At 74.1% G+C, this 111961-nt stretch carries 107 protein-coding genes and 1 pseudogene (1 of these 108 cut by a window edge); 53 read left to right on the forward strand and 55 right to left on the reverse strand.

What is annotated here, in order from left to right; translation table 11 throughout:
• Positions 1-446 precede the first annotated feature (446 nt).
• A complete protein-coding gene (locus ABT129_RS07065) occupies positions 447-1814 on the forward strand; it encodes an MFS transporter (protein ID WP_351897608.1) in 1368 nt (455 codons plus the stop codon).
• Between the two features lie 74 nt (positions 1815-1888).
• On the opposite strand, the gene ABT129_RS07070 is transcribed toward ABT129_RS07065, so the two are convergent.
• The 6 genes from ABT129_RS07070 to ABT129_RS07095 form a co-directional block, all read right to left on the reverse strand.
• Positions 1889-3781, reverse strand: a complete 1893-nt coding sequence (locus tag ABT129_RS07070; RefSeq protein ID WP_351897611.1) for a helix-turn-helix domain-containing protein — start codon at positions 3779-3781, stop codon at positions 1889-1891.
• A gap of 77 nt (positions 3782-3858) precedes the next feature.
• Entirely contained in the window at positions 3859-4722 is an 864-nt protein-coding gene (locus ABT129_RS07075) for a 3-hydroxybutyrate dehydrogenase (protein WP_351897614.1), read from the reverse strand.
• Between the two features lie 55 nt (positions 4723-4777).
• Positions 4778-5260: an NUDIX hydrolase gene (locus ABT129_RS07080; protein ID WP_351897617.1), complete on the reverse strand. Its 483-nt coding sequence runs from the start codon at positions 5258-5260 to the stop codon at positions 4778-4780.
• Positions 5261-5307: 47 nt separating this feature from the next.
• A complete protein-coding gene (gene lnt, locus ABT129_RS07085) occupies positions 5308-6906 on the reverse strand; it encodes an apolipoprotein N-acyltransferase (protein ID WP_351897619.1) in 1599 nt (532 codons plus the stop codon).
• A 113-nt stretch (positions 6907-7019) separates the two neighbouring features.
• On the reverse strand, positions 7020-7607 hold the full coding sequence (locus ABT129_RS07090) for a hypothetical protein (RefSeq protein ID WP_351897621.1): 588 nt from the start codon (positions 7605-7607) through the stop codon (positions 7020-7022).
• A 124-nt stretch (positions 7608-7731) separates the two neighbouring features.
• A complete protein-coding gene (locus tag ABT129_RS07095) occupies positions 7732-8526 on the reverse strand; it encodes a glutamate racemase (protein ID WP_351897623.1) in 795 nt (264 codons plus the stop codon).
• Between the two features lie 58 nt (positions 8527-8584).
• Here ABT129_RS07095 and ABT129_RS07100 point away from each other — a divergent pair, with 58 nt between their 5' ends.
• The 5 genes from ABT129_RS07100 (at position 8585) to ABT129_RS07120 (ending at position 14957) form a co-directional block, all read left to right on the forward strand.
• Positions 8585-9787, forward strand: a complete 1203-nt coding sequence (locus ABT129_RS07100; RefSeq protein WP_351897626.1) for a glycosyltransferase — start codon at positions 8585-8587, stop codon at positions 9785-9787.
• A gap of 385 nt (positions 9788-10172) precedes the next feature.
• The gene (locus ABT129_RS07105) at positions 10173-10655 is read left to right on the forward strand and encodes a DUF6643 family protein (RefSeq protein ID WP_351897628.1); all 483 of its coding nucleotides are present in this window, start codon (positions 10173-10175) and stop codon (positions 10653-10655) included.
• Positions 10656-10709: 54 nt separating this feature from the next.
• Positions 10710-11534: an MOSC domain-containing protein gene (locus tag ABT129_RS07110; protein WP_351897630.1), complete on the forward strand. Its 825-nt coding sequence runs from the start codon at positions 10710-10712 to the stop codon at positions 11532-11534.
• A gap of 171 nt (positions 11535-11705) precedes the next feature.
• Positions 11706-12314 (forward strand): Rv1733c family protein, encoded by a 609-nt coding sequence (locus tag ABT129_RS07115; protein WP_351897633.1) that lies wholly within the window; start codon positions 11706-11708, stop codon positions 12312-12314.
• Positions 12315-12545: 231 nt separating this feature from the next.
• A complete protein-coding gene (locus ABT129_RS07120) occupies positions 12546-14957 on the forward strand; it encodes a right-handed parallel beta-helix repeat-containing protein (RefSeq protein ID WP_351897635.1) in 2412 nt (803 codons plus the stop codon).
• On the opposite strand, the gene ABT129_RS07125 is transcribed toward ABT129_RS07120, so the two are convergent.
• Positions 14927-17446 (reverse strand): hypothetical protein, encoded by a 2520-nt coding sequence (locus ABT129_RS07125; protein ID WP_351897638.1) that lies wholly within the window; start codon positions 17444-17446, stop codon positions 14927-14929. The genes ABT129_RS07120 and ABT129_RS07125 overlap by 31 nt on opposite strands.
• Positions 17447-17580: 134 nt before the next feature.
• On the opposite strand from ABT129_RS07125, the gene ABT129_RS07130 reads away from it, so the two are divergent.
• The 3 genes from ABT129_RS07130 (at position 17581) to ABT129_RS07140 (ending at position 19642) form a co-directional block, all read left to right on the forward strand.
• Positions 17581-18408, forward strand: coding sequence for a DeoR/GlpR family DNA-binding transcription regulator (locus tag ABT129_RS07130; protein WP_351897640.1), 828 nt, complete (start codon positions 17581-17583; stop codon positions 18406-18408).
• Positions 18405-18845 (forward strand): SRPBCC family protein, encoded by a 441-nt coding sequence (locus ABT129_RS07135; RefSeq protein WP_351897643.1) that lies wholly within the window; start codon positions 18405-18407, stop codon positions 18843-18845. Before ABT129_RS07130 ends, ABT129_RS07135 begins: the two co-directional genes overlap by 4 nt.
• 296 nt (positions 18846-19141) lie before the next feature.
• Positions 19142-19642, forward strand: coding sequence for an SRPBCC family protein (locus ABT129_RS07140; protein WP_351897644.1), 501 nt, complete (start codon positions 19142-19144; stop codon positions 19640-19642).
• Here the strand turns inward: ABT129_RS07140 and cds1 are convergent.
• The gene (gene cds1 / locus ABT129_RS07145) at positions 19602-20756 is read right to left on the reverse strand and encodes an L-cysteine desulfhydrase Cds1 (protein ID WP_351897647.1); all 1155 of its coding nucleotides are present in this window, start codon (positions 20754-20756) and stop codon (positions 19602-19604) included. The genes ABT129_RS07140 and cds1 overlap by 41 nt on opposite strands.
• 176 nt (positions 20757-20932) lie before the next feature.
• Here cds1 and ABT129_RS07150 point away from each other — a divergent pair, with 176 nt between their 5' ends.
• Both ABT129_RS07150 and ABT129_RS07155 read left to right on the forward strand, forming a co-directional pair.
• Positions 20933-21259 carry a hypothetical protein gene (locus ABT129_RS07150; RefSeq protein ID WP_351897649.1) on the forward strand — a complete coding sequence of 109 codons (327 nt, stop codon included), beginning with the start codon at positions 20933-20935 and terminating at the stop codon, positions 21257-21259.
• Positions 21260-21514: 255 nt separating this feature from the next.
• Complete coding sequence (locus ABT129_RS07155) at positions 21515-22228, forward strand: ATP-binding protein (RefSeq protein ID WP_351897651.1); 714 nt, start codon at positions 21515-21517, stop codon at positions 22226-22228.
• Positions 22229-22260: 32 nt separating this feature from the next.
• Here ABT129_RS07155 and ABT129_RS07160 read toward each other — a convergent pair whose 3' ends face one another.
• The 3 genes from ABT129_RS07160 to ABT129_RS07170 are packed head-to-tail and all read right to left on the reverse strand — an operon-like array spanning position 22261 to position 26026.
• Positions 22261-24903, reverse strand: coding sequence for an FtsX-like permease family protein (locus tag ABT129_RS07160; protein WP_351897653.1), 2643 nt, complete (start codon positions 24901-24903; stop codon positions 22261-22263).
• Positions 24900-25748: an ABC transporter ATP-binding protein gene (locus tag ABT129_RS07165; protein ID WP_351897655.1), complete on the reverse strand. Its 849-nt coding sequence runs from the start codon at positions 25746-25748 to the stop codon at positions 24900-24902. The genes ABT129_RS07160 and ABT129_RS07165 overlap by 4 nt, the downstream gene beginning before the upstream one ends.
• On the reverse strand, positions 25745-26026 hold the full coding sequence (locus tag ABT129_RS07170) for an SHOCT domain-containing protein (protein ID WP_351897656.1): 282 nt from the start codon (positions 26024-26026) through the stop codon (positions 25745-25747). Before ABT129_RS07170 ends, ABT129_RS07165 begins: the two co-directional genes overlap by 4 nt.
• A 202-nt stretch (positions 26027-26228) precedes the next feature.
• Here ABT129_RS07170 and ABT129_RS07175 point away from each other — a divergent pair, with 202 nt between their 5' ends.
• Both ABT129_RS07175 and ABT129_RS07180 read left to right on the forward strand, forming a co-directional pair.
• Positions 26229-26795 carry a TetR/AcrR family transcriptional regulator gene (locus ABT129_RS07175; RefSeq protein WP_502981686.1) on the forward strand — a complete coding sequence of 189 codons (567 nt, stop codon included), beginning with the start codon at positions 26229-26231 and terminating at the stop codon, positions 26793-26795.
• A 34-nt stretch (positions 26796-26829) separates the two neighbouring features.
• Positions 26830-27486 (forward strand): DUF4865 family protein, encoded by a 657-nt coding sequence (locus tag ABT129_RS07180; protein ID WP_351897661.1) that lies wholly within the window; start codon positions 26830-26832, stop codon positions 27484-27486.
• Positions 27487-27513: 27 nt separating this feature from the next.
• On the opposite strand, the gene ABT129_RS07185 is transcribed toward ABT129_RS07180, so the two are convergent.
• Positions 27514-28284 carry an SAM-dependent methyltransferase gene (locus tag ABT129_RS07185; RefSeq protein ID WP_351897663.1) on the reverse strand — a complete coding sequence of 257 codons (771 nt, stop codon included), beginning with the start codon at positions 28282-28284 and terminating at the stop codon, positions 27514-27516.
• Positions 28285-28394: 110 nt separating this feature from the next.
• Here ABT129_RS07185 and ABT129_RS07190 point away from each other — a divergent pair, with 110 nt between their 5' ends.
• Positions 28395-28856: an SRPBCC family protein gene (locus tag ABT129_RS07190; protein WP_351897665.1), complete on the forward strand. Its 462-nt coding sequence runs from the start codon at positions 28395-28397 to the stop codon at positions 28854-28856.
• 2 nt (positions 28857-28858) lie between these two features.
• On the opposite strand, the gene ABT129_RS07195 is transcribed toward ABT129_RS07190, so the two are convergent.
• The gene (locus ABT129_RS07195; RefSeq protein ID WP_351897667.1) at positions 28859-30085 is read right to left on the reverse strand and encodes an ROK family protein; all 1227 of its coding nucleotides are present in this window, start codon (positions 30083-30085) and stop codon (positions 28859-28861) included.
• 467 nt (positions 30086-30552) lie between these two features.
• On the opposite strand from ABT129_RS07195, the gene ABT129_RS07200 reads away from it, so the two are divergent.
• Together ABT129_RS07200 and ABT129_RS07205 are read left to right on the forward strand one after the other, a co-directional pair.
• Entirely contained in the window at positions 30553-31776 is a 1224-nt protein-coding gene (locus ABT129_RS07200; protein ID WP_351897670.1) for an MFS transporter, read from the forward strand.
• A gap of 64 nt (positions 31777-31840) precedes the next feature.
• Complete coding sequence (locus ABT129_RS07205; RefSeq protein ID WP_351898075.1) at positions 31841-32578, forward strand: maleylpyruvate isomerase family mycothiol-dependent enzyme; 738 nt, start codon at positions 31841-31843, stop codon at positions 32576-32578.
• Positions 32579-32610: 32 nt separating this feature from the next.
• Here the strand turns inward: ABT129_RS07205 and ABT129_RS07210 are convergent, their stop codons facing one another.
• Positions 32611-33000 (reverse strand): MarR family winged helix-turn-helix transcriptional regulator, encoded by a 390-nt coding sequence (locus ABT129_RS07210; RefSeq protein ID WP_351897672.1) that lies wholly within the window; start codon positions 32998-33000, stop codon positions 32611-32613.
• Positions 33001-33087: 87 nt separating this feature from the next.
• Here ABT129_RS07210 and ABT129_RS07215 point away from each other — a divergent pair, with 87 nt between their 5' ends.
• On the forward strand, positions 33088-34602 hold the full coding sequence (locus ABT129_RS07215; RefSeq protein ID WP_351897674.1) for an MFS transporter: 1515 nt from the start codon (positions 33088-33090) through the stop codon (positions 34600-34602).
• 9 nt (positions 34603-34611) lie between these two features.
• Here the strand turns inward: ABT129_RS07215 and ABT129_RS07220 are convergent, their stop codons facing one another.
• The 3 genes from ABT129_RS07220 to ABT129_RS07230 form a co-directional block, all read right to left on the reverse strand.
• Complete coding sequence (locus tag ABT129_RS07220; protein ID WP_351897677.1) at positions 34612-35277, reverse strand: response regulator transcription factor; 666 nt, start codon at positions 35275-35277, stop codon at positions 34612-34614.
• Positions 35274-36545 (reverse strand): sensor histidine kinase, encoded by a 1272-nt coding sequence (locus ABT129_RS07225; protein ID WP_351897679.1) that lies wholly within the window; start codon positions 36543-36545, stop codon positions 35274-35276. Before ABT129_RS07225 ends, ABT129_RS07220 begins: the two co-directional genes overlap by 4 nt.
• Before the next feature lie 103 nt (positions 36546-36648).
• On the reverse strand, positions 36649-37062 hold the full coding sequence (locus ABT129_RS07230; RefSeq protein WP_351897682.1) for an ArsI/CadI family heavy metal resistance metalloenzyme: 414 nt from the start codon (positions 37060-37062) through the stop codon (positions 36649-36651).
• Between the two features lie 200 nt (positions 37063-37262).
• Between ABT129_RS07230 and ABT129_RS07235 the strand changes: the two genes are divergently transcribed.
• The 4 genes from ABT129_RS07235 (at position 37263) to ABT129_RS07250 (ending at position 39461) form a co-directional block, all read left to right on the forward strand.
• Positions 37263-37667, forward strand: coding sequence for an ArsR/SmtB family transcription factor (locus ABT129_RS07235; RefSeq protein ID WP_351898077.1), 405 nt, complete (start codon positions 37263-37265; stop codon positions 37665-37667).
• On the forward strand, positions 37664-38497 hold the full coding sequence (locus tag ABT129_RS07240; protein WP_351897684.1) for an aquaporin: 834 nt from the start codon (positions 37664-37666) through the stop codon (positions 38495-38497). Before ABT129_RS07235 ends, ABT129_RS07240 begins: the two co-directional genes overlap by 4 nt.
• A complete protein-coding gene (locus ABT129_RS07245) occupies positions 38494-38916 on the forward strand; it encodes an arsenate reductase ArsC (RefSeq protein ID WP_351897687.1) in 423 nt (140 codons plus the stop codon). Before ABT129_RS07240 ends, ABT129_RS07245 begins: the two co-directional genes overlap by 4 nt.
• A gap of 71 nt (positions 38917-38987) precedes the next feature.
• On the forward strand, positions 38988-39461 hold the full coding sequence (locus ABT129_RS07250) for a GNAT family N-acetyltransferase (protein ID WP_351898080.1): 474 nt from the start codon (positions 38988-38990) through the stop codon (positions 39459-39461).
• A gap of 58 nt (positions 39462-39519) precedes the next feature.
• On the opposite strand, the gene ABT129_RS07255 is transcribed toward ABT129_RS07250, so the two are convergent.
• Positions 39520-40215, reverse strand: coding sequence for a TetR/AcrR family transcriptional regulator (locus tag ABT129_RS07255; RefSeq protein ID WP_351897689.1), 696 nt, complete (start codon positions 40213-40215; stop codon positions 39520-39522).
• A 287-nt stretch (positions 40216-40502) separates the two neighbouring features.
• Between ABT129_RS07255 and ABT129_RS07260 the strand changes: the two genes are divergently transcribed.
• The gene (locus ABT129_RS07260; protein WP_351898082.1) at positions 40503-40955 is read left to right on the forward strand and encodes a nitroreductase family deazaflavin-dependent oxidoreductase; all 453 of its coding nucleotides are present in this window, start codon (positions 40503-40505) and stop codon (positions 40953-40955) included.
• 87 nt (positions 40956-41042) lie between these two features.
• On the opposite strand, the gene ABT129_RS07265 is transcribed toward ABT129_RS07260, so the two are convergent.
• Positions 41043-42416 carry a geranylgeranyl reductase family protein gene (locus ABT129_RS07265; RefSeq protein WP_351898084.1) on the reverse strand — a complete coding sequence of 458 codons (1374 nt, stop codon included), beginning with the start codon at positions 42414-42416 and terminating at the stop codon, positions 41043-41045.
• Positions 42417-42823: 407 nt separating this feature from the next.
• Between ABT129_RS07265 and ABT129_RS07270 the strand changes: the two genes are divergently transcribed.
• Together ABT129_RS07270 and ABT129_RS07275 are read left to right on the forward strand one after the other, a co-directional pair.
• On the forward strand, positions 42824-44188 hold the full coding sequence (locus ABT129_RS07270; RefSeq protein ID WP_351897691.1) for a dipeptidase: 1365 nt from the start codon (positions 42824-42826) through the stop codon (positions 44186-44188).
• 219 nt (positions 44189-44407) lie between these two features.
• The gene (locus ABT129_RS07275; RefSeq protein ID WP_351897694.1) at positions 44408-45088 is read left to right on the forward strand and encodes an MBL fold metallo-hydrolase; all 681 of its coding nucleotides are present in this window, start codon (positions 44408-44410) and stop codon (positions 45086-45088) included.
• A gap of 61 nt (positions 45089-45149) precedes the next feature.
• Here ABT129_RS07275 and ABT129_RS07280 read toward each other — a convergent pair whose 3' ends face one another.
• Positions 45150-46184: an NUDIX hydrolase gene (locus ABT129_RS07280; RefSeq protein WP_351897696.1), complete on the reverse strand. Its 1035-nt coding sequence runs from the start codon at positions 46182-46184 to the stop codon at positions 45150-45152.
• A 138-nt stretch (positions 46185-46322) separates the two neighbouring features.
• Between ABT129_RS07280 and ABT129_RS07285 the strand changes: the two genes are divergently transcribed.
• The gene (locus ABT129_RS07285) at positions 46323-46505 is read left to right on the forward strand and encodes a DUF8839 family protein (protein ID WP_351897699.1); all 183 of its coding nucleotides are present in this window, start codon (positions 46323-46325) and stop codon (positions 46503-46505) included.
• A gap of 50 nt (positions 46506-46555) precedes the next feature.
• On the opposite strand, the gene ABT129_RS07290 is transcribed toward ABT129_RS07285, so the two are convergent.
• A complete protein-coding gene (locus ABT129_RS07290) occupies positions 46556-47542 on the reverse strand; it encodes an ROK family protein (RefSeq protein WP_351897701.1) in 987 nt (328 codons plus the stop codon).
• Positions 47543-47699: 157 nt separating this feature from the next.
• Between ABT129_RS07290 and ABT129_RS07295 the strand changes: the two genes are divergently transcribed.
• Positions 47700-48734: a LacI family DNA-binding transcriptional regulator gene (locus ABT129_RS07295; protein ID WP_351897703.1), complete on the forward strand. Its 1035-nt coding sequence runs from the start codon at positions 47700-47702 to the stop codon at positions 48732-48734.
• A 49-nt stretch (positions 48735-48783) separates the two neighbouring features.
• On the opposite strand, the gene ABT129_RS07300 is transcribed toward ABT129_RS07295, so the two are convergent.
• From ABT129_RS07300 to ABT129_RS07320, 5 genes are all read right to left on the reverse strand, one after another.
• On the reverse strand, positions 48784-50073 hold the full coding sequence (locus ABT129_RS07300; RefSeq protein WP_351897705.1) for a DUF6986 family protein: 1290 nt from the start codon (positions 50071-50073) through the stop codon (positions 48784-48786).
• Between the two features lie 167 nt (positions 50074-50240).
• The gene (locus ABT129_RS07305) at positions 50241-51203 is read right to left on the reverse strand and encodes an electron transfer flavoprotein subunit alpha/FixB family protein (RefSeq protein WP_351897707.1); all 963 of its coding nucleotides are present in this window, start codon (positions 51201-51203) and stop codon (positions 50241-50243) included.
• 54 nt (positions 51204-51257) lie between these two features.
• The gene (locus ABT129_RS07310) at positions 51258-52043 is read right to left on the reverse strand and encodes an electron transfer flavoprotein subunit beta/FixA family protein (protein ID WP_055599476.1); all 786 of its coding nucleotides are present in this window, start codon (positions 52041-52043) and stop codon (positions 51258-51260) included.
• A gap of 199 nt (positions 52044-52242) precedes the next feature.
• Entirely contained in the window at positions 52243-52767 is a 525-nt protein-coding gene (locus tag ABT129_RS07315) for a flavin reductase family protein (RefSeq protein ID WP_351897709.1), read from the reverse strand.
• A 197-nt stretch (positions 52768-52964) separates the two neighbouring features.
• Positions 52965-53276, reverse strand: a complete 312-nt coding sequence (locus tag ABT129_RS07320) for a TlpA family protein disulfide reductase (RefSeq protein WP_351897711.1) — start codon at positions 53274-53276, stop codon at positions 52965-52967.
• A gap of 238 nt (positions 53277-53514) precedes the next feature.
• Between ABT129_RS07320 and ABT129_RS07325 the strand changes: the two genes are divergently transcribed.
• Positions 53515-54237, forward strand: a complete 723-nt coding sequence (locus ABT129_RS07325; RefSeq protein WP_351897713.1) for a lysophospholipid acyltransferase family protein — start codon at positions 53515-53517, stop codon at positions 54235-54237.
• A gap of 48 nt (positions 54238-54285) precedes the next feature.
• Here ABT129_RS07325 and ABT129_RS07330 read toward each other — a convergent pair whose 3' ends face one another.
• The 5 genes from ABT129_RS07330 to ABT129_RS07350 form a co-directional block, all read right to left on the reverse strand.
• Positions 54286-54978 carry a B3/B4 domain-containing protein gene (locus ABT129_RS07330; RefSeq protein ID WP_351897714.1) on the reverse strand — a complete coding sequence of 231 codons (693 nt, stop codon included), beginning with the start codon at positions 54976-54978 and terminating at the stop codon, positions 54286-54288.
• Positions 54979-55148: 170 nt separating this feature from the next.
• Positions 55149-56228, reverse strand: a complete 1080-nt coding sequence (locus tag ABT129_RS07335) for a threonine aldolase family protein (RefSeq protein ID WP_351898086.1) — start codon at positions 56226-56228, stop codon at positions 55149-55151.
• Entirely contained in the window at positions 56225-56986 is a 762-nt protein-coding gene (locus ABT129_RS07340; protein WP_351897716.1) for an SDR family NAD(P)-dependent oxidoreductase, read from the reverse strand. Before ABT129_RS07340 ends, ABT129_RS07335 begins: the two co-directional genes overlap by 4 nt.
• A 35-nt stretch (positions 56987-57021) precedes the next feature.
• Positions 57022-58428: a DUF6421 family protein gene (locus tag ABT129_RS07345; protein ID WP_351897718.1), complete on the reverse strand. Its 1407-nt coding sequence runs from the start codon at positions 58426-58428 to the stop codon at positions 57022-57024.
• Positions 58429-58584: 156 nt separating this feature from the next.
• Positions 58585-59136, reverse strand: a complete 552-nt coding sequence (locus tag ABT129_RS07350; RefSeq protein ID WP_351897720.1) for a GNAT family N-acetyltransferase — start codon at positions 59134-59136, stop codon at positions 58585-58587.
• A 170-nt stretch (positions 59137-59306) separates the two neighbouring features.
• Here ABT129_RS07350 and ABT129_RS07355 point away from each other — a divergent pair, with 170 nt between their 5' ends.
• From ABT129_RS07355 to ABT129_RS07370, 4 genes are all read left to right on the forward strand, one after another.
• Positions 59307-59915 carry a DUF5134 domain-containing protein gene (locus tag ABT129_RS07355; protein ID WP_351897722.1) on the forward strand — a complete coding sequence of 203 codons (609 nt, stop codon included), beginning with the start codon at positions 59307-59309 and terminating at the stop codon, positions 59913-59915.
• Positions 59916-60056: 141 nt separating this feature from the next.
• Complete coding sequence (locus tag ABT129_RS07360; protein WP_351897723.1) at positions 60057-60992, forward strand: M56 family metallopeptidase; 936 nt, start codon at positions 60057-60059, stop codon at positions 60990-60992.
• Between the two features lie 94 nt (positions 60993-61086).
• Positions 61087-61872: a phosphatase PAP2 family protein gene (locus tag ABT129_RS07365; RefSeq protein WP_351897725.1), complete on the forward strand. Its 786-nt coding sequence runs from the start codon at positions 61087-61089 to the stop codon at positions 61870-61872.
• 129 nt (positions 61873-62001) lie between these two features.
• Complete coding sequence (locus tag ABT129_RS07370; protein ID WP_351897727.1) at positions 62002-62658, forward strand: TetR/AcrR family transcriptional regulator; 657 nt, start codon at positions 62002-62004, stop codon at positions 62656-62658.
• Here ABT129_RS07370 and ABT129_RS07375 read toward each other — a convergent pair.
• Positions 62646-64181, reverse strand: coding sequence for an LVIVD repeat-containing protein (locus ABT129_RS07375; protein ID WP_351897729.1), 1536 nt, complete (start codon positions 64179-64181; stop codon positions 62646-62648). The two genes, ABT129_RS07370 and ABT129_RS07375, sit on opposite strands and share 13 nt — an antisense overlap.
• A 176-nt stretch (positions 64182-64357) precedes the next feature.
• Between ABT129_RS07375 and ABT129_RS07380 the strand changes: the two genes are divergently transcribed.
• Positions 64358-65008 carry a DUF305 domain-containing protein gene (locus ABT129_RS07380; RefSeq protein WP_351897731.1) on the forward strand — a complete coding sequence of 217 codons (651 nt, stop codon included), beginning with the start codon at positions 64358-64360 and terminating at the stop codon, positions 65006-65008.
• Positions 65009-65123: 115 nt separating this feature from the next.
• Here ABT129_RS07380 and ABT129_RS07385 read toward each other — a convergent pair whose 3' ends face one another.
• Entirely contained in the window at positions 65124-65477 is a 354-nt protein-coding gene (locus tag ABT129_RS07385) for an ArsR/SmtB family transcription factor (RefSeq protein WP_351897733.1), read from the reverse strand.
• A gap of 125 nt (positions 65478-65602) precedes the next feature.
• Between ABT129_RS07385 and ABT129_RS07390 the strand changes: the two genes are divergently transcribed.
• Entirely contained in the window at positions 65603-66688 is a 1086-nt protein-coding gene (locus tag ABT129_RS07390) for an NADH:flavin oxidoreductase/NADH oxidase (RefSeq protein ID WP_351897736.1), read from the forward strand.
• Between the two features lie 208 nt (positions 66689-66896).
• On the forward strand, positions 66897-67979 hold the full coding sequence (locus ABT129_RS07395; protein WP_351897738.1) for a WD40/YVTN/BNR-like repeat-containing protein: 1083 nt from the start codon (positions 66897-66899) through the stop codon (positions 67977-67979).
• 118 nt (positions 67980-68097) lie between these two features.
• Here ABT129_RS07395 and ABT129_RS07400 read toward each other — a convergent pair whose 3' ends face one another.
• Positions 68098-68775: a uracil-DNA glycosylase gene (locus ABT129_RS07400; protein ID WP_351897741.1), complete on the reverse strand. Its 678-nt coding sequence runs from the start codon at positions 68773-68775 to the stop codon at positions 68098-68100.
• Positions 68776-68982: 207 nt separating this feature from the next.
• Between ABT129_RS07400 and ABT129_RS07405 the strand changes: the two genes are divergently transcribed.
• Together ABT129_RS07405 and ABT129_RS07410 are read left to right on the forward strand one after the other, a co-directional pair.
• Positions 68983-70032, forward strand: a complete 1050-nt coding sequence (locus ABT129_RS07405; protein ID WP_502981677.1) for an N-acetylglucosamine kinase — start codon at positions 68983-68985, stop codon at positions 70030-70032.
• A gap of 146 nt (positions 70033-70178) precedes the next feature.
• Positions 70179-71102, forward strand: coding sequence for a sirohydrochlorin chelatase (locus ABT129_RS07410; protein WP_351897745.1), 924 nt, complete (start codon positions 70179-70181; stop codon positions 71100-71102).
• 74 nt (positions 71103-71176) lie between these two features.
• Here the strand turns inward: ABT129_RS07410 and ABT129_RS07415 are convergent, their stop codons facing one another.
• Complete coding sequence (locus ABT129_RS07415) at positions 71177-72232, reverse strand: lactonase family protein (RefSeq protein WP_351897748.1); 1056 nt, start codon at positions 72230-72232, stop codon at positions 71177-71179.
• 129 nt (positions 72233-72361) lie between these two features.
• Positions 72362-73858, reverse strand: a complete 1497-nt coding sequence (locus tag ABT129_RS07420) for an FUSC family protein (protein WP_351898089.1) — start codon at positions 73856-73858, stop codon at positions 72362-72364.
• A gap of 427 nt (positions 73859-74285) precedes the next feature.
• Between ABT129_RS07420 and ABT129_RS07425 the strand changes: the two genes are divergently transcribed.
• From ABT129_RS07425 to ABT129_RS07435, 3 genes are all read left to right on the forward strand, one after another.
• On the forward strand, positions 74286-74765 hold the full coding sequence (locus ABT129_RS07425; RefSeq protein ID WP_351897750.1) for an Lrp/AsnC family transcriptional regulator: 480 nt from the start codon (positions 74286-74288) through the stop codon (positions 74763-74765).
• A gap of 53 nt (positions 74766-74818) precedes the next feature.
• Positions 74819-75214, forward strand: a complete 396-nt coding sequence (locus ABT129_RS07430; RefSeq protein ID WP_351897752.1) for a TOBE domain-containing protein — start codon at positions 74819-74821, stop codon at positions 75212-75214.
• A gap of 154 nt (positions 75215-75368) precedes the next feature.
• On the forward strand, positions 75369-76001 hold the full coding sequence (locus ABT129_RS07435) for a DinB family protein (protein WP_351897755.1): 633 nt from the start codon (positions 75369-75371) through the stop codon (positions 75999-76001).
• 10 nt (positions 76002-76011) lie between these two features.
• Here ABT129_RS07435 and ABT129_RS07440 read toward each other — a convergent pair whose 3' ends face one another.
• Positions 76012-78072 (reverse strand): SpoIIE family protein phosphatase, encoded by a 2061-nt coding sequence (locus tag ABT129_RS07440; RefSeq protein ID WP_351897757.1) that lies wholly within the window; start codon positions 78070-78072, stop codon positions 76012-76014.
• 402 nt (positions 78073-78474) lie between these two features.
• On the opposite strand from ABT129_RS07440, the gene ABT129_RS07445 reads away from it, so the two are divergent.
• Positions 78475-80274, forward strand: coding sequence for a hypothetical protein (locus tag ABT129_RS07445; RefSeq protein ID WP_351897760.1), 1800 nt, complete (start codon positions 78475-78477; stop codon positions 80272-80274).
• 53 nt (positions 80275-80327) lie between these two features.
• Entirely contained in the window at positions 80328-82112 is a 1785-nt protein-coding gene (locus ABT129_RS07450; protein WP_502981687.1) for a serine/threonine-protein kinase, read from the forward strand.
• On the opposite strand, the gene ABT129_RS07455 is transcribed toward ABT129_RS07450, so the two are convergent.
• Both ABT129_RS07455 and ABT129_RS07460 read right to left on the reverse strand, forming a co-directional pair.
• On the reverse strand, positions 82094-85318 hold the full coding sequence (locus ABT129_RS07455; protein ID WP_351897764.1) for a helix-turn-helix transcriptional regulator: 3225 nt from the start codon (positions 85316-85318) through the stop codon (positions 82094-82096). The two genes, ABT129_RS07450 and ABT129_RS07455, sit on opposite strands and share 19 nt — an antisense overlap.
• 229 nt (positions 85319-85547) lie before the next feature.
• A complete protein-coding gene (locus ABT129_RS07460) occupies positions 85548-85982 on the reverse strand; it encodes a DUF2000 family protein (protein ID WP_351897767.1) in 435 nt (144 codons plus the stop codon).
• A 49-nt stretch (positions 85983-86031) separates the two neighbouring features.
• Between ABT129_RS07460 and ABT129_RS07465 the strand changes: the two are divergent.
• A pseudogene (locus ABT129_RS07465) lies at positions 86032-86818 on the forward strand (AraC family transcriptional regulator); the annotation flags it as partial.
• Positions 86819-87051: 233 nt separating this feature from the next.
• Here the strand turns inward: ABT129_RS07465 and ABT129_RS07470 are convergent.
• The 3 genes from ABT129_RS07470 to ABT129_RS07480 all read right to left on the reverse strand — a co-directional run bounded on the left by ABT129_RS07470 (position 87052) and on the right by ABT129_RS07480 (position 88352).
• Positions 87052-87399 carry an ArsR/SmtB family transcription factor gene (locus ABT129_RS07470; RefSeq protein WP_351897769.1) on the reverse strand — a complete coding sequence of 116 codons (348 nt, stop codon included), beginning with the start codon at positions 87397-87399 and terminating at the stop codon, positions 87052-87054.
• A 139-nt stretch (positions 87400-87538) separates the two neighbouring features.
• Positions 87539-87925, reverse strand: a complete 387-nt coding sequence (locus ABT129_RS07475) for an STAS domain-containing protein (RefSeq protein WP_351897772.1) — start codon at positions 87923-87925, stop codon at positions 87539-87541.
• 85 nt (positions 87926-88010) lie between these two features.
• The gene (locus ABT129_RS07480; RefSeq protein WP_351897774.1) at positions 88011-88352 is read right to left on the reverse strand and encodes an ArsR/SmtB family transcription factor; all 342 of its coding nucleotides are present in this window, start codon (positions 88350-88352) and stop codon (positions 88011-88013) included.
• Positions 88353-88524: 172 nt separating this feature from the next.
• Between ABT129_RS07480 and ABT129_RS07485 the strand changes: the two genes are divergently transcribed.
• Together ABT129_RS07485 and ABT129_RS07490 are read left to right on the forward strand one after the other, a co-directional pair.
• The gene (locus ABT129_RS07485) at positions 88525-89247 is read left to right on the forward strand and encodes an NADPH-dependent F420 reductase (protein ID WP_351898091.1); all 723 of its coding nucleotides are present in this window, start codon (positions 88525-88527) and stop codon (positions 89245-89247) included.
• A 117-nt stretch (positions 89248-89364) separates the two neighbouring features.
• Entirely contained in the window at positions 89365-89961 is a 597-nt protein-coding gene (locus tag ABT129_RS07490) for a TetR/AcrR family transcriptional regulator (protein ID WP_351897776.1), read from the forward strand.
• A gap of 118 nt (positions 89962-90079) precedes the next feature.
• On the opposite strand, the gene ABT129_RS07495 is transcribed toward ABT129_RS07490, so the two are convergent.
• On the reverse strand, positions 90080-90673 hold the full coding sequence (locus ABT129_RS07495; RefSeq protein WP_351897778.1) for an isochorismatase family protein: 594 nt from the start codon (positions 90671-90673) through the stop codon (positions 90080-90082).
• A 265-nt stretch (positions 90674-90938) separates the two neighbouring features.
• Here ABT129_RS07495 and ABT129_RS07500 point away from each other — a divergent pair, with 265 nt between their 5' ends.
• Positions 90939-91646, forward strand: coding sequence for a GNAT family N-acetyltransferase (locus ABT129_RS07500; RefSeq protein ID WP_351897780.1), 708 nt, complete (start codon positions 90939-90941; stop codon positions 91644-91646).
• A 59-nt stretch (positions 91647-91705) separates the two neighbouring features.
• Here ABT129_RS07500 and ABT129_RS07505 read toward each other — a convergent pair whose 3' ends face one another.
• From ABT129_RS07505 to ABT129_RS07530, 6 genes are all read right to left on the reverse strand, one after another.
• A complete protein-coding gene (locus ABT129_RS07505; protein WP_351897782.1) occupies positions 91706-92767 on the reverse strand; it encodes a hypothetical protein in 1062 nt (353 codons plus the stop codon).
• Positions 92764-93936, reverse strand: a complete 1173-nt coding sequence (locus ABT129_RS07510; protein WP_351897784.1) for a DUF2306 domain-containing protein — start codon at positions 93934-93936, stop codon at positions 92764-92766. The genes ABT129_RS07505 and ABT129_RS07510 overlap by 4 nt, the downstream gene beginning before the upstream one ends.
• A gap of 144 nt (positions 93937-94080) precedes the next feature.
• Positions 94081-94596: a helix-turn-helix transcriptional regulator gene (locus tag ABT129_RS07515; RefSeq protein ID WP_351897787.1), complete on the reverse strand. Its 516-nt coding sequence runs from the start codon at positions 94594-94596 to the stop codon at positions 94081-94083.
• A gap of 95 nt (positions 94597-94691) precedes the next feature.
• Positions 94692-95159, reverse strand: a complete 468-nt coding sequence (locus ABT129_RS07520; protein ID WP_351897789.1) for an STAS domain-containing protein — start codon at positions 95157-95159, stop codon at positions 94692-94694.
• 301 nt (positions 95160-95460) lie between these two features.
• Entirely contained in the window at positions 95461-95889 is a 429-nt protein-coding gene (locus tag ABT129_RS07525) for a nuclear transport factor 2 family protein (RefSeq protein WP_351897791.1), read from the reverse strand.
• A gap of 103 nt (positions 95890-95992) precedes the next feature.
• On the reverse strand, positions 95993-97228 hold the full coding sequence (locus tag ABT129_RS07530; protein ID WP_351897793.1) for a DUF418 domain-containing protein: 1236 nt from the start codon (positions 97226-97228) through the stop codon (positions 95993-95995).
• A 124-nt stretch (positions 97229-97352) separates the two neighbouring features.
• Here ABT129_RS07530 and ABT129_RS07535 point away from each other — a divergent pair, with 124 nt between their 5' ends.
• Both ABT129_RS07535 and ABT129_RS07540 read left to right on the forward strand, forming a co-directional pair.
• Positions 97353-97976, forward strand: coding sequence for a GNAT family N-acetyltransferase (locus tag ABT129_RS07535; protein WP_351897795.1), 624 nt, complete (start codon positions 97353-97355; stop codon positions 97974-97976).
• Positions 97973-98956 carry a PaaX family transcriptional regulator C-terminal domain-containing protein gene (locus tag ABT129_RS07540; RefSeq protein WP_351897798.1) on the forward strand — a complete coding sequence of 328 codons (984 nt, stop codon included), beginning with the start codon at positions 97973-97975 and terminating at the stop codon, positions 98954-98956. Before ABT129_RS07535 ends, ABT129_RS07540 begins: the two co-directional genes overlap by 4 nt.
• A 23-nt stretch (positions 98957-98979) precedes the next feature.
• Here ABT129_RS07540 and ABT129_RS07545 read toward each other — a convergent pair whose 3' ends face one another.
• Positions 98980-100392: an aminopeptidase P family protein gene (locus ABT129_RS07545; protein ID WP_351897800.1), complete on the reverse strand. Its 1413-nt coding sequence runs from the start codon at positions 100390-100392 to the stop codon at positions 98980-98982.
• A gap of 147 nt (positions 100393-100539) precedes the next feature.
• Here ABT129_RS07545 and ABT129_RS07550 point away from each other — a divergent pair, with 147 nt between their 5' ends.
• Entirely contained in the window at positions 100540-101523 is a 984-nt protein-coding gene (locus ABT129_RS07550; protein WP_351897801.1) for a helix-turn-helix transcriptional regulator, read from the forward strand.
• On the opposite strand, the gene ABT129_RS07555 is transcribed toward ABT129_RS07550, so the two are convergent.
• The 5 genes from ABT129_RS07555 to ABT129_RS07575 all read right to left on the reverse strand — a co-directional run bounded on the left by ABT129_RS07555 (position 101471) and on the right by ABT129_RS07575 (position 108153).
• Positions 101471-103570, reverse strand: a complete 2100-nt coding sequence (locus tag ABT129_RS07555; RefSeq protein ID WP_351897804.1) for a prolyl oligopeptidase family serine peptidase — start codon at positions 103568-103570, stop codon at positions 101471-101473. The two genes, ABT129_RS07550 and ABT129_RS07555, sit on opposite strands and share 53 nt — an antisense overlap.
• A gap of 4 nt (positions 103571-103574) precedes the next feature.
• A complete protein-coding gene (locus ABT129_RS07560; protein WP_351897806.1) occupies positions 103575-104123 on the reverse strand; it encodes a nitrobindin family protein in 549 nt (182 codons plus the stop codon).
• A 124-nt stretch (positions 104124-104247) separates the two neighbouring features.
• On the reverse strand, positions 104248-106314 hold the full coding sequence (locus tag ABT129_RS07565) for an iron ABC transporter permease (protein WP_351897808.1): 2067 nt from the start codon (positions 106312-106314) through the stop codon (positions 104248-104250).
• Between the two features lie 4 nt (positions 106315-106318).
• On the reverse strand, positions 106319-107296 hold the full coding sequence (locus ABT129_RS07570) for an ABC transporter substrate-binding protein (protein WP_351897811.1): 978 nt from the start codon (positions 107294-107296) through the stop codon (positions 106319-106321).
• Positions 107293-108153 carry an ABC transporter ATP-binding protein gene (locus ABT129_RS07575; RefSeq protein WP_351897812.1) on the reverse strand — a complete coding sequence of 287 codons (861 nt, stop codon included), beginning with the start codon at positions 108151-108153 and terminating at the stop codon, positions 107293-107295. Before ABT129_RS07575 ends, ABT129_RS07570 begins: the two co-directional genes overlap by 4 nt.
• Positions 108154-108326: 173 nt before the next feature.
• Between ABT129_RS07575 and ABT129_RS07580 the strand changes: the two genes are divergently transcribed.
• From ABT129_RS07580 to ABT129_RS07600, 5 genes are all read left to right on the forward strand, one after another.
• Positions 108327-108410, forward strand: coding sequence for a putative leader peptide (locus ABT129_RS07580; RefSeq protein ID WP_351816447.1), 84 nt, complete (start codon positions 108327-108329; stop codon positions 108408-108410).
• Between the two features lie 254 nt (positions 108411-108664).
• The gene (locus tag ABT129_RS07585; RefSeq protein WP_351897815.1) at positions 108665-109543 is read left to right on the forward strand and encodes an ABC transporter permease; all 879 of its coding nucleotides are present in this window, start codon (positions 108665-108667) and stop codon (positions 109541-109543) included.
• Entirely contained in the window at positions 109516-110247 is a 732-nt protein-coding gene (locus tag ABT129_RS07590) for an ABC transporter ATP-binding protein (RefSeq protein ID WP_351897817.1), read from the forward strand. Before ABT129_RS07585 ends, ABT129_RS07590 begins: the two co-directional genes overlap by 28 nt.
• A 52-nt stretch (positions 110248-110299) precedes the next feature.
• Complete coding sequence (locus ABT129_RS07595) at positions 110300-111337, forward strand: ABC transporter substrate-binding protein (RefSeq protein ID WP_351897819.1); 1038 nt, start codon at positions 110300-110302, stop codon at positions 111335-111337.
• Positions 111334-111961: the 5' portion of an LLM class flavin-dependent oxidoreductase gene (locus ABT129_RS07600; RefSeq protein ID WP_351897822.1), read on the forward strand. The gene runs 584 nt beyond the window's last position; the window shows 628 of its 1212 coding nt (coding positions 1-628); the start codon lies at positions 111334-111336; the stop codon falls past the right edge of the window. The genes ABT129_RS07595 and ABT129_RS07600 overlap by 4 nt, the downstream gene beginning before the upstream one ends.

Raw genomic sequence — 111961 nt, forward strand, 5'->3', positions numbered from 1 at the left:
CGCCCGACGCCGCACCCCCGGCCTGGGGCGGCCCCCCCTCCGAGAACGATCGGAGGGGGCGCCGCCCTTTGCCCGTCCGCCCGGCCCTCACCCGACCGCAGAGCGGGTAGCCGCAGGAGCGACCGGCGGGGACGGCTGGAGGCCTTGACGGCGCACTGTTCGGCCACGGTGGGGTGGACGGTTATCACCTCGCACCGACTCAGTCACTGTCAGACACCCATCCAGTACCTCAGGCAGTCGTCAGCACCGCACCACCAAAACGTGCCCGACCAGCGCAACCCGGACAGCCCCTCCCCGGCCTTCCGCAGGGTCTCACCAACAGACCATGGGGGCCTGGCGCACACGGCACACCCGAACTATGGTGTCCCACCACATACGCCCCTGACCTGCCACTTCCTACGGTGTGGCGACACCGAAACGTCCCCACCCGCCTGGAAGTGGTGCACATGGCCGCCGCAACAACCTCCCCGACGCCACCCGGCTCGCTCAAGCGCATCGTCGCCGCCAGCCTCATCGGCACCACCATCGAGTGGTACGACTTCTTCCTGTACGGGTCCGCCGCCGCGCTCGTGTTCAACAAGTTGTTCTTTCCCGACTCCGATCCGCTGGTCGGGACCCTGCTGTCCTTCCTGACGTACGCCGTCGGGTTCGCCGCCCGGCCCCTCGGGGCGCTCGTGTTCGGGCACTACGGGGACCGGCTCGGGCGGAAGAAGCTGCTGGTGCTCAGCCTGCTGCTGATGGGTGGGGCCACGTTCGCCATCGGGTTGCTGCCGACGCACGCGACCGTCGGGTCCGCCGCCCCGGTGCTGTTGACCGTGTTGCGGCTGGTGCAGGGCTTCGCGCTCGGCGGGGAGTGGGGCGGGGCCGTGCTGCTCGTCTCCGAGCACGGGGACGCCAAGCGGCGCGGGTTCTGGGCCTCCTGGCCGCAGACCGGTGCGCCCGCCGGGCAGTTGCTCGCCACCGGTGTGCTGTCGGCGCTGACCGCGCTGCTCTCGGACGCGGCCTTCCTCTCCTGGGGCTGGCGCGTCCCCTTCCTGCTCTCCGGCGTGCTGGTGATCGTCGGCCTCTGGATCCGGCTCTCGGTCGACGAGTCGCCGGTCTTCAAGGCGGCCCTCGCCGCCGCCGAGGAGCGCAAGTCCGTCGCCGGGCAGGTCGAGAGGATGCCGCTGGTCGCCGTCCTGCGGCACCACTGGCGGGACGTCCTGATCGCGATGGGCGCGCGCATGGCCGAGAACATCTCGTACTACGTGATCACCGCGTTCATCCTCGTGTACGCGACCACCCAGGTCGGCCTCTCCAAGCAGACCGCCCTGAACGCCGTCCTCATCGGCTCCGCCGTCCACTTCGCCGTCATCCCGCTCTGGGGCGCGCTCTCCGACCGGATCGGCCGTCGTCCCGTGTACCTGATCGGCGCGGTCGGTGTCGGTGGCTGGATGTTCCCCTTCTTCATGCTGATCGACCGGGGCACCTTCGGCTCCCTGCTGCTCGCCGTGACCGTCGGCCTGGTCCTGCACGGGGCGATGTACGCACCGCAGGCCGCCTTCTTCTCCGAGATGTTCGCGACGCGGATGCGCTACTCCGGTGCCTCCATCGGCGCCCAGTTCTCCTCGGTGGCCGCCGGTGCGCCCGCCCCGCTCATCGCGACCGCGCTCCTCGCCGACTACGGCAGCTCGACCCCGATCTCCCTGTACGTGATCGCCGCCGCCCTGCTGACCGTCGTCGCCATCGTCTGCGCCCGCGAGACCCGCGACCGTGACCTCGGGGACATCGAGGAGCGGACCCCGGTGGACGCCAAGGTCGGCGTCGACGCCTGAGTCTCCGGCACCCGACCCAGAAGAGGCCCGTGCCCCGCTCGCGAGCGAGTGGGGCACGGGCCTCGGCGTAGGTCCTACCGTCCCGAGACCGCGTCCGAGAGGCCGTGCAGGCGCAGCGCCAGCTGTATCTCCAGGGCGCGGGCGGGCGACTGCCAGTCGGGGCCGAGGAGCCGGCCGACCCGTTCCAGGCGCTGGGCCACCGTGTTGACGTGGACGTGGAGTTCGTCCTTGGTGCGGGCGGGGCTCATGCCGCTCGCGAAGTAGGCGTCCAGGGTGCGCACGAGGTCGGTGCCCCGGCGGCGGTCGTAGGCGACGACCTGGCCGACGGTGCGGTCGACGAAGCCGTGGATGTCCCGGCCGTCGGCGAGCAGCAGGCCCAGGAAGCCGAGGTCCTCGGCGGCGGCGCCCTGTCCGGAGCGGTGCAGGAGCCGGAGCGCGTCGAGGCAGCGGCGGGCCTCCTCGTACGCGACGGCCACCTGGTCCGGGCGGTCGAGCGGGTCCCGTACGGGGGCGGAGGCGCCGACGGTGACCGGTTCGCGCAGGGTGCCGCCGAGGCTCCGGGCGGTCTGCCGGGCGAGCTCGGCGGCGCTCTCGCCGGGGCCGAGCGGCAGGAGCAGCACCGTGCCCCCGTCGCGCGCCGAGGCGAGTCCGTGGCGGGTGGCGGCCAGGTGGGTGGCGGCCGACCAGAGGCGCTGGCGGTCGGCGCTCTCGCGGCCGCCGGCGTCGGGGTCGGCCGCGCCGCCGGCCCGGTCGATGCGGGCGGCGAGCACGACGTGCGGGGCTTCGCTGTCGGTACGGAGCCGGGCCGCGCGCTCGCGGAGAAGGCGGCGGTCCCGGTCGGGGGCGTCGAGGAGGTCGTCGAGGAGTTCACCGCGCACGCGCTGCTCGGCCTCGCCCGCGGAGCGGCGGGCGAGCAGGAGCAGGGAGGTGACCAGGGCCGCCCGCTCCAGGGTGCGCTGGTCGACCGGGTCGAGGTCGGGCTGTCCGTGGAGCACGAGGGCGCCCAGGGTCTCGCCGCCCGCGGAGACGGCGGCCACCCAGTCGTCGCCCTCGCGGACGGCGTGGCCCCCGGAGCGGCGGGCGGCTCCGGCACCCGCCTCGGTGAACTCGACGGTGCCGCCGAGGACTTCGGAGACGGCGTCGGCCACGTCGAGGACGCCGCCGCCGTGCAGGACGAGTTCGGAGAGCCGGTCGTGGACCTCGGAGGCCCGTTCGATCACGCCGCTGTGTTCGCGGATGATGTCGTTGGCGCGCTCCAGCTCGGCGAGGGCGGAGCGGGTCTCCGCGAGGAGGTTGGCCGTGTCGATGGCGACGGCGGCGTGCGCGGCGAAGGAACAGAGCAGGGCGACCTGCTCGCGCTCGAAGACCCTGGCCCTGCGGTCGGCGGCGAAGAGGACGCCGATGACCTGGCTGCCGAGGCTGAGCGGGACGCCGAGGATGGCGACGAGCCCCTCGTCCCGTACCGCCGTGTCGATGGTCCGCGTGTGCTGGAAGCGCGCGTCGCCGAAGTAGTCGTCCGTGACGTAGGGGCGGGCGGTCTGGGCGACGAGCCCGCCGAGGCCCTCGCCCATGCCGAGCCGCACCTGCTGGAAGCGCGCGGAGACGGAGCCCTCGGTGACCCGCATGTACGTGTCGCCCGCGGCGGGGTCGTTGAGACTCAGGTAGGCGACCTCGGTGCCGAGCAGGGAGCGGGCGCGCTGGACGATGGCCCGCAGCACCGCGTCGAGGTCGCGGAGTCCCGCGAGGTCGTGGGCGGTCTCGAAGAGCGCGGACAGCTCCGCCTCGCGGCGGCGCCGTCCCTCCAGCTCGGCCCGGACCCGCAGGGCGAGCTGCTTGGCCTCTTCGAGCCCGGCCAGCTCCTCGGGGCCCGCGCCGCTCGCACGGGCGAGCAGCACGGGCCGGTCGTAGGCCTCCGTCGCGGCTCCTCGGGCGAGGAGTTCGAGGTAGGAGACGTGTTCGTGGGACATGGACACAGGGATACCTGCCGAACGTGTGGTCGCACCACCCCTGTGGACAACCTTCCCGGGAGCGACAGGGGGCTCGCTCAGTGGGCGGTCCAGCCGCCGTCGAGGGTGAGGGAGGTGCCGGTGATGAACGAGGCCTGGGGGGTGCAGAGATAGAGGACGGCCTCGGCGACCTCCTCCGGTTCGATGAGCCGCTTGAGCGCCGAGTCCTTCAGCAGGACCTCGGTGAGGACGCGCTCCCGGGGGATGCCGTGGGCGGCCGCCTGGTCGGCGATCTGCCGTTCGACGAGCGGGGTGCGTACGTAGCCGGGGTTGACGCAGTTGGAGGTGACCCCGTGTGGGGCGCCTTCGAGGGCGGCGGTCTTGGAGAGGCCCTCCAGACCGTGTTTGGCGGCCACATAGGCGGACTTGAAGGGGGAGGCGCGCAGGCCGTGGACGGAGGAGAGGTTGACGATCCGGCCCCAGCCCTGGGCGTACATGTGCGGCAGGGCGCCCCGGATGAGCCGGAAGGGCGCCTCCAGCATCACCGTGAGCACGGTGTGGAAGACGTCCGGCGGAAACTCCTCGATGGGGCGGACGAGCTGGAGTCCGGCGTTGTTGACGAGGATGTCGGTGCCGGCGGCGGCGGCCTCGGCGGCGTCGAGGTCGGTGAGGTCGAGGAGCCGGGGTTCGAGGCTCCCGGGGAGCCCCGCGGCCTCCTCGGCCAGGGTCTCCAGGCCCTCGGCGGCCCGGTCGACGGCTCTGACCTCGGCCCCCGAGGCGGCGAGCCGCAGCGCGCAGGCGCGCCCGATGCCGCCGGCCGCGCCGGTGACGAGCGCGGTGCGGCCGCTGAGGTCGAGGACGACGGCACGGGGCTGGGGTGCGGCGGCGACGGTACCGGGGCCGAGTCCGGAGTCGGGACCGGGATCCGCTGCGGCACCGAGGGCGGTGATGGGGGCGCTCATGCTCCGCACCCTATGAAGGGCCCTCTCCCCCACCGATGTGCGTCGGACCCACAGTTCAGCCGGTTGCTGTGGTGCGGAACCATGTGGGTTCGTCGGCCAGCGCCTTCTCGATCCTCAGGTACGAGAAACGCTTCATCTCCGGCAGGTCGTCCACGTCGAACCAGCCGACCTCGGTGGACTCGTCGTCGTTGACCCGGGCCTCACCGCCCACCGCGCGGCAGCGGAAGGACACGTCCATGAACTGGCACCGGTCGCCGTTGGGGTAGACGACGGGCTTGCGGAGGGTCTCGACGAGCACGATCCGCTCGACCTCGACGTGGACGGCGGTCTCCTCGAACACCTCGCGCACCGCGCAGTCGGCGGGCTGCTCACCGGGTTCGAGGATGCCTCCGATGACCGCCCACCGTCCGTTGTCCGACCGCCGGCCGAGCAGCACCCGGCCCCGGTCGTCGAAGACGACGGCACTCACCCCGGGCAGGAAGAGGAGCTGGTGGCCGGCTGTCTCGCGCAGGGCCCGGATGAAGTCAGGGGTAGCCATGCCCTCGACCCTAGATCACGTACGGATCGGGTCCGGGCGGCCGGTCCTCACTCCGCCCGGGTGCGGCGGGCCCGTACCGAGCGGAGGGCCGACCAGCCGAGACCGGCGGCGGCGAGCGCCACGAGCAGGGCCTCCGGAAGGGTGCCCATCCGGGTCGCAGGGGTCAGCGAGGAGCGCAGGGGCACCTTCTCGACCAGGACGTCCGGGGTGAACATCTTGGTCCGCGAGACGATCTCGCCGTCGGGGCGGATGATCGCGCTGACCCCGCTGGTGACGGGCACGACCACCGAGCGGCTGTGCTCGACGGCCCGCACCCGGGACATCGCGAGCTGCTGGTAGGTCATCTCGGTGCGGCCGAAGGTGGCGTTGTTGCTGGGAACGCTGATCAGCTGGGCGCCGTGCGTGACGGTGTCACGGACGGCCCAGTCGAAGGCCGCCTCGTAGCAGGTGGCGAGGCCCACCTTGGTACCGGCCAGGTCGAAGACGCCGACCTTCGTGCCGGCGCCGAAGTCGCGGCTCACCCGGTCGACGTTGCTGTTGAAGACGCGGACCAGGGGCCGCATCGGAATGTACTCGCCGAAGGGCTGGACGTGCCGCTTGTCGTACGTGGCCACCGGGCCGCGCTCCGGGTCCCATTCGATGAGGGTGTTGCGGAGCTTGCCGGTCTCGGGGGCGACGACCGCGCCGATCACGGTGGGCACGCCGATCGCCCGGACGGCGCCGTCGATGACGTCGGCCGCGTCGGCGTTGGCGTACGGGTCGATGTCGGAGGAGTTCTCGGGCCACAGCACGAAGTCGGGCTGGGGCGCGCGGCCCGCCTTGACGTCCTGGGCGAGCTCGTGGGTGCGGGCGACGTGGTTGTCGAGGACGGCCCGGCGCTGGGCGTTGAAGTCGAGGCCGAGGCGCGGCACGTTGCCCTGGACGGCGGCGACGGTGGCGGTGCCGTCCTCGGCCGAGTCGTCGACGAGGGGCAGCGCAGCGAGGGCGCCGGTGACCGGGACGAGCACGGAGAGCGCGGCGACGGCGAGGGGGCCACGCGGGACGGTGCCGGTCGCGCGGTAGGCCCGGACCTGCCGGTAGGTCTCGTAGAGGCCGAAGCCGCAGAGGGCGACGGCGAAGCCGAGTACCGGTGTTCCGCCGACGGCGGCGAGGGGCAGGAAGACGCCGTCCGCCTGTCCGAAGGCGATCTTGCCCCAGGGGAAGCCGCCGAAGGGCACGCGCGCGCGTGCCGCCTCCGCGAGGATCCACACCCCCGCTGCGAAGACCGGCCACCACGGCAGTCGGGAGACGGCGGCGATGCCGAGGCCGGCGGCGGCCACGAAGAGCGCTTCGAGGGCGGCGAGGGCGAGCCAGGGCACGGGGCCGACCTCTTCGCCGGTCCAGATGAGGAGCGGCAGCAGGAAGCCGAGCCCGGCGAGGTATCCGAGGCCGAACCCGGCGCGGAGGCGGCGGCCCCGCAGGGTCCAGCCGAGCAGGGCGAACGCGGGCAGCGCGAGCCACCACAGCGGGCGCGGCGGGAAGCTCAGGTAGAGCAGGAACCCGGACAGCAGGGCCGCCCCGGGCCGCACGAACCGCAGCAGCCGGGAGACCGGCTCGGGGGCGGGGTCGGTGCCGGACGCGTCGACGGGGGTGATGGTGGCGCTCACCTTGCGGAGTCTACGGGTCGTTCCTGTCGACGGGCCGGGCGGTGGGGCCGGGCGGGGACCCGGGTGATCTGCGCCGATCGCTCCGCCCGGGCGGAGCGTGTCGTCCTCGGCGGTCAGACGCCGGTCGGCGTGGGCGGTCCCGGCGGGGCGGGGCGGCGGAGGTGGTCGCGGATGACGCGGACGGCGGATTCGGCGTCGTCGACGGTGACCGTGAACGTCCGCCCGTCGCCCAGCCGCAGGATCAGGCCCTCGCCCCGCCGCACGACCACGGCCGTGCCCATCTCGGGGCGCCAGCGGTAGCCCCAGCCGCCCCAGTGGCGCGGGGTGACGCTCGGTTCGAAGTCGGCGCCGACGACGTGCGAGAGGAGGATGCGGCGGCGCGGCACGCCGATGTGGCCGCAGCGGACCTCCATGGCGCGGTCGTCCACCCGCACGGCCACGTGGACGAAGGCGAGGGTGCCGAAGAGGACGAGCACTCCGGCGGCGACGCAGCCGATGACGGCCATCAGGAGGGGTGCGATTCCGGAGGTCCAGGCCGACACGACGGCGAGCGTGATGCCGAGGCCCACGCAGGCGGCGCCGGCGAGCGCCGCGATCCACTGGAAGCGGTTGGTGGCGCGGCCGGTCCAGACGGCGGGCGTCCGCTCGTCGGGGTGGTCGTCCGGGCCGTCAAGGTGGTCGTTCGGGTCGTACTCCCTCATATCGGGAAGAGTACCCAGGATCCCCGGGAACAGCGCGACGGAGCGAGTTCGCACGATCACGCTCGGTGAGCGGGCCCGGGTTCAGGTCACCGCCGGTGGGCCCGGGCCCCGGGAAGGGGTCCGCTCAGTGGGCGGCCGCCGCCGCGTCGAGGAGGCGGCCTTCGGCGTAGCCGAGGGCGGTGGCGGGGAGGGAGCCGGGGCGTCCGCTCAGCAGGACGGAGATGCTCCCGGTGGGGTCCGCGTCGGGGGCGGGCTCGGCGCCCACGCGGCGCAGGGCCTGCGCGGCGACGGCGTCGGCGGAGCCGTGGAAGACGAGCGGGGGCAGTCCCGCGCGGCCGCGGGCTTCGAGGGCGGCGAGGATGCGGTCCTCGACCAGTTCGTAGTGGGTGCAGCCGAGGACGACGGCGCGGACGTCCCGGGGGGTGAGCGCGGCGGCGGCGGCGACGGCGCGGTCCACGGCCTCCGGGTCGGCGTGCTCCACGGCGTCGGCCAGCCCCGGACAGGGCACCTCGGTGACCTCGGCGCCGTCGGCGAAGTCGCGGATGAGTCCGCGCTGGTAGGCGCTGCCGGTGGTGGCCGGGGTGGCCCAGATGGCGACCTTGCCGCCGGCCGCGGCGGCGGGCTTGATCGCGGGCACGGTGCCGATGACGGCGATGTCCGGTTCGAGGGCGGAGCGCAGGGCGGGCAGGGCGTGCACGGTGGCCGTGTTGCAGGCCACGATCAGCGCCTGCGGGCGGTGCTCGGCGGCGGCGAGCGCGACGGCCAGGGCGCGCCCCGTGAGGTCCTCGGGGGTGCGCGGACCCCACGGCATGCCGTCGGGGTCGTTGGAGAGGAGCAGATCCGCGTCCGGCCGGAGCCGCCGCACCGCGGCCGCCGCCGGGAGGAGGCCGATTCCGGAGTCCATGAGCGCGATCTTCACCCGGTCACCCTAGCCGATGGGCCTTACATCCCCCGCGATCTGGGGCAGACTGCCGCGAATGAGCCCTCTCGCATGGTTCGCGCTCGTCTCCCTGGCCGTCTGGGTCTGGCTGCTGCTGGGCCAGGGGTTCTTCTGGCGTACGGACCAGCGGCTGCCGCCGGTCGACGGCGGGCACGCGCGCGGGGGCCGGCCGGAACAGGGCGGTCGGTGGCCGCGGGTGGTGCTCGTCGTGCCGGCGCGGGACGAGGCCGGGGTGCTGCCGCTGAGCCTGCCGTCGCTGCTCGCGCAGGACTATCCGGGCGTCGCCGAGGTGATCCTCGTGGACGACGGCAGTACGGACGGCACGGGGAAGCTCGCCGCCGAGCTGGCCGACGGGTGCGGCGGGCTGCCGCTGACCGTGGTGTCGCCGGGTGAACCGGGGCCGGGCTGGACGGGGAAGCTGTGGGCGCTGCGGCACGGCATGGCGCTGGCACGCGCGCGTGGACCCGAGTTCCTGCTCCTGACGGACGCGGACATCGCCCACGAGCCGGACAGTCTCCGCCTCCTGGTGTCGGCGGCGGTCGGGAACGATCTGGACCTGGTGTCGCAGATGGCCCGGCTCCGGGTGGCGAGCCCGTGGGAGCGGCTGGTCGTGCCGGCGTTCGTCTACTTCTTCGCGCAGCTCTATCCCTTCCGCTGGATCAACCGGGCGCGGCCGCTGGCGACGGCCGCCGCGGGCGGCTGTGTGCTGCTGCGGACGGAGACGGCGGTGGCGGCGGAGGTGCCGGAGGCGATCCGGCAGGCGGTGATCGACGACGTGTCGATGGCGCGGGCGGTGCGGCGGGCCGGCGGGCGGATCTGGCTGGGGCTGGCGGAGCGGGTCGACAGCGTGCGCCCCTATCCGGGGCTCGGCGAGCTGTGGCGGATGGTGGCCCGCAGCGCCTACGCGCAGCTGCGGCACAACCCGCTCCTGCTGGCGGGGACGGTGGCGGGCCTCGTGCTCGTCTATCTGGTGCCACCGGTGTGCCTGGTGGCGGGCGTGGTGGGCGGGGAAGCCGTGGCGGCCTGGGCGGGGGGTGCGGCCTGGGCGGTGATGGCGGGGACGTACGTGCCGATGCTCCGCTACTACCGGCAGCCGCTGTGGCTCGCTCCGCTGCTGCCCTTCACCGCGTTCCTCTACCTCCTGATGACGGTGGATTCGGCGGTACGCCACCACCGGGGGGTCGGTGCGGCGTGGAAGGGCCGGACGTACGCGCGTCCGGAGGCGGCGCCGGACCGGTGACCGTGGTGGCGCCCCGGGTGAGCGTGCCGCCCTCTTCGCGGAAATGGTTTTCCCGACACGGGGAGTAGCGCCGTCAATTCGGCGTGTACACATCGCCCCGGGCATCCTCGGATTGACACTTAAGCATGCCCATGATCACTTCCCCCACCCGTTCTCGGCACCTTTTCTTTATGTGTTCTTCATGCCCGGGACGCCGAGCCGGTCCGGGGGCGACGGACCCGCCGGTAACCCCCTCCGAACTCGGCTTTTACACGATCTTGGCGCGTTCCGCCGCCCGTTTTTGGCACGTTCGCTCGGATTGGGGATCCGCTTCTTCACGAAGCCCGTCAAACAACCCTCTAATCAGGCTCCCCAACCAGCACATCGTGGGCTTAACTTATGTGCCATGACCTCCCCCCGCTCCACCTATGGAGGCGGTTACCACACCGCGCCGTCCTTCCCGGACACCCCGATCTACGACTCCCTGGTCGCGGAGCGGGGCACGCCTCAGATCGCCCCGATCCGAGTGCCCGCCGCCTACGACACCGGCAGCAGCTTCCCCTCGAGCGGCTCCTACCTGCCGGCGCTTCCCGCGGCACTGCCCGCCCTCCCGGCGGCGCCCAGCCCGCAGCCCTCCTACGGCAACGGCTACGGATACCCGCAGCCCACGCCGCAGATGGCCCCCGTGCCCCTGCAGCACGCCCCCGCCCCGTACATCCCGCAGCAGCAGGTGGCCCCGCGCGGCTACCAGGGCGGCCAGTACCCGCAGCAGGCGCGCCCCGCGCCCGCGGGGTACGAGGCGATGCGTCCGGCGGCGCCCCGGCCCGCCCCCGCGCCCATGCAGTACGAGGACCCGTACAACCGTCCCTACCAGGGCGGGGGTTACTGACAGGCCCCTCGTCACCGGCGGCGTCGGGGCCGGAGCGGCTGGCAGGATGACCTCATGGCGACTCCCGTTCTCCGCTCCGTCCACGTCCATCCGGTGAAGGCCATGCGCGCGCTGGCCCTCGCGGAGGCCGAGGTCCAGCCCTGGGGGCTGGCCGGGGACCGCCGCTGGGCGGTCGTCGACGCCGCGGACAAGGTCGTGACCCAGCGCCGTCACCCCCGGATGGCGCTGGCCACGGCCGAGCCGCTGGCGGGCGGCGGGATCACCCTGTCCGCGCCCGGCCATCCGCCGCTGACCGTCGAGGTCCCGCACCCCTCGGCCACGGTCACGGTGGAGATCTTCGACAAGCCGGTGGAGGTCGTGCCGGCCGACCGCGCGGCGGCCGGCTGGCTCTCGGCGTACCTGGAGGGCGATTTCCGGCTCGTCCACATGGACGCGCCCGAACACCGGCGTCCCGTCGACCCGGCGTACGCGCGGCCCGGTGAGACCGTCAGCTTCGCGGACGGCTATCCGCTCCTCGTCGCCACCTCGTCCTCGCTCGACGCCCTCAACTCCCTCATCGCGCAGGGGGACCACGCCGACGAGGGCCCCCTTCCCATGAACCGGTTCCGGCCGAATCTGGTGATCGAGGGGAGTTCCCCCTGGGCGGAGGACGGCTGGACGCGCCTGACCGTCGGAGAGGTCACCTTCCGTGTCGCCCGGCCCTGCGGACGCTGCGTGGTCACCACGACGGACCAGTTCACCGCCGCGCGCGGCAAGGAGCCGCTGCGCACCCTCGCCCGGCACCGCAAGAGCGACGGCCGGGTCATCTTCGGCCAGAACCTGGTGCCCGAGCACACGGGCACGGTCCGGGTCGGCGACGCGGTGAAGATCCTCGACTGACCAGGGCCACCGACTGGCCCGCCCGGCTCCCGGACCCGCACCCCCACCCGCATCGGGCCGCGCCGGGGCCGACGGGACCCCCGTCACACTTCACCGGCCCGACAGGCGCGGAACACCGACCCCGGGCACACTCGTCGGAGGAACGGCGGTGGACGACTAGGGGGTTCCGACGTGCGCGCAGCCATCGGCCTCTGGCGCTGGCGGCACAACTCGCTGCGCCGGACCACCGATCTCGTCGAGGCCTGGGTCGCGTTCACGGCACTCGTCCTGCTCTGCGTCGTGGTGCCCCTGACCGGCTGGGCGGCCGGCGCCTCCGCCCACGACTCGCTCCAGCGCGCGGTCCGCACCCAGCAGGAACAGCGGGTGCCGACCACCGCCCGGGTGCTCCGCCCGGCCGACCGGCCCGCGAGCGGCGCGCGGACCGCCGACGCGGCCGGGGAGGAACGGCTGCGCCGCTCGGTGGTGGCCGAGTGGATCGCACCGGACGGCACCGCCCGTACGGGGACGGTGACGACGGCCCGGCGGAACTCCGCGCCCGGCGCCACCTTCCCGCTCTGGACGGACCGGGACGGACATCCGGTGACGGCTCCGATGCACGCGGACACCGCCCGCGCGCACGCGGTCATCGCCGGTCTCACGGCCGCGCTCCTCGTGGGCCTCCTGGTGGAGACCGTCCGCCGCCTCGCCGTACGCCGGGTCGTGCTCCTGAGGTACGCGCGCCTCGACCGCGCGTGGGCGGCGGCCGGACCGGACTGGGGCCGCACGGGGACCGGGAGCTGACGGGGGCCCGGCGGCCCTCGCGGGCGCTTCCGCGGAACCGTCGGCGGCGCGACCGAGCCCGACCGACATCGACCACCCGCGACCGTCCCCTGACCGCGTGTGACCCGCGCGGACGCCCACCCCGTGCCCGCGCACCCGCGGCTCCGCGACCCGTCAACCCGGCGGCCCCGCGCGCGCTACGGTGGGGCATCGGATCAGCGGCGAGGCATGAGGCGGGGGCAGGACACACCCATGGCACAGGGCACGGTCCAGGTGACGCACACCGGCACATCGCGGTGGCGGCGCCGCACGGGTGAGTACCCCTCCCTCGCCGCCGCCCTGGAGGCCGCCGGGGACGGGGACGTGCTCACCGTCGCCCCGGGCACCTACCGGGAGAACCTCGTGGTGCGGCGTGCCGTCACCCTGCGCGGCCCCGAGGGCGCGATCGGCTCGGTGCGGATCGCCCCGCCGGACGGCGTGCCGCTGACGCTGCGCGCCTCCGTCACCGTCCAGGACCTCCACATCGAGGGGCAGGACGTCGCCGCCCCGGCGCTGCTCATCGAGGACGGCACCCCCGAACTCCTCGACCTGCGGATCATGACCCGCTCCGCCGCCGGGATAGAGGTGCGGGGCGCGGCCCGGCCGACGGTCCGCCGCTGCACCGTCGACAACCCGGCCGGGATCGGCATCGCCGTACTCGACGGCGCGGGCGGCGTGTTCGAGGAGTGCGAGGTGGTGTCCGCCGGACAGGCGGGGATCTCGGTGCGGGGCGGGGCGCATCCGCGTCTGGAGCGCTGCCGGGTGCACCACGCCTCGGGCGCCGGGATCGCCGTCACCGGCGAGGGCAGCGGCCTGGAGGGCGTCGGCTGCGAGGTGTACGAGATCAAGGGCTCCGGTCTCCAGATCGCCGCCCGCGCCACGGCCCATCTCAGCGACTCCTCGGTGCACCGGACCTCGGCCGACGGCATCACCCTCGACACGGACGCGGTGCTCACCCTCTCGGACTGCGACATCCACGACGTCCCGGAGAACGCCGTCGACCTGCGCTCCCGCTCGGTCCTGACGCTGACGCGGTCGACCGTCCGCCGCTTCGGCCGCAACGGCCTCTCCGTGTGGGACCCGGGGACCCGCGTGGACGCCAACCAGTGCGAGATCCACGACAGCACGGGCGACTACCCGGCGGTGTGGGTGAGCGACGGGGCGACCGCCGTCCTCGACGCCTGCCGGGTGCACGACGTACCGGACGCGCTGTTCGTCCTCGACCGGGGTTCCCGGGTGGACGTCGTCGACAGCGACCTCTCGCAGGTGCGGAACACCGCGGTCTCGGTGAGCGACGGGGCGACCGCCCAGCTCGACGACTGCCGGATCCGGGAGGCCTCCACGGGCGCCTGGTTCCGGGACCACGGCAGCGGCGGCACCCTCGGCGGCTGCACGATCGACTCCGTACAGACCGGTGTCATCGTCACCAAGGGCGCCGACCCCACGATCGACCGGTGCACGGTCACCTCGCCCGCCGAGGCCGGCTTCTACGTGTCGGCGGAGGGGCGCGGCTCCTTCACCGGCTGCCGGGTCACGGGCAGCGGCGGGTACGGCTTCCACGTCACCGACGGCTGCCGGACCACCCTGCGCAAGTGCCGTACGGAGCGCTGCGCGCGCGGCGGTTACGAGTTCCCGGAGGAGGGCGCGAGCGCGGAGGACTGCACCAGCGACGAGAGCGCGGCCCGCTCCTCCGTACCCGACGGCGGGACCGTCCTGACGGCCACCCAGTCGGCGGGGCTGCTCGGCGCGGTGCCCACTCCGCGTACCGCTCCGGTCGTAGCGGTCCCGGTCGAACCGGAGCCGGTGCCCTCCGCCCGCTCCTCGCAGGACGTGCTCGGGGAGCTCGACGCCCTCGTGGGCCTGGAGAGCGTCAAGCTGGAGGTGCGGACCCTCACCAACATGATCGAGGTGGGGCGCAGGCGCCAGGAGGCGGGGCTCAAGGCGGCCTCGGTCCGCCGCCACCTGGTCTTCACCGGCAACCCGGGCACGGGAAAGACGACGGTGGCCCGGCTGTACGGCGAGATCCTGGCCTCCCTCGGCGTCCTGGAGCGCGGACACCTGGTCGAGGTGTCCCGGGTGGACCTGGTGGGCGAGCACATCGGCTCGACGGCGATCCGGACCCAGGAGGCCTTCGACCGGGCGCGCGGCGGGGTGCTGTTCGTCGACGAGGCGTACGCGCTCTCCCCCGAGGACTCGGGCCGGGACTTCGGCCGCGAGGCCATCGACACGCTGGTGAAGCTGATGGAGGACCACCGGGACGCGGTGGTGGTCATCGTCGCCGGGTACACGGCGGAGATGGAGCGCTTCCTCACCGTCAACCCCGGTGTGGCGTCCCGTTTCTCCCGGACCATCACCTTCGGCGACTACGAGCCGGACGAGCTGCTCCGGATCGTCGGCCAGCAGACGGACGAGCACGAGTACCGGCTCGCCCCGGGCACCGACGAGGCGCTCCTCACGTACTTCACGAAGCTGCCCAAGGGCCCGGCGTTCGGCAACGGCCGTACGGCGCGACAGACGTTCGAGTCGATGGTGGAGCGGCACGCGGGCCGGGTCGCCGCGCTCGCCGAGGCGAGCACGGACGAACTGACCCTGCTCTATCCGGAGGACCTCCCCGAACTGCCCTGATCGACCTGTGTGTCCGGCTCGCGCTGGTGCGGCAGGGCCGGCGGGAGACGGTCGAGGAGAGCGGTGCGCCGGTCGGCGAACGCCGGGTCGGCCTGGTAGTCGGAGTGGCCCAGGATCGGTTCGGGCAGTGGGTGCCGGCGGGTGCGGCCGTAGACGACCGGGTCGAGCAGGACCGCCGCGTCGACGGTGGGTCGGCCGCCCTCGGCGGGGACCCTGACGGGCCCGCCGATGGGGTCGGTGGCGCGGTACAGATTGCTCCAGCAGTGCACCGTACGATTCAGGCCGCGCAGCGCCTCGGGGCCGAAGTAGGCGGGGAACCAGCGCCCGTAGAGCCGCTCCAGGGGTGAGCCGTACGTGAGGAGCGCGACCCGGCCCCGGGTGGCGGGCGGCAGCTGCCAGACGGCGGCCGCGGCGAGGACGCTGCCCTGGGAGTGACCGGAGATGACGAGCCGGCCGCCGGTGCTCCGCGTCCAGGAGCTCATCCGCCAGGTCAGGTCGGGGACGGCCCGCTCGGCGTAGCAGGGCGGGGCGAAGGGGTGGGCGGCGCGGGGCCAGAACGTGCCGACGTCCCAGAGGATGCCGATGGTGCGGCGGGCCGAGGCGTCCTTGTAGGCGCGGCGGCCCCAGGTGACGAAGAGCAGGAAGCCGAAGCCGATCATCCAGGAGCCGAGGGCCTGGGTGGCGGAGGCCAGGGAGGCCACCGCCGGGTGGGCCCCGTCGAAGGCCCGGCCCGGGACGTTGCCGCTGGCCCAGGCGCCGGCGACGGAGGCGGCCCCGAGGAGCAGGGTGGCGCCGGAGACGACGCCGACGAGGACGGGCGCCGAGTCGGTGAGCGAGGCCCGTGCCCGGCCCGTCGCGATCTGTCCGGTGCGGACCGGGTCGCGTTCGTCGGCGGCGTCGTAGTCGGCCTCGACCTGGGGGCGCAGGCGCTCGGCGGCGAGCACCGTGCGGACGGCGAGGAGGACGGCGGGCGCGAGCAGCAGCAGGAGCAGGACGGGGATGACGGAGGCCTGCCAGCTGAGCAGCACGGGAGGAGCTATCCGGGGGCCCGCGTCGCCCATGCCGGGGGTGGCGGGTCCGTCGAGCCAGTCGGCGACGCGCTGGGCCACTCCCCCGGACATGACTCCGGCGAGGGCGCAGGCGAGCATGGCGACGGCCGGTCCGCCGAGGCCGCGCAGCGCGGTACGCGGGTCCCTGCGGGGCCGTTGGAGGAGCAGGGCGGCGACGCCGAGGGCGACGACGAGGCCGCCCTGGGCCAGGGTGAGGGCTCCGAACACGGCGTCGCCGGGGAGGGACCCGCCGGATTTCCAGCCGGGGCGGGACCACCCGGCGTACAGGGCGGTGAGGGCGAGCAGGGTGAGGGAGAGGCCGGGGAGCCAGGAGACGAGGGCGCGTTCGACGCGCAGGTCGAGACGGCGCTCGCTGCGGCCCCGGCGGCACACCACCCAGAGGACAAGGACGGCCAGCGCGGCGACGGCGGCCTGGAGGGCCCGGCCGAGGACGGCCCCGGCTCCCGGGAGGGTGGCGTCGTACCGTGCGGTGGCCGTGGCGAGGGCGGCGGCGACGGTGAGGAACCCCGCCGCGGTGTGGGCCGCCCTGAGGCGGGCGACGAGCCGGCGGCCGTACCAGAAGCCGGGGCGGCCGAGGGCGGGCCGCGGCTCGACGGGACCCGGGGCGCGCTCCCCGTGGTCGGCGGGCTCCGTGTCGGCCGGGGGACGGGGATCGGTCCCGGGCCCCTGGTCGGTCCCTCGGGCGACGCGGAGGGACGGGTCGGCGCCGGGGCCCTGGTCGGTGCCGAGGTCCGAGTGGGGCCGGTGCCCCGGAGCCGGCCGGGGCTCCTCCACCGGGTCGTCGTAGCCGGTGGGCGGGCGCTGCGCCTCGTACGCGCTCCAGGTCCGGTTCGACAGGTACCAGAGGAAGCCGACGAGGAGGGCCGGAACCAGGGCGGCCAGCGCCAGTCGGCGGCCCGGCAGGGACCACCAGCCGCCACGCCCGGCGGAGAGGAAGCCGAGCCAGGAGTGGGCGTCGGCGCAGCCGGTGGAGGCGGCGCACTGCCAGGCCGTCAGGTCGAGCGCGACCTCGCACGCGGCGGCGGTGAGGAGCACGGTGAGGGTGAGGGCGACGAGCCGGACGAGGACCCCGTACAGCCGGACCAGCCCCGGCCGGCCCTGGGAGGGCGGACGCATCCAGTGCGCCAGGTTGGCGACCATGAAGGGCAGGAGCAGGAGCCACAGGGCGCGGGCGCCGTCGCCGGAGGTGAGGTTGGACCAGCAGTACGCCTCCCGCACCGGGCCGGCCGCGTACCGCTCGGGGTGGTCCTCGGCGTCGAGGTCGTCGGCGCGCCGGTGCATGGCGGCGGTCCGGTCGCCGGTGATCCGTACGGTCCTGGGGTCGTCGAGCATGGACTGGGGGGTGGCTCCGCCGACTCCGTGGACGAGGAGTTCGAGCGCCGCGCCCCCGCTCTCCGGGGCGGGTGTGGCAGGGGACACTGAGGGGACTTCCTCTCAGAGTGGGAAGATGCGACGTCGGCACCAGGATCGCGGACGCTCGTGCGCCTGCGCACCGTTCCTCACCGAATCCGACACCCATCCCCTTGTCTCCTGCGGAAGGACCGGCCCCGGCGGTGACTGACAACCAGAACCTCCTCGCGGAGCAGCGGCGTGCCCTGATCCTCGACGAGGTACGGCGGCGCGGCGGTGTACGGGTCAACGAACTGACCCGCCGCCTGAACGTCTCGGACATGACGATCCGCCGCGACCTGGACGCGCTGGCCCGGCAGGGCATGCTGGCGAAGGTGCACGGCGGGGCCGTTCCCGTGGTGGAGGCGAGCACCCACGAGCCGGGCTTCGAGGCCAAGTCGGTGCTCGAACCGAGCGCCAAGGACGAGATCGCGCGGGCGGCGGCGGCCCTGGTCGCGCCGGGCACGGCGATCGCCCTATCCGGCGGTACGACGACCTACGCCCTCGCCCGCCACCTGCTCGACGTGCCCGACCTGACCGTGGTGACCAACTCGGTACGGGTCGCCGACGTGTTCCACGAGGCCCATCTCGCGGGCAGCGGCGGTGAGTCGCGGCGCGGGGCGGCGACGGTCGTCCTGACGGGCGGGATGCGGACGCCCTCCGACGCGCTGGTGGGGCCGGTGGCGGACCGGGCGGTCCGCTCGCTCCACTTCGACCTGCTGTTCCTCGGGGTGCACGGGATCTCGGTGGAGGCGGGGCTCTCGACGCCGAACCTGGCGGAGGCGGAGACCAACGGGTGCCTGATGCGTTCGGCGCGCCGGGTGGTGGTCGTCGCCGACCACACCAAGTGGGGCACGGTGGGCCTGAGTTCGTTCGGCGCGCTGGACGAGGTGGACACCTGGGTGACGGACGGCGGCCTGCCCCCGGGCGTACGGGCCGAGGTCGCGGAGCACCTGCCGGGGCTCGTGGTGGCGGGCGAGGAGCAGGCGTGAGCCTCTTCCGGGTCGAGCGGACGGCGCCGCTGGCGCCCGAGGAGGCGTGGCGGCGGCTCACGGACTGGCCGGCCCACGGCCGCCAGGTGCCGCTGACCCGGACGAGGGTGCTGACGCCGGGGCCGAACCGGGCGGGGACCCGGTTCACCGCCCGCACCGGCCTCGGCCGGCTGGCGTTCGACGACCCGATGGAGGTCGTGCGCTGGGAGCCTCCGGCGGCGGGCCGGTCCGGGGCGTGCCGGCTGGAGAAGTCGGGCCGGCTGGTCCGGGGCTGGGCGCTCGTCGAGGTGGGCGACGCGGGCGACGGCGGCAGCCGGGTGGTGTGGACGGAGGAGTTGTCGGTACGCGGGGTGCCCCGGGTCTTCGATCCGGTGCTGGCGCGGGCGGGACGGTACCTCTTCGGCCGCGCGGTGGACGGGCTGCTGCGGGAGGGCTGAGGATCCCGAGGGAGGTGGTGACCGACCTCGGCGGAGGCGCGGCGCCGACGCGGTTTCCGGAGACCTGGGGGCCGTAGACCTTGCGACCGTAGACCTGCTGGCCGCGGACCTGGTGGCCGCCCTGGTGGCGTTCGACGTGGTGTCCACGGGTCTGGTGGCCACCGACGTGGTGGCCGCAGGCCTGGCGGCCGTCGACGTGGCGGGATCCGGGGGTCCCGGCTTCCGCCGCCCTCTGTGCTGTTGACAGCATGTCAGCTAAGGTCGCACTTCCGTCCGCGACCCGGGAGGTACGGTCCATGGCACGCCGACTCAGGCCGGTGGAGCTCGACTTCACCGCGTCCGCACCCGTCCGCCTGGTCTTCACCGCGACCCTGACGGCCCCGCCGGCCGCCGTCTTCCGGTCGCTCGCGGTGGAGGTGGGCAGTTGGCCGCACTGGTTCACCGCCATCACCTCCGCCGTCCCGACGGGGGACGGCGCGGGCCGCACCGTCCGGCTGCGCGGCGGGGTCCGCTTCGAGGAGACCATCCTGGCCGCCGAGCCGGAGGTCCGCTACGCCTACCGGGTGGACCTGACGAACGCGCCGGGGGTCACCGCCATGGTGGAGGAGTGGCACCTCTCCCCCGCCGGGACCGGCACGCGGCTGCGCTGGACGATGGCCGTCGACGGCGCCGCCCCGCTCCGGATCGGGCTCCGCCTCGCCGGGCCGGGCGTGGGGCTGTCCTTCCGGGACGCCGCGCGCAGGCTCGACCGGCGGCTCACTCCGGCCAGACCCCGGTCGCCAGGAACCGTTCGATAGCGGCGCTGTAGGGGGCGATGTCCAGCCCCTGGGCGGCCAGCCAGTCGTCGGAGTAGTACTTGTCGAGGTAGCGCTCGCCCGGGTCGCAGATGAGCGTGACGACGCTGCCGGTCCGCTCGTGGGCGACCATCTCGGCGATGATCTTGAAGGAGCTCCACAGGCCGGTGCCGGTGGAACCGCCCGCCTTGCGGCCGATCGCGGTCTCCAGGGCGCGGACGGCGGCGATGCTCGCCGCGTCGGGCACCTTCATCATGCGGTCGACGGCCCCGGGCACGAAGCTGGGCTCCATGCGGGGGCGGCCGATGCCCTCGATCCGCGAACCGCAGTCGGAGGTGGCGTGCGGGTCGTGGTGCGTCCAGCCGTCGAAGAAACAGGAGTTCTCGGGGTCGGCGACACAGATGCGGGTGTCGTGCTGCATGTAGTGGACGTAGCGGGCGATGGTCGCCGAGGTGCCGCCGGTGCCCGCGGTGGCCACGATCCAGGCCGGCTCCGGGTAGCGCTCCAACTTCAGCTGCTGGTACATCGATTCGGCGATGTTGTTGTTGCCGCGCCAGTCCGTCGCCCGCTCCGCGTAGGTGAACTGGTCCATGTAGTGACCGCCGGTGCGCTCGGCGAGCGCGGCGGCCTCCTCGTACATCGTGCGCGAGTCGTCGACGAAGTGGCACTGCCCGCCGTGGAACTCGATGAGCCGGCACTTCTCCGGGCTGGTCGTGCGGGGCATGACGGCGATGAAGGGGACGCCGATGAGCTTCGCGAAGTACGCCTCGGAGACGGCGGTCGAACCGCTGGAGGCCTCGATGACGGGCTTGCCCGGCCGGATCCAGCCGTTGCAGAGGCCGTACAGGAAGAGGGAGCGGGCGAGGCGGTGCTTGAGGCTGCCGGTGGGGTGGGTGGACTCGTCCTTGAGGTAGAGGTCGATGCCCCACTTCTCGGGGAGCGGGAAGCGGAGCAGGTGCGTGTCGGCCGAGCGGTTGGCGTCGGCCTGGACCTTGCGGACGGCCTCCTTGAGCCAGGACCGGTACGCCGGATCGCTGCGGTCGACGTCGACGGTCACCGCGGCGGTGGTGGCGGCGCCCGCCGTGCTGTTCTCCGCGCTGTTCTCCGTGGTGCTCATCCGCGCCTCTCCTCGGTCACTTCCATGGGGGTGCCCCACCGCCGACGATACCGCTCCCACCTGGGCAAACGTTTCCTTTGAGTCTCCATAGGGATGACTTGCGGGAGGGCCACTGGTGCGGGCCGCGACGGCCCGGCACACTGGGAACGGCAACCGGGCGAGAGGGGCGGATCGGCATGTCGGAACCCGAGTTCAGCGCCAGGGGCGTGGGGATCGCCCGCTGGCTGCGTTCACTGACCCGCGCGGGCGAGGTGCGGATCGAGGACGGCCGGCTCGCCCTGCTCACGAGCTACGGCAGCGAGATCGACAGCGCCCCCGTCGGCGCGGTCCGGGCGGGGCGCCCGTGGTTCGCGAGGGCCGACGAGGCGGTGGCCACCGTGAACGGCACCCGCTACCGGCTGACGCTGCACAGGAACGGCGACGCCAGGGCCGACGACCACGAGGCGTCGGAGGAGCCCGGGCGCTTCCTGGCGGCCCTGAAGCGGGCGGCGGGGCGACGGTGAGCCGTACGGGCCGGGGCCCGGGCTTTCCGGGCGGTCTCCCGTCGTCGGGCGCTCATCGCCGGTGACCCTTCACCGGTGGCCTGCCGCCGGTCGCCCATCGCCGCGAGTTGCGGTGCGGTCACGGGTGGCTCACGCTGGAACCACCTCACCGAGGGTTGACCGGTGGTGACACAGCGCGCAGGTCGCCACCCTGCTGTACCGCACCAGAGATCCGAATCTTCGTCTTCTTCCGGACTACTTCGGGGAGTCGCAGCCGTGATCAGCGAGCCGAGCAGGTACTACGCGGTGGAGCTACAGGCCCTGCCGTCGCGGATCGGACAGGTCCGCAGGATTGTCTCCGCGCACCTCCGACATTGGCACGTCGACGCACTCATCGACCATGCCGTGCTCGGTCTCACCGAGCTTCTGACCAACGTCCACCGGCACGCCCGGCCGGACAAGGGGTGCACCGTCGAGATCGAGCTGCTGCTCGACCGGCTGACGGTCTCCGTCCGGGACCACGACCCCCGCATACCGGAGGCGTGCACCCGGGACCCCCTCGACCTGGCCGAGGGCTTCGACGCCCTCGACGCCTGCGCGGAACTGGCCACCTCCGGCCGGGGCCTGGCCATCGTCGGCGCCGTCAGCGAGAGCTGGGGCGTGCGCTCGTGCGGGGCCGACGGCAAGGTCGTGTGGTTCACGCTCACGGCGCCGCCGTCGCCGAGCGACACGGTCGAGACGTGCCGGCAGGTCGGGTACGGCGTCACGGCCGAGAGCGCCTTCACGGAGTACGGACCGCTCCCCGATGTGCCCGTCGGCACCTCGGTCGCCCCGGTCCTGGCCCCGGTGGCCGCTCCGGCGCCCGCCGTCACACCCGCCGTCGTCACCGCCGCCGCGGTCCGGGCCGTCGTCACGGCGGCCCGCGCGGCCCACCGCCCGGTCCGGCCGGTCCGTCCGGCCCACCCGGTCCCGGCGGGCCGCGCGGGCTGAACGGGCCGCGCGCCGGAGCGCCGTACCTCCTGTCACTCCGTCGCGATCGCCCGGAGGATCTCCAGCCGGGCCGCCCTGCGCGCCGGCCGCCAGGCCGCCGCCGCCCCCGCGACCAGACCGACCAGGGCCACCGTCGCCAGCTGAACGCCCGGTACGGCGAAGGCGGAAGCGGTGTCCCCCGAGCCGCCCGAGGCGCGGACGAGGACCCAGCCGAGGAACCCGCCGAGGACGAGCCCGCCGACCGTGCCGAACGCCGCCACCAGGACCGACTCCCAGCGGACCATCGCCCGCAGCTGGGCCCGGGTCTGCCCCACGGCCCGCAACAGCCCCAGCTCCCGGGTCCGTTCGTGGACGGACAGGGTCAGCGTGTTGGCGATGCCGAGCAGCGCGATCAGGACGGCGAGCGCCAGGAGCGCGTACACGAGGGTCAGCATCATGTCGATGCCGGCCGCCGAGGACTCCGCGTACTCCTGCCGGGTCTGCACCTCCGGCCGGCCGTAGCGGTCCGCGACCTCGGTCACGGCCGCCTCGCCCCGCTCGGCGGTGACCCCGTCGGCGAAGGAGACGGCGACGAGGGTGTCGGCGTCCTGGGTCCGGTGCGGGGCCCAGGCCTCCCGGGTGACGAGGTAGTCACCGGCGAGGTCGGCGCGTTCGTAGACCGCCCGGACGGTGAAGGTGTGCCGGGTGCCGTCGGTGAACGTCAGCTCGACCGCCCGGCCGGGCGCCAGGCCCGAGGAGGCCGCCTCGTCGGCGGCGACGGCGAGCCCGTCCGTACCGAGTCCGGCCAGGGAACCCCGTACCTCCCCCAGGTCCAGGGTGCGGGCCAGGGCGGGCGGGTCGGTGACGGTCAGCGCGCGGCCCCGGCCGTCCACCTCCGCCACCCCGCGCCCCAGGCCGACGGCGGTGTCGACCTCGGGCAGCGCGGCGACGGCCGGGGCGAGGCGCGGGCTGAGACCGCTGCCGCCCGCGCCGAACGAGGCTCCGCCGATGGCCACGTCGCCCGCGAAGGAGCGGTCGACCGTGCGGTCCGCCGTCGCCTTCAGGGAGGCACCGAAGACCGTGAAGAGGGTGACCACGGCGACGCCGATCATCAGGGCGGTGGCGGTCGCCGCCGTACGCCCCGGGCTGCGCAGGGCGTTGCGGCGGGCGAGGCGGCGGTTGGCACCCCGGAGGGGGCGGCCGAGGACCCGTACGGCGATCGACGCGGCGACCGGTCCCAGGACCACGAAGGCGGCGACCGCGAGCACGGCACCGGTCGCCGCGAGCCACAGCGAGGGCGTGCCGAGCACCCCGGCGAGGACCGTGCCGACCGCGACGGCGAGCAGGGCTCCGCCGGTCGCCCCGCGCGCCCGTGACGTCCCCGAGGCGTCCGTCCGCGCCTCCCGGAGGGCGGCCAGCGGAGCCGTACGCCCGGACCGTACGGCGGGCAGGAGCGCCGCACCCGCGCAGACCGCGAGCCCGACGCCGAACGGCAGTGCGAGGGAGGTGCCGGTCACCACCAGGTCGCCCTCGGGGAAGGGGAACCCGACGGCCGGGAAGAGGGCCTGGAGGCCCGCCGCCACCCCGATGCCGGCGAGCAGGCCGGCGAGGGAGGCGAGCAGACCGACGGTCAGCGCCTCGGCCAGGGTGCCGGTGACGATCTGGCGGCGGGCGGCGCCGATCGCGCGGAGCAGGGCGTTCTCGCGGGTCCGTTGCGCGACGAGGACGGCGAAGGTGTTGTGGATGGTGAAGACGGAGACGAGCACCGCGACCCCGCTGAAGACCAGCAGGAAGGTGGTGAAGAGGCCGAGGAAGCGGCCGGAGACCATCTCGGTGTTCTCCTCGGCGGCGCGCTGTCCGGTGATCGCCTCGACCTCGTCGGGGAGGACGGGCGCAAGGGCGGCGACCAGCTCCTCCTGGGAGACCCCGGGTCCGGCGCGTACGGCGATGCTCGTCGCCTCTCCGGGGCGCGCCGTCAGGTACCGCTCGGCGTCGGCGCGGGTGAGACCGGTCCAGGTGACCTGCCCCATGCCGTCCGCGCCGCCGAAGGTGGCGAGACCGACGACGGTGACCCGCACCGGGTCGGGGGTGCGCAGGACCGTCGTGTCGCCGAGGGCGAGGCCCGCGGATTCCGCGGCGCCCCTGTTGACGACGGCCTCGCCCGGGGCGGCCGGGGCGCGGCCCTCGGCGAGCCGGTACGGGTTGAGGGCCGGGTCCTCGATCCAGTTCCCGGCGAGGGTGGGCGGGCCCTTGCCGCCGACGGGGGTGCCGTCGGCCGCGAGAAGCTGGCCCGCCCCCTCGATCCGGGGCGCGGCGGCGGCGACCCCCGGCACGCGCGCGAGGCGGTCGGCGAGGGCCGCGTCGACGGGGCCGCGGTTGCCCTGGGCCTCGCCCGGGGCGGTCACGGTGACGGCGCTGCGGACGACGGCGTCCGTGCCCCGGGTGGCGCCGGTGAACATCGAGTCGAAGCTCGCGCGCAGGGTGTCGCCCATGACGAGGGTGCCGGTGAGGAAGGCGACCCCGAGCACGACGGCGGCGAAGGTGCCGAGGAAACGGCGCCGGTGGGCGCGCAGGGAGGAGCGGGCGAGGCGGAGGGGGGCGGGGAGCCTGGGGCGGTTGCGGGGGCGGGGTTGGGGGTGGGGGTAGGGGTGGCCGGGTTGGGGGCCGGGGCCGGCTTCGCGTTCGGGGGGTCTCATGACGTCGCTCCGCCGGTGGGGGGCTGGGTGGGTGCCTTGCCGGTGGTGGGCCGCTCCGTCGGCGAACCGGCGGTCGTTCGGCCGTCGAAGGCCTTCATGCGGTCCAGGACGCGGTCGGCGGTCGGCGCGGTCATCCGGTCGACGAGCCGGCCGTCCGCGAGGAAGACCACCTCGTCGGCGTGGGCGGCCGCGACCGGGTCGTGGGTGACCATGACGACCGTACGACCGGTCTCGCGGACCGTACGGCCGAGCAGGCACAGGACCTCCTCCCCGGAGCGCGAGTCCAGGTTGCCGGTGGGTTCGTCGGCGAAGACGACGTCGGGGTCTCCGGCGAACGCCCGGGCCACGGCCACGCGCTGTTGCTGTCCGCCCGAGAGCTCGCTCGGGCGGTGGTGGAGGCGGTCGCGGAGGCCGACCGCGTCCACCAGCCGGTCGAACCGGGCCGGGTCGACAGCGCGCCCGGCGAGGTCGAGCGGGAGGGTGATGTTCTCGGCGACGGTGAGGGTCGGCAGCAGGTTGAAGGCCTGGAAGACGAAGCCGATCCGGTCACGGCGCAGCACGGTCAGACGCCGGTCGTCGAGGGTGGACAGGTCGGTGTCGCCGAGGAGGGCGGCGCCGGAGGTGAGGGTGTCGAGCCCGGCGGCGCAGTGCATCAGCGTGGACTTGCCGGAGCCCGAGGGGCCCATGACGGCGGTGAAGCGGCCGACCGGGAAGTCGACGCTCACGCCGTCCAGGGCCCGGACCTCGGTGCCCTCGTGCCCGTAGACCTTGACGGCGTCGACGACGCGGACCGCGGCGGCGGGCGGGGAGTGGGGAGGCGTGTGGGTGGTGGCCGTCGCGGTCATGCCCGGCGCCCCTTGGTGTGCGCCGCGCGGCCGAACTGCTCCTCAAGGACGGTCAGCCGGCGCCAGTACTCGTCCTCGTCGATCTCCCCGGCGGCGAACCGGTGGCCGAGCAGGGCGATCGGCGAACCGTCGTCCGGCCCGCCGTCTCGGTGGAAGCCACCGGCCCGACGGAGGCCTGCGCGGCGGGCGACGGTGACGACCCCGACGATCACGGCCGCCCAGACGAGGGGGAGGAAGAGGATCCACGGGCCGGGGGCCGCGTGGGCGAGTGTGTTCATGAGGGTTCAGCTCCTCGGTGCGCTGGGTGGATCTCGGTGTGGATCTCGGTGTGGATCTCGGTGTGGATCTCGTGCTTCGAGCCTCTCGCCGGGAGGGGGTCCGGGGCGTCGTACGGGCAGCGGCTTCGCGCGTACGACGTGGGGAGTACCTCCACCGATCTTCCGGGCTGTACCTACTGGTATGTACAGTGGCGTCATGAGCATGAACACGTCCGAGCGGCTGATCGAGGCGACCCGCGAACTGCTGTGGGAGCGCGGGTACGTGGGGACCAGCCCCAAGGCCGTCCAGCAGGCCGCCGGGGCGGGGCAGGGCAGCATGTACCACCACTTCGCGGGCAAGCCCGACCTGGCGCTCGCCGCGATCCGGCGCACGGCGGAGGAGATGGGGGCGGCGGCCGAGGCGGTCCTGGGCGGCGAGGGCACGGCGTACGGCCGGATCGAGGCCTACCTGCTGCGCGAGCGCGACGTCCTGCGCGGCTGCCCGGTGGGGCGGCTCACCATGGACCCCGAGATCGTCGCCGAACCCGCGCTGCGCGCCCCGGTCGACGAGGTCATCGGCCGGCTGCGGACCCGGCTCGCCGAGGTCGTCCAGCAGGGCCTGGACCGTGGGGAGTTGAGCGGCTCCCTGGACGCGGACGAGACGGCGGCGACGGTCCTGGCGACCGTGCAGGGCGGGTACGTCCTGGCCCGCGCCACGGGGTCGAGGGCGCCCTTCGACAGCGCGGTGCGGGGGCTGTTGGCCCTGCTCGCCCCTCGTGACGCCGACTGACCGCCCCCTTCGGAGAGAGAAACGGAGCCCTTCCGTGCACGCGATGCAGTACGAGATCACCCTGCCCGCCGACTACGACATGGAGATCATCCGCAGACGCGTGGCGACGAAGGGGCATCTGCTCGACACCTTTCCCGGGCTCGGCCTGAAGGCGTACCTGATACGGGAGCGGGGGGACGGGCTGTCGGAGTCGCCGTCGTCCGTGGCGGGGGCCTTGCCCGTGGCGGGGTCGGCGTCGTCCGTGGCGGCGTCGTCGCCCGTGAACCAGTACGCGCCCTTCTATCTGTGGGCCACCCCCGAGGGAATGAACTCCTTCCTCTGGGGTCCGGGGTTCCAGGGCATCGTCGACGACTTCGGCCGGCCCGTGGTGCAGCACTGGACCGGGCTGTCGTACGAGGAAGGGCCCGCGGCCGCCTCGGTTCCGGGCACCGCGACGCGTCGCAGGACCCCGCTCGCGGAGGCCGTCCCGCCCGGCGGGGCGGTCGCCGACGCGGTGGCCCGGCACGCGCGGGAGGCACGGCGGGACGGGGTGGTGGCCTCCGCCCTCGCCGTGGATCCACGCCACTGGGAGCTGCTGACCCTCACCCTCTGGGCGGGCACGGAAGCGCCCGCCGACGAGGGCGAGCGCTTCCAGGTGCTTCACCTCTCGGCGCCCGGACGAGCGGGGCTGAAGGCGGGGCGGCAGTGGTGATCAGCGCCCTGCCGCCCGCCGCTGCCCCTACGCCACCGCGACGAGGGTGAGGTACGTGATGCCGAGGACGCCCCGGTAGCCGTTCAGCCAGGTCGCGCGCTGCCGGTCGACCCGCTCGCGGGTCTCGGCCGCCAGCGGGTGGTCCGGGTGAGCTGCGAGCCACACCTCGGTCTCGTACCGGTAGCCGGATTCGAACTCCTCCCACTCCTCCGCGCTCGCCGTCTCGATCCACGCGGGCCGGAACCCCGCCTCGATCGCGAGGTCGACCAGGGCACCGAGGGTGAAGTGGTCCCCGACGTGCGCGCCGGGCCACATGGCGGCCAGCTCCGCCTCGGTGGGCGTGCGCTCCCAGAAGCCCTCCCCGAGGACCACCCGCCCGCCCGGTCGCACGAGTCGGCGCAGCTCGCGCAGGGCGGCGGCGGGGTCGTGGGGCTGTTCGGGGTCGCACAGCGCCTGGCTCGACCCGAGACAGAGAATCGCGTCGACGGGGCCCCGGTCCGTGCCGAGCGCCGACTCCTCGACGAACTCGACGCGGTCGGCGATCCCTCGCTCCTCGGCGAGCTCCCGGCCCCGGGCCAGGTCCTCGGCGTTGATGTCGATCCCCACTCCCTTGGCCCCCTGGGCGGCCTCCAGGACCCGCAGGAGCAACTCGCCCCAGCCGCAGCCGATGTCGAGCACGTCCACGGGCCCGGTGGCGGCGAGCCGCTCGATCAGGCGGGTGGCGCGGGCCTCGGAGAGCGGGCCGTGGAAGGTGAGGCCGCCGAGGCGCGGAGGAAGATCGTTTTCCGAAGAGGTCATGAGGCGGAACGGTACGTCCTCCTGCCGCCCCGGCCCAGGGGGTTTTTCCCCGGTGGGTCCCCCGCCCGGTCGAGGAGCGCTCGCAGCGCCCACGGCCTAGCCTGGTACGGGTGTACACCACGCGCGTGTCCCGCCACATCGACGCCCCGCCCGCCGCCGTCTACCGCGCCCTCCTCGACCCGGAGGCCGTCCCGCGCTGGCGGGTGCCGTACGGGATGACCTGCGAGGTGCACGACTTCGACGCGCGCGAAGGGGGGACGTTCCGGGTCTCCCTCACGTACGGGACGGCGGACGGCGTCGGCAAGTCGGGGGCGCGCACGGACACGTACCACGGGCGCTTCGTGGAGCTGCTGCCCGACGAACGTGTCGTCGAGATCCTCGAGTTCGAGACGCCCGACCCGCGCCTGCGGGGTGCCATGACCGTCACCACGACGCTGATCGCCCTGGAGGGCGGCACGGACGTGGTCCTCGTGCACGAAGGCGTTCCCGACGCCGTCCCCGCCGCCGACAACGAGGCGGGCACGCGCACGGCCCTCGACCGGCTCGCCTCGCTCGTGGAGGAGCGGCCCTGACGTCAGACCGCTTCGCGGCCCAGTGCCGCCAGCGGGTCGTCCAGCACCGGCTGCCAGGCCAGTTCGGCCGCGCCGACGAGGCTGTTGTGGTCCAGGGTGCAGGGGAGGATCGGCACCCCGCCGCTGCGGCCCCAGAGGCTCCGGTCCGCCACGACCGCGCGGAGCCGCTCGGGGTCCGCGTCCAGGAGCTCGCGGTGCAGCCCCCCGAGGATGATGCGGTCGGGGTTGAGAATGTTCACCAGACCGGCGAGACCCAGTCCCAGACGGTCGATCAACTCCCCCACCGCGACCCGGACCCCCGGGTCGTCGGGGCTGGTGCGCAACAGGTCACGGGACTGCTGCAGCAGCGAGACCTCCGGACCCGGCGCACGGCCCGCCACCGTCAGGAAGGCGAGCGGGTCGGTCTCGACGTCCAGACAACCCCGGCTGCCGCAGTGACAGGGGCGGCCCTCCGGATTGACCGTGAGATGGCCGACCTCCAGGGCGAGGCCCGCGCTGCCGGTGTGCAGGCGGCCGTCCAGGACCAGCGCGCCGCCGACACCCCGGTGGCCGGTGGCCACGCAGAGCAGGTCCCTGGCGCCGCGGCCCGCGCCGTGGCGGTGCTCCGCCAGGGCCGCGAGGTTCACGTCGTTGCCGGTGAAGGCCGGGCCCTCGATACCGGCGGCCCGTACCCGCTCGGCGAAGATCTGCCGCACCTGCGCTCCGGCCGGCCAGGCGAGGTGCAGCGGGTTGAGCGCGGTGCCTTCGGGCTCCGCGACGGCGGAGGGGGCGGCGAGGCCCGCGCCGACGCAGCGGCGGCCGGTCTCGCGCAGCAGGGCCGCGCCCGCGTCGACCACGGCGCCGAGGACCTGGGCCGGGTCCGCGGAGACGGTGACGCAGCCCGGGGCCGTGGCGACGATGGTGCCGCCGAGACCGACGAGGGCGGCGCGGAAGCCGTCCGCGTGGACCTGGGCGGCCAGGGCGACGGGGCCCTTCTCGTCCACGGCGAGACGGTGGGACGGCCGGCCCTGGGATCCGGCGGCGGCGCCGGGGTTGGAGTCGACGCGGATGAGGCCGAGGGCCTCCAGCTCGGCGGCGACGGCGCCGGCGGTGGCTCGGGTGACGCCGAGTTCGGCGGTGAGGACGGCCCTGGTGGGTGCCCTGCCGGTGTGCACCAGCTCCAGTGCGGGGCCGAGCGCGTTGCGCCCCCTGTCCAGCCGTGTTCGGGTCGTCGTCGCCTTGCCGTTCATGGGGGCGAGTCTCCCATGATCGGGGGGTGGGGCGGTTCCGGGTACGTGTCTGGGGGTTCGGCTGCCTGCGGGGGGCGTGGTGAGGCGGTTCCCGGTCGGGGTGGCCGTGGGGGCCGCTCCGGGGCCGTGTCCGGGACTGCATGATTTACGGCGCGTTCTGGGCCTTGGAACGTGGGCGCCCTTCCTACGCGCCACAAATCACGCTTTACGTCCCGAACACGGCCCCTGCGCGTCCCCCACTCCCGCTCGTCGCCGACTGACCCTTCGGAGGGCTGATCTGTGGAGGGCTGAACCGTCGGCGGACTCACCCGGGGCTGCTGACCCGTGGGGGCTGACCCGGGGGGGGTGAGCCCCGAGGCCGAGCTTGGCGGGCGGGTCCGGGGCCGAGTTCCTTGGGCGGGGGTCCTGTGGGGGGCTCGGGATTCGTTCGCTTGATTGCGGGTGGGGGATCCCCCTATCCTGAGTTTGTGCCGCTACTAAACAAAGTACGGACGGCCACATCAGGGGGCTCCGGCGGAGACACCGCCGCGCACTCCCTGTCCCGCCTCCGCCTCGCCCTGACCCTCTTCTTCGCCCTCGACGGTTTCCTGTTCGCCGGCTGGGTCGTCCGGATTCCCGCCGTCAAGCAGCAGACCGGCGCCTCCGCCGGCGACCTCGGCCTCGCCCTTCTCGGGGTGTCCGCCGGTGCCGTCATCACCATGACGTTGACCGGTCGCCTCTGCCGCCGGTACGGCTCCCACGTCGTCACCGTCACCACCGCCGTACTCCTCTCGCTCTCCGTGGCCCTGCCGGCGCTCACCCGGTCCCCGCTCGCGCTCGGCCTCGTCCTGCTCGTCTTCGGCGCCGCGTACGGCGGGATCAACGTCGCCATGAACAGCGCGGCCGTCGACCTCGTGGCCGCGCTCCGGCGCCCGGTGATGCCGAGCTTCCACGCCGCGTTCAGCCTCGGCGGCATGATCGGCGCGGGGCTCGGCGGGCTGCTCGCCGGAGGACTCTCCCCCACCGCCCATCTGCTCGGGCTCACCGTCGTCGGCCTGGCCCTGACCGCGGTCGCAGGGCCCGTACTGCTCCGTCACCCCTCCCCCGGGCCGCCGCCCGAGTCCCTCACGGCCGGTGCCGGGGACGGGCCGTCGGGCGGATCCCGCCGTGTCGTCGTCGTCTTCGGGGTCATCGCGCTCTGCACGGCGTACGGCGAAGGGGCACTCGCCGACTGGGGCGCGCTCCATCTGGAGCAGGACCTGGGCGCGCACCCCGGGGTGGCCGCCGCCGGGTACTCCGTCTTCGCGTTGACCATGACCGCGGGCCGGCTCTCCGGAACCGCCCTGCTCGAACGCCTCGGCCAGACCCGCACCCTGGTCGCGGGCGGTGCGACGGCCGCCGCGGGCATGCTGCTCGGCGCCCTCGCGCCGACCGTCTGGGCCACCCTGCTGGGCTTCGCGGTCACCGGTCTCGGTCTGGCCAACATCTTCCCCGTCGCCGTGGCCCGCGCGGGCGCCGTCGCCGGTCCCGCCGGGGTCGCGACCGCGTCCACGCTCGGGTACGGGGGAATGCTCCTCGGTCCGCCGTCCATCGGGTTCCTCGCCGACTGGTTCTCCCTGCCGGTGGCCCTCACGACGGTCGCCGCGCTCGCCGCCGGTGCCGCCGTGATGGGGTACTGGGCCCGTAACGCGGGAGCTCCACGGGTGAGTTGAAGTCGGCTTCCTGGTGCGATGTGGGGTGCGGGAGGCCGCGGGCTGCGAGAATCCGGCCATGGGGATGAAGACTTCCGAGTACATCGACGCGTTGGAGAGGGCCGGTCACGGTCTCGCCGAGGCCGCCGCCGCGGCCGGGGTGGACGCGGCGGTGCCGACGTGTCCGGAGTGGCGGATCCGGGACCTTCTGCGGCACACGACGATGGTGCACCGGTGGGCCACGGACCTCATCGCCGAGGCGCGGCCGGCGTACCGCCCGGCCGACGACGAGACCGCGCTCGACGGCGACGCGCTGCTGGCGTACTACCGCGAGGGGCACACGGGGCTCGTCGCGGCCCTGCGCGCGGCGCCGGAGACGCTGACGTGCTGGACCTTCCTCCCCGCCGACTCGCCGCTCGCCTTCTGGGCGCGGCGGCAGGCGCACGAGGCCACCGTCCACCGCGCGGACGCGGAGTCGGCGCTCCCGGGCGGTCCGGGGGCGGTCGACCCCGCGCTCGCCGCCGACGGCATCGACGAGCTGCTGCGCGGTTTCCACGGCCGGGACGGCAGCCGGGTGCGGACGCCCGGGCCCCGGACCCTGCGGGTGCGGGCGACCGACACGGGTGACGTCTGGACCGTACGGCTCTCGGCGGAGCCGCCCCGGGCGGAGCGCGGCGACGGGGCGGCGGCCGACACCGAACTGAGCGGCCCCGCCGACCGGTTGTACCTGACCCTGTGGAACCGGCTGCCCGTCGGCGCCGTGACGATCACCGGGGACGAGGGGCTCGCCCGGCTGTGGCGCGAGACCTCGGGGATCGGCTGAGCCAGGGCCAGACGGGAAGGTGACGACAGACCCTAGGCCAGCATCCGGGTCAGTACGTCGCGCTGCAGCGGCAGCACCTCCGCGTGGCGGGCGAGGCCCTTCTCGGTCAGCCTCACCTGGACACCGCGCCGGTCCTCGGGGCACATCCCGCGCAGGACCAGGCCGTCCTTCTCCAGGCGGGCGACCAGCCGGGACAGGGCGCTCTGGCTGAGGTGGACCCGCCCGGCCAGCTCCTGGACGCGCCAGGAGGCCGGGCCGTCCTCGGCCGCGCCCTCGGCGAGGACGTCGAGGACCTCGAAGTCGCTGGCTCCGAGTCCATGGGGATGGAGCGCCCGGTCGAGCTCACAGGTCGTACGGGCGTGCAGGGCGAGGACGTCACGCCACTCGTCCACGAGCGCGCGTTCGGGCTTGTTCGCTGCCATGACCGCACGTTAGCAGAAACGACCTCTTTTGTTGCACGGGAATTAAATGCGCTTGCATTCAATGCGTGCGCATGTACCGTGCTGCCCATGACCTCTCCGCTCACCGACGCGCCCGACTCCGTCCAGGAACGCTGGAGTCCGCGTCTCTGGGGCACCCTGCTCGTGCTCTGCGCCGCGATGTTCCTCGACGCCCTCGACGTCTCCATGGTCGGCGTCGCCCTGCCCTCGATCGCCACCGACCTCGGCCTCTCCACCGCCACGCTCCAGTGGATCGTGAGCGGCTACATCCTCGGCTACGGAGGCCTGCTGCTCCTCGGCGGGCGCGCCGCCGACCTGCTCGGCCGCCGCCGCGTCTTCCTCATCGCCCTCGCCGTCTTCGCGCTCGCCTCGCTGCTCGGCGGCCTCGTCGACTCCGGGCCGCTGCTGATCGCCAGCCGCTTCATCAAGGGCCTCAGCGCCGCCTTCACCGCCCCCGCCGGCCTGTCGATCATCACCACGACCTTCAAGGAGGGCCCCCAGCGCAACCGCGCCCTGGCCATCTACACCACCTGCGCGGCCACCGGCTTCTCCATGGGCCTGGTCCTGTCCGGGCTGCTCACCGAGCTGAGCTGGCGCTGGACCATGCTGCTCCCCGCCCCCGTCGCCCTGATCGCCCTCGTCTTCGCGCTGCGCCTCATCCCGCACAGCGCCCGCGAGAACTCCGCCGGCGGCTACGACCTGCCGGGCGCCGTCACCGGCACGTCCGCGATGCTGCTGCTCGTCTTCACCGTCGTCCAGGCCCCCGAGGTCGGCTGGACCTCCGCCCGCACCCTGCTGTCCTTCCTGGTGGCCGCCGCCCTGCTCGTCTCCTTCGTCCTGATCGAACGGCGCAGCGCGAGTCCCCTCGTACGGCTCGGGGTGCTGCGTTCCGGCTCGCAGGTACGGGCCCAGCTCGGCGCCGCCGCGTTCTTCGGCTCGTACGTCGCCTTCCAGTTCATCGTCACCCAGTACATGCAGTCCCTGCTGCACTGGTCCGCGCTCCAGACGGCCCTCGCCTTCCTGCCCGCCGGTGTGCTCGTGGCCCTCTCGTCCACCAAGATCGGCGGCATCGTGGACCGCTTCGGCACGCCCCGGGTCATCGCCGTCGGCTTCACGCTGCTCGTCGTCGCGTACGCGCTGTTCCTGCGGATCTCCCTGACCCCGCAGTACGCCGCCGTCATCCTGCCGTCGATGCTGCTCCTCGGCGCCGCCTGCGCCCTGGTGTTCCCCTCGCTCAACATCCAGGCCACCAACGGCGTGGACGACCACGAGCAGGGCATGGTGTCGGGGCTGCTCAACACCTCGATCCAGGTCGGCGGCGCGCTGTTCCTCGCCGTCGTCACCGCCGTGATCACGGCGGACGGCGGCGCGGGGGCCGCCTCCCCGCAGGCGGTCCTGGACCACTACCGTCCGGGCCTGGCCGTCGTCACCGTCATCGCGCTGGCCGGACTGCTCATCACCCTGCCAGGGCTCCGGAAGCAGCGGGGCGGGGAGCCGTCGGTCGTGGTGGCCCGTTCCACGCCCGCCGAGGCGAGCGGAACGGCGGCCGAAGACGCTCCCGCGAAGGTCGCCGTCCGCGACTGAGGCGCTCCCTCAGCCCAGCCAGCCGGGCCTGACGAGCCCCGACTCATAGGCCAGGACGACGAGTTGCGCCCGGTCCCGGGCGCCCAGCTTCACCATGGCCCGGCTGACGTGGGTCTTCGCGGTGAGCGGGCTGACGACCAGCCTGCGGGCGATCTCGTCGTTCGAGAGGCCTATCCCCACCAGGGCCATCACCTCCCGCTCGCGCTCGGTGAGGACACCGAGCGCGGCCGTGGCCGCCGGGGCCTTGGAACGGGCCGCGAACTCCTCGATCAGCCGGCGGGTGACGCCCGGCGAGAGCAGCGCGTCCCCGTGCACGACGGCGCGCACCGCCCGGAGGAGTTCCTCCGGCTCGGTGTCCTTCACGAGGAAGCCCGAGGCGCCGGCGCGGATCGCCTCGAAGACGTACTCGTCGAGTTCGAAGGTGGTCAGCATGACGACCCGGACCTCCCCGAGGTCCGGGTCGTCCGTGATGCGCCAGGTGGCCTCCAGACCGTCGAGCCGCGGCATCCGGATGTCCATGAGGACGACGTCGGGGCGCAGGTCGCGCGTCCGCTCCACGGCCTCGCCGCCGTCGGCGGCCTCCCCCGCCACCTCGATGTCCGGCTGGGCGTCGAGGAGCGCCCGGAACCCCGCCCTGACGAGCGACTGGTCGTCGGCGAGCAGCACGCGGATCACGGGGTCTCCTCCGGGCGGAGCGGGAGTGCGGCGTGGACGCGGAAGCCGCCGTCCGGGCGGGCGCCCGCCTCGATGGTGCCACCGAGGGCGGCGGCCCGCTCCCGCATGCCGGCGAGGCCGTTCCCGCTGCCGCCCGCCTCGGTGCCGGTGGCGGGGCCGTCGTCGTCGATCGTGAGCTCCAGGCGCCCGGAGCCGTACCCGACGCGCACCCGGGCCGTCCGGGAGCCGGAGTGGCGGACCACGTTGGTCAGCGCCTCCTGCACGATCCGGAAGGCGGCCAGGTCGGCGCCGGGCGGCGGGTCGGCGCGGGAGCCGGTCGTGGTGACGGTGACGGCGAGGCCCGCCGCCGCGGCCTGTTCGACGAGTTCGGGGAGCCGGCCGAGGCCGGGCGCGGGGGCGCGGGGCGCGTCGCCGGGGGTACGGAGGGTGGCGAGGACCTGGCGCACCTCGCCGAGCGCCTCCTTGCTGGCGGCCTTGATGGTGGTCAGCGCGGTCCTGGCCTGCTCGGGATCGGAGTCCAGGAGGGCGAGGCCCACCCCTGCCTGCACGTTGATCACGGAGATGGAGTGGGCGAGGACGTCGTGGAGTTCACGGGCGATGCGGAGCCGTTCCGCGTCGGCGCGGCGGCGCTCGGCGGCGGCCCGCTCGGCGCGCAGGTGGGCCCGCTGCTCACGCCGCACCCGGACCGTCTCGGACGCGGCCAGTACGGCGACGGCGAAGGCGGCGGCGGGCAGCTCCTGCCCCCAGGGGGCGGGGCCGTCGCCCGCCGGGGGCAGCCAGCGGTAGAGCCAGTGCGAGAGCAGCAGATGGCCGGCCCACAGCAGACCGAGGGCCCACGCGGCGGCGGTGCGGTGACCGTGCACGACCGCCGCGAAGCAGGCGACGGCGACCAGGACGAAGACCGGGCCGTACGGGTAGCCGGCCACGAGGTAGCCGAGCGTGACCGCCGCGACGCCGAACACCACGGGAACGGGGCGGCGGTGACGGAACAGCAGCGCGCCCGCGCCGAGGAGCAGCAGCGCCCGCCCCAGCGCGTCGAGCGCCTCCCGGTCGGGCTGGTTCCGGGCGGCGAACCCGGTGCCCGCCATGACGACCACGGCGATCAGCACCGTGGAGCGCCACGGCAGCCCCGGGCCGCCCTCACCCCGCCGCCACCGGCCCCACGCGCGGAGCGCGGCCCGTCGGCCCTCGCGTTCACGCCCGTCAGGCGCCCCCGGCGCGCGCGCCGGTCCCCCGTCTGCGCCCCCGTGCGGCCGCTCCTTTTCCATGCCCGCCACGCTAACGGCGCCGGGCCCGGCCGCACGTCAGCCCGGCGGGGTCATCGCGTCTACTCCCGGCGGAGTAGACGGGGCCCTGCCAGGCTCCGCGCGCTCAGGCGCAGCAGGCGTCCGGGGCGCCGGGGGTCTTGGCGAGGGTGTCGGCGTCGGCCTTGACGACGTACACCTCCCAGGGCTCCTTCCCGGGTCCGTGGACCCACACCTTGTCCTGGAGGGCGTAGCAGCAGGAGGTGTCGGTCTCCGGGAGGGTGGCGAGACCGGCCCGCGCCAGCCTGTCGGTGGCGGCGGCGACGTCCTCGGTGGAGCCGACCTCGACGCCGAGGTGGTCGAGGCGGGTGTCCTCCCCCGCCTCGCCCTCGATGAGGACGAGCTTGAGCGGCGGCTCGACGAGGGCGAAGTTCGCGTAGCCGGGACGACGCTTGGCGGGCTCGGCGCCGAACAGCCTGGAGTAGAAGGCGATCGAGCCTTCGAGGTCGGAGACGCGCAGGGCGAGCTGGACACGGGACATGGCGGGACTCCCCGATCGGGTTCCTGTACGGCGATCACCGGGGCCACGGCATCGAACGCCGCGCACCGCCTTGTATCGATGACCGTCGATATCTTGACCCCCAGGTTGCTCCTTGAAGAGACAGCCGTCAATATAGACACATGTCGAATCTGGAACGGCCGCCGCTCGCGCCGGACGCCGCCGAGGCCTGCTGCTCGCCGATGGTCCGGGAGCCCCTCGGCGCGGAGGCCGCCGTCGACCTCGCGCGGATGTTCAAGGCGCTGGCCGACCCCGTCCGCCTCCGACTGCTGTCCCTGATCGCCTCGCACGAGGGCGGCGAGGCCTGCGTCTGCGATCTGACCGGGCCGTTCGACGTGTCCCAGCCGACGATCTCCCACCATCTGAAGGTGCTCCGGGAGGCCGGACTGGTCGGCTCCGAGCGGCGTGGGACCTGGGTCTACTACTGGGTGCTGCCCGCCGCCCTGACGCGCCTCTCCTCGCTGCTCCGGGCTCCGGGGGAGGCGACCTCGGGGCCCGGCGCGCCCGAAGGGGCGGTGGAGTCGGTCGCGGCGGTCGAGTCGGTCGGGGCAGTCGGGGCGGCGGGGACCACCGGGGCCTCCCGGTGAGCTCCACGGCTTCGCTCGGGCGCCGGGCGGCTGCCGAATTCGTCGGCACCGGCGCGCTCGTCGCCGTGGTGGTGGGCTCCGGAATCCAGGCCTCCCGGCTCAGCGAGGACGTCGGAGTGCAGCTGCTCGCCAACGCGGTGGCGACCGTGTTCGGCCTCGGCGTCCTCATCGCCCTGCTCGGACCCGTCTCGGGCGCCCACTTCAACCCGGTCGTCACCCTGGCGTCCTGGGCGACCGGCCGCCGCTCCGGCGACCGCGCCGGACCGCACGCGCGCGAGGTCGCCGCCTACCTGCCCGCGCAGATCGCCGGGGCGGCCCTGGGCGCGGTCCTCGCGGACGCGATGTTCGCCGAGCCGCTGCTCCGGTGGTCCACGCAGGAGCGGTCCGCCCCACACCTGTGGCTGGGTGAGGTCGTGGCGACCTCGGGCCTGGTGCTGCTGGTCCTCGGACTGAACCGGGCCGGGCGCGCGCACCTCGCCCCGGTCGCCGTGGCCGCCTACATCGGCTCGGCCTACTGGTTCACCTCGTCCACCAGCTTCGCCAACCCGGCCGTCACCGCCGGCCGCGCCCTCACCGACACCTTCGCCGGCATCGCACCCGGCTCTGTGCCGATGTTCGTCGTCGCGCAACTGGGCGGACTGATCGCCGGACTCGCACTGTTCGTCCTGCTGTTCGGCCGCCGCGCGGCCGCGTCCGGGTCCGCGGCCGCAGCCGCCGGCGAGTCCGCGGCCGTACCCGGTCCCGCACCGGAGCCCGCTGTCCCGTCCGCGCCCGCGCCCGTCCCCGTACCCGCGTCTCCTCCCGCCCGTGAAGGAAGTGCCCGCCCGTGAGCGCCACCCCGGTCCCGTCCGTCCTGTTCGTCTGCGTGCACAACGCCGGACGCTCCCAGATGGCCGCCGCGTTCCTCACCCACCTGGGGCGGGGACGCGTCCAGGTGCGCTCGGCCGGGTCCGCTCCGGCCGACGCGGTGAACCCGGCCGTCGTCGAGGCCCTCGACGAGGTCGGCATCGACATCTCGGCCGAGACCCCGAAGGTGCTCACCGTCGAGGCGGTACGGGAATCCGACGTGGTCGTCACCATGGGCTGCGGCGACGCCTGCCCGTACTTCCCGGGCAAGCGGTATCTCGACTGGCGGCTGGACGACCCGGCAGGCCAGGGCGTCGCCGCCGTACGCCCGATCCGCGACCGGATCGAGCACCTCGTCCGAGAACTGCTCGCCGAGCTCGGCATCGAGGTGGCTGCCGCGTGACCGGCGGCGTGACCGGTCGGGCCGGGGACTCCGGCACCGGTGGGGGCGAGGGCTCCGTGCGGATCGTCGCGATGCTGCCCGCGCACGCCGAACAGGTACTGGAGATCTACCGGCTCGGCATCGAGGGCGGCGACGCCACGTTCGAGACGGCCGCACCCACCTGGGAGGCGTTCGACGGCACCCGGGCACCGGAGCACCGCCCGGTGGCCGTCGACGAGGGCGGCCGGGTCCTCGGCTGGGCGGCCGTCACACCCCTCTCCGACCGGTGCGTGTACGCCGGAGTCGTCGAGCACTCCGTCTACGTCCACCCCGACGCCCGTGGTCGCGGCATCGGACTGGCCCTGCTCACGGAGCTGCTGACGTCCACCGAGGCGGCCGGGATCTGGACGGTCCAGTCGGGCATCTTCCCGGAGAACACGGCCAGCCTCGCCCTCCACGCCAGGGCCGGCTTCCGCGTCGTCGGCACCCGCGAGCGGCTGGGGCGCCACCGGGGAGTGTGGCGGGACGTCGTCCTCGTCGAACGCCGCAGCCCCGCGATCGGCTGACCGGCCCCCGGGCGCTCCCGCGCACCGCGCCGGGCGCTCCCCGCGCACCGCGTCCGTCTCAGCCGCGCGGCAGCAGGCCCACGTCCTGGCCGAGCCGGCGTGCGGCCGTCGCGAAGAACGTGTCGCGGTCCTCGACGATGTTCTGGAAGTGGCCGAACAGCTCGAAGGAGACGAGGCCGAACAGCTGCGACCAGGCGGCCACGAGCGTGACCGCGAGGGCCGGGGGGAGGTCCGGGGCGATGTCGGCGGCCAGGCGGGCGGCTTCCGGGGCGAGCGCCTCCGGGAGCGGGACGAGGGCGACGCCCTCACCGTGATGCGCGCCGCGTGTGATCTCGATGAGGACGAGGCCGACGCGGGCGGCGGGCCCGATGGTGTCCTGGGGCGCGGTGTAGCCGGGCACCGGTGAGCCGTAGATCAGGGCGTACTCGTGCGGGTGGGCGACGGCCCAGGCGCGGACCGCCCGGCAGACCGCGGTCCAGCGGTCCAGGGGCCGCTGCCCCGCGGTCGCCGAGGCCGCCTGTTCGGCGGCGGCGCCGAGGGCGTCGTAGGCGTCGACGATCAGGGCGGTGAGCAGGTCGTCGCGGCTCGGGAAGTAGCGGTAGAGCGCGGACGACACCATGCCCAGCTCGCGGGCGACCGCCCGCAGGGAGAGCTTGGCGGCGCCTTCGGCGGCGAGCTGGGTGCGGGCCTCGTCCTTGATGGCGGCGGTGATCTCGATACGGGCGCGGGCGCGGGCTCCTTGAACGGTCGTCATGGAGAGCAGTGTATCCACTTTCGGATCGGTGATTCGAAATGAGAGCACTGCTCTTGCTTGGGAGCAGGGATACGTGCACACTGGTCTCAAGCGAGAGCAGTGCTCACACTTTGCTTCCGCGGTTGCCCCGCCCCTCGGCTCCGATCCCGCAGGAGGACCCCATGACCCCTCAGCCCGCCGCCCAGCCCTCCGGCTCGAACGGCTCCCCCGGCTCGAACGGCTCTCCCGGTCCGAACAGCTCCGCCGACTCCCCCGGCGCGCACAGCTCCGCACCCGCCGCCCACGTCATGAAGCCCGGCTGGATCACGGTGAACGTCCTCAACCGCGCGGTCGCCTGGATGACCCGACGCGGCATCAGCGTCCGGGGGTCCCGCGTACTGGCCGTCCGCGGCCGCAAGAGCGGCGAGTGGCGCCGTACCCCCGTCAACCTCCTCACCGTGGACGGCGTCCGGTACCTCGTGGCCCCGCGCGGACACGTCCAGTGGACCCACAACATGCGGGCCGCGGGCGGCGGGCAGCTGATCCTCGGCAAGCACACGCAGGACTTCACCGTCACCGAGGTCGCCGACGACGACAAGCCCGCGCTGCTCCGCGCCTACCTCAAGCGCTGGAAGGCGGAGGTCGGCGTCTTCTTCGGCGGTGTCGGCCCCGACTCCTCCGACGCGGAGCTGCGCGCCATCGCCCCCAAGCACCCCGTCTTCCGTGTCACGCCGACGGGCTCCGCCACCCCGGCCGCGTGAACCGGCCGGAGCGGCGGAGCCCGTCGGCCGCACTCACTTCGTCTCCTGCGGTCGCCTCGACCGCTTCGCTCGCCTCAGCCGCTTCGCTCAGACCGCTTCAGGGGCCTGCGGCTTCTCGGGGGCCTCGGCGTCGGGGGCGTTCGTCGCCTCGCCCTGGCCCTCGTCGAGGACCTCGCCCTCCGGCGCCGACCGCTCGCGCTGGCCGACCCCGCGGCCCGCGGGTCCGACACCCGTCGTGGTGTCCATCCGCCGGTCCAGCAGCTCCAGCGCCCGTCGGGCCATGCCGTTCGAGCGGACCATGCCGCCGAGCGTCGCGGAACCCCGCGTGATGTCCGCGAAGGCGTTCCAGGCCGGGCGCACCCCGGTGAGCGTCGCGTGCAGCAGTCCCGGCCGGCGCTCGAAGACGGCGAGCATCCGGCGGCCGACCGCCATCTCGACACCGAGCCCGGCCTTGATGGCGAAGGCGTAGTTCAGGGCCTGACGGCGGGCGTCGACCGCGTCGTTGGCCTCGGCGACCCGTACCGCCCACTCACCGGCGAGGCGGCCCGAGCGGAGCGCGTACGAGATGCCCTCGCGCGTCCAGGGCTCCAGGAGCCCGGCCGCGTCGCCGCAGACGAGGACACGGCCGCGGGAGAGCGGCGAGTCGTCGGTGCGGCAGCGCGTCAGATGACCGGAGGAGACCGAGGGCTCGAAGCCTGCGAGGCCGAGCCTCGCGACGAAGTCCTCCATGTACCGCTTGGTGGCGGCGCCCTCGCCGCGCGCCGAGATGACGCCGACGGTCAGCGTGTCGCCCTTGGGGAAGACCCACCCGTAACTTCCGGGCATCGGGCCCCAGTCGATGAGGACGCGGCCCTTCCAGTCCTCGGCCACGGACGGGGGTACGGGGATCTCCGCCTCCAGTCCCAGGTCGACCTGGCCGAGCTTGACCCCCACATGGGCGCCTATGCGACTGGCGCTGCCGTCGGCGCCGACGACCGCGCGGGCGAGCACGGTCTCGCCGTCGGAGAGGACCACGGCGACGGTCCGCCGGTCCGGGACCGCCGGGCCGTGCTGCTCCACGCGGGTCACCATGGCGCCGGTCCGCAGTTCGGCCCCGGCCTTCTGGGCGTGCTCGACGAGCTGCGCGTCGAACTCCGGGCGGTTGATGAGCCCGAAGAGCATCTTGCGCGAGCGGCGGGTGCGGGCGAAGCGTCCGTCCAGGGAGAAGGTGACGGCGTGCACCCGGTCCTGGAGGGGCAGTTCGAAGCCGGGCGGCAGGGAGTCGCGGGAGGGTCCGATGATGCCGCCGCCGCAGGTCTTGTAGCGGGGCAGTTCGGCCTTCTCCAGGAGCAGGACCCGGCGTCCGGCGACGGCCGCCGCGTAGGCCGCGGAGGCGCCGGCCGGTCCGGCGCCGACGACCACGACGTCCCAGACGTCGGCCGACTCGTCGTCCTCGTCGGCCGCGTACGCCGCGTCCGCCACTGCCGTCTCGTCCGGCGTCTCGTCCGGCGAGGCCGGGCCGTCCGACACCACGTCACCCGCGCCATGGACCGCGGCGTCCGCGGTCCCGTCCACCGTTCCGTCCGTGGTCCCGTCCGTGACCGCGTCCGACGCGGCGGTGTCCGGTACCGATTCCCTCGCCGACTCCACACCGATGCCCTCAGGAGCCGCGCCTTCGGGCGCGGTGTTCTCCGGACCGGCGTTCTCTGCGTGCTCGCTGCTCACGATGTGCTTCTGCTCCTGATCCGACCGGTGGTCTGCTCCTGACGCATCCTACGGCGCGGTAGCCAGAGCCCCGCGCCGTAGGATCGGCGGTGCGTTCGCCGTACCACGACATACGCCGAACGCCGTCCTTACGTCGTAACGTCGCACCCATCAGGAGCGTGCCCATGACCTCGAATCCGATCGCCGAGACCGTACGGTCCCTGATGCCCCGGGCCAAGGCCGAGCTCACGGAGCTGGTGGCCTTCGAGTCGGTGGCGGACGAGGCCGTGGCGCCGCGCAGCGAGTGCGAGGCCGCGGCCGGCTGGGTCGCGGACGCCCTGCGCGCCGAGGACTTCCAGGACGTGGCGCTGCTGGACACCCCGGACGGTTCGCAGTCGGTGTACGGCATCCTGCCCGGCCCGGCCGGGGCGCCGACCGTCCTTCTCTACGCGCACTACGACGTACAGCCGAAGCTGGACGAGTCCGCCTGGCTCACCCCGCCGTTCGAGCTGACCGAGCGGAACGGCCGCTGGTACGGGCGTGGCACCGCCGACTGCAAGGGCGGCTTCATCCTGCACCTGCTCGCGCTGCGCGCCCTCAAGGCGAACGGCGGCGTGCCCGTGACGGTCAAGATGATCGTCGAGGGTTCGGAGGAGCAGGGCACCGGCGGTCTGGAGCGGTACGCCGAGCAGCACCCCGACGTGCTGGCCGCCGACACGATCGTGATCGGCGACGCGGGCAACTTCCGCGTGGGCCTGCCGACCGTGACCGCGACCCTGCGCGGTATGACGATGATCCGGGTGGGGATCGACACCCTGGAGGGCAACCTGCACTCCGGTCAGTTCGGCGGTGCCGCGCCGGACGCGCTGGCCGCGCTGATCCGCGTACTGGACTCGCTGCGCGGCCCGGACGGCTCGACCGTCATCGACGGGCTGCCGGGCGACCAGGTCTGGGAGGGGCTGCAGTACCCGGAGGAGGACTTCCGTCAGGACGCCAAGGTCCTCGCCGGGGTGGCACTGCCGGGCGCCGGCACGGTCGCCGACCGGATCTGGGCGCGTCCGGCCGTCACGGTCATCGGCATCGACTGCCACCCGGTGGCCGGGGCCACCCCCTCGATCCCGGCGTCGGCCCGTGCCCAGCTCAGCCTGCGGGTGCCGCCGGGCCTGGACTCGGCCGAGGTGACGAAGCTGCTCTTCGCGCACATCGAGAAGCACACCCCGTGGAACGCCCGGGTCTCCCTCGAACAGGTCGGCCAGGGCCAGCCCTTCCAGGCGGACACGTCGAGCCCCGCGTACGCCTCGATGGCGGAGGCCATGCGGATCGCGTACCCCGGTGAGGAGATGCAGACGGCGGGCATGGGCGGCTCGATCCCGCTGTGCAACACGCTGGCGTCGCTGTACCCGGAGTCGGAGATCCTGCTGATCGGGCTGAGCGAGCCGGAGGCGCAGATCCACGCGCCCAACGAGTCCGTGTCGCCCGAGGAGCTGGAGCGCCTGTCGGTGGCCGAGGCGCACTTCCTGGTCAACTACGCGCGCTCGAAGCAGGTCTGACGACTCGTCGAGGCCGCCCCCGGTCGACCGGTCCCGGTCGATCGCTCCCAGCCCGCCGAACGCTGAACAGGCCGGTCCCGGCCGATCGCTCCCAGCCCGCCGAACGCTGAACAGGCCGGTCCCGGCCGAGCGCTCCCAGCCGGCCGTTCAGCGTTCGGCGAAGCTCGCCGAGAGCGTAGAAGCCCACGGTGGACCTGCGCGGATGCGTAGGTTCGCCGTATGGAACCCCTACGGATCACCCCGCGCCTGCACCTCCTCGACTTCTCCATCGGCCAGGCCTACCTCTGGCAGGACGACGAGGAGCTGACCCTGATCGACGCCGGCTGGGCCGGTACGGCGTCCGGGACGGCCACGGCGATACGGGCGGCCGGACTGGACCCGGACCGGCTGCGCCGCATCGTGCTGACGCACTGCCACCGCGACCACGTCGGTGCGGCGCGGGAGCTGGCGGACCGGTACGGCGCCGAGATCCTCGCGCACCGGCTGGACGCTCCGGTGATCCGGGGCGAGGCGCCGGTCCCCGAGCCCGACCTGCTGGACTGGGAGCTCCCGCTGTTCGAGCACGGTCTGACGGTGCCGGAGGCGCCGCCGACCCGGGTGGACCGGGAGGTCGAGGACGGCGAGGAGCTCGGTTTCGGCGACGGGGCGGTCGTGGTCCACACCCCCGGCCACACACCCGGCTCGATCGCCGTCCATCTTCCGCGCCACGGCGTGCTGTTCACCGGGGACACGGTGGCCTCGGTCCAGGGCGTGACCTTCGGTGTGTTCCACGTCGACCGCGCACTCGCCATGGAGTCGATGCGCGCGCTCGCGAAGCTCGCGCCTTCGGTGCTGTGCTGCGGCCACGGCGCCCCGGTGACCCGGGACACGGCGGCCCTGCTCGCCGCCGCGGTCGCGTAGCGACGAGGTCCGCGGCGGCCGTGCGGAGGACCAGGGCGGCGCCGAGACCCCTGTCGGCGCCTCAGCCCACCGGGACTCCCGCCTCCAGGTTGAGCACGGTGCCCCGTTCGCGGGCGCGCAGGGCCCAGCGGAGGCGCCGGTAGCGGACGGGTGGCAGGAGGTCGGCGGCCTCCTCCTCGGTGACGAAGCGCCAGCCGCGGAGTTCGGCGCCGGGGAGGTGGAGGCGTTCGGTGTCGGCGGGGTCGAGTCTGCCTCCGTCGAAGAGGAGGCGCAGCCCGCCGTGGCCGGGGGGCTGGGGGCGTTCCCAGTCGACGAGCAGGAGGCGGGGCACGGCGTCGAGTTCAAGGCCTATCTCCTCGGCCACCTCGCGCATCCCGGCGCGGGCGGGAGGTTCCCCGGTCTCGACGACACCGCCGGGGAACTCCCAGCCGGGCTTGTAGGTGGGGTCGACGAGCAGGAAGCGGTCCTGCTCGTCGAAGAGGAGGACGCCGGCGGCGAGGGTCTCGCGGGTGGGCTCGGGGGTCTGGACGATGGAGCAGGGGGCGGCGAGGCCGGAGCGGACCGCGTCGGCGACGGACCGGGCGGCCTCGGCCACGGTGAGGGCCGAGGTGTCGACGGTGTACGCGTCGGCGGCGAGCCAGTCGAGCGCGGCCCGGTAGGGCGCGACGTGGCCGTGGCACCACGCGCGGACGCGGGCGTCGACCTCGGGGTCCCCGTACTCCGCCCGGTTGTCGATCCGCTGACGCAGGATCGTTTCCTCCGGAGCGAGCAGGACGTGGCGCACCTCGATGCGGCGGGCGGCGAGCCCGCCGAAGATCTCGTCCCGGTACTCCTGGCGGAGCAGGGTCATGGGGACGACGAGGACGCCGCCGACCTCGGCGAGCAGCGCGGCGGCCGTGTCGACCACCAGCCGCCGCCAGATCGGCAGGTCCTGGTAGTCCTCGACCTCGTCGAGCCGCTTGGCCGGGAGGAGGCGGCGCAGCCCCCCGCCGGTGAGCTCGGGGTCGTACAGCGTGCTGTTCGGGATCAGATCGACCAGCTCGCGCGCGGTGCTGGACTTTCCCGCGCCGAACGTCCCGTTGATCCAGACGATCACGATTCCCCCTCTTCGGTAGCCCCCAGTGGCTTGCCCGCAACACCCTGCCACGGAAACCCGCGACGGCGTGTCTCGGCATGTGCGTGACACTTCCGGGCAGCCGTCGTTGAGAACGGCAAGCACGAGGGGGTGCGGAGAATGAGTCGTAGGGTTCTCGAACGTTTCCCGGCCGGCGGCCCGCGGGGCAGCTGGCCGGCGGAGGAATTCGCCGGGGCGCGACGGGACGAGGGGGTGCCGGCCCGGGTCGTGATGGACCTGGAGTCCGACACGTTCCTGGTGATCGTGGAGCAGCGGACGCTGGAGCGGGTACGGGAGGAGTGACGGGCTCGGGGGTTCGGCGCCCCGGCCCGTCCGGCTGCCGCGCTCCGGCGTCAGGACAGTGAGTCCGCCCCCGCGCGCCGCCCGTGCGCCCCGCTCGACGCCGCGGCCGCCGCGCCGAGGAGGCCCGCGTCGGTGCCGGTGAGGGCCGGGACGACGGTCAGGTCCCGGACGAAGGAGAGCGTGGCGTACCTGCCGAGGCTGCGCCGGAGCGGGGCGAAGAGGATCTCGCCCGCGCCCGCCACCCCGCCGCCGACGACCGCGATGTCGATCTCGACGAGGGCCGCCGTCGCGGCGATGCCCGCCGCGAGCGCCTGCGCGGCCCGCTCGAAGGAGGCGACGGCGATCGGGTCCCCCGCGCGCGCGGCGGCGGCCACCGCGGCGGCGGAGACGTCGCCGTCGGGCCCGGGGCGCCAGCCGTTCTCCAGCGCGCGGCGGGCGAGGTTCGGGCCGCTGGCGACGCGTTCGACGCAGCCGCGCCCGCCGCAGGCGCAGGGCTCGCCGTCCATGTCCACCACGATGTGGCCGATGTGACCGGCGTTGCCGGTGGGGCCGGGGTGGACCCGGCCGCCGAGGACGAGGCCGCCGCCGACGCCCGTGGAGACCACCAGGCACAGGGCGTTGTCGTGGCCGCGGGCGGCGCCGAGCCAGTGCTCGGCGGCGGTCATGGCGACGCCGTCGCCGACCAGGGTGACGGGGCGTCCGCCGGTCGCCCGGTGGACCCGTTCGACGAGGGGGTAGTCGCGCCAGCCGGGCACGTTGACCGGGCTGACCGTGCCGCGGAACGCGTCGACCGGGCCCGCGCTGCCGATGCCGACGGCCCCGGCGGCCTCCCACAGGGGCGAGGCGGCGAGCTCGGCGAGCACGCCCTCGACCGCTCCCATGACCGTCTCGCCGTCCTCGCGCGCGGGCGTGGGCCGTTGGGAGCGGACACGGACGCGACCCCCGCCGTCGACGAGGGCGCCGGCGATCTTGGTTCCCCCGATGTCGAGGGCGACGACGAGACCGTCGGCGGGGCCCGTGGCGGGATCGGTCTGCATGGGCGCGGGGTCTCCACTCGGCGGCGGCGGAACGGTGTTCCGCGGGCGGACGGACGGAACGGTGTTCCGTACAGTCTCCCCTGCCGTGACAACGTTGTCCAGGCCCTATGCTTCGACCAGAGGCACCACACCGATCCCGACGGAGGAAGCGCGCACCGTGGCCGAAACCGCCCGCCGCCCCGAGCACCGCTACGGCAACCGGCCCACGATGAAGGACGTCGCCGCGCGCGCGGGCGTCGGCCTGAAGACGGTGTCCCGGGTCGTGAACGGCGAGCCGGGGGTCACCCCGGACACCGAGCGCCGGGTCCAGGAGGCCATCGAGATCCTCGGCTTCCGCCGCAACGACAGCGCGCGGGTCCTGCGCAAGGGCAGGACCGCGACCGTCGGACTCGTCCTGGAGGATCTCGCGGACCCGTTCTACGGGCCGCTCAGCCGGGCGGTCGAGGAGGTCGCGCGGGCGCACGGCGCCCTCCTCATCAACGGCTCCAGCGCCGAGGACCCGGCGCGGGAGCAGGAGTTGGCGCTGGCGCTCTGCGCGCGACGGGTGGACGGGCTGATCGTGATCCCCGCCGGTGACGACCACCGCTATCTGGAGCCGGAGATCAGGGCGGGTGTCGCCACCGTCTTCGTCGACCGTCCCGCCGGTCTGATCGACGCCGACGCCGTCCTCTCCGACAGCTTCGGCGGGGCACGTGACGGGGTGGCCCATCTGATCGCCCACGGGCACCGCAGGATCGGATTCATCGGCGACCGTCCCCGTATCCACACGGCGTCCGAGCGGCTGCGCGGCTACCGCGCGGCGATGGAGGACGCGGGCCTTCCGGTCCGGGAGGACTGGGTCTCGCCTGGGTCCACGGACCCGGAGCGGGTGAGCGCGGCGGTACGGGAGATGCTGGCCGCGCCGGAGCCCGTGACGGCGCTGTTCGCGGGGAACAACCGGGTCATGGTCACGGTGGTCCGGGCCCTCGCCGGGCACTCTCGGCCGGTTGCCCTGGTCGGCTTCGACGACATCGAGCTGGCCGATCTGCTCGGTGTCACGGTGATCGCGCAGGACGCGGCCGCGCTCGGGCGGACGGCGGCGGAGCGCCTGTTCCGGCGCCTCGACGGGGTCGACGAGGCGCCGGAGCGGGTAGTCCTGGGCACGACGCTGCTCGCCCGCGGGTCGGGCGAGATCGCGCCGTCGAGCGACTGAGCGGGCTCGGCGGCGGGGTTCCCGCTCCGCCGCCGAGCCGGCCGGGCTGTTACTCCGCGGAGGCCGTCAGGTCGCCGCGGCGCGGGGCGGCGAAGCGGTCGAGTGCGGCGCGGTTCATGCCGGTGAGCGCGTCGACCTCGGCGGTGTCGAGGGCGCCGCAGTCGATGCCGCGCAGCAGGTAGGAGCTGAGGGCCTTGGCGGTGGCGGGCTCGTCCATGACGTCGCCGCCCGCGTGGTTGGCGTAGGCGGAGAGGCGCTTGGCGGCGGCCTCGAAGCCCTCGCGGTAGAAGGCGAAGACGGCGGCGTAGCGGGTGGGGATGTGCCCCGGGTGCATGTCCCAGCCCTGGTAGTAGGCGCGGGCGAGGGCGCGGCGGGTGAGGCCGTAGTGGAGCCGCCAGGCCTCGTGGACGTGCTCGGTGGTGCCGACGGGCAGCACGTTGGTGGAGCCGTCGGAGACGCGGACGCCGGTGCCGGCGGCGGCGACCTGCATGATCGCCTTGGCGTGGTCGGCGGCCGGGTGGTCGCTGGCCTGGTAGGCGGCGGAGACGCCGAGGCAGGCGCTGTAGTCGAAGGTGCCGTAGTGCAGTCCGGTGGCGCGGCCCTCGGCGGCGCCGATCATGCGGGCGACGGCGGCGGTGCCGTCGGTGGCGAGGATGGACTGGCTGGTCTCGATCTGGATCTCGAAGCCGAGGCGGCCGGCGTCGAGGCCGTGGGCCTTCTCGAAGGCCTCCAGGAGGCGGACGAAGGCGGAGACCTGCTCGGGGTAGGTGACCTTGGGGAGGGTGAGGACGAGGCCGTCGGGGAGGCCGCCGTTCTCCAGGAGGCCGGTGAGGAAGACGTCGGTGGTGCGGATGCCCCGGTCGCGTACGGCGGACTCCATGCACTTCATCCGGATGCCCATGTACGGGGCGGCCGTGCCGTTCCGGTACGCCTCGGAGATCAGCCGGGCGGCGCGGGCGGCGTCCTGGTCCTCGTCGTGGCCGGCGTACCCATCCTCGAAGTCGACGCGCAGGTCCTCGATCGGCTCGCGCCGCAGCTTGGCGACCACGCGGCTGTGGACGTCCTCGGCGAGGTCGTCGGAGAGGCCGAGGACGGCGGCGAAGGAGGCGGCGTCGGGGGCGTGCTCGTCGAGGGCCGCGAGGGCCTGGTCGCCCCAGGAGCGGATGGTGCCGGCGTCGAAGACGTTTCCGGGGACGTAGACGGTGTGGACGGGCTGGCGGGTGCCGGGGTCTCCCGGGTAGCGGCGGTCCAGTTCGGCGTCCACCGCCGCGAGGGAGGCGCTGATGCCCTCGCTGACCGCGCCCGCGAGGCTCGTCGACACCTTCTCCTGCTGACCCATCCCACATCCTCCTGTTTTCCGCTTCACGGAATCAACAATCCGTATAGCGAAGTTAGTAGTCCGTCGGGACCCACGTCAATGGGTGTCCGAAACGGCCGGGGGCCGCGTGGCGATGATCACCACGCGGCCCCCGGACCGTACAGAAACGCAGGTCAACCCTGTCGAGCTCAGCCCTTGCGGGTCTTGACCTCGTCGGTCAGCTGCGGGACGACGTCGAAGAGGTCGCCGACCACGCCGTAGTCGACGAGGTCGAAGATCGGCGCCTCGGCGTCCTTGTTGATGGCGACGATCGTCTTCGAGGTCTGCATGCCGGCGCGGTGCTGGATCGCGCCGGAGATGCCGGAGGCGATGTACAGCTGCGGCGAGACCGACTTGCCGGTCTGGCCGACCTGGTTGGAGTGCGGGTACCAGCCGGCGTCGACCGCGGCACGCGAGGCGCCGACGGCGGCACCGAGCGAGTCGGCGAGCGCCTCGATGATCGCGAAGTTCTCGGCACCGTTGACGCCGCGGCCGCCGGAGACCACGATCGCGGCCTCGGTCAGCTCCGGGCGGCCGGTCGACTCGCGCGGGGTGCGGGCGGTCACCTTGGTGCCGGTGGCCAGCGCGCCGAAGGAGACCGTGAGGGCCTCGACGGCGCCGGCGGCCGGGGCGGCCTCGACGGGGGCCGAGTTCGGCTTGACCGTGATGACCGGGACGCCCTTGGAGACGCGGGACTTGGTGGTGAAGGAGGCGGCGAACGCGGACTGCGTCGCGACCGGGCCCTCGTCACCGGCCTCCAGGTCCACGGCGTCGGTGATGATGCCGGAGCCGATGCGGACCGCGAGGCGGGCCGCGATCTCCTTGCCCTCGGCGGAGGACGGGACGAGCACGGCGGCCGGGGACACGGCCTCGTAGGCGGCCTGGAGCGCGTCGACCTTCGGGACGACGAGGTACTCGGTGAACTCGGGGGCGTCGGCGGTCAGCACCTTCACCGCGCCGTGCTCGGCGAGGACGGCGGCGGTGTCGGCGGCGCCGTTGCCGAGCGCGACGGCGACCGGCTCGCCGATGCGGCGGGCGAGCGTCAGCAGCTCCAGGGTGGGCTTGCGGACGGCTCCGTCGACGTGGTCGACGTAGACGAGAATCTCAGCCATGGGACTTCAATCTCCTGCGAACGAAAGGGACGGTCTGAGGGGCTCGCGCGAGCCTTAGATGAACTTCTGGCCCGCGAGGAACTCGGCGAGCTGCTTGCCGCCCTCGCCCTCGTCCTTGACGATCGTGCCCGCGGTGCGCGCCGGACGCTCGGCGGCGGAGTCGACCGCGGTCCACGCGCCGGCCAGGCCGACCTCGTCCGCGTCGATGTCCAGGTCGTCCAGCTCCAGGGACTCCACCGGCTTCTTCTTGGCGGCCATGATGCCCTTGAAGGACGGGTAGCGCGCCTCGCCCGACTGGTCGGTCACGGACACGACCGCCGGGAGGGAGGCCTCCAGCTGCTCGGAGGCGGAGTCGCCGTCACGGCGGCCCTTCACGACGCCGTCCTCGATGGAGACCTCGGAGAGCAGCGTGACCTGCGGGACGCCCAGACGCTCGGCGAGGATCGCCGGGAGGACACCCATGGTGCCGTCGGTGGAGGCCATGCCGGCGATGACGACGTCGTAGCCGGTCTTCTCGATCGCCTTGGCGAGCACCAGCGAGGTACCCATGACGTCGGTGCCGTGCAGGTCGTCGTCCTCGACGTGGACCGCCTTGTCGGCGCCCATGGAGAGCGCCTTGCGCAGCGCGTCCTTGGCGTCCTCGGGTCCGACCGTCAGCACGGTGACCTCGGCGTCGTCCGCCTCTTCGGCGATCTGCAGTGCCTGCTCGACGGCGTACTCGTCGAGCTCCGACAGCAGGCCGTCGACGTCGTCGCGGTCGACCGTCAGGTCGTCCGCGAACTTGCGGTCTCCGGTCGCGTCGGGCACGTACTTCACACAGACAACGATCCTCAAGCTCACGCCGGCTCTCCTACTGCATCGTCAAAACTGGGCTGCCTTGTTGCTCGCAGCATAGGCGCCTGAAGGGCGGGTTTCCGGTCGGGGCGCCGGACGCCCCGACCGAAATATTACTCGCCAGTACACCCAGTCCGTTACCAGTAAGCAAGCGCTCAGCGGTGTGATCTGCCCAACGCGCGGAGAGCGGCGCGCGCGGGAACTCTCAGTCGCGCAGCGCGTTGAAGCGTCCATGGTGGTAGAGGAGCGGCCGGCCCGCTCCCTCGGGGTCTCCGGCGATCGCCTGGGCGATCACGATCCGGTGGTCGCCGGCGGGCACGCGGGCCACCACCCGGCAGACCAGCCAGGCGAGTACGCCGTCGAGCACGGGCACGCCCTCGGGGCCCACGCTCCAGCGGGTCCCCTCTCCGAAACGGTCGGCGCCGCTGCGCGCGAAGGTGGCGGCGAGCTCCTGCTGGTGCTCCCCGAGTATGTGCACGCCGATGTGCTCGGCCTCGGCGAGCACCGGCCAGCTGGAGGAGGAGGTGCCCACGCCGAAGGAGATCAGCGGCGGTTCGGCGGCGACGGAGTTGAGCGAGGTCGCGGTGAAGCCGACGGGGCGCTCCCCGTGGGCGGTGACGACCGCGACACCGGCCGCGTGCCGGCGGAAGACGGAGCGGAGCAGATCGGGTGAGGCCTGCCGGGGGGCGCCTATCGTGGGAACGGCACGGAGCTCGGGCGAAACCGTCATGGAGTTGTCCTTCTGCGAGGGCGGCATGGAAGAGGTCCTGGGGTCGTCAGACGCCCGGACAGCGCGCGCTCGCGTTGCGGGCCAGGTCCACGTGGGTCCGGCCGTAGAGAAGGAGTTCTGGGGGCACTCCGTCAGAGTGACGATCGTTGTCGCGTGCAGTCAAGTGCGTACCGCGATGTGGGAGAAGTGTCACCGCGTCAGACCGCCCGCCCCAGCGCGGCGATGACGTCCACCCTGCGCGGCTGTCCGGCGGCCCGGCGGACGACGCGGCCCGTCCGGTCGAGGACGAGGACGGTGGGGGTCCGCTCGATGCCCAGTTCGCGTACGAGATCGAGCCGCTCCTCGGCGTCGATCTCCACGTGGCCCACCCCCGGCACCATCGCGGCCACCTCGGCGAGGGTGCGGCGGGTGGCGCGACAGGGCTGACAGAAGGCGGTGGAGAACTGGACCAGCGTGGCCCGCTCCCCCAGCGGGACGCCGAGCGTCTCCGGTCCGAGCGTCTCGGTCACCCTTCTTCCCCTCTCTTCAACGGTCTCTCCGGCGTTCTCAGCAGGTGCAGCACCGGACGGGAGCGTTCGATTCCCGCCACGGCCACCGCGAGTGACGAGAATCTCCCTGTACGAAGCCGCGTGGACTGGTCACGGCGGCCCACATGGGGCACGATCTGCCCAAAGCCGAAAACCTACGGCTGCGTAACTTCGCTCGGGGGACCCCTCCCCGGGCACACGAAGAAGAGGTTCCTCTCCGATGGCAGAACTCGTCTATCGACCGGTCGTCGGTGCCGCGCTCACCCTGTTCAAGGCGCTCGACCTGAAGATCGAGACGCAGGGCTCCGAGCACATCCCGCGGACGGGAGGGGCGGTGCTGGTGAGCAACCACATCAGCTACCTCGACTTCATCTTCACCGGTCTCGCGGCGCTGCCGCAGAAGCGCCTGGTGCGCTTCATGGCGAAGGACTCGGTCTTCCGGCACAAGGTCTCCGGACCGCTGATGCGCGGCATGAAGCACATCCCGGTGGACCGTTCGCAGGGCGAGCACGCCTACAAGCACGCGCTGGAGTCGCTGCGGGCCGGTGAGATCGTCGGTGTCTTCCCCGAGGCGACCATCTCCCAGTCGTTCACGCTCAAGGGCTTCAAGACGGGTGCGGCGCGCCTGGCGCAGGAGGCCGGCGTCCCGCTGATCCCGATGGCGCTGTGGGGCACCCAGCGGGTCTGGACGAAGGGCCGGCCGCGGAACTTCAAGCGGAGCCACATCCCGGTGACGATCCGCGTGGGCGAGCCCATGGAGGCGCCCGCCGACCAGTACGCGGGCGCCATCACCCGGCGGCTGCGCGAGCGCGTCCAGGAGCTCCTGGAGGCCGCGCAGCGCGCCTACCCGGTCCGCCCGAAGGACGCGAGCGACACGTGGTGGGTGCCCGCGCACCTCGGTGGTACGGCTCCGACGCCGGCCGAGGTCAAGGACGCGGGCTGACGGCGGGGCGCCGTCCGGGGGTCTCCGGACCGCCCCGGCGCAGAATCGTCACTCCGGGTCCCGGACGGTGATCCGGGCCCCCGGGCTGAGCTTCTCCAGCGACTCCGCCAGTTCGGTGCCGGCCGCGAGCAGCTCCTCCCGGGTCATGGGGGCGAGCGATTCGAGCAGGAAGACCGCGTCGACCGTGTCGTCGTCGATGCGGGTACGGGGGCCCTGGCGCCAGTTCCAGCGGCGGCAGGTCACGCCCTCCTCGTCGCACCAGACGACCTCCCCGGGCTCGGGGTGCTCCACCGTCTCCTCCCCTCCCGCCACGGTGACGAAGGGCTCGTCGCCGGTGGCCCGCACGAGGCTCATGGCGCCCTTGATCCGGCCCAGGTCCTCACCGCCGACCGGGATGAGACGGGCGACGCTCACCGCGTTGTAGGCGTCGACGAGCCGGTTGATGCGGGGCAGCCCGCCGTCGGCGAGCGCCCGCTTGGCGAGCGCCTCCGCGGAGTTGCGGGTACGGGAGGGCTTGGCGCCGAACGCGGTGTACGCGGCGCGCCAGGCGGCGATGTGCGGGTCCTGGTCCGGGGTGCGGCCGTCGAGGCGCTCGGCGAGCCGTCGCGCGGCCTCGTCGAGGAGGGCCGAACTGGTCTCGTCACTGGGCCCGTTGACCAGGCCGTGGGCCTCGAGGACGAGCGCGGTGAAGCCGGGTACGAGGGTGCGCACCTCGTGGGAGACGGTGAGCGTGAGGGTCATGATCCGCCGTTCGCTGATGTCCGGGGCACAGGGTCTGGTTCGATCCGGTCCGGTTCAGTCTAGAGCACCGGATAATCCACTGTGCTGCACTGCGCTGGGCGCGCACGCGGAGACGGCCGGACCCGAAGTCGGTGACTTCGGGTCCGGCCGTTCTCGTCGGATCGCGAGCGCTACCGCGCCAGCTCCTCCTTCAGCGCCTGGAGGAAGGCGTCGACGTCGTCCTCCGTGGTGTCGAAGGCGCACATCCAGCGCACGTCGCCGGCGGACTCGTCCCAGAAGTAGAAGCGGAAGCGCTCCTGGAGCCGCCGGGTGACGTCGTGCGGCAGCCGGGCGAAGACCGCGTTGGCCTGCACCGGGTAGAGGATCTCCACCCCGTCGACCTCGCGCACCCCGGCCGCGAGGCGCTGGGCCATGGCGTTGGCGTGGCGGGCGTTGCGGAGCCACAGGTCCTTCGCGAGGAGGGCCTCCAGCTGCACCGACACGAAGCGCATCTTCGACGCGAGCTGCATGGACAGCTTGCGCAGGTGCTTCATGTGGCTGACCGCGTCGGGGTTGAGGACGACCACGGCCTCGCCGAAGAGCATGCCGTTCTTCGTGCCGCCGTACGAGAGGACGTCGACGCCCACCGCGTTGGTGAACGCGCGCATCGGCACGTCGAGCGAGGCGGCGGCGTTGGCTATCCGGGCGCCGTCGAGGTGCACCTTCATGCCCTTGGCATGGGAGTGCTCGACGATCGCGCGGATCTCGTCCACCGTGTAGACGGTGCCCAGCTCGGTGTTCTGGGTGATCGAGACGACCTGCGGCATCGCCCGGTGCTCGTCCTCCCAGCCCCAGGCCTGCCGGTCGATCAGCTCGGGGGTGAGCTTGCCGTCCGGGGTGGGCACGGTGAGCAGCTTGAGGCCGCCCATCCGTTCCGGCGCTCCGCCCTCGTCCACGTTGATGTGCGCGGACTCGGCGCAGATGACGGCGCCCCAGCGGTCGGTGAGCGCCTGGAGGGCGGTCACGTTCGCACCGGTCCCGTTGAAGACCGGGAAGGCTTCGGCGGTGGGGCCGAAGTGGCTGTGCATGATCCGCTGGAGGTGCTCGGTGTACTGGTCCTCGCCGTAGGCGACCTGGTGGCCGTCGTTGGCGAGGGCGAGGGCCGCGAGGACCTCGGGGTGGGCGCCGGCGTAGTTGTCGCTGGCGAAGCCCCGGACCGACGGGTCGTGGTGACGACGCGCGTCGGTCCTGGGGCCGAGGGCCGCGGTCACGGCTTGGGGGTCAGCCACAGACGCTGTCCATTCACTTCCTGGGCGGGCCTGCTCCACAGGCCGGCGATCTCGTCGGCCAGGACGGTGACGTCGGTGAAGCCCGCGAACTTCGCGTTGGGGCGTTCGGCGCGCATGGCCTCGTGCACCAATGCCTTGATCACCAGGATCGCAGCAGCCGCCTGCGGGCCGTCGTCGCCCCCCAGCTTGCGGAACGAGTCCGCCATGGCCAGGGTCCAGGCCTCGGCGGCCGCCTTGCCGGCGTTGTACGCGGCGTTGTTCGCGAGCGGCTTGTGCGCGCCGACCTGGCTGATCAGGGCGTAGCGGCCGCGGCCGCCGCTCCGGAGCAGTCCGTCGTGGAAGGCGAGCGAGGTGTTCTGGACGGTGCGGATGAGGAGCTTCTCCAGGAAGTCCCAGTCCGCGAGGTCGGTCTCGGTGAAGGAGCCGCTGCCGCGCCAGCCGCCGACGAGGTGGACCAGGCCGTCGATCCGGCCGAACTCCTTCTCGGTCTTGTCGGCCCAGTCGCGGGTGGCGGCCAGGTCGAGGAGGTCGACGGTGTCGCCGACCACCTTGGCACCGCCGTGCGCGTAGCGGGCGGCGTCCACGGCCTCCGCGAGGCGCGCCGGGTCGGCGTCCGAACCGACGACGGTCGCGCCCGCCTCGGCGAGACGCAGGAGCGTCGCGCGGCCCGCCGGGCCGGCCGCGCCGGCGACCGCGATGACGGCGCCGTCCAGCGGCCCGCCGTTTCCGTTCGCGTTCATGGGCGACGCCTCCTCCGTGTCGTCCGTACGAGCGCTCACGCGGCGGCCCGCTCGGTGCGCGGGACGTCGGCGGCGGTGATCCCCTTGGTGTCGGCGATCACGCCCTTCAGCTTCTTGGCGAGGGCCTCAAAGAACATGCTGAGCGGAAACTCGTCCGGAAGCACGTCGTCGACGAGCTTGCGGGGCGGCAGCGACAGGTCGAGGGCGTCCGGGCCCTTGGCCCACTTCGATCCCGGGTGCGGGGCGAGGTAGGTGGAGACGAGCTCGTACGCCTTGAACCAGTGGACGAGCTTGGGGCGGTCGATGCCGTCGCGGTAGAGCTTCTCGATGTCGGCGCAGAGCTGGTTGGTGACCTCGGGGGCACGCTGCCAGTCGATCTTGAGGGTGTTGTCCGTCCAGCGCACCACGTCGTTCTTGTGGAGGTACGCGAAGAGGAGCTGGCCGCCGAGACCGTCGTAGTTGCGGTTCCGGTCGCCGGTGAGCGGGAAGCGGAACATCCGGTCGAAGAGGACCGCGTACTGCACGTCACGGCCGTGCGTGTTGCCCTCGGCCTCCAGCTTCACGGCCTCCTTGAAGGCGGTGAGGTCGCAGCGGAGCTCCTCCAGGCCGTACATCCAGAAGGGCTGGCGCTGCTTGATCATGAAGGGGTCGAAGGGCAGGTCGCCGTGGCTGTGGGTGCGGTCGTGGACCATGTCCCAGAGCACGAACGCCTTCTCGCAGCGCTCCTGGTCGTCGATCATCGCGGCGATGTCGGCGGGCAGCCGGATGCCGAGGGTGTCCACGGCGGCCTCGGTGACCTTGCGGAAGCGCGCGGCCTCGCGGTCGCAGAAGATGCCGCCCCAGGTGAAGCGCTCGGGGGCCTCGCGGACGGCGATGGTCTCCGGGAAGAGGACGGCCGAGTTGGTGTCGTACCCGGCGGTGAAGTCCTCGAAGGTGATGCCGCAGAAGAGCGGGTTGTCGTAGCGGGTGCGCTCCAGCTCGGAGAGCCACTCCGGCCACACCATGCGGAGCACGACGGCTTCGAGGTTGCGGTCGGGGTTGCCGTTCTGCGTGTACATCGGGAAGAGCACCAGGTGCTGGAGCCCGTCCACGCGGTCGGCGGCCGGCTGGAAGGCGAGCAGCGAGTCCAGGAAGTCCGGGACCACGAAGCCGCTCTCGGCCCACTTGCGCAGGTCGGAGACGAGGGCGCGGTGGTAGGCGCCGTCGTGGGGGACGAGCGGGGAGAGCTGCTCGACCGCGGCGGTGACGCGGTCGAGGGTCAGCTCGGCCAGGGAGCGGGCGGGGGCACCCTCGCGCTCGAAGTCGATGGAGCCGTCCGCGCTCTGCCAGGCGCGGAACTCCTCCACGGCATTCTTGAGCTCGGGCCAGGCGGGGTGGTCGATCACCCGGGCGGCGGTGGATATCCCCCCACCGGTCACGTCCTGCACAAGAATTTCCGTCATGCCTCTTCCTTCACAGGAGAACCTCGCGTCAAGACACCGTAACCATTGACGGTTCTTTGCCACAAGGGGAGCAAGAGAAATTATCCTGCGCGACCCCCCTGATGACAGAAGTTTTTCCTGTCGGTCAGGGTTGAAGCCACCCTTCCGCCGCCCTGCTCAGCTCAGCGGCTTCACCAGGAGCTCGAACTCCAGGTCGTCGCGCTGGGGCAGCCCGAAGCGCTCGTCGCCGTACGGGAAGGGCGTCGTCCGCCCCGTACGCCGGTAGCCGCGCCGCTCGTACCAGGCGATCAGCTCCTCGCGTACGGAGATCACCGTCATGTGCATCTCGCGCACGTCCCACAGCTCGCGCACCCGGCGCTCCGCCTCCGCGATGATCTGCTTGCCCAGCCCCGCGCCCTGCAGTTCGGGGCGGACCGCGAACATGCCGAAGTAGGCGGCCTCGCCGCGGTGCTCCAGCTGGCAGCAGGCGACGATCCCGCCGTCGCGCTCGACGACCAGGAGCCGGCTGCCGGGCGCGGTGATCACGGCGGCCACCCCCTCGGGGTCGGTGCGCTGCCCCTGGAGGATGTCCGCCTCGGTGGTCCAGCCGCCGCGGCTGGAGTCGCCCCGGTAGGCCGACTCGACGAGCGGGACGAGTGCGGGGACGTCGTCCAGGACCGCTTCGCGGTAGCTGATCCGGCCGGTCTCCTGCGACGTGGCGGTGTCCATGTGTACGGGGGCTCCCCTCGGGCGCTGACGATCGGCGTACGCGATCGTCCCGAGCCTAACGCGACCCCTTCACTCCCCCTCGTACGCCTGTGCGCACCCGTGCGCCCGCGTGGTCACCACCGGCGGCGGGCATCTTCCGGGGAGGGACGGCGTCGAGGGGGAGGTGTGCCGTGCACGGACCCGCCCTGTCCGGGTGGCTGATGGTCGCGCTGTGCGTGGCGACCGGCGCGTACTGCCTGGCGCGCATGCGCGCGTGCACCGGGGAGGAGCGCCGGGCCGCGGGCGGCGAGGCGGTCATGGGGTTCGGAATGGCGTCGATGGCCCTGCCCACGGCGGCGCTCACGCCGCCGGAGTGGAGCTGGGCGGTGTACGCGGTGGTGTTCGGCGCCGCGGCGCTGCACGGCCTCCTCGCGGTCCGGCGCGGCGGACACCACGTGCACCACCTCGTCGGCTCGCTCGTCATGGTCTACATGGCGCTGACCATGGCGACACCGGCCCCGGGGGCGCACACGGGGCACACGGCGGCCACGGCGGGCGGCATACCGCTGCTCACGGGCGGGCTGCTCCTCTACTACATGGCGTACGTGCTGCACACGGGCGCGAGACTCGTCCCGGTGGCACTGCCGGTCCCCGTGGCGGGGACGGGCGACCGGAGGACCGCGAGACCCGCGGTGGGGGCGGGAGGCACCGGGCCGGCCTGGGCGACCCGGCCGGAACTGACGCTCGCCTGCCGACTGTCGATGGGACTCGCGACCCTCGCCATGCTGGTGACCCTCTGAGGACGGGCGGCCGGGAGACGGAGGCTCGCAGGAGTCGCGGTCGCCTCCGAGGGCCGCTCCGGGAGCAACGAAACCGTGGCGTACGTCACTTGCCGTCCGAGGCCATACCCCCGCACCGTACCGCGCTCATAGGCTGGCGCCATGTGGGTCTCCCTCGTGCTGTTCCTGCTCGGCCTCCTGACCGCCCTCGCGGCCCCCCGGCTGCTGTCACGGGCGGACTGGGTCGAGCGAGAACCCGTGGTGGCCCTCTGGGTCTGGCAGTGCGTGGTCGCCGCCGTGCTGCTGAGTTTCGCCCTCTCCATGACGTTCAGCGCGTCGACCGCCTGGCAGGCCGTACGGGGGCAGCTCTTCGCCCCCGCGCCGCGCGCCGTGGTGGACGCCTACGAGCTGGGGACGAGCGGGCCGTGGTCCGCGGTGCTCGCGGTGGCCCTCGCGGCCGGCGGGGTCTGGTCCGGGGCGATGCTCGGCCGGGAGTTCAGCCAGGCCCGGACCCGGCGCCGGCTGCGCCGCTGCGATCTGCTCGTCCGCGCGCCGATGCTGCCCGGGGAGGAACCCGGCAGCGAGCGGCTCGTGGTCCTGGAGGGCGAGAAGGCGGACGCCTGGTGGCTGGCGGGGACCACGCCGCAGCTCGTCATCACCACGGCCGCGCTGCGGCGGTTGAAGGGCCGCCAGCTGGACGCCGTCCTGGCGCACGAGCAGGGCCACGCCCGTGCCCGGCACGACTGGCTGCGGCACTCCTCCGCCGCGCTGGCCGCCGGATTCCCGGGCATCCCGGTCTTCGCGGCCTTCCGCGAGGAGATGCACCGACTGGTGGAGCTGGCCGCCGACGACGTGGCCTCGCGCCGTTTCGGGCGTCTGACGATCGCGCTCGCCCTGGTCGAACTGAACGAGGACCGGGGCGTGTTCGGCCCCGGCACGGCACCGTACGGAGAGCTGCCGCGGCGGGTGAACCGGCTCCTCACCGCGACACCCCGGCTCACGGCCGGCCGCCGCCTGCGGCTCACCGCGGCCGCGTCCATGGTCCCGGTGGTCCCGGTGCTCGTGGCCCTCGTCCCGGCGCTCAGCGCGCTGGGATAGGGGGACCCCCGTCGATCACGCCGGAAGGGGTGCGACGGCGCGCGCGGGGCGACCGGAGGATCATGCGACGCCGTATGTCGGGCAGGATCGAGGCATGCGCTCCTCCGCTCTGGTCTCCGGCGTCCTGTTCCTTCTGCTGCTCGTCCTCGTCGCGGCGGGGTGGACACCCCTGCTCTCCTTCGACCGTTCGGTGGCCGAGGCGCTCCACCGTGACGCCGTCGCCGACCCAGGACTCACCGGGCTGAACCGCGTCCTCAGCGACTGGGTCTGGGACCCGTGGACGATGCGCGCCCTGGCCGCGGCCGCCGTGGTGCTGCTGTGGATGGGCAGGGAACGGCGCCTGGCCCTGTGGGTGGCGGTGACGAGCCTGGTGGCCGTGGGGCTCCAGCAGGGCCTCAAGGCGCTGGTGGGGCGGGAGCGGCCCGAGTGGGACGACCCGGTCGACTCGGCGCGGTTCGCCGCCTTCCCGTCCGGGCACGCGATGACGGCCATGGTCACCTGTGGCCTGCTGCTCTGGGTCCTCGCGCTGCGCTGGCGCGACGGGTGGCGCGGCTGGGGCGCCCTCACCGTCGCCGCGGTCGTCTCGGTGCTCGGCGTGGGCTGGACGCGGATCTACCTGGGTGTCCACTGGCCCACGGACGTCCTCGGGGGCTGGCTGCTCGGCTGGTGCTGTGTGGCCGTGTCGGTCCTGACGTACCGCTGGAGCGCGCGACGCGGTCTGTGGACCGGGACGGGCGTCACGGCTGCCGGAGCCGGGGGGACCGGGGCCTTCGGGACGGGCGGAACCGGGGCCGGGGAGACCGGGGCCGGAGACGCCGGGGCCGGAGACGAGCAGGACGGGGGCATCGGCGGCGGGAGCAGAATGGGGGAAGCACGATGAAGCCGCCTGTTCTGGACGATCCCCCGTGTCGCCCAGAACAGACGGCATCCCCGGCGACCTGCCACGGAGGCATGCCGACGGGATGCGCCGAGTATATTGGCCGGCAGCCAGTCAACGCAGGAGTCCAGCATGTCCCCGCGTAGCCCATCGGTCAATGAAGAGCTCCGGCGCAGGTCGCGGGAGCGCATTCTGCAGGCCACGGTGGAGCTGGTCGACACACATGGCTACGAGGCCACCACGCTCGGCGACATCGCGGAGCGGGCCGGTACGGCGCGGGGACTGATCTCGTACTACTTCCCGGGCAAACGGCAGTTGCTCCAGGCTGCGGTGCACCGGCTGATGCACCTCACGCTGGAGGCGGCGCTGGAGCGCGAGCCGCGCTCGGAGGACGGCCGTGAGCGGCTGGCCCGCGCGATCGACGCCATCCTGGGGCTCGCGGCGGAGCGGCCCACCCTGATGCGGACCCACATGGCGGGCATCCTGCAGGCCGAGGGGTTCGTGCAGTGCGAGGAGCAGCAGCGCCTCGCCTTCCTGCTGCGCGACACGGTCACCCGGTACGGCTCCGAGGACGTGGACACGGACTATCCGATGCTGCGCGCCCTGTTGATGGGCGCGGTGGTGGCGGTCCTGCTTCCGGGCGCGCGGATGCCGCTGGCGCGGCTGCGGTCGGAGCTGTTCCACCGGTACGGCCTCGACTGGGAGGCGGGCGTGCCGCCGGACGGGGGTCCGCCCGACGGCACGCCGGCGTTCAGGCCGTCAGCCGGCCGTCCCGGTCAGTCGTCGTAGTCGAAGTAGTCCGGCTGGGTCTGGACGTTGAGCTCGTCCAGCCGGATCCGCTTCGCGGGGTCGGTGCGACGGTCGGAGAGCTTCAGGACGTCGAAGCCCTTGGCGATGTCGTTCGAGTAGATGTAGCCGTTGTAGTAGTACGCGGACCACGAGCCACCGGTCGCGATGGTGGTGGCGGAGAGCGGACCGCGCTCGAAATAGGCGATCTCCTTGGGCTTGCGGGAGTCGGTGAAGTCCCAGACGGAGACACCGCCCTGGTACCACGCCTGGACCATGAGGTCCTTGCCCTTGACCGGGATCAGCGAGCCGTTGTGGGCGACGCAGTTCTCGGTGTCGGCCTGGTGGCGCGGGATCTTGAAGTAGCTGCGGAAGACGAGCTTGCTGCGCTTGCCCTTGCCGACGATGTCGTAGATGCCGTTGGCACCGCGGTTCGGGCCGACGGCCGCGTTGCAGGTGGCCGCGCCGCCGCCGCCGAGCTCGTCGGTGAAGACGATCTTGTTGGCCTTCTGGTTGAAGGTCGCGGAGTGCCAGAACGCGAAGTTGACGTTGTCCTGGACGCGGTCGATCACCCGCGGACGCTCGGGGTCCTCGATGTCGAAGAGGATGCCGTCACCCATGCAGGCGCCGGCCGCGAGGTCCTTCTCCGGCAGCACGGTGATGTCGTGGCAGCCGGTGGTCTTCGAGACGCCCGGGTTGGTGGGCGCGCCCGGGTTGCCGCCGCCGTCCGGGCCCTCGCCCGGGAAGAGGACGGGGAAGGAGACGATCCTGGACTTCTCGGGTGCCTTGCGGGGCACCTTGATGACCGAGATGCCGTCGTGCGGGGGCTGGCAGTCCGGGAACGCGGCGCTGGGCGAGTACGAGGAGACGTAGACGTACACGTCCTTGCGCTTCGGCACCAGCGTGTGGGTGTGCGAACCACAGGCGGTCTCGACGGCGGCGACGTACTTCGGGTTCCTGACGTCGCTGATGTCGAAGATCTTCATGCCCTCCCAGGATTCCTTGACCGAGGCGGGCTGCGTGGTGCTGGCGCAGGAGTTGTCGCTCCGGGAGGAGTCCGTCGAGAGGAACAGCAGGTCCCCGGAGACGGAGATGTCGTTCTGGGAGCCCGGGCAGAGGACCTGGGTGACGGTCTTCGGGGCCTTCGGGTTGCTGATGTCGAAGATCCGGAAGCCGTCGTAGTTGCCGGCGAAGGCGTACTTGCCCTGGAACGCGAGGTCCGTGTTGAGGCCCTGGAGCGCGTCCTTGGGGATGTTCGCGAGGTGCTTGATGTTCGAGCTGTGGACGATCTCGTCCACGCCGGGTATCTCACCGCTCTGAATGGCGGAGCGCGCGTCGGCCGCCTGCTCCGAGGAGACCTTGCCCTGGACGAGGGCGTCTCCGGGATCGGGTGTGGCGGCCACGGGGCCTGCCGCCAGCAGTGTGGCCAGCAGACCGGCCGCGGCGGATGCCACGCCCAGGCGTCTGAGCCGTGCACGCGGGTCACGCGTGTGGGACGTGGTACGCGGGGTACGCAACGAAGTCACTCCGTCCTCCCTGGTATCCGTTCAGCCTTGAACGGGTGTTGGACCTCGGCAGTATCTTCCTTGCCGTGCACATCTCAACAGATGGCAACACAGACGTAATGAAGGATTCTGATCGGTCACCCCGAGAAAAGTGCTAGGAACGGTCACTGTCGCCGCAAGAAAACCTGGAGGTCACGTTGTTGATCCGCCGTCACCGGGCCGTCGCCGCCGTGGCCCTGTCCGCCGTCGCCGTACTCGCCCTGTCCGCCTGCGAGTCGGGGCCGGACAAGGCCGCGCCGAAGGCCGCCGCATCGGCCGGGACCACGGTGGTGGCCCCGGGCAAGCCCGGGGAGCCGGCCCGGCGGATATCCCCCGAGGAGGCCGCCCGGCTGATGCCGGACGAGAGCCCCAACGGCGCGGACTTCACGTATGCCCAGATGATGATCGTGCACCACCGACAGGCCCTGACCATGACGGCGCTCGCCCCGCGGCGGGCCGGCTCGACTCAGGTCAGGAAGGTGGCCGAGCGGATCGCGGCGGCGCAGCAGCCCGAGATCGGCGCGATGGAAGGTTGGCTGAAAAACAACGGTGGACCGCGCGAACAGGCCGGTCACGACCATCACTCGATGCCGGGCATGGCGACCGAGGCACAGCTGAAGGAGCTGGGGAACGCCAAGGGCAAGGTCTTCGACGAGCTGTTCCTGAAGCTGATGATCACCCACCACCAGGGGGCGGTGACGATGGCGGCCGAGGTGCTGAGCGAGGGGAACAACGTCCTCGTGGAGGAGATGGCGAACGACGTGATCGCCCAGCAGACCGCGGAGATCAACAGGATGCGGTCGCTGTAGGAGCACCCGCCCCGGGGGTCGCTCCGGGCCAGGGTCGGGGGTCGCCCTGGACGAGGCCCCCGCGCATCGTCCGGGGCTCGGGGGCGGGGGCGCAGAGGCGGCCGGCGCCGGTCCGTCAGGCGGGCTCGTCCCCGCGGGCGGCCTGGGCGTCGGCCGCCGCCAGTACGGTGGCCAGGAGTCCCGGGAAGAGCGCGTCGAGGTCCTCCCCGCGCAGGGCGCTGAGCTTGGCCGTCCCCCGGTACGTCTGCTGGATGACGCCGCTCTCGCGCAGCACCCGGAAGTGGTGCGTCGTCGTGGACTTGGTCACCGGGAGGTCGAAGTACGAGCAGCTCAGCTCGGCGCCCTCGCGCGCCAACTCCCGCACGATGCTCAGCCGCACCGGGTCCGCGAGCGCGTGCAGCACCGTTTCCAGGCGGATCCGGTCGCGCGCGGGGTGTTCGAGGGCGCGGGGGCTCGTGGTGGTCGTCACGGTGGCGGCTCCACTTCATCCGGGATACGGAGCCATTGTACGAGATCTCTCGTAGTTTGACAGACGCCGTACTACGATGGTTACCGTACTAGCGTCCTTCGAGGCATCCCGAAACGGAGTCCGTCATGAGCGTCGCCCTGTTCCAGCCCTACACCCTGCGGTCCCTGACCGTGCCCAACAGGGTCTGGATGGCACCCATGTGCCAGTACTCGGCGGAGATGACCGGACCGAACGCGGGTGTCGCCACGGACTGGCACTTCGCCCACTACGCCTCCCGTGCCACCGGTGGCACCGGGCTGATCCTCGTCGAGGCCACGGCCGTCTCCCCCGAGGGGCGCATCAGCCCGGCGGACCTCGGCCTCTGGAACGACACCCAGACCGAGGCCCTGCGGCGGATCGCCGACTTCCTCAAGGAGCACGGCACCGTGCCCGGCATCCAGATCGGGCACGCCGGCCGCAAGGCCTCGACCAAGCGCCCCTGGGAGGGCCGCGGGCCCGTCCCCGAGGGCGGCCCCGGCTGGCAGCCCGTCGGCCCCAGCCCCGTCGAGTTCGCCGAGGGCTACCCGGTCCCCACCGAGCTGACCGTGGAGCGGATCCGGGAGATCACCGGACAGTTCGCGGACGCGGCCCGCCGCGCCCTCGACGCCGGCTTCCAGGTCGTCGAGGTGCACGGTGCCCACGGCTACCTCATCGGCGAGTTCCTCTCCCCGCACAGCAACCACCGCACCGACGCGTACGGCGGCTCCTTCGAGAACCGGACCCGGCTCGCCCTGGAGGTCGTCGACGCGGTCCGGTCCGTGTGGCCCGAGGAACTCCCCGTCTTCTTCCGCGTCTCGGCCACCGACTGGCTGGCGGAGCAGGGCTGGACGGCCGACGAGACCGTGCGGTTCGCCGCGCTCCTGCGCGAGCACGGCGTCGACCTCCTCGACGTCTCCACCGGTGGCAACGGCGGCCCCGCCGAGATCCCGGTGGGCCCCGGCTACCAGGTGCCCTTCGCGGCCCGCGTCAAGGCGGAGACCGGGCTGCCGGTGGCCGCCGTCGGCCTCATCACCGAGAGCGAGCAGGCGGAGAAGATCGTCGCCGGCGGCGAGGCCGACGCGGTCCTGCTCGGCCGCGAGCTGCTGCGCGACGCCTCGTGGGCCCGCCGCGCCGCCCGCGACCTCGGCGCGCGGACGCACCCGGCCCCGTCGCCGTACGCCTGGGCGATCTGACCGCCGGGGGCCCGGCGGCCGCCGCCGGGCTCCGGGGGGGCAGGAAAGGCGTCCGGGCCGGACGCATCCGGGGCGGCGCGGCGGGCGGCTTCGACCCGGGGCTGTCGCGGGGTGGCGGGGCGGCTGCGGGAGTGTCCGGGGGCCGTTGTCAGTGGGCGGGTGCAGACTGGCCGGTATCCGCGACAACGGCGTCCTGGAGGTGGCAGACATGCCCGATGTACTCCTCACCGTAGGCACCCGCAAGGGGCTCTTCATCGGCCGCAGGCACGACGGCCGATGGGAGTTCGACGATCCGGCGTTCCCCGCGCAGGCGGTCTACTCGGTGGCCGTCGACACGAGGGGGCCGACCCCGCGTCTGCTCGTGGGCGGGGACAGCGCCCACTGGGGGCCGTCCGTCTTCCACTCCGACGACCTCGGCAGGAACTGGACCGAACCGGCGCGCCCCGCGGTGAAGTTCCCCGAGGACACCGGCGCCTCCCTGGAGCGCGTCTGGCAGCTGCATCCGGCACCGGCGCACTCGCCCGGCGTCGTCTACGCGGGCACGGAGCCGGCCGCGCTCTTCCGGTCGGCGGACGGCGGGGAGTCCTTCGAGCTCGTCCGCCCGCTGTGGGAGCACCCGACGCGTTCACGGTGGGTGCCCGGCGGGGGCGGCGAGGCCGTGCACACCGTGGTGACCGACCGGCGCGACCCCGACGCCCTGACGGTCGCGGTCTCGACCGCCGGGGTGTTCCGCTCACGGGACGGCGGGGCCGCCTGGGCACCGTCCAACCAGGGCGTGTCGGCGGTGTTCCTGCCGGACCCGAACCCCGAGTTCGGGCAGTGCGTCCACAAGATCGCCCAGGACGCGGGCGACCTGGACCGGCTCTACCTGCAGAACCACTGGGGCGTCTTCCGCAGCGACGACGCGGGGGTCAGCTGGACGGACATCGGATCCGGGCTCCCCTCCGACTTCGGCTTCGCGGTCGCCGCGCACCCGCACCGCCCCGACACCGCCTACGTCTTCCCGATCACCGCGGACTCCGACCGGGTGCCGGCGGACCGCCGGTGCCGGGTCTACCGCACGACCGACGCCGGAGCCACCTGGGAGCCGCTGACCCGGGGACTGCCCGAGGGCGACCACTACGGCACGGTGCTCCGCGACGCGCTGTGCACGGACGACGCGGACCCGGCGGGCGTCTACTTCGGCAACCGCAACGGCGAGTTGTACGCGAGCGCGGACGACGGCGACACCTGGCGGCTCCTCGCCGAACACCTGCCGGACGTGCTGTGCGTCCGGGCGGCGGTGATCTGAGACCGCACGGACCCCGCGCGACCGCCCGTCACCCCCTCCGAGGGAGGGGGGGCAGGTCCCGTCCGGAGAGGGCAGGTTCCCTCCGGAGGGGGACAGTCCCGTCCGGAGGGGGGCGGGGTCAGGGCAGGCGCCAGTCCACGGGCTGGGCGCCCAGGTTCAGGAGCATCTCGTTCGCGCGGCTGAAGGGCCGGGAGCCGAAGAAGCCGCGGTCCGCGGACATCGGCGACGGGTGCGCGGACTCGATCGCGGGCAGGTCGCCGAGGAGCGGGCGGGCGTTGCGGGCGTCACGGCCCCACAGGATCGACACCATCGGCTTGCCCCGGGCGGCCAGCGCGCGGATGGCCTGCTCGGTCACCTCTTCCCAGCCCTTGCCGCGGTGGGCGGCGGGCTTGCGCGGGGCCGTGGTCAGCGCCCTGTTGAGGAGGAGAACGCCCTGTCGGGTCCAGGGGGTCAGGTCGCCGTTCGACGGCCGGGGCAGCCCCAGGTCGGTGTGCAGCTCCCGGAAGATGTTCTCCAGGCTCCCCGGCAGCGAACGGACCTCCGGCGCGACGGCGAAGCTCAGTCCGATCGCCATCCCCGGCGTCGGGTAGGGGTCCTGACCCACGATCAGGACCTGCACGTCGTCGAAGGGCTGCTGGAACGCGCGCAGCACGTTCGGCCCGGACGGCAGGTACGTCCGCCCCGCGGCGATCTCCGCACGCAGGAAGTCGCCCATCTCCGCCACACGCCCGGCCACCGGGCTCAGGGCCTCCGCCCAGCCGGGCCCCACCAGTTCGTTCAAAGGTCGCGCTGTCACGGTCCGTCACTCTACCGGCCTACAGTGACAGCCGGGTCCGGCCCCGGTGACACCCCGGTCGGGCGTCGGTGGCACCCCGGTCCGGCCCCCCGTGACACCCCGGTCGGGCGTCGGTGGCACCCCGGTCCGGCGTTCCCGACGGTTCACCCCCTAGACTCCGCCCACTCCCCCGCCCACCCGCTGCGAGGACGGTGCACCGTGGTTTCCGTGAACGAGCCCTCCACCCCCTCCGGCCCGTCCGGCGGGCTGGTCGTCGGCATCGACTCCGGTGGTTCGGGGCTCCGGGTCGCCCTGGCCGAGGCGGCGAGCGGCGTCGTGCTCGGCACCCGCGCCTCGCGTGACCCGGTGCCGACCGGACCCGGCGGGATCTCCGCCCGGCACTTCCTCGACCAGGTCCTGCCGGCCGTGCGGGCCCTCACGGACCCCGTCGGCGGGCGGCCGGTCCTCGCGGTGGCCGTGGGCGCCGCCGGGATGGCGACCCTCGGGGACGAGCTGCGGGCCGCACTGCCGGCCGCCTTCGCCGAGGCGTGGGGGGTCCGGCGGCTCGCCCTCGCGGCCGACGCGGTCACCGCGTACGCCGGAGCGCTCGGACAGCGGCCCGGCGCCGTCGTCGCGGGCGGCACGGGCATGATCACGCTCGGCACCGATCTGACCTCCTGGCGGCGGGCCGACGGCTGGGGACACCTCCTCGGGGACTGCGGCAGCGGCGCCTGGATCGGCCGGGCCGGCCTGGAGGCGGCGATGCGCGCGTACGACGGCCGGCGCGGCGGTTCGGCGGCGCTCCTGGCCCGCGCCGAGAAGCTGTTCGGACCGGCGGCGGGACTGCCCGCCGCGCTCTACCCCCGTACGAACCGGCCCGCGGTGCTCGCCTCCTTCGCCCCGGAGGTGGGCCGGTGCGCCGCCGAGGACCCGGTGGCCGCCGACATCCTGGCGCGGGCCGCCGGGCACATCGCCGAGGCCGCGGCGGCGGCGTGCCCCACCGGGCCCGGGGCGCTGGTGGCGTTGACGGGGGGCCTGTTCAAGATGGGCGACCCGTTGCTCGTACCGCTGCGCGCCGCGCTCGCGGAGCTGGTCCCGCACGCCCGGACCGTGGCTCCCGGGGGAGATCCGCTGGCCGGGGCGGTCGCCCTCGCGGCCGGACTCGCCACCGGCACGCTGCGGCTGCCGGAGGACGTCTCGCTGCTCCGCCTGTTCGGCGACGGGGCGGACGGGGCCGACGGGACGCGCGGGGCGCACGGGGCGGACGGGGCCTCCTAGGCGGAGGCATCCGCCCAGGTGGGAGGCGGTGCGTCGGGGTGGAACGGGGGCGCGGACCTCGACCGGAGGGGACATAGAGGGGCAGAAGCCGCGTGACCGTACCTCAACCGACGGCGCGCCGGGCGAAACCAGTAGCATGCGGCGCCATGAGCTCCCCCAATGGGCCTGCTTCCGGCCTGCCTGTACGAATGCCTCGACCCCGTCAGTCCGGGCGGCACCGTCGCCCCGAACCCGCGGCGGCGCCCGAGGGCGCTCCCGCACTGGTTCTCGCTGTGCCCGGCGCGCCGTCCGCCGCCATACGCTCGCTGGCCGAAGAGGTCGTGAGCATCGCCCGTTCCGAGCTGCCCGGCCTCGAGGCCCTGATCGGCTTCCTGGAGGGTGACGACACCGAGTACCCGACGCTGGGGACCGTGCTCGCGCACGCCGCCGCGCTGCGCACCCAGCGGTACGAGCTGGCCGTGGCCGCCGGCCGCGAGGCCAGCGCCCCCACGGGCCCGGCCGCGGTCGTCGTCCCGCTGCTCGCCGGTCCGGACAGCGCGCAGACGCGCCAGGTGCGCCAGGCCGTCATGGACGCGGGCAACACCGCCGAGCTGACCGACGTCCTCGGCCCGCACCCGCTGCTCGCCGAGGCCCTGCACGTGCGTCTCTCCGAGGCGGGTCTGGCCCGCGCCGACCGCGCCCGGCTCTTCACGGTCGCGACGGCCGCCGACGGCATCATCCTGGCCACCGTCGGTGGCGAGGAGGCCGTGCAGGCCGCCGGGATCACCGGCATGCTGCTCGCCGCCCGCCTCGCCGTGCCCGTGATGGCCGCCGCGCTCGACCAGGAGGGCTCGATCGCCTCCATCGCCGAGCAGCTGCGCGCCGCCGGTTCGGAGCAGCTGGCGCTCGCCCCGTACCTGATCGGACCCGAGCTGGCCGAGGGGCTCCTCGACGAGGCGTCGAAGGAGGCAGGGTGCGCGGCCGCCGAACCGCTGGGCGCCTACCCCGCGATCGGCAAGCTGGTGCTCTCGCAGTACACGGCCGCCCTGGGCATCCCGCCGCAGCAGCCGCAGGGCGCGCCCTCGCTCTGAGGACCGCCACCACCGCCCGTACGCCGAAGGGCCCGCACCGGACACCGGTGCGGGCCCTTCGGCGTACCCCCGCGTCAGCCGAAGACGACGCAGGAGGCGGCGGGGGCCTCGATCGCTCCCCCGCGGACGGGGATCCCGGTCTCCGGGTCGAGGCTGAACCAGGTGACGTCGCCGGAGCGCTCGTTGGCGGCGTACAGGTGGCGTCCGGACGGGGCGAGGGTCAGATCGCGGGGCCAGGTGCCGCCGCAGGGGACCGTGGCGACCAGGGCGGCCTCGGCGCCGTCGGCGCCGAGGGCCAGCACGGCGAGGGTGTCGTCGCCGCGGACGGCGGCCCAGAGGAAGCGCCCGTCGGGGGCGACGACGACCTCGGAGGGGTAGCTGGGGCCGGTGGTGCCCTCGGGGACGACGGGGGTCTCGCCGAGCGGTTCGAGCACCCCGGTCCCGGCGTCCCAGCGGCAGACCGTGAGGGTGGGCTCCAGCTCGTTCAGGACGTACGCGTACGCACCCGACGGGTGGAAGGCGAGGTGGCGCGGGCCGGTGCCGGGGCGCAGCGCGGTCTCGCCGTGGAGGGTGAGGGCCCCGGTGGCGGGGTCCAGGGCGCAGACGCGCACGGAGTCGGTGCCGAGGTCCACGCTGACGATCCACCGGCCGCTCGGGTCGGGGAGGACCTGGTGGGCGTGCGGGAGGGACTGGCGCGCCTCGACCGGTCCGCTTCCCTCGTGCCGCAGGACGGTCGTGGCGGGGCGCGCGGTGCCGTCCTCGGCGAGGGGCAGGGCGGTGACGCTGCCGGAGGTGTAGTTGGCCGTGAACAGGTGCCCGGCGGCGACGGCGAGGTGGGTGGGGGCCGCGCCGTCGACGGGGACGGGTGCGCCGAGCGGCAGGGGTGCGGGGCCGGCGATGTCGAAGGCGGCCACGGCGCCCGCCTCGGTCTCGGAGACGGCGTGCAGCACGGAGCCCGCGAGGGCGAGGAAGGACGGGTCGGCGACGGCGTCGCTCCCGCCGGTGACGGTCAGCTCGCCCGTCGTCCCGTCCACGTCGGCGGCGAGCACGCCTCGCCCGCCGGCCGAGGTGAAGGAGCCGATGTACGCCCGCACCCCGCTCGGGCCCCGAACCGTCCCTGTGCCGCCCACGGCGCCTCCCCTGTCCCGGGGCCGGTCGCGGTCGACCGGCCTTCGTCCGGCCGACGGTAGCAGGCGGTCTAGACCAGAGCGGGGTGGCCGGTGGCGGGCGGACCGGGCACGGCGTGCCCGGTCCCCGCGTCAGGCAGCCGGGACCAGCGGGGCGCGCGGTGAGGTCCGCAGAGGGGCCGCGAGGTCGACGAGGGCCTGTTCCAGGCCGTGCAGGTGGCCGAGGGCGGCCTCCGCGCCGGGATGGTGGTGCGGGACGCCGACGGCCCGCTCGACCGAGGCGCCCACCGGACGGGACGGGGGTACGAGGGCGTGGACGGCGGCCTCCACACGCCAGGCGGCGGCCGTGAGCCGGGCGTCGTGCGAGGCGTCCGGGTCGGCCGCTACGGCGGCGAGGCCCCGGATCTCGCGGGCGCAGTCGTCCAGGAGCGCGAGCACGCGGCGGGCGCGCGCCTTGCGGGCGCGCAGCGGGCTCAGGGGGTGGACGAGCGGCGCGAGGGAGAGCCGGGCCCGGCCGAGCAGCAGCTCCAGCTCGGCGGCGTGCGGCGCGGGGTCGGCGTCCGGGTCGCCCGCGAGTCGGCGGGCGGCGGCCGTGGTGCAGGTGTGCACACAGGTCACGGCCCGCTCGATCCAGGCGTTGGTGGCCGCGTGCGTGGTCACCGGCAGCAGGGCCACGCCGATCGCCGCGCCGATCGCGCCGACGGCGGTCTCCTGGAAGCGGAGCAGGAGCAGCCCGGGGTGCAGGACGCCGAGCAGCCCGTACAGCAGCCCCGCCATGACGGTCACGAAGAACATCATCCAGCTGTACGAGAGCGGGGCGGTGTAGAAGATGCCGAACACGCAGACGGCGACGAGCAGGGCGGTGGGGGCGGTCGCGCCGCCCAGCGGGACCGCGACGAGCAGCCCGGCGGCGATGCCGGTGACCGTGCCGAGGACCCGGCGGAAGCCCCGGACCAGCGTCTCGCCGCGCGAGGCGGTGTTGACGAAGATCCACCAGGCGGTGCCGACGGCCCAGTACCAGCGCTCGTGCGAGATCAGCTGGCCCGCGGCGAGGGCGAGGGTGCAGGCCACCGTGGCCTGGAACGCCTGGCGGGTGGTGGGGCGGGCCAGGCCGGTGCCGGGCATCGGGGCGGGCGCGGCCGGCGGCGGGACGCGCCGCTCGACGCACCAGGCTCCGAAGCGGACCGCCCCGGCGGCGACCAGCGCGAGCGAGACGGCCGCGTACAGCTCGGGGAGCTGCGCGGGGAGCGCGTGCAGGAACTGGGTGACGAAGAACTGCATGAAGGCGAAGATGCCGAGCGCGTGCCCGCGCGGCCCCCACCGGCGGGCGTAGACGCCGGCGAAGACGACGAGCATCCAGGCGGTGTCACGGAGGAGCGGCGCGTCGTGCAGGAGGGTGGCGAGCGCGAGTACGGGGAATCCGGCGGCCGGCAGCAGGGCGGTGGTGACGGCCTGGCGGCGCACGGTGGGGTCGCCGACGGTGAAGAGCGCGAGGAGGGCGGCGAGACCGGCCGTGATGGAGGCGGTCAGGGAGAGGCCGAACAGCTCGGCCAGGGCGACCGCGAGCGTGATGCCGAGGACGGCACGGAGCGAGATCCTGAGCCGGACGAGCCCCGGGTCCGGGGCCATGAAGTACTTCCGCACGGCGGCCAATCCCGCCCCCCTGTTTCTGTTCCGCGCCGCGCGCGAGGCTCCCCGGGGGTGGTGGGGGCTCGGACACGACGAAGGCACCGCGGGCCGGTCCGGCCTCGTCGCCGGACGGCGCTGCGCGGCGCCGAAGGTGTGTGATGGCTCCAAGGATAGGGGCAAGGGGGTACGGCGGCTCAACCGAAGGTCGGAGGGCTGGACCATTGGTCCATCTCACTGGGCCGTCAGGTGACCGGGAGGGACCAATGGCTCAGGAGCGGTTTCGACCGGCCGGGGCCCATGCCCGGCCCGCCCGCCCGTACGCCCGCCCGCCTGGCGGGCCGGCGGGCTGCTTGGCTGCCCGGCTGCCCGGGCCTGCCCCGCGTTGTACCAGAATGGAGCGATCCGAACGTGAGGAGGCCTGCCGAGCATGGCGGTGGACGAGCTGGACACCCGGATCCTGCGGCTGCTCATCGAGCAGCCCCGGACGAGCGTGCGGGAGTACGCGCGGATCCTGGGGGTGGCGCGGGGCACCGTGCAGGCCAGGATCGACCGTCTGGAGCGCGACGGGGTGATCACCGCGACCGGCCCGGTCCTCTCCCCCGCCGCCCTGGGGCACCCGGTGCTCGCCTTCGTGCACGTCGAGGTGACCCAGGGGCATCTGGACGAGGTCGGCGACGCCCTGGCGGCCGTACCGGAGATCGTCGAGGCCTTCTCCATCACCGGCGGGGGCGATCTGCTGACCCGCGTGGTGGCCCGGGACGCCGGGCACCTGGAGGACGTCATCCAGCGGCTCATCCAACTGCCCGGCGTCGTCCGCACCCGGACCGAGATCGCGCTGCGCGAGCGGGTGGCGCACCGGCTGCTGCCCCTGGTCGAGGCGGTCGGGCGGCGTCCGGGCTCCGGCTGAGCCGGGGGCCGCTCGATTGTCGATCACCGCCCGTACGACCTAACGTGTCGCCCATGCAGTCCTACACCATCGGCCAGGCGGCACGCCTGCTCGGCGTGAGCCCCGACACCGCACGCCGCTGGGCCGACGCAGGCCGGGTCACGACCCACCGCGACGACAACGGGCGCCGTCTCATCGACGGCCGCGACCTGGCCGCCTTCTCGGTCGAGGTCGCGCAGAGCGGCACGGGCGACGAGGACGTGCCGTACACCTCGGCGCGCAACGCGTTCGCCGGCATCGTCACGGCGGTCAAGCTCGGTGACGTCGCCGCCCAGGTGGAGATCCAGGCGGGCCCGCACCGGCTCGTCTCGCTCCTCACCCGCGAGGCCGTGGAGGAGCTGGGCCTGGAGGTCGGCATGCAGGCCACCGCGCGCGTGAAGTCGACCAGCGTGCACATCGACCGCGCCTGACCCGCGACCGCACGGTCGGGTGGCCGGCCGGAGCCGGGGTCGCGCGGAAACGTTGGTCGCGCGGCGGCGTGGTCGCGCGGAAACGGGAAGGCGCGGGCGTACGGGCCTGTGGCAGGGTTCGAAGTCCTCTGCCCCCAGTGATCCGGAGCGTCCGATGGCGGTACCCGCACGGCTCGTCCCCCTCCTCGACCAGTTCGACTTCGGCCGGCAGCGGCTGACCGACCGCATGGCGGGGCCGGTCGTGGACAGCGGGAACGGCACGGACGTCGAGGTCGGTCCGATGACCGACGCGGAGTACCTCTGGGAGCCGGGGCCCGGCTGCTGGTCCGTGCGGCGCCGGGCCGACGGTCCCGGGCCCCGCGCCACCGTGCTGACCGGTGTCGGTGACTGGGGCCGGGACGCGACTCCGCCACCGCATCCGTCTCCCCCGCCGTTCACCACGATCGCCTGGCGGCTGAGCCACCTCAGCGAGCTGCTCGCGCTGCGCGCCGACCACACGAACGGCGGCCACACCCTGACCCGTGACGACTACGCGAGCAGCGGGGACGCGAAGAGCGCCGTCGCCGCCTTCGACGCGGCGGCCGGCGCGTGGCGCGACGCCCTGCTGTCCGCCGACGACACGGCGCTCGACACCGTCGGACACAGCACCTACCCGCACGGCAGCGATCCGGAGGATCCCTTCCTGGACATCGTCTGGTGGGTGAACCAGGAGCTGCTGCACCACGGGGCGGAGATCGCCCTGCTCCGCGACCTGTACCGGCTCCGGCACCCGGGGACCCCGGCCTGACGCGTACCGCTCAGCGGGTCGTACGGGCGAGCAGCATCGCCACGTCGTCCTGGGCGGGTGCCGCGAGGAGCCGCTCCAGGATCTCGTCGCACAGCGTGTCCAGGGGACGGTCGAGGCGCCGCAGCGCCCGGCCGAGCTGCCGCATCCCCTCGTCGAGGTCGCGGTCGCGCGCCTCGATGAGACCGTCCGTGTAGAGCACGAGCAGGCCGCCCACCGGCAGCGCGACCTGCTCCGTGCCGAAGTCGTGGGCGCCCGTTCCCAGCGGGGTCCCCGGCGGTCCGTCGAGGAAGGTGATCGTCCCGTCCGGGGTGGCCACGGCCGGCGGGGGGTGCCCGGCGCGGGCGATGACCCAGCCGCCGGTGGCCGGGTCGTGGACGGCGTACACACAGGTCGCCATCGTGTCCTCGCCGAGGTCGGCCACGACGGCGTCGAGGGAGCTGAGCATCGACGCCGGGGCGATGTCGTGCCGGGCCAGGGTCCGTACGGCCGTCCGCAGCTGCCCCATGACGGCCGCCGCGTGGATGCCGTGTCCCATCACGTCGCCGATGACGAGTCCCGTCCTGCCGCCGGGCAGGGCGATGGCGTCGTACCAGTCGCCGCCGACGTCGTGGGCGCTCGCGGGCAGGTAGCGGCCGGTCAGTTCGAGCCCGGTGACGACGGGGAGGGCGCTGTTGGTGAGGCTCCGCTGAAGGGTGAGGGCGGCCTCGCGCTGGGTGGTGTAGAGGCGGGCGTTGTCGATGTTGAGGGCGGCGCGGGCCACGACCTCGTCGATGAGGACGGAGTCCTGCGCGTCGAAGGGCTCGCGGGTGCGCAGCCGGGTCACCGTGACCGCGCCGAGCACCTTGCCCCGGGCCACCAGGGGAACGAGCCGCGCCGATCCGATCCGGGAGGCGAAGTACGTGCGGAGCGCCTCGGTGCGCGGGTCCGTGAAGAGCGCCGGGATGTCGGAGGTGAAGAGGTTCGTGGGCCGCCCCCGGGCGACGACCTGCTCGTACACGGAGTCCAGCGGGATCTGGAAGGTCTGCCCGGGGGCGAGCAGCGACGTGGGGGCCGTCGGGTCGGGGAACCGGGCCGCGAGGCGCCGCAGCACGCCCCGCGTGGAGGCGGCGGGGTCGTCCGGTTCGAGGACGGCCTCCAGCATCTGTACGTCGGCGGAGTCGGCGAGCTGGGGGACGAGGAAGCGCACCGCCTCCTCGGCCGTCTGTTTCAGGTCCAGGGTCGTGCCGATCCGGGCGCCCGCCTCCGCGAGCAGGGCGAAACGGTGACGGGCCCGCTCGACCTCGCTGTGGGCCTCCTGGCTCTCGGTGATGTCGACCAGGGAGGCGATGAGTCCGAGGGAACGCCGGTCGGTGCGGTCGATGAGCGGGGCGTACGAGCAGGACCAGATGTGGTCGCGGTCGGGGTCCGCGGGGGTACGGCCGACCCGGCGGGCGTCGACGACGGCGTTCCCGCTCTCCAGGACCTGGCGCATCAGGGACTCCAGCGAGACGGCGTTCACGCCGGGCACGACCTCGGTGAGCCGGCGGCCCACGTGCTCGGCCGCCGACACCCCGTTCATCCGGGCCAGCGCGTCGTTGATACGGAGGAAGCGCAGGTCGGGGCCGAGCAGGGCGAGGCCGATCGGTGACTGGGTGAAGAGGCTCTCCATCGCCGCGAGGTTCTCCCGCATCCGCAGGACCTCGGAGGTCTCGACCGCGATGAGCATCGCTCCCGGCCGCCCCGCCGGGTCGGCGGCCGGGACGATCCACATCTCCATCGCGATCGTGTGGCCGTCCCGGTGGCGTACCGGGAGCGTGCCGACCATCGTCTCGCCCGCCTGCACGCGTCGGGTCAGCCGTTCGGCCAGTTCGCGGTTGGCGTCGGGGACGAGCAGCGGGGTGGCGAGCAGTCCCAGCACGTTCTCCGGGCGGTGGCCGAGCAGGTCCTGCGCGGCGAGCGACCACTCGACGATGCGGCCCTCGGCGTCCTCCCGCCACAGGGCGATCGGCAGCAGCTCGCGGAGCACACCCGCGTCCCCGACGGCCGCCCGGGGCGGCTGCGGAACCCTGCTCGACGACTGGTGAGTCTCCAACGCATCGACCCTACGCATCGGCCCGGCCCCGGGGGGCACATTCCCTGTCGAATCACCCTAGCCGAGTAGTCGACGGCGGGCGCTGCGCAGTGCGGCCGATCGATGGGGCGGGGGCGGGCGTCTGCGACGGGGCCTCCGGGTTCGGTGGCGGGCGGTGCCCGGGCTCGGTGGCGGCGGGTGGTGCCGAGCGTCTGTGGCGGGGCGGCCTCCAGGCTCGGTGGCGGGCGGCTTCCAGCCCCTGTGGCGGCGGGTGGTGCCGAGGGTTCCGTAGTTCTACGGATGTGCGGGCGGCGCGGGACTGCGAGAGTCGGTCCGACCTCTGTGCGCGCGCGTCCCGCCGCGGAGGCCGGTCGTCACCCTCCTCCGTTCCTTCCGCCTCCCCCACTTCCCGGAGCACCCCGCATGAGCAGCCGCTCGCCCGACGAGTTCCGCCCCGGTGCGCCTCCGTCCGACCCGGGAGCCCGCGCCGGCGACGAGCCCGAGGACCCGCACGAGCTGCTGCACCGGGCCCGGCGGCTCACCGCCCACGGCCACCCCTGGGCCGGGAGCGCCTGGGAACGGGCGGCCACCGCACTGCGCCGGGCCGGCGGGGCCCTCACCCCCGGGGACCACGCCGACGCCCTGGACGCGACCGCGCTCGACTGCCGGGGCGCGGCGCTGCCCGCGGCGGGGCCGCTCTTCTTCCGCGCCGCCGACCTGCACGAACAGGCCGGGCAGCGCGGCAAGGCCCTGGTCTCGCGGGCGCGGGCGGTCGCCGTCGGCCCCGGCCCGGGCGCGACGGCCTTCGCCCGGCTCACCGAACTGTGCGAGCGGGCGGTCGCGCTCCACGCGATCGGGCGGGCCGGCGCCGCGGAGACCGCGACGGTACGGCTGCTGCACGGCCGCGCCCGCGCCGATCTGCTGGACACCGCGCCCGACCCGGCCGCCGAGGCCGGGGCCCTGCGGGAGGAGCTCATCGGGCTTCTCGCCTTCGCCGCGCCCCACCGGGCCGAACCCGCCGTCCTCGGCGTGCTCTCCGACACCCGCGCGCTGCTCGGCCGGATCACCGCGTCCGACGACCCGGACGCCGCCCTCGCCCATCTGAGGACGGCGATCGAGGACCACCGCGCCGGAGGGCGGCCGTGGCCGGCCACCGACCACGAACTCCTTCTCGCCGCCGTCCTGCGGGCCACCGGCGCCCACGAGGAGGCCGCCGCGCTGCTGCGGACCGCCCTCGCCTCCGTCGTACCGGAGACACCGCTGCGCGCCGCCGACCGGGCCCGGCTCTGTCTCGCCCTGGCGTGGACGGTCGGCGGGCCGGACGGGCCGGGGCCCGGGCCCACGACCGGAGGGCCGGAGGAGGGCCCGGACGGGGACGAGGGGATGTCCCTCCTCGCCGAGGCCGTACGGCATGCCGACGGCACGGCCCAGGACGAACGCGTCGGCGCCCTCGCGCGCCTCCGGCTCGGCGTGGCGTACGCGGAACGCGGCCGCTGCCACGAGGCCCGCGACCTGCTCGAACAGGCGCCGGCCGGGCTCGCGGACGACGGGGACACGGCGGCTCGCGTCCGGGCCAGGGCCTGGCTCGCGGAGTGCGCGCTGCGCCTGGGCGAGCCCGGGCGGGCCGCGCGCGAGTACGCGCTCGCGGCGGCGGAGACCCTGACGTGGGACGACCGGCGCCACGGAGCGGCCCTGAGCCACCGGACGGCGCACGCGCTCGGCGTGGCCGGTTCGCCCGAGAAGGCCGCCCGCGCCTACGAGCGGGCGGCCGACCTGTGGCGGGCCGCCGGTGACCACGCCGCCGCCGCGCGTTCCCTGCGCGCCCGGGCCCGGCAGGTGCGGGCCGTGTGGGGCGACGCCACGGCCGAGGTCGTCCTCGCGGAGGCCGCCCGGGAGGCCGGACGCGGGTCGTACCGGGCGTCCGGGCCGGTGGAGCGCGACCGGCCGGACCGGATGCCGGACGGGAGCGGCCGCCCGCCGACCGAGGGCCGCGCCCCTGGCGGTACGGTCGGTGCCGACACCGTGCCCGGCCTCGACGCCGCCTGCGCCGACGCGGAGGCCGGTGAGGACTCGGGCCCGGAGGGTGCCCGGCGGGGGCTGCGCGAGCTCCCCGAGGCGTTCGGGCCGCGGGGGCGCTACCAGGTGGACGTGTACGGCGAAGTGGGCGGGGACGGGCCGTGGGCCGCCTCCGCCCCGGGGACCCGAGTGCAGGGGTGCGTGTGAGCAGAGTGATCGACGGCCGCTTCGAGCTGGTGGAGCGGCTGGGCGGCGGCGGTATGGGCACGGTCTGGCGCGCCCGCGACCTGGCCCTCCACCGCGACGTGGCGCTCAAGGAGGTCCGCCCGCCGGACCCCGCGATGGCCGAGCACGACGTCGAGGGCGCCCGGACCCTGCGCGAGCGGGTCCTGCGCGAGGCACGCGCCCTGGCCCGGATCGACCACCCGAACGTCGTGACCATCCACCACATCGTGGACGCGGGCGAGGGGACGTACCCCTGGCTCGTGATGGAGCTGGTCACCGGCGGTTCCCTCCAGGACCGGCTCGACCGGGGCACCATGACCCCCGCCGAGGCCGCCGCGGTCGGCCGCGAGCTGCTCTCGGCCCTGCGGGCGGCCCACGAGCGGAACATCGAGCACCGCGACGTGAAGCCCGCCAACGTCCTGCTGCGACCCGACGGCCGGCCGGTGCTCACCGACTTCGGCATCGCCGCGATCCAGGAGTCCACCGTCCTGACGGCCTCGGGCTCGATCATCGGCTCGCCCGACTACATGGCCCCCGAGCGGATCCGAGGCGGCGGCGCCAGCGGTCCCGCCGCCGACCTGTGGTCGCTCGGCATGCTCCTGTACGTGGCGGTCGAGGGCCTGCACCCGTTGCGCCGGGAGAACACCCTCGCGACGCTGGCGGCCGTCCTCTCCGACGACGTGCCGCCCCCGCGGCGGGCCGGTGAGCTGACCGGCGTCCTGAACCGGCTCCTCGTACGCGAGCCGGCCGCGCGCCCGGACGCGGCGGAACTCGACCGCGCGCTCGCCGCCCTCACCACGGCGGCCCCGGCCGCCCGGCCGACCGGCCGTCAGGACGCGGCAGACGACGGGGGCGGGACAACCTCCTTCCACCTGGCGCCGCCACTGCCTTCGGCCTCGGGGGCGGGTGCGGCTTCGGGGACGCCCGCGGCTCCTGGAGCGGGTGCGACCTGGGGGGCACCCGCGGCTCCGGCGACCGATCCGTCCGTCGGATTCCCGGCCGACTCCTTCCCCGGCGGCCCGCCGACGCCCGCTTTCCCGGGCGGCCCGCCCGCCGCCGCCTTCCCCGGCGGCGCCCCGGCGGCTGCCTTCCCGGGCGGCTCCCCCGTGACCGTTCCCTCGGCCGGTTCTCCCGTACACGGCACCGAGCGGCGTCGGCGGAGCCGTACCGGCCGGTTCCTGGGGTCCGCCGCCGTGGTGGTGCTCGCGGTCGGCATCCCCGTCGCCGCCATGAACTGGGACTGGCGGTCGGCCGACCCGGGCGGCGGGCCGAGCGGCGCGACGCCCTCGCGACAGAGCCCGGTGGCCCAGGGACCCGCCGCGTCGAAGACGCCGACGCCGACGCCCTCGAAGGACGCGGAGCCGGTGCGGCGCGACCTGCTGACGCCCGCCGGGGTCCGGGCCGCCATCGCCGCGATCAAGGCCTCGGCGGGCGGGACCACCGTCACCGGATTCGTCGTCTACCCGGACTACGCGATCTCCGAGTCCGTCGTGAAGGGCAGCACGAAGCGCTACGACCGGTACGTCTACCGGGGCGGCGACGTGGCCGTCCGTCAGGGATCCGGCACCGCGTTCCCCGGCTCGGTCCCGGTCGACCTGAACTCCTTCTCGTGGGACAACCTGCCGGCCCTCATCAAGCGCGCGGAGAAGGAACTCGGCGTCGCCGAGCCCACCAGCCGCTACCTCGTCCTCAGCCCGGCGTCGACCCTCACCGGGAACAAGGCCGGGATGAGCGTCTACCTGTCCGACTCCTACGGCTCCGCCTACCTCCAGGCCGACGCGCAGGGGCGGGTCACCGCCGCCTACCCCCGCGAGGACTGACCGCCGCCCGCCCCGTCCCTGACGACGAGGGAGGCGAGTCCGGCCCGGGTCTCCACCCCCGTCTTGCGGTAGACCCGGGCGACATGGCTCTCGACCGTGCGCGGGCTCAGGCAGAGCCGGTCCGCCACGGCCTGGTTCGTCAGCCCCTCGGCGACCAGCACCGAGATCTCCCGCTCGCGCGGGGTGAGGACGGCGAGCCGTCCCCCGGCAGGCCCCTCCGGAGGCGCCGGCCTGGTGCGGTCGGCGAGGTCGACCAGCATGCGGGCTCCGCCCTCGGCGGCCAGCCGGCGGCCCCTGCGCCACTGCGCGGCGGCCCTGGCCGCGTCACCCGCCTCCTGGGTCCGGGGCGCGGCGAGCAGCAGGCTGTGCGCCTCGCGCAGCAGGGCTCCGGAACGGGCGCTCTCCCGCGCCGCTTCGGTGAACGCCTGTGCGGCGGCGGCCGGTTCGCCCCGTCCCGCCAGCACCTGCCCCCAGGCACGGAGGGCGGCGGAACGCTGGACGGGCAGCCCGAGCGGCTCCACCTCCGCGAGGGCCCGGCGGGCCACCCGCTCGGCCTCCGCGAGGTCTCCGGCGGCGAGGGCCGCGCCCGAGAGGAGTTCGAGGTAGCCGGGGCGCAGCGAGGGCTGGAGCCGGGAGAGGTCCCGGTCGCCGCCCGCGCGCACGAGCACCTCCCGCACCCGGTGCGGGTCCCGGCCGAGCGGTACGGCGTAGCCGAGGAGGCTGCGGGTCTGGGTGGCCCACCAGCCCTCGGCCGTCCCCACCGCGGCCGCGGCCTCCCCGGCGGCGCGCGGCGCCTCGGGGTCGCCCAGGGGCCGGGCGTGGAGGAGGACCACGGCCCGGATCGCCCCGCTGAATCCGACGAGTTCGGCGCCGCCCAGGGTGCGGGCGACGGCGAGGGACTCGTCGGCCAGGTCGAGCGCGGCGGCGACCCTGCCGGTCAGGAGGTGGACGTACGCCGAGCAGAGGAGGAGCTGCGAGAGCGCGAACGGGCGTCCGGCGCGGCGGGCCATCCCGATGCCCCGGGTGGCGTGACGCTCGGCCGCCGCGTACTGCTCCAGGAAGACCTCGGTCCAGCCGAGCCGTACCAGCGACTCGGCGTGGGAGGCCAGTTCACCGTCCGTGAAGGCGTCGGTGAGGGCGGCGGCCTCCGCCGCGTGGACGCGGGCCGCGGCGGTGTCGCCCTCGTACGCCTCGCCGAGCGCGGCCAGCGTGAGGACCTCCGCCGTGCCCGCTTCGTCGCGCCGCCGCCGGGCCTCGTCGAGCGTGCGGGTGAGGACGGGGCGGACCTCGGGGTACCGGGCGGCGAACAGGGCCCGGCAGCCCCACTCGACGACGAGCCAGGTCCGCAGGTCGGCGCGGGGCCCGGGGGTCCGTTCCAGTTCGCGGCGGAGCAGCGCGTCCGCCTCGGGGTAGCGGCCGAGGTGGCGCTCCATGAAGGCGCAGAGCAGAACGGCGGAGGTCCGCAGCTCGGCCGTCCCCTCGTCGGTCGCACCGCCGGGGCCGCAGGCGTCGATGAGCTGGTGGAGGAGGTCACGGCTCTCCGCCACCCGGCCCGCCGATCCGAGCGCCTGGGCCCGCCGGAGCGTCAGTTCCCGGCGGGTGGCGAGGTGCTCGTGGGTGTCGGGGAGCAGTGCGAGGACGGCCGCGAGCCAGTGGGCGGCGCGGGCGGGGTCGGCCGCGCCGATCCGCTCGGCGGCCTCGACCAGCTCGCCGGCCGTGGCCGGGTCCCAGGCCGTCGCGGCACGGACGAGGTGCGGGGCGCGCTCGGTCACCGGCGCCCCGGCCCCGGCGAGGGCGTCGGCCGCCCTCCGGTGCAGCTCGCGGCGGCGCCAGGGGTCGAGCGTGCTCCGGACGAGTTCCGCCAGGGCGGGGTGGCGCGGCACGAGGACACGCCCGTCCTCGGCGGGCCGGACGAGATCACGACGGGTCAGCTCTCTCAGGGCCCCGTCGGTCGTGGACCGGGCGGCGGGGTGCGGGAACGTCAGGGCGACGGTGGCGAGCAGCTCGGGCGTCGCGCGGCCGCCGAGCACGGCGAGCGCCTCGACGAGCGCCCGTTCCGTCCCGCCGAGCGGGCCGAGCTCGTCGAGGAGCACCGCGACCGGTCCGGTGCCGGGCGCCTCCCCCCGGCGGGTACGGGCGTGTGCGAGGGCCCGGAAACAGAGCGGGTTGCCGAGGCTGTCGGCGTGGATCTCCCGGGCGAGGTCCGGCGATAGCCCGGGCACGAGCCCTTCGGCGCAGTCGTCGGGCGTCAACGGCCCGAGGGCAAGCCGGGTGAGGTCCCCCGAGTCGGCGGCCCGGGCGAGGACCGAGGCGAGCGCGGTCTCGGTCTGCCGCTCGCGGCGGACGAGGACGAGGAGGACGGGCACCCGGGGCGGATGCCGCAGGAGATGGTCGACGAGGGCGACGGAGGCGGGGTCGGCCCGGTGGAAGTCGTCGAGCACGAGCACGAGCCCGGAGGAGGCCGGAACCCGGCCGATCGCCGCGGCGATCCGCCGCGCCCGCGCGAGGCGGTCCAGGCTGGGCGCCGTGAGGCCCCGGCGGTCCGGGCCACTGACACGGCGTGACCGCCCGGCCCGGTCCGGCTCGCCGGCGTGATCGGACCCGGCGGTCCGGTGCGGCTCATCGGCCGGGCCGGGGTCGTCCGGCTCGCGGGCGTGGGCGGGGTCATCTGCCCAGCCCGGTCCACCCGGACCACCCGGACCAGCCGGACCACCCGGACCACCCGGACCACCCGGACCACCCGGACCAGCCGGGCCGCCCGCGTCAGCCACCGCGCCGTCACGGGCCCGATCGCCCCGGCCCGCCGGGCCGGTTCGGCGCACCCCCGCGACCGCCGCTGCCCTCTCGTCGGGCTCCGGCGGTGACTCCACGAGCTCCGCCAGCGCGGACAGGGCCGGCGACCGGGTGCGGTCCCGGTGGTCCAGGTCGGCGAAGGCGTCCACGAAGGGGTGGAACGGCGCGCCCGCGTCCGGGTCCCCAGGGCCCGCGTGGCCGCGCAGGACGGTCACCCCGCGCGTCCGGGCCCTCGCCGCGAACTCGGTGAGGAGCCGCGTCTTGCCGATGCCCGGCTCCCCCGTCACGTCCACGGCCACCGGGCCCGTCCCCTCGGAACGGTGGCGCAGCAACGCGTCGAGCCGGTCGAGTTCGCGCGTCCGTCCGACGAGGGGCGCGCGGTCGACGCCCCCCGGATCCGTGAAAGCGTCCACGTGCAGTCCCCCTCGCGCGGTCACGCGGTCGTGCGCCCCGCGGCCCTCGGGCCACGGAGTCGTTCGGTCGTTCTCTTCCCCGCTCTCAGTTGTACGGCACACCACCGACAACGGCGTCAGGCGGAGGCGAGGACCGTGGACGCGCGGATCGTTTCCGTGAGCGCCCTCCTGGAGCGCCCGCCCGAGCACACACGCCCCGCGCACACCTCGCCCCACGCGTCCGCGCGCGTCAAGGATGCATCCGCGCCCCCTTGAGCACCTTGTCGACGGCGTTGCGGGGGCCGTACACGGCGAGGCCCGCCAGATCCAGCCCGTCCGTGCCCACGGCCCGTACCGCCGCGCGGTTGTCCCGGTCGTTGCCCGTGCCGAAGAGGTCGGTCGTGAAGACGGACCGGGGCAGCGAGCGGGAGAGCGCCCGGGCGTGCGCCGCCGTCAGCGTCTCCTTCGTGCCCTCGAAGACGAGGACGGGCTGCCGGAACATCGGCAGGTACGGGATGCCGTCGGCGTCGGCGTACGGCTCGCCGATCACCTCCGGCAGTTCCGAGCCGAGGCCGCTGACCAGGAACGCGGTGACGTTCAGGCGCTGCCAGGTCTCCAGGTCCTCCCGCAGGATTACGGCGATCTTGGTGTCGAAGCGGACGGGGGCGTTGTCGGTGGTCGTCATGGTGTGAGACTGCCGATCGCCCGCCGTGCCGGTCTTGTACATTCCTTGCATGGTGGCCCGGCAGGAGGTTTCGGCGTGGCGCCCGCACGTCCCGGGGGTCGTGGAGGTCTTCCACGCCCACTTCACCGCGCACGCCTATCCGATGCACGTCCACGACGTGTGGACCCTGCTCATCGTCGACGACGGCGTCGTCCGCTACGACCTGAACCGGCGCGAGCACGGCACTCCGGGTGACACGGTGTCCCTGCTCCCGCCGCAGGTGCCGCACAACGGCTCGCCCGCCACCCCCCCACGGGTTCCGCAAGCGGGTCCTCTATCTGGACCTGACCCAGTTGGACGAGACCTTCATCGGCGCGGCGGTGGACGGGCCCGACCTGGTCGATCCGCTGCTCCGCCACCGCGTGGCCCAGCTGCACGCCGCGCTCGCGGACCCGGGTGGGGAGCTGGAGGCGCAGAGCCGTCTCGCCCTCATCCGTGACCGGCTGCGCACCCACCTCAGGCCCCGGTCGGTCACGCCCGGCCGCCCGGCCGGTCCCGGTGTGGCCGGACAGCTGCGCGAGCTCCTCGACGAACGGGTGCTGGAGGGGGTGACGCTGGACGAGGCCGCGCGGCTCCTGCACGCCCATCCGGCGCATCTGGTACGGGCGTTCAGCGGTGCTTTCGGCATCGCCCCGCACCAGTACCTGACGGCCCGCCGGCTCGACCGCGCGCGGCGGCTGCTGCTGGACGGACGGGCGCCCGGGGAGGTGGCGGCGGTGACCGGCTTCTACGACCAGTCGCATCTGAGCCGCTCGTTCAAGCGGCTGGTGGGCACGACTCCCGGGCGTTTCGCCCGCCGGAGGGAGGACAGGACATCGGTCGGGTCGAGAGCGAGCCCGGCCACACCCCGCGAGGCCGCGCTCATCGGCCTGGCCCTCCGGGTCCCGGCCGAACCCGGCTCCCTCTCCGACGAGGACGCGGCCGAGGTACGGGACCGACGCGCGACCGCCGACCGGGCTCCCCGAGCGGCCAAGGGCGTCGTCCCGCCGGAGTGAGGCGTCCGACCGGACCTCTCCGCGCCCCTGCGGCCCTAGCGGGTCGGCGTCCGGGGCGTGGCCGCCCGGAGGTCGGCGAGGAGATCGGCCTGGTCCGCGAGGACGCCCGAGAGGATCGAGCGCGCCACGGTCAGCAGCTCGGCCACCTGGGGGCTCGTCAGGGCGTAGTGGACGGCGGTCCCCTCGCGCCGGGCGACGACCATGTTCGCCCGGCGCAGGACGGCCAACTGCTGGGAGAGGTAGGCCGGTTCGACGCCGGTGTCGCGGAGCATCTCGGCCACCCCGTGCTCACGGTCACACAGCAGTTCCAGGACGCGGATGCGGACGGGATGTCCCAGCGTCTTGAAGAACTCCGCCTTCAGTTGGTAGAGCGGCGCACTCATCGCACCCACCCCGCGCCTCGCGTCGACCCAGCACTCTGCACCATGCCCCCATCCTCGCGCGTGACGGGGCGGGCTTCGTACCGATTCCCTCAGGGCGTGCGGGAGTTGGGCGCTCCTGCGGCCGAACCGGGCCGACGGCTCAGGCCGTCGGCCACGCGTCGCTGCGCCAGGCCCGCTGCTCCACGCCCGCGCCCGTGTGCGCGGCGAGCGCGGCGGCCAGGTCACGGTGGATCGGGACGGAGTGCCCGTCGCCCGCGGGTACGAGGGAGCCGTCGGCCGGGATCGCGGCCAGTTCGAGGGCCCGGCCCTCGGCCCGCAGCCGCAGGGCGGCCTCCGCGACGGCCAGCTGCCCGCCCACCGACCAGCCCCGCAGCCGCGTCAGGTCGAGGACGACGGGCCCCGTCCCCCGCGCGACCGCCCACCCCACGGCCCCGGTGAACCGTCCCAGGGCGTCGGCTCCGAGGAACCCGGCCAGGGACAGGACGCCCAGGTCCTGCTGCACGGTGTAGCGCCATTCGATGGTCATGTGCGTCGTCGTCCTTCTCGTACGGGGATCACCGCGGGAGCGCGGGTGGGCGGGTGGGCGGCCGGCCCGGACCGGGCCGACCCGGTCAGCCGGGCACGACCTCGCTCTCGCGGAGTCCGTCGGGGAGCCGGTCCTGGACGGCGAGCACGTCGGTGAGGATCCGCCGTGCGGCCCGCATCAGCTGGGCCACGTCTCCGCCCGTGAGCGCGTAGACGACGGTGGGGCCCTCGCGCGTGGCGGTCACGATCCCGGAACGGCGCAGCACGGCCAGCTGCTGGGAGAGGGCCGCGGGCTCGACCTCGATCCGGGCGAGCAGATCCCGTACGGGCATCGGCCCGTCCTGGAGCAGCTCCAGGACCCGGATGCGTACGGGATGACCGAGCAGGCGGAAGAACTCGGCCTTGGCCTGGTACAGCGGGACCGGCACGGGCTGTCCTCCGGGGGCGCGGGCGGGGGTGCCGCGCCCGCGGCTGGCCTGGGACGCAGCCCGACCAGGATGTATCGAATTGCAGAATTATGCAATTTACTGATCGTTCGTGACCGGCCCCCTGAGGGCCCCGGAGGCTCCGTGGCGTGTTCCGTACCCTCCCCACCGCCGCCTGACGGAAGCTGTTCACGACAGCCGTGATCACGTACGGCCGGAACAGAAGGAAGCAACCATGAAGATCGGCATCATCGGCGCCGGCAACATCGGCGGCAATCTGACCCGCCGTCTCACCGCCCTCGGCCACGACGTGTCCGTGGCCAACTCCCGTGGCCCCGAGACCCTCACCGCGCTCGCCGAGGAGACGGGCGCCACCCCGGTCCTCGCCTCGGAGGCCGCGCGCGGTGCCGACGTCGTCGTCGTCACCGTCCCGCTGAAGAACGTCCCGGACCTTCCGGCCGGACTCTTCGACGGGGCGGCCGAGGGCTTCGCCGTCGTCGACACCGGCAACTACTACCCCCGTGAGCGCGACGGCCGCATCGCCGCCATCGAGGACGAGGGGCTGACGGAGAGCCGCTGGACCGAGCGCCAGATCGGCCACCCGGTGGTCAAGGCCTTCAACGGCACCTTCGCCCAGGACATCCTGGAGCGGCCGCGTCCGGCGGGCGCGCCGGACCGGCTCGCCCTGCCCGTGGCGGGGGACGACGCGGCGGCGAAGGAGAAGGTGCGCCTCCTCATCGACGAGCTGGGATTCGACACCGTGGACTCGGGTGGAGTCGACGACTCCTGGCGCCAGCAGCCGGGCACGCCGGTGTACGGCCTGCGGGAGGGCGTGGACGCCGTGACGAAGGCGCTCGCGGAGGCCTCCGCCGAGCGCCCGAAGGACTTCCGGGGCTGACCGCCGCCCCTTCCGGACGAACGCGCTCCGGCCCACCGGAGGCCGGGGCGATCCGGGTGCCCCACGGCCTCTTTACTAGAACCATCTTCTAATCGGGGCTGCACTAGGGTGTGCCCCATGTCTCCTAAGCAGCAGCGTGGCGAGGCCACGGTCGAGCGCCTGCTGACCACGGCGCTGCGGGTGTACGCGGACTCCGGCCGGCAGGGATTCACCGTGAACGCGGTGACGGCGGCCAGCGGTGTCAGCCTCGGCAGCCTCTACCACCACTTCGGCAGTTTCGACGGCCTCGCCGCCGCCCTGTACATCCGGTGCACGGAGCGGTTGTACGGCGAGGTCGTCGACGCCCTGAGCCGTACCAGGACCGCCCGCACCGGGGTGCGGGCGGCGGTCACCGCGTACCTCCGCTTCACCGAGGAGCACCCGGACGCCGCGCTGTTCATCCACGCCTCCGCCTGTTCGGGTCATCTCGTGGCCCACGCGGACCGCATCCGGGAGGCCAGGGAGCCGTTCCTCACCGCGCTCGCGGCGTGGACGCGGCCGCTGGTGGAGGCGGGCGAGATCGCGCCGACGCCCGCGCCGTTGGTCGAGGCGCTGGTCATCGGGCCGGCCGCCGAGACCGCGCGCCGCTGGCTCTGCGACGCGCACGAGGTCGATCTCGCCCGGGCGACGCGAATCCTGCCGGACCGCGTCTGGCGTTCGCTGCGCCCGGAGTGACGGAACAGCGGGACTCTCCCGAACCGCACCCGGCAGGCCGGAGCCGCGTGAACCGCCCCCGCCGCGCCCGACAAGCCGGTCCTCGTGACCCGCGACCGGCGTACTCCGCGCGGGAGCCTCAGCCCGCGGCCGGGGCGGTGAACGCGACGTCGGCGGCGCGGACGGTGACCTCCGCGTCGCTCCCGAGGGCGTAGGCCGCGACCCGGGAGACCGTCGCGGCCGGGACGACCTCGCTGATCCCCGGCGCCGCCGGAACGTCCTGGGTGGCATGGGCGTCGTGCGGCACGACGACGCGGTAGCCGCGCGCCAGGGCCGTACGGGCCGTCGCCTGGACACACATCTCGGACATCACTCCGCAGACGGCGAGCGCCCGCACCCCCGCGTCGGCGAGCACGCCGCCCAGCGGGGTCTCCTCGAAGCCGTCGTCGTGCGGCTTGCGGATCACCAGCTCCCTCGGTCCGGGCTCGACGGGGTGGTGGAGCTCCCAGCCCGGCGTGTGGGGTTCGTCCTCCGAGCCGGGCGGTCCGTCGTTCTGGAGGTGGACGACGAGGGCACCGTCCCTCCGGGCCCGGGCGATCAGGTCCGCCGTGCGGTCGACGAGCCGAGCGGCCGCGGGCACGGCCCCGTCCCCGGTGACGAAGGCGGACTGCACGTCCACGACGATCAGGGCGTCCACGGGCGGGGGCGGGGTGGTCCCGGCATGCTGGGTCATCCGGACATCATCACTCCCACCGGCCCCCGCTGCCACGGGATTTCGTCCCCCCGGACCGCGGCGGAGCGCGGTCCCGCGGCACCCCGGGGGGATCACGAGAGGCCGTGGTCACCGTCGCCGACCGCCTGCGGGCCGATCAGCCCCGTGAGCGACAATCTGTCCGTGAGACCGCTCGCGCCGCGCGGGCACAGATCGCGGATGCCGTACCGGAGGCGGGCGTCGCCCGGCCGTCCGGTGGCCGGTGTCCGCAGGGGAGAGGAAGAGCATGTCGGTGAACCTCGACGTCGTCGCACTCGACGACCCGGTGGGTGAGTCCCTGCGCGGTCGTCACGCGCATCTGGCCCGTGGCGTGGGCCGCGCCGCCACCTACCTGCCGGACGTCTCGACCTTCGCCTCGGTGTCCGCCGATCCGGGTCCGGCGGACTGGGACGACCTCGTCCGGCTCCTCGGTCGGGGCGAGTTCGCCGACATGTTCAACTGCCCGGCGACCCCGCCGTCGCACTGGGAGCCGGTCTTCGTGCTCGAAGGCCGGCAGATGATCTGGCCGGAGGACGCCCTGCCCGGCCACGCCGGGGAAGAGACCGACGCCGGCGTGGTCGAACTGGGCGCCGACAGCGGCCCGGAGATGCTCGACCTGATCTCACGGACGAAGCCGGGGCCCTTCTGGTCACGCACCCACGAACTCGGCACCTACCTCGGAATCCGCGACGAAGGCGGGCTGGTGGCCATGGCGGGCGAGCGGCTCCGGCCGCCGGGCTGGACGGAGATCAGCGCCGTCTGCACCGCGCCCGAGGCCCGTGGGCGGGGGCACGCCGCCCGCCTGGTCGGCGCGCTCGTCACACGCATCACCGCCAGGGGCGAGCGCCCCTTCCTGCACGTGGCCGAGGCGAACACCGGCGCGATCGCGCTCTACGAACGGCTCGGCTTCGTGACCCGCAGGCCGGTGACGTTCCGCGGGTTCCGCACTCCGTGACGCAGGCGGTGGTCACGGTCGCCAGGGTGGTCACGGTGGTCATGACACGACGGTGGTGATCACGGCACGACGGGCGGGGTCCCGCCGCCGCGGCGGGTCGAGCGGGAGAGCAGCCATCCGCCCGTGACGCCCGTCGTCAGGAGGCCGGTGACCAGGGCGATCAGGGAGATGCCGGGGCCCGAGGCCCAGTCGACCGCTCGGCCGTGGACGACGAGGACGACCGCGAGGGCCAGCGCCACCGCCGGGACCGCCCGGAGGGCGGGGCGGAGACGGGTCAGGTCGTCCTCGGCCAGGGAGGCGAGGACGCCGACGCCGAGGGCGAGTGCCCACACGCCCAGGCCCTGCGCGTCCGCCCGGTTCACGGTCCACGGCACGAGGGCGCCCCAGAACCCGGGGACGACCAGCAGTCCGGCCCCGATGCCGAGCCAGCCCGAGCCGACGACGGCGAGCGGCGGCTTCGACCAGCCGGGCATCGGGACGACCGGCCGCCGCCGGGCCGCGCTCCCGGCCGCAGCCGCACCCGGCGCCCCACCGGCCGCAGCCGTTCCCGCCGGTTCTCCGGCCGCAGCCGTTCCCGACCGCCGCGCCGCGCCCGTCGGTCCGGCGGGTCGGCGGTACTGCGCGGCGAGGCAGCCCACGACGGCGAGGGCGAGGAGGCCGAGGGTGGCGACCCAGCCGAGGCTGAAGAGGGCGAGGAACAGCGGGCCGCCCTTGACCGCCTGGAGGGAGCCGGCGTTCAGCAGGCTCACCGTGAACAGGCCGACGAGCACGATCACCAGAGGCAGCACCAGGCTCCGCACCTCCTCCCAGACGCGCGCCCCGCCGATCGTGAAGAGCGCCGGGGCCACCCCGGCCATGGCCGCGCCGATGAGGCCGGGGCTCAGCGCCTCCGGCGACGCCCAGGGGCCGGCCGCGTACCCGGCCAGGCTCGTCACGGCGAGCAGGGCCCCCGTGGCGAGACTGACGCCTCCCACGACCCCGCTCAGGAGGACGATGCCGGGCGAGAGTTCGCGGCCCTCGGGCGTCGCGGCGCCCGCGCTCGCCGCCGCCGTCCGCTGCCCGGTCCCGCCCATAGGTGCCGCCCCCTCCGCGCCCGTCGGTGCCGCCCCTTCCCCGCTCATCGCCGCTCCCCCGTCGTTCCGGCGCCGGCCGGAGCCGCCTCCGCCGGGTGGGTCGGCAGGTCGGCGAACTCCCGCTGCCGCTTGAGGACTTCGCGGCCGTGCAGGACGCGCAGGCTGACCACGGCGACCGCCGCGTACGCCAGCATCCCGGCGCCGATGCCGACGCCCGCGATCAGGGACGTGAGCCGGTCCAGGCCCATCGTCCGTTCCAGTACGGGCACGGTGACCGCCGAGAACGCGGGTGCCAGGCACTGGGCCGCCAGGTGCAGGCGCCATTCCTCGCGCGCCCAGGGCGCTCCCCTCCCGCGGGCCCTCGCCGCGCGGGCCGCGACGACGGCGTACGTCAGGACGTACGGGACGAGGAACGCGACGAGCAGCCGCCTCCCCTGCGCCCCCTGGCCGAGGAAGGCGTACGCGATCCACGCCAGGCCCGCGGCGCCCGCGAGGTGCGCGGCGACCAGGACCGGGCCCGGGGCCCAGGTGCCGGTCAGGCCCGGGACGGCGGCCCGCCGGTCGAGGGCGCGGGAGGCCAGGAGCGCGCCGAAGGCGACGAGGGCGCCCAGGTGCATGATCGCGACGCGGTTGATCTCCTGGAGGGAGAGGCCGGGGTACAGCCAGGGCAGCGCGCCCCATTCGAGCCTCAGCAGCGGAGCGGTCATCAGGAAGCCGTAGCAGAGCAGCATCCAGCGCTGGTGGAGGTCCGGGAAGCCGCGTACGGCGGCGAGGACGCCGAAGGTGACGCTGCCGACGGTGCCGACCAGGATCGTGGCGAGGACGATCCAGAACGCGGCGCCGCTGAAGGCCTCCGCCGGCGGGGTGCGCAGCAGGTACAGCGCGGCGCCCGCCATGGACACGTACACGGTGACGGCGAAGACCGTTCCGGCGATCCGGTGCAGGCGGATGCGGCGGCGTACCGCCGAGAGCAGCTGGACCGGGCCGAGCAGCATCAGGAGGCCGCCCAGGACCGAGTGGACGATCAGCGGGACCAGGCTGCGGCCGTACGGTCCCATCCGGTCGCGCACGGCGTCGGCCACGAACTCCGGTGAGACGGAGCGGCCGAGGAGCCACTCGCCGACGGCTGGCGCGCCGGGCCTGGCGTACGGCCAGAGCTCGGTCATGGCGATCGGCGCGTACACCAGGCAGACCACCGTCACGGCGACGGCGGACACCCGCCCCCACCTCGTGCTCGTCGGACGCCCCACGGCGATTCCCCCTTCACCGTCCCCGCGCGCACACGGCCGCGATAGTCCTTTCTGGACTATGCAGGAAGGTAGGGCGGGGCGCCGCCGGGGTCAACCGGTCGGTAACGGGAATCAGGGCTCGCGACTCTCGACCCACTGCCAGAAATCGACCATCATCCGCTCATACCGGATGCCGAACTCCAGCGCCTCGCGCTGTCCGCGCGTCAGCAACTCGCCCACCTCGCCGGCGAGTCCCTCGTACTCGTCCAGGGTCCGCCGGTGCTCCTCGACCTGGACCGGTGCGTGGACCCGCGGACTCGCCCCGAACCACAGCTTGAGGATGCCGCGTTCGCGCGCCTCCACCGGTACGAAGGCGGGGTCGGCGAGCCAGCCGCGCAGGGCGGCGGCGCCCTCGTCCGTGAGCCTCATCAGGCGCCGGTTGCGGCCACCGGTCTGCCGGACCTCCGAGAGGAGCCCCGCCTCCAGGAGCCGGTCGCACTGGGCGTAGACCTGCGCGTGGGGCATGGACCAGAACGGCGCCACGGTCCGCGCGGCCTCGACCTTCACGTCGTACGGGCTGGCCTCGCCGAGCTTGTCGATGATGCCGAGCACGAGAAAGGAGGGCGTGGTCAACCGGACTTCAGACATACGCCCGACGGTATCGCGCGGGCCCGCCCGGGCGGCCGGGTCCGCCCGAAGGGCCGGGCGGCCGGGACGGGGTCGGTCCAGGCCGCGGTCGTGGCCTACGGGCCGGGTCGCGTGCCACCCGTCTCGAAGAGGCGGGGGACCACCGGATCCGGCAGGGCCGTCGGCTCGAACGACGGGCTGTCGGGCAGGTCGCCGAACAGCCCCTCCGGCCACGCGTCCGGCACGCCCTCCGGCGGCGCCGCCTCCGGGCACAGCAGGTCGCACAGGGCGGTCACGCGGATGAGCCGGAGGATCCACGGCTGGTCGCAGACGAGTCTCCAGCGCCCACCGCGCTGCCGCGTGCGGCCGGCGCAGTGCGCGAGGAGGCCGAGCCCGGTGGCGTCGCAGAAGGTGAGCAGCCGGATGTCGACGGTCAGCGCGTCGGACTCCCGGACGAGCGCGTCCAGCTCGGGCCGCAGGTGCCGTACGAGGACGAGGTCGAGCTCACCGCGGAGGGCGGCGACGGTGAGGTCACCGGTCGAGCGGACCACGAGGTACGGGTCGTGACGGGGGATCAGCTGCATCGGACGCTCCACAGGGTGGCTCCATGTGTAGCTTCGAGCGTGGCCGCCCCGCTCCGGGGAGGGACGTTTCGCCTCGGCCGCTGTCACCTGAATCGGTGAACAGCCGGGCCGCTCGAACTCGCTCGTACGCCCGAATCCCGCCTGCGCGTACGGAGAATCACGGCCTTCTGTCCCGCCGCCCCTCCCTGCGGCGCGGCACGGCACGGCCCCACCCGGAGCCGTCACACGTCCGGCTCCAGGGTGGCGGCGGTGAGTCCGGTATCGCCGGCGCCGATGACGACGGCGTCGAAGTCCGCGCCGGTCACCGCTCACCGTCGGCGGCGGTCTCTCCGGCGCCGGACGCGGCGAGGGCCTCGGCCCTGATGCGGCCGAACTGGGCACCCATGGCCTCGGAGAGCGCCTGGGCGGCGGAGAGCGGCCGGACCATGACCATGAAGTCGTCGATCCTGCCCTCGTCGTCGAAGTGGAGGAAGTCGCAGCCGTTGATCTCCTTGTCCCCGACCTTCGCGGTGAAGACGAGGGCGTGGTCGCGGCCGTCCGCGCCGGCGATCTCGCGCACGTAACGGAAGTCGGTGAAGACGCGGATGACCCCGCGCAGGATCGCGGCGGTGATGGCCTTGCCGGGGTAGGGCCGGAAGGCCACCGGGCTGGTGAAGACGACGTTCTCGGCGAGCATGGCCTCGATGGCGGCGTGGTCCCGGTCCTCGACGGCCTTGCGGAACGGATGCATGACACGACCCCTTATGCAACTTGTTGAATAGGTGCAGGGGCAGCTAACCGCATCCTCCGCGCCGCGTCCAGCGGCCGGCCGCGCCCGGCCGGCCTCCGGACGCTCAGCCCTCCGAGGCCGACGACCGCCGCAGCGGCGGCCGGCTCAGCGTGGTCCACGCCCGCAGCAGCCATTCGACCGGGCCGTAGCGGTGGCGGCGGAGCCACCACCGGCTCACGACGATCTGCGCGGCGAAGAGGGCGAGGGCGATCGCGAGCACCACCGGCGGCGACACCCGGCCCACGAGCCCCGCCCCGTACCCGGTGAACAGCAGCGCGCAGACGAGCGACTGGGTGAGGTACCCGGTGAGGGTCATGCTCCCGACGGGGCCGAGCACGGCGACCACGCGCCCGCCGAACCGGCCCTGGGTGAGCCGGAGCACGGTCGCGGCGTACGCGGCGGCGAGCAGCGGAGCCGTCACGACGTCGATCCCGATGGCGAGGACCTGGTACGCGCTTCCCGGGTGCACAAGCCCCGCGTGGGCGTACAGGACTCCGCCCAGGAGTCCCACCGTGAAGCCGGCCCACTGCAGCCGGATCAGGACGGCCCGATGGCGGGCGAGGTCGCCGAGCGCCCGGGTCCGCCCGGCGGCGAGGCCGAGGAGGAAGGCGGCGAGGGCGGCCGGAGCCTGGAAGAAGACCAGCAGGAAGAGGACGTCGGGCAGCTGCGCCAGGTGCTCGGCGATCACCGATCCGGCGCCGCCGCGCAGGGCCGCAGCCGCGCGCTCGGCCTCGGCGGCCACGCCGGGGTCCACCCCGCCGGCGCCCGCCAGGTGCACGCCCAGGGCGAGCAGGGCGTACAGGGCGGCGGTCACCGCGAAGAGGACCACGGCGGTACGGACGGCGGTGCGGGGCCGGATGCGGTGGAGGGCGAGCAGGATCAGGCCGAGGACGGCGTAGGTGGTGAGGATGTCGCCGGGGAACAGCAGGACCGCGTGCAGGACGCCGAGGACGAGGAGGCCCGCGAGACGGCGGAGGAAGCGGGGCGTGAAGCGGGCGCCGCTCCGTTCGGCGGAGGCCAGTTGGAGGGTGAAGCTGTACCCGAAGAGGAACGAGAACAGCAGGAAGAACTTGGCCTCGAAGAACGTCGCGACGAACCATCCGACGGCGCTGTCGAGCGGCGAGCCGAAGGACGGGTCCTCGATCCCCGAGCCGTGGTAGGTCGACGCCAGGAAACCGATGTTGACGATGAGGATGCCGAGCAGGGCGAACCCGCGCAGGGCGTCGACGTGGGCGAGCCGTGTTCCGGCGCCGGGCGTCGGGGTGTCGGCGGCGCGTTCCGCCGTGGCGTGTGGCTTCATGATCTTCCCCCGTTGACTATCGTTGCAAAAACGCTCGTATCGAGAATGAACGTATTACTATCGATAGCACAAGTCCGCCGCCCGCGCTCCGTCCGGTACGGGGCCGTCACGAGGAGGAACGCCGATGGACCCGCGACCGGTGGTGCGCCGGGGGGTACCCGAGGGCGGTGAGGTCAGGGTCGCCGCGCTGTACTGGGAGGCGTTCGGGCGCAAACTCGGCGCCGCCCTCGACCCGCCCGACAAGGCCCGCGCCTTCCTCGCGGCCCACCTCCACCACGACCGGGGCGTCACCGCGCTCGTCGACGGCGAGGTGGCGGGGGTCGCGGGGTACCGGCTCGACGGGCGCGGACTCACCGGGGGCGGCGCCCGGGACGTCCTCGCCGCGTACGGCGCGGTGCGCGGTCTGCCCCGGCTGGCCCTGCTCGCCCTCCTGGAGCGCCGCCCCGCCGCGCGCGAACTCGTCATGGACGGCATCGCCGTCGCCCCCGAGCACCGGGGCACCGGCATCGGCGGGCTGCTCCTGCGCGAGATCGCGGCCGTGGCCGCCGAGGCCGGCTGCCGGCGCGTCCGGCTCGACGTCATCGACGTCAACCCGCGCGCCCGCGCCCTCTACGAGCGGCACGGCTTCGTCGCCGTACGCACCGAGAAGACCCCCTACCTGCGCGGCCTGATGGGCTTCGGCGCCGTCACGACGATGCGCCGGCCCGTCACGGCGGCCGACGCCCACCCCGACCAGGAGGCCCGATGACCAGCCCCGACACCCTGCCGCCCCACGGAACCGGCGGGACGCACCCGGCCGACGGGGCCGGCGGGACCACCGGCGGCGGCGCCCCCTGGAGCCCCGTCGCCACCCGCACCCTGGTCCACGCCCTCGTCCGCACGGACGGCACCGTCGACGCCGGGGAGCTCTACACCGTCGCCGGGCTCCTCGGCATGTCCGACCAGCAGGTGCGGCTCTGCGTCAAACGGCTTGTCGCGGAGGGCCGGTTCACCCACGAGGGCCGGGGGCGCAAGGCGGTCCTCCGCGCGGTCGCCGACCCCTTGGGGTCGATCGCGCCCGACGTCGGCCACGTCCGCCTCGCCCACCGCCAGGACCACGGGCTCGCGCCCTGGGACGGAACCTGGCACCTCTTCGCCTTCGCCGTCCCGGAGTCCGCCCGGGCCGCCCGCGACGCACTCCGCGACACGCTGCTCGCGCTCGGCTGCGCGCCGCTCCAGGGCGGTCTGTACGTGGCCGCCAACCCGATCGAGCCGCTCGTCGAGGCCCAGGCCGACCACCTCGGCCTGGCCTCCCAGGTCACCTGCCTCACCAGCACCGACCTGCGGGTCGGCGGGCTCGCGGAGCCGCGGGCGCTGGCCGCCGCGCTCTGGCCCCTGGAGGAGATCGCGGACCGGCACACACACCTGGCCGCCTTCGCCCGGTGCTGCCTCGACCGCGCCGAGAGCCCGGAACCCCTGACGGACCCGGAGCGCCTGGCGCTCGCCGTCCAGCTCGCCGCCGCCTTCACCTACGCCATGCGGCCCGACCCCCTGCTGCCGCCCGAACTGCTCCCCCGGCCGTGGCCCGGCGCCTCGGCGCGCGCGCTCTTCGCCACGTCCTGGGCGGCGCTGACGGCCCGACCCGTGTCCGGTCCCGGACCGGACGGTCCGGGATCACCGGATCCCGGACCGTCCGGCTCCCGCTCGCCGCTCCCGCGCCTCTTCGCCCTGTACGAGGACCTCGGCTGACGGCGCGCGGGCGCACGCGGCGCTCAGCCCGCGAAGCGGGCCATCCACGCCTCGACGTCGGCCGCGGAGCGCGGCAGGCCGTCCGACAGGTTCTCGTGGCCGTCCTCGGTGACGACGAGGTCGTCCTCGATGCGGACACCGATCCCGCGCCACTCCTCGGGCACGGTCAGGTCGTCGGGCTGGAAGTAGAGCCCCGGCTCGACGGTGAGCACCATGCCCGGTTCGAGGACGCCGTCGACGTACTCCTCCGTGCGGGCGTGCGCGCAGTCGTGGACGTCCAGGCCGAGCATGTGCCCGGTGCCGGCCATGGTGAAGCGGCGCTGGAGGCCGAGGGCGTACGCGCGGTCCGCGGGGCCCTCGATGAAGCCCCACTCGACGAGGCGGGCGGCGAGGTGGCGCTGGGAGGCCTCGTGGAAGTCGCGGTACGCGGCGCCCGGCTTGACCGCGGCCATGCCGGCCTCCTGGGCCTCGTACACCGCGTCGTAGACCTGGCGCTGGACGGGGGTGAAGGTGCCGCTGATGGGGAGGGTGCGGGTGACGTCGGCGGTGTAGAGGGAGCGGGTCTCCACGCCGGCGTCGAGCAGGAGGAGGTCGCCGGGGCGCACCGGGCCGTCGTTGTCGGTCCAGTGCATGATCGTGGCGTGCTCGCCGGCGGCGCAGATGGAGCCGTAGCCGACGGCGTTGCCCTCCAGGCGGGCCCGGCGGAAGAACGTGCCCTCGATCCACCGCTCGGACGAGGCGACGGCCCGGGACAGCTCGCCGACGCAGTCGGTGAAGCCGCGGACGGTGGAGTCCACGGCCTTGCGCATCTCGCCGATCTCCCAGGCGTCCTTGACCAGCCGGAGGTCGCTGAGCGTCCCCTCCAGTTCGATGTCGCGCTCCTCGTCGGTGGTGACGGCGGCTTCGAGGGCCGGGTCGATCCCGCGGACGATGCGGGTCGGCACACCGGAGCCGGCGGCCAGGTCCTCGACGGCGGTGCGGACGTCACGACAGGGCAGGCCGAGGACGGTCCCGGCCTCCGCGAGGGAGCGGCGCCGGCCCATCCACAGCTCGGCCGTGTAGCCGATCCAGAACTCGTCGTCGTCCCGGCTGTCGCGGGGCAGCTGGTAGCAGTAGGCGTCGTGGCCGCCGTCGGCGCGGGGTTCGAGCACGAGGGCGCCGTCGCGCGCCTGGTCGCCGGTGAGGTGCACGTAGCCGGTGTAGGGGCGGAACGGGTACGTGTCGTCGTTGGAGCGGGTCTTGAGGTTGCCGGAGGGGATCACGAGCCGTTCGCCGGGGAAGCGCGCGGAGAGAGCGGCTCGACGGCGGGCCGCGTACGGGGCCTGCTCGTCGGGTTCGAGACCGTGCCGCTCGGTGTCCGCCCACCCCGACCGCATCAGGGTGGAGAGCTCCTCGGAGAGGCTGCCGTAGAGGCCGTTCTTGCGACCCTTCGCCACGTCCTGCACCTTCTTCCTGCTGGGTTCCTCGCCTGCCGTGGACCGGCGGCCCCCGGAAGGTACTGCGTCCGGCGCGCGCCGGTTGCCGAATACCGCCACTGGCACGGATCGGCCAAAGAGTGCGGGTCCCGGCCCGATAATCGGTGCATGGAGAACGAGAAGCTGGGCGAGGCCCTGCGGTTCCTGGGGATCGGACCCGAGGCCGTCCTGGTCTACCGGAGGCTCCTGGAGCTGGGGCCCGCGCCGCTGGGCGCGGTCGGTGCGGCGGCGGGTCTGGAGGGCGCGGAGCTCGCGGCGGCCTACGGCGAACTGGTCGACTCCGGCCTCGCGAGCGGGGCCGGGCAGGGACCGGACGTGGCCGCGCCGGTGCCGCCCGCCGCCGGCCTGGAGATCCTCGGGCGGCGCCGGGCCGCCGAGCTCGACGCGTCTCGCCTCACCGTCGGGGGCGCCTTCGAGTCGTTCCGGCGGCAGCGGCTCGCCGGGTACCACGACCCGCTGGTGGAGATCGTCACCGGCGACGCGATCGGTCCCCGGATGCGCCAGGCCTGGGCGAGCGCCCGGGAGCAGATCCGGCAGCTCGACTCGCCCCCGTACTTCCCGGTCGAGGGCGCCACGGACGACGCGCTGGCCACGCTCGCGCGCGGGGTGACGCAGCGGGTGGTGTACTCGCGGGAGTCACTGGAGCACCCGGGGCAGCTGGAGCACTCCATCGAGCCGGTCGTCGAGGCCGGAGAGCAGGCGCGGGTGCTCCCGTCGGTGCCGGTGAAGCTCGTGATCATCGACGACGCGTACGCACTGGTCTCCCTGTCGATCAAGGAGACGGACGTCTACACCACGATGCTGGTCGTCCAGCCCTGCGGGCTGCTCTCCGCGCTCGTGGCCCTGTTCGAGCAGGCCTGGCGGACCGCGCTGCCCTTCCATGGCCGCTCGGCCCGGCCGGCGGGGCTGGCGCCCGCCGACCGGCGTCTGCTCCGGCTGCTCGCGGCCGGGGCGAGCGACGACGTCATCGCCCGGGAGATCGGGGTCAGCCGTCGTACGCTCTTCCGCCGGGTGCAGGTCCTGATGGCGCGGCTCGGCGCTACGAGCCGGTTCCAGATGGCGCTGCAGGCGCAGCGCTCGGGGTGGCTGTGAGCGGGCCGGGGATGGTCGGGGCGGCGGTGCGGGTGAGCCGCTGCCACAGGTAGGTGTGGACGAGCGCGCTGTTGTGGGCGGCCTGTTCGTTGTCGCCCGCGCCCGCGTGGCCGCCGCCGGTGTTCTCGTGGAAGAGGACCCGGTGGCCGAGCTCCCGCAGCCGCGCCGCCGCCTTCCGGGCGTGGCCGGGGTGGACGCGGTCGTCCCGGGTGGAGGTCATCAGGAGGACCGGCGGGTACTCCCGGTCGGCCTCGATCCGGTGGTACGGGGAGAGGTCGCGCAGGTGGGGGAGGTCGGCCTCGTCGTCCGGGTCGCCGTACTCGGCGATCCAGGAGGCGCCCGCGAGGAGTTTGTGGAAGCGGGTCATGTCGAGGAGCGGCACCTGGGCGACGATCGCGCCGAACAGCTCCGGGTGACGGGTGAGCATCGCGCCCATCAGCAGGCCGCCGTTGCTGCCTCCCTGCGCGCCCAGCATGGCCGGGGTGGTGATGCCGCGGGCGACGAGGTCCTCGGCGACGGCGGCGAAGTCCTCGAAGGCCCGGGGCCGTTCGGCGCCGAGCGCGGCCTGGTGCCAGTCGGGGCCGTACTCGCCGCCGCCCCGGATGTTGGCGATCACGTGGGTGCCGCCTCGCTCCAGCCAGGCGCGGCCCGTCACGGCGCCGTAGTACGGGGTGAGGGAGACCTCGAAGCCGCCGTAGCCGTAGAGCAGGGTCGGGCCGGGGCCGCCGGTGGTGTGGTCGGGGCCGACGACGAAGTACGGCACGCGCGTGCCGTCCCGGGAGGTCGCGAAGTGCTGGGCGACCGTGAGCCCGGCGGTGTCGAAGCGGTGCGGGGCCTGCTTGAGCACCTCCGAACCGGCGCCGACGCGGCCGAGCCGGAGGGTGGAGGGCTGGAGGAAGCCGGACACGTCGAGGAAGTACTCGTCGGAGACGTCCGGGTCGGTGTCGACGACGCCGACGGCGGACAGCGGCGGCACCCCGACGAGCGGTTCGCGCGTCCATCCGCCGCCTTCGGCGGGGGTGAGGACCTCGATGTGGGTGCTGACGTCCCGCATCGTCTCCAGGACGAGGTGGTTGCGGGTCCAGGTGTGCCCGGCGAGGGCGGTCCGGCGGTCGGGCGTGAACAGCACCTCGGGGGTGCGGTCGCCGGCCAGGAAGGCGTCGAAGTCGAAGGCGAGGAGGGAACCGGTCGGCTGCCCGAGCCACTCGGACTTCGGGGTGACGATCAGGTACCGCCGGTGCGCGTAGGCGACGGCGTCCTCGGGGACGTCGATCCGGACGAGGGTGCCGTCGGGGCGCAGGAGGTGGGTCTCGCTGCGGTAGAAGTCCAGCGAGCGGCCGACGAACTCGCGCTCGAAGCCGGGTGTGGTGTCCCGGTACCCCCAGGCGGAGACGTCCTCCGGCCGGGCCTCGAAGACGGGTTCGGCGTCCTCGACGGGCGTGCCGCGCCGCCAGCGCAGGACGGTGCGGGGGTAGCCGGAGTCGGTCAGGGAGCCGGGGCCGAGGTCCGTGCCGACGAGGACGGCGTCCGGTCCGGCCCAGCCGATCCGGGTCTTCGCCTCGGGCAGCCGGAAGCCGTCGTCGACGAACTCCCGGGTGCCGAGGTCGAACTCGCGGACCACGACGGCGTCCCCGCCGTCGCGGGAGAGCCGGACGAGGGCCCGGTCGTACTCCGGCCGCCGGACGCGCGCCCCGTCCCACACCCACTTCTCGTCCTCGGCGGCGGAGAGCGCGTCGACGTCGAGGAGGACGTCCCACTCGGGCTCGTCCTGCCGGTAGCTCTCCAGGGTGGTACGCCGCCACACCCCGCGCACGTGCTCGGCGTCACGCCAGAAGTTGTAGAGGTGCGCCCCGCGCCGCGCGGTGTACGGGATCCGGTCGGAGGCGTCGAGCACCTCCCGCACGCGCGCCTTCAACGCGTCGAATCCGGCGTCTCCGGCGATCTCCCGGGCCGTCTCCGCGTTCCGCTCGGCGACCCATGCGAGCGCGTCCTCGCCCGAGACGTCCTCGAGCCACAGGTAGGGGTCGTCGTCGCTCACGTTCCGCATGGTTCTACTTCCCGTCCTGGCGCCGCAGTCGTGCCGAGAGGTGGTGCCGGAGGCGGTGGCCGACCGCCGCCATGTCGTGGACGAAGTCGAGCGTGTCGCCGTCCGTCAGGGTGTAGCGGCGGCGGGTCGCCTCGACGTGCTTGGCCGTCGGGGCGAGCGCGACCGTGTGCGTGCCGAGGTCGATCGTGCCGTCCACCGTCCGGCCGACCAGGATCTCGGCGATGCCGGTGGGCTGGGTGATGAGCGCCTCGATGTCACCCTCGGGCTTCAGCCGCCACCAGCCGCTCTCCCGGGCGGCGGGGCGCAGCGGCGCGCCGTCCGCGTCGATCAGCCAGGCGCGCGCCTCGTAGTGGAGGAAGGGGCGGCCGTCGTGGCTGAAGGTGACCTCCTGCGCGTACGTGAACTCCTCGGCCAGCGTCGGGTACCCGCCGCGGCCCCGTCCGGTCCAGGTGCCGAGCAGTCCCGCCACCGGCGCGAGCAGCTCGTGCGGGGCGGGTGCCCCGTCCGGCCGGAGGGCGTCGGGGTACGGGTGCTGCCGGTCGCGGTCGGTCATGGTGCGCGCTCCTGGGTCGAGGCCTGTGCCGGAGGGCAGCTTAGGTCGTCGACTCCCCGGGCGGCGGCCCGCCCGGGTGCGGTTCACCCGGGCGCGGCGCGTCTCGCCGTGGCGTTCCCCGGCGCTATCCCCGGCTGCGTACCAGCAGGTAGAGGAAGTACGGGGTGCCGATGACCGCGGTCATCATGCCCGCGCCGAGCTGGGCCGGGGCGATCACCGTGCGGCCCACCAGGTCGGCGGTGCAGACCAGGACGGCGCCGAGGAGGACCGCGACCGGCACCACGCGCGCGTGGTGCCGGCCCACGAGGGCGCGGGCCGCGTGCGGTGCGACGAGTCCCACGAAGCCGATCGCGCCGGCGGCCGCGACCGCGGTGGCGGTGAGCAGCACGGCGAGGGCGAGGAAGCCGAGGCGGGCTCGTCCCAGGCCGAGGCCGAGGAGGCGCGGGGTGTCCTCGTCGAGCGAGACGAGGTCGAGTTCGGTGCGCCGGGCGGCCGCGACGGCCACGCCCACGACGAGGACCACGGCGAGGGGCACCACGTCGGGCAGGGACCGCCCGTAGGTGGAGCCCGAGAGCCAGGTGAGGGCCTTCGTGGCGTTGAACGGGTCGGTGAGGATGATCAGGAGGCTGATCAGTGCGGCGGCGGCGATGGCGACGCCGATGCCGACGAGGACGAGCCGGTTCTGCTGGAAGCCTCCCCGCGCGGCGAGTCCGAAGACGAGGACGGAGCTGGCGGCGGCGCCCGCGAACGCGGATCCGGCGATGCCCCACGAACCGGCCAGGGGCACGGTGGTCACGAAGAGGATCGCGCCGAGCGCGGCGCCGCCGGAGACGCCCAGGATGCCGGGTTCGGCGAGCGGGTTGCGGGTGACGGCCTGGACGAGCGTGCCGGCCAGGGCGAGCGCGGCGCCCGCGAGGAGGGCGGCGAGGACGCGGGGCACCCGGGTGTCGAGGACGAAGGTGACGGTCCGGCCGGCCTGTCCCTGGGCCCAGTTGACGACATCGCCGAGGAGGAGCTTGCTGTCGCCGAGGAGGATGCCGGCGACGGCGACGCCGGCCAGGACGGCCACCAGGACGGCGGTGGTGGTGAGGAAGCGGGTCCGGCTCCTGATGTGGAGACGGTCGGTGGCGGTGGTGCCGGCCGTGTCGCGGACGCGGATGGCCATGACGATCAGGAAGACCGCGCCGACGAGGCTGGTGACCACGCCGGTGGGCACGGCGACCGCCACGTCCGCCGGGACGAGGGCCCGCAGCAGGACGTCGGAGCTGAGCACGAGGGCGGCGCCGACGAGTCCGGCGACGGGCAGGAAGCCCCGGGAGCGGGTGAAGCCGCGGAACCTGCGGGCGAGGGGCCGGACGAGCGCGGGGGCGCACAGACCGACGTAGCCGACGGGTCCGGCGAGGGTGACGGCGGCCGTGGAGAGCAGGGCCGCGAGGACGACGGCGGTGACCCGGGTGGCCCGGACGGGGACGCCGAGCCCGCGGGCGGCGTCGTCGCCCAGGGCGAGGGCGTCGACCCGGCGGGCGAGGAGCAGCAGTCCGACGAGTCCGACGAGGGCGATCGGGGCCATCTGCAGGACGCCGTCGAAGCCGTTCTGGGAGATGCTGCCCTGGTTCCACTGGAAGAGGCCCTCGGTCTCCGCGGGGAACAGCAGGAGCAGGCCTTCGGTGACGGCGGTGAGGCCGAGGGTGAGGGCGCTGCCCGCGAGGACGAGGCGGACGGTTCCGGCGCCCAGGCCCGAGAGGGCGAGGACGACGGCCGCGGCGGCGAGACCGCCGGCGAACGCGAACGCCGAGGAGGCGAACAGCGGCAGCGAGAGGCCGAAGGCGGCGGTGAGGCCGAGCGCGAAGTAGGAGCCCGCGTTGACGGCCAGGGTGTCGGGCGAGGCGAGGACGTTGCGGCTGACGGCCTGGAGGGCGGCGCCCGCCATGCCGAGGACGGCGCCGACCAGAAGGCCGGCGGTCATCCTGGGCAGGCGGGAGGCGACGACGACGGACGCGTCGGCCGGATCGGCCTGGCCCGTGAACGCCTTCCACACCTCGGGGGCGCCGACCGCGGCCGTGCCCTGCGTGATGTCCACGAGGGCGAGCGCGACGACGAGGAGCAGCAGGGCGGCCGTCACCGCGGCCGCGCCGGTCCGGGACGGGGCCGTCTGCGGACGGGTGGCGGGAGTGGTTGCGGTGACGGCCATGGTGCTACTTCGTCAGGGCGGCGACGAGGGAGTCGACGTACTTGCTCATCGACTGCGGGCCACCGAACATCCAGATGCCGTCGGGCAGGCGGTGCACGTTGCCCTTCTTGACGAACGGCAGGGACGTCCACACCTTGTCCTTGGCGAGGACGCCGGTGAACGGGGTGCTGCCGGCGTCGCCGTCGTTGCCGACGTAGGCGAACTGGACGTCACCGAGCTTGGTGAGGCCCTCGACGTCGGTGGTGCCGAGGCCGTAGGCCGGGTCGCCCTTGACGGTCCAGGCGCTCTTCAGGCCGAGCTTCTCGCTGACCGCGCCGATCAGCGAACCGCTGGTGTAGGGGCGGATCGAGACCTGGTTGGACATGACGTAGCCGTCGGCGAAGGCGTACTTGGTCCCGGCGAGACCGGCGTCGGCGAGCTTCTTCTTGCCCTCGTCGAGCTTCGCCTGGAACTGCTTCTTCAGCTCGTCGGACTTGGCCGTGGTGCCGGTCGCCTGGGCGATGGCGTCCAGGTCCGCGTTCATCCGGCCGATCGGGTCGGCGGCGTCGGCGGCCTTGAGCGTCAGGACCGGGGCGACCTTGCGCAGCTGCTTGACGGCGGCCGGCGGCAGGTCGGTGGTGGCGACGATGAGGTCGGGCTTCAGGGCGGCGACCGTCTCGACGCTGGGCTCGCCGCGGGTGCCGATGTCCTTGGGCTCGTTCTTGAGCGGGACGGCGGTGTCCCAGGTCTTGTAGCCCTTGACGTCGGCGACACCGACCGGGTCGACGCCCAGCGTGATCAGGTGCTCGACGACGTTCCACTCGGTGCCGACGACCTTCTTGGCGGGGCCGTCGAGCTCGACCTTCACGCCCGTGGAGTCGGTGAGGGTGATGCGCTCGGTGGTCTTCTTGGCGTCGTCGGCGGCGGGCTCGGTGGTGCCACAGGCGGACAGGGCGAGAGCCGCGGTGGTGGCGGCCGCCGCGGTGAGGACGATTCGTCTCATGATGTGGTGCTGAGCCTTTCGCTTCGCGAGTGGTGGCGGCCTATCGCACGGGTGCGCAGCCGGCCGGTGAGGGGGTCGTTGTCGACCTCGATGCGGATGCCGTACGTGTCGGTCAGCCGCTCGGGCGTGAGGACGTCCGAGGGGCTGCCGTCGGCGACGACCCGTCCCGCGTCGAGCAGGACGATCCGGTCGGCGACGGCGGCCGCCTGGTCGAGGTCGTGCAGGACGGCGCCCACGGCGATGCCGTGATCGTCCGCCAGGTCGCGCATGAGGTCGAGGAGTTCGACCTGGTAGCGCAGGTCCAGATAGGTGGTCGGTTCGTCGAGCAGCAGGACGCCCGTCTGCTGGGCGAGGCAGCCGGCGAGCCAGACGCGCTGGAGCTGGCCGCCGGAGAGGTGCTCCGCACCGCGCCCCGCCAGTTCCGTGACGCCGGTCATGGCGAGCGCGCGGTCCACCGCGGCCGTGCCGTCCGGGTCGGCCTTGCCCCAGCGGCCCCGGTAGGGGTAGCGGCCGAACTCGACCACGTCCCGCACGGTCAGCCCGCTGGGGGTGGGGCGTCCCTGCGTGAGCAGGGCGACGTGACGCGAGAACTCACGGGGGCTCAGCGCGAGGCCGTCGGTGGCGCCGTCGAGGACGAGCGCGGCGGTCCGGGGCTGCTGAAGCCGTGCGATCGTGCGCAGCAGCGTCGACTTGCCGCTGCCGTTCGGCCCGACGAGCACGGTCACTTCGCCGGGGCGCAGCGTCATGGAGGCGTCGTGGACGACATCGACGCCTTCGTACGCCACGGTGACACCCGTGGCCGAGAGTTCATGACCGCGGGGACGGGGAGTCGTGTCGGTCTCTTCACCTGCTTGCACGTCGCAGAGGTTAGCCTAACCTTATCGATAGGTAAAAGAGAGCCTGCGGTCTCGGCCACAAGAAGGAATCCGGCCAACATCACGCCGCGCCGTCGCACACCTCCTCCCGGGCTCCCCCGTCCATGGTCCGAGACACCATTGACCCCGCGCCCGGCCGCCGCTACGTTCGCGCCATGTTGCGTACAGCCCTGCTCACCACGCGCGGTCACATCGACCTGCTGCGGGTGGCCTCCGCCGCGTGTCGCCGCGGCTGCTGACGCCCCTCACCGCTCCGACCCCTTCGGCGCGCTGACACCTCCTCGGCACCCCGACGCTCCTCCGGTGCCCTGACAGGTCTCGGCTCCCGCGCCGTTCGGCGTTCCGGCGCGCCCCGGCGTACCGACAGGTCCCGGCGCCCCGACGCGTCCCGGACCCCGCCACCCCCACCGCACTCCGCCCACCGTGTACGCGCACCGCCCCGCGCCCACGGTCGCCGGCGCGCACCCACGCCTCCTCCGCCCCGGAGTCCGCCATGACGGTCGACCACGCCCCGCCCCACTCCCCGACCGACCCCTCACCCCCGCCGGACCTCACGCCCCCGCCGGACGTCGAGTCCCTCACCCCCGATCGCGCGCCGGGCCGCCGCCCCGCCGTTCCCCGCTGGCTGCGCCGCACCGTCGGGCCCGTGCTGCTCCTCGCGCTCTGGCAGGTCTCCAGCGCGACGGGGGTCCTGCCGGCCGACGCGCTGGCCTCGCCCGGCACGATCGCCCGCGCCGCCGGCGAGCTGATAGCCGACGGGACGCTGCCGACCGCGATGGGCGTCTCCCTGCGGCGCGTCGCCGTCGGGCTGCTGCTCGGCGGGTTCGTCGGGATCGCGCTGGCCCTGGTGTCCGGGCTCTCGCGGCTCGGTGAGGACCTCGTCGACGCCCCGGTCCAGATGCTGCGGACCGTCCCCTGGGTCGGCCTCATCCCGCTCCTCATCATCTGGCTGGGGATCGGGGAGGCGCCCAAGGTGGCGCTCATCGCGCTCGGCGTCGCCTTCCACCTCTATCTCAACGTGTACGCCGGAATCCGCGGCGTGGACGCCCAACTCGTCGAAGCCGGACAGTCCCTGGGGCTCGGGCGCTGGGGTCTCGTCCGGCACGTCGTGCTGCCGGGCGCGCTGCCCGGCGCCATGACCGGCCTGCGCTACTCCCTCGCCACGGCCTGGCTCGCGCTGGTCTTCGGCGAGTCCATCAACGCGGACGCCGGCATCGGCTTCCTCATGAACCAGGCGCGGGAGTTCTTCCGCACCGACGTGATCGTCGTCTGCCTGGTCGTCTACGCCTTCCTCGGCCTGCTCGCCGACGCCGTCGTCCGCACTCTCGAAAGGCTGCTGCTGCAATGGCGACCGACCTTCACCGGGCAGTGACCGTCCAGGGTCTCACCCGTTCCTTCGACGGACGGCCGGTCGTCGACGGCCTCGATCTGACCCTGCGGGCCGGGCAGTTCACGGCGCTCCTCGGCCACAGCGGCTGCGGCAAGTCCACCCTCCTCCGGGTCCTCGCGGGGCTCGACCGGGAGATCTCCGGCACCGTCCTCGTCCCGCGCCGCCGCGCCGTCGCCTTCCAGGCGCCACGGCTCATGCCGTGGAAGCGGGTGTGGCGCAACGTCCTGCTCGGGCTGCCCGGGAAGCCGGGCCGGCCGGTCGCCGAGAAGGCCCTGGAGGAGGTCGGGCTCGGCCACCGCTCCGGTGCCTGGCCCAAGACGCTCTCCGGCGGCGAGGCCCAACGGGCCTCCCTCGCACGGGCCCTGGTACGGGACCCGGATCTGCTGCTGCTCGACGAGCCGTTCGGCGCGCTCGACGCGCTGACCCGGATCAAGGCGCAGCGGCTCGTGGCCGAGCTGTGGCAGCGGCGCGGCTGCACGGTCCTGCTCGTGACCCACGACGTGGACGAGGCGCTGCTGCTCGCCGACCGGGCCCTGGTGATGCGGGACGGCGTCATCGCGTACGACACCGCCGTCGACCTGGACCGTCCCCGCTCCCCCGGAGATCCCGCGCTCGCCGCGCTCCGGACCCGCCTTCTCGGCGAACTCGGCGTCAGCGAGAGCGAGTTCGGCGACCGCGTCGCCTGAACCCCGCCGCCCGCCCCTGCCCCCCGTCCTCCCACCCCCTGGAGCGATACCCGTGAAGTCCTTCCGCCTGTCCACCGCCGCCGCCCTGCTCGTACCGCTGGCGCTCCTCGCCTCCGCCTGCTCCGGTGCCTCCGCCGCCGGCCAGGGCTCGAACTCCGACGGCAAGGGCTCCCTCGTCCTGAGGGTCGGCGACCAGAAGGGCGGCGCCGAGGCGCTGCTCCGGGCCGCGGGCGAGCTCGACGACCTCCCCTACCGGATCACCTGGTCGACGTTCACCTCCGGACCACCCCTGCTCGAAGCGGTGAACGCGAAAGCCGTCGACATCGGCTCCGTCGGCAACACCCCGCCCGTCTTCGCCGCGGGCGCCGACTCCAAGATCACCGTGGTCGCCGCGACCCACAGCGACTCCGCGGGCGAGGCGATCCTCGTCCCGAAGGACTCCCCGCTGCGCACCGCGCGGGACCTGAAGGGCAGGAAGGTCGCCGTCGCCCAGGGCAGCTCCGCCCACTTCCAGCTGATCGCCTCGCTCGCGAAGGCGGGACTGAAGCTCGACGACGTCCAGGTCACCCTGCTGCAACCGGCCGACGCGCTCGCCGCGTTCACCAGCGGCAAGGTGGACGCCTGGGCGGTCTGGGACCCGTACACCTCGCAGGTCCTGCTCAGCGGCAAGGGCCGGGTCCTCACCGACGGCCGCGGGGTCGTCAACGGGCTCGGCTTCCAGGTCGCCGCCCCCTCCGCGCTCGCCGACAAGGAGAAGGCCAAGGCCGTCGGCGACCTGATCGAGCGGCTGCGGCGCGCCCAGGACTGGGTGTTCGAGCACCCCGAGGCCTGGGCGAAGGTCTGGGCGAAGGAGACCGGACTGCCGTACGAGGTGGCCCTGGCCGCCGTGAAGCGCAGCAACGGGACCCGCGTGCCGGTCGCCCTCGACGAGGCGGCGATCGCCTCCGAGCAGAAGATCGCCGACACCTTCGCCGCCCTCGGTCTCATCCCCCGCACGTTCCGCTTCGCCGACTACGTGGACACCCGCTTCAACAAGGACCTGCCGCCGTCGACCACCCCGGCGCGCAGCTACGGAAAGGCCTCCTCATGACCGTCCATCTGCACTGGTTCCTGCCGACCGGCGGCGACGGCCGCACCCTCGTCGACCGGCACGCCTACACGGACGGCGGCATCACCCGCGACCGGACCGTGTCGGGGGTCCGGGCGCCCGACATCGACTATCTGATCCAGATCGCCAAGGCGGCCGAGCAGTTGGGCTTCGAGGCCGTGCTGACCCCGACCGGGACGTGGTGCGAGGACGCCTGGCTGACGACGGTGGCGCTCGCCCAGCACACCGAACGGCTCAAGTTCCTGGTGGCGTTCCGGCCGGGGGTGATCTCGCCGGTGCTCGCGGCCCAGATGGCGTCCACGTACCAGCGGATCACCCGGGGCCGGCTCCTTCTCAACGTGGTGACCGGCGGCGACTCGGCCGAGCAGCGCCGCTTCGGCGACCATCTCGACCACGACCGGCGGTACGCGCGGACGGCCGAGTTCCTGTCGGTCGTGCGGGGCGCGTGGGGCGGGCGGCCGTTCGACTACGAGGGCGAGCACTTCCGGATCGAGGGCGGACTGACCGCGCTGCCGCCGGACCCGCTGCCCGAGATCTTCTTCGGCGGCTCCTCCGCCGCGGCGGGTCCGGTGGCGGCGGAGCACGCGGACGTCTATCTGACCTGGG

The sequence above is a fragment of the Streptomyces sp. NPDC002057 genome (assembly GCF_040296665.1).
Lineage (GTDB): Bacteria > Actinomycetota > Actinomycetes > Streptomycetales > Streptomycetaceae > Streptomyces.

Coding starts and splice junctions, on each gene's coding strand:
- ABT129_RS07065 (WP_351897608.1), top strand. CDS start 447: ATGGCCGCCGCAACAACCTCCCCGACGCCACCCGGCTCGCTCAAGCGC.
- ABT129_RS07070 (WP_351897611.1), bottom strand. CDS start 3,781: ATGTCCCACGAACACGTCTCCTACCTCGAACTCCTCGCCCGAGGAGCC.
- ABT129_RS07075 (WP_351897614.1), bottom strand. CDS start 4,722: ATGAGCGCCCCCATCACCGCCCTCGGTGCCGCAGCGGATCCCGGTCCC.
- ABT129_RS07080 (WP_351897617.1), bottom strand. CDS start 5,260: ATGGCTACCCCTGACTTCATCCGGGCCCTGCGCGAGACAGCCGGCCAC.
- ABT129_RS07090 (WP_351897621.1), bottom strand. CDS start 7,607: ATGAGGGAGTACGACCCGAACGACCACCTTGACGGCCCGGACGACCAC.
- ABT129_RS07100 (WP_351897626.1), top strand. CDS start 8,585: ATGAGCCCTCTCGCATGGTTCGCGCTCGTCTCCCTGGCCGTCTGGGTC.
- ABT129_RS07105 (WP_351897628.1), top strand. CDS start 10,173: ATGACCTCCCCCCGCTCCACCTATGGAGGCGGTTACCACACCGCGCCG.
- ABT129_RS07110 (WP_351897630.1), top strand. CDS start 10,710: ATGGCGACTCCCGTTCTCCGCTCCGTCCACGTCCATCCGGTGAAGGCC.
- ABT129_RS07120 (WP_351897635.1), top strand. CDS start 12,546: ATGGCACAGGGCACGGTCCAGGTGACGCACACCGGCACATCGCGGTGG.
- ABT129_RS07140 (WP_351897644.1), top strand. CDS start 19,142: ATGGCACGCCGACTCAGGCCGGTGGAGCTCGACTTCACCGCGTCCGCA.
- cds1 (WP_351897647.1), bottom strand. CDS start 20,756: ATGAGCACCACGGAGAACAGCGCGGAGAACAGCACGGCGGGCGCCGCC.
- ABT129_RS07150 (WP_351897649.1), top strand. CDS start 20,933: ATGTCGGAACCCGAGTTCAGCGCCAGGGGCGTGGGGATCGCCCGCTGG.
- ABT129_RS07160 (WP_351897653.1), bottom strand. CDS start 24,903: ATGAGACCCCCCGAACGCGAAGCCGGCCCCGGCCCCCAACCCGGCCAC.
- ABT129_RS07165 (WP_351897655.1), bottom strand. CDS start 25,748: ATGACCGCGACGGCCACCACCCACACGCCTCCCCACTCCCCGCCCGCC.
- ABT129_RS07170 (WP_351897656.1), bottom strand. CDS start 26,026: ATGAACACACTCGCCCACGCGGCCCCCGGCCCGTGGATCCTCTTCCTC.
- ABT129_RS07175 (WP_502981686.1), top strand. CDS start 26,229: ATGAACACGTCCGAGCGGCTGATCGAGGCGACCCGCGAACTGCTGTGG.
- ABT129_RS07185 (WP_351897663.1), bottom strand. CDS start 28,284: ATGACCTCTTCGGAAAACGATCTTCCTCCGCGCCTCGGCGGCCTCACC.
- ABT129_RS07195 (WP_351897667.1), bottom strand. CDS start 30,085: ATGAACGGCAAGGCGACGACGACCCGAACACGGCTGGACAGGGGGCGC.
- ABT129_RS07205 (WP_351898075.1), top strand. CDS start 31,841: ATGAAGACTTCCGAGTACATCGACGCGTTGGAGAGGGCCGGTCACGGT.
- ABT129_RS07210 (WP_351897672.1), bottom strand. CDS start 33,000: ATGGCAGCGAACAAGCCCGAACGCGCGCTCGTGGACGAGTGGCGTGAC.
- ABT129_RS07215 (WP_351897674.1), top strand. CDS start 33,088: ATGACCTCTCCGCTCACCGACGCGCCCGACTCCGTCCAGGAACGCTGG.
- ABT129_RS07225 (WP_351897679.1), bottom strand. CDS start 36,545: ATGGAAAAGGAGCGGCCGCACGGGGGCGCAGACGGGGGACCGGCGCGC.
- ABT129_RS07230 (WP_351897682.1), bottom strand. CDS start 37,062: ATGTCCCGTGTCCAGCTCGCCCTGCGCGTCTCCGACCTCGAAGGCTCG.
- ABT129_RS07235 (WP_351898077.1), top strand. CDS start 37,263: ATGGTCCGGGAGCCCCTCGGCGCGGAGGCCGCCGTCGACCTCGCGCGG.
- ABT129_RS07250 (WP_351898080.1), top strand. CDS start 38,988: ATGCTGCCCGCGCACGCCGAACAGGTACTGGAGATCTACCGGCTCGGC.
- ABT129_RS07255 (WP_351897689.1), bottom strand. CDS start 40,215: ATGACGACCGTTCAAGGAGCCCGCGCCCGCGCCCGTATCGAGATCACC.
- ABT129_RS07260 (WP_351898082.1), top strand. CDS start 40,503: ATGAAGCCCGGCTGGATCACGGTGAACGTCCTCAACCGCGCGGTCGCC.
- ABT129_RS07270 (WP_351897691.1), top strand. CDS start 42,824: ATGACCTCGAATCCGATCGCCGAGACCGTACGGTCCCTGATGCCCCGG.
- ABT129_RS07275 (WP_351897694.1), top strand. CDS start 44,408: ATGGAACCCCTACGGATCACCCCGCGCCTGCACCTCCTCGACTTCTCC.
- ABT129_RS07285 (WP_351897699.1), top strand. CDS start 46,323: ATGAGTCGTAGGGTTCTCGAACGTTTCCCGGCCGGCGGCCCGCGGGGC.
- ABT129_RS07290 (WP_351897701.1), bottom strand. CDS start 47,542: ATGCAGACCGATCCCGCCACGGGCCCCGCCGACGGTCTCGTCGTCGCC.
- ABT129_RS07300 (WP_351897705.1), bottom strand. CDS start 50,073: ATGGGTCAGCAGGAGAAGGTGTCGACGAGCCTCGCGGGCGCGGTCAGC.
- ABT129_RS07305 (WP_351897707.1), bottom strand. CDS start 51,203: ATGGCTGAGATTCTCGTCTACGTCGACCACGTCGACGGAGCCGTCCGC.
- ABT129_RS07315 (WP_351897709.1), bottom strand. CDS start 52,767: ATGACGGTTTCGCCCGAGCTCCGTGCCGTTCCCACGATAGGCGCCCCC.
- ABT129_RS07325 (WP_351897713.1), top strand. CDS start 53,515: ATGGCAGAACTCGTCTATCGACCGGTCGTCGGTGCCGCGCTCACCCTG.
- ABT129_RS07330 (WP_351897714.1), bottom strand. CDS start 54,978: ATGACCCTCACGCTCACCGTCTCCCACGAGGTGCGCACCCTCGTACCC.
- ABT129_RS07340 (WP_351897716.1), bottom strand. CDS start 56,986: ATGAACGCGAACGGAAACGGCGGGCCGCTGGACGGCGCCGTCATCGCG.
- ABT129_RS07345 (WP_351897718.1), bottom strand. CDS start 58,428: ATGACGGAAATTCTTGTGCAGGACGTGACCGGTGGGGGGATATCCACC.
- ABT129_RS07350 (WP_351897720.1), bottom strand. CDS start 59,136: ATGGACACCGCCACGTCGCAGGAGACCGGCCGGATCAGCTACCGCGAA.
- ABT129_RS07360 (WP_351897723.1), top strand. CDS start 60,057: ATGTGGGTCTCCCTCGTGCTGTTCCTGCTCGGCCTCCTGACCGCCCTC.
- ABT129_RS07365 (WP_351897725.1), top strand. CDS start 61,087: ATGCGCTCCTCCGCTCTGGTCTCCGGCGTCCTGTTCCTTCTGCTGCTC.
- ABT129_RS07370 (WP_351897727.1), top strand. CDS start 62,002: ATGTCCCCGCGTAGCCCATCGGTCAATGAAGAGCTCCGGCGCAGGTCG.
- ABT129_RS07390 (WP_351897736.1), top strand. CDS start 65,603: ATGAGCGTCGCCCTGTTCCAGCCCTACACCCTGCGGTCCCTGACCGTG.
- ABT129_RS07395 (WP_351897738.1), top strand. CDS start 66,897: ATGCCCGATGTACTCCTCACCGTAGGCACCCGCAAGGGGCTCTTCATC.
- ABT129_RS07410 (WP_351897745.1), top strand. CDS start 70,179: ATGAGCTCCCCCAATGGGCCTGCTTCCGGCCTGCCTGTACGAATGCCT.
- ABT129_RS07420 (WP_351898089.1), bottom strand. CDS start 73,858: ATGGCCCCGGACCCGGGGCTCGTCCGGCTCAGGATCTCGCTCCGTGCC.
- ABT129_RS07425 (WP_351897750.1), top strand. CDS start 74,286: ATGGCGGTGGACGAGCTGGACACCCGGATCCTGCGGCTGCTCATCGAG.
- ABT129_RS07430 (WP_351897752.1), top strand. CDS start 74,819: ATGCAGTCCTACACCATCGGCCAGGCGGCACGCCTGCTCGGCGTGAGC.
- ABT129_RS07435 (WP_351897755.1), top strand. CDS start 75,369: ATGGCGGTACCCGCACGGCTCGTCCCCCTCCTCGACCAGTTCGACTTC.
- ABT129_RS07445 (WP_351897760.1), top strand. CDS start 78,475: ATGAGCAGCCGCTCGCCCGACGAGTTCCGCCCCGGTGCGCCTCCGTCC.
- ABT129_RS07450 (WP_502981687.1), top strand. CDS start 80,328: ATGGGCACGGTCTGGCGCGCCCGCGACCTGGCCCTCCACCGCGACGTG.
- ABT129_RS07460 (WP_351897767.1), bottom strand. CDS start 85,982: ATGACGACCACCGACAACGCCCCCGTCCGCTTCGACACCAAGATCGCC.
- ABT129_RS07470 (WP_351897769.1), bottom strand. CDS start 87,399: ATGAGTGCGCCGCTCTACCAACTGAAGGCGGAGTTCTTCAAGACGCTG.
- ABT129_RS07475 (WP_351897772.1), bottom strand. CDS start 87,925: ATGACCATCGAATGGCGCTACACCGTGCAGCAGGACCTGGGCGTCCTG.
- ABT129_RS07490 (WP_351897776.1), top strand. CDS start 89,365: ATGTCTCCTAAGCAGCAGCGTGGCGAGGCCACGGTCGAGCGCCTGCTG.
- ABT129_RS07495 (WP_351897778.1), bottom strand. CDS start 90,673: ATGACCCAGCATGCCGGGACCACCCCGCCCCCGCCCGTGGACGCCCTG.
- ABT129_RS07500 (WP_351897780.1), top strand. CDS start 90,939: ATGTCGGTGAACCTCGACGTCGTCGCACTCGACGACCCGGTGGGTGAG.
- ABT129_RS07505 (WP_351897782.1), bottom strand. CDS start 92,767: ATGAGCGGGGAAGGGGCGGCACCGACGGGCGCGGAGGGGGCGGCACCT.
- ABT129_RS07515 (WP_351897787.1), bottom strand. CDS start 94,596: ATGTCTGAAGTCCGGTTGACCACGCCCTCCTTTCTCGTGCTCGGCATC.
- ABT129_RS07520 (WP_351897789.1), bottom strand. CDS start 95,159: ATGCAGCTGATCCCCCGTCACGACCCGTACCTCGTGGTCCGCTCGACC.
- ABT129_RS07525 (WP_351897791.1), bottom strand. CDS start 95,889: ATGCATCCGTTCCGCAAGGCCGTCGAGGACCGGGACCACGCCGCCATC.
- ABT129_RS07530 (WP_351897793.1), bottom strand. CDS start 97,228: ATGAAGCCACACGCCACGGCGGAACGCGCCGCCGACACCCCGACGCCC.
- ABT129_RS07535 (WP_351897795.1), top strand. CDS start 97,353: ATGGACCCGCGACCGGTGGTGCGCCGGGGGGTACCCGAGGGCGGTGAG.
- ABT129_RS07540 (WP_351897798.1), top strand. CDS start 97,973: ATGACCAGCCCCGACACCCTGCCGCCCCACGGAACCGGCGGGACGCAC.
- ABT129_RS07550 (WP_351897801.1), top strand. CDS start 100,540: ATGGAGAACGAGAAGCTGGGCGAGGCCCTGCGGTTCCTGGGGATCGGA.
- ABT129_RS07555 (WP_351897804.1), bottom strand. CDS start 103,570: ATGCGGAACGTGAGCGACGACGACCCCTACCTGTGGCTCGAGGACGTC.
- ABT129_RS07560 (WP_351897806.1), bottom strand. CDS start 104,123: ATGACCGACCGCGACCGGCAGCACCCGTACCCCGACGCCCTCCGGCCG.
- ABT129_RS07565 (WP_351897808.1), bottom strand. CDS start 106,314: ATGGCCGTCACCGCAACCACTCCCGCCACCCGTCCGCAGACGGCCCCG.
- ABT129_RS07570 (WP_351897811.1), bottom strand. CDS start 107,296: ATGAGACGAATCGTCCTCACCGCGGCGGCCGCCACCACCGCGGCTCTC.
- ABT129_RS07580 (WP_351816447.1), top strand. CDS start 108,327: ATGTTGCGTACAGCCCTGCTCACCACGCGCGGTCACATCGACCTGCTG.
- ABT129_RS07585 (WP_351897815.1), top strand. CDS start 108,665: ATGACGGTCGACCACGCCCCGCCCCACTCCCCGACCGACCCCTCACCC.
- ABT129_RS07590 (WP_351897817.1), top strand. CDS start 109,516: ATGGCGACCGACCTTCACCGGGCAGTGACCGTCCAGGGTCTCACCCGT.